99 protein-coding genes and 1 tRNA gene (1 of these 100 cut by a window edge) are annotated in these 115,343 nt (G+C 58.9%); 51 read left to right on the top strand and 49 right to left on the bottom strand.

The features are described from left to right. Positions 1–2,472: the 3' end of a calcium-binding protein gene (locus tag BUA94_RS23880; RefSeq protein ID WP_084081758.1), read on the top strand. 4,437 nt of this gene lie to the left of the window's left edge; the window shows 2,472 of its 6,909 coding nt (coding positions 4,438–6,909); the start codon falls outside the window, past its left edge; its stop codon occupies positions 2,470–2,472. Positions 2,473–2,583: 111 nt separating this feature from the next. Here BUA94_RS23880 and BUA94_RS06950 read toward each other — a convergent pair whose 3' ends face one another. Further along, positions 2,584–2,835 carry a hypothetical protein gene (locus BUA94_RS06950; RefSeq protein WP_073010494.1) on the bottom strand — a complete coding sequence of 84 codons (252 nt, stop codon included), beginning with the start codon at positions 2,833–2,835 and terminating at the stop codon, positions 2,584–2,586. Positions 2,836–3,706: 871 nt separating this feature from the next. Here BUA94_RS06950 and BUA94_RS06940 point away from each other — a divergent pair. Continuing rightward, the gene (locus tag BUA94_RS06940; RefSeq protein WP_139251033.1) at positions 3,707–4,063 is read left to right on the top strand and encodes a hypothetical protein; all 357 of its coding nucleotides are present in this window, start codon (positions 3,707–3,709) and stop codon (positions 4,061–4,063) included. A gap of 63 nt (positions 4,064–4,126) precedes the next feature. Here BUA94_RS06940 and BUA94_RS06935 read toward each other — a convergent pair whose 3' ends face one another. Further along, positions 4,127–4,462 carry a hypothetical protein gene (locus BUA94_RS06935; protein WP_073010485.1) on the bottom strand — a complete coding sequence of 112 codons (336 nt, stop codon included), beginning with the start codon at positions 4,460–4,462 and terminating at the stop codon, positions 4,127–4,129. 652 nt (positions 4,463–5,114) lie between these two features. Between BUA94_RS06935 and BUA94_RS06930 the strand changes: the two genes are divergently transcribed. Further along, the gene (locus BUA94_RS06930; protein ID WP_073010482.1) at positions 5,115–7,493 is read left to right on the top strand and encodes a hypothetical protein; all 2,379 of its coding nucleotides are present in this window, start codon (positions 5,115–5,117) and stop codon (positions 7,491–7,493) included. A gap of 360 nt (positions 7,494–7,853) precedes the next feature. Here the strand turns inward: BUA94_RS06930 and BUA94_RS06925 are convergent, their stop codons facing one another. The 9 genes from BUA94_RS06925 to BUA94_RS06880 all read right to left on the bottom strand — a co-directional run bounded on the left by BUA94_RS06925 (position 7,854) and on the right by BUA94_RS06880 (position 15,482). Then, a complete protein-coding gene (locus BUA94_RS06925) occupies positions 7,854–9,011 on the bottom strand; it encodes a M48 family metalloprotease (protein ID WP_073010479.1) in 1,158 nt (385 codons plus the stop codon). Then, positions 9,008–9,676: a DUF7002 family protein gene (locus BUA94_RS06920; protein WP_084081836.1), complete on the bottom strand. Its 669-nt coding sequence runs from the start codon at positions 9,674–9,676 to the stop codon at positions 9,008–9,010. Before BUA94_RS06920 ends, BUA94_RS06925 begins: the two co-directional genes overlap by 4 nt. Then, entirely contained in the window at positions 9,673–11,277 is a 1,605-nt protein-coding gene (locus tag BUA94_RS06915; RefSeq protein ID WP_268877513.1) for an adenylosuccinate synthetase, read from the bottom strand. The genes BUA94_RS06920 and BUA94_RS06915 overlap by 4 nt, the downstream gene beginning before the upstream one ends. A gap of 27 nt (positions 11,278–11,304) precedes the next feature. After that, positions 11,305–12,639 carry a macro domain-containing protein gene (locus BUA94_RS23085; RefSeq protein ID WP_084081738.1) on the bottom strand — a complete coding sequence of 445 codons (1,335 nt, stop codon included), beginning with the start codon at positions 12,637–12,639 and terminating at the stop codon, positions 11,305–11,307. A gap of 286 nt (positions 12,640–12,925) precedes the next feature. Then, positions 12,926–13,456: a transcription termination/antitermination NusG family protein gene (locus tag BUA94_RS06900; RefSeq protein ID WP_073010470.1), complete on the bottom strand. Its 531-nt coding sequence runs from the start codon at positions 13,454–13,456 to the stop codon at positions 12,926–12,928. Next, positions 13,456–13,794 (bottom strand): hypothetical protein, encoded by a 339-nt coding sequence (locus BUA94_RS06895; RefSeq protein ID WP_139251032.1) that lies wholly within the window; start codon positions 13,792–13,794, stop codon positions 13,456–13,458. The genes BUA94_RS06900 and BUA94_RS06895 overlap by 1 nt, the downstream gene beginning before the upstream one ends. Then, the gene (locus BUA94_RS06890; RefSeq protein WP_073010464.1) at positions 13,748–14,599 is read right to left on the bottom strand and encodes a helix-turn-helix domain-containing protein; all 852 of its coding nucleotides are present in this window, start codon (positions 14,597–14,599) and stop codon (positions 13,748–13,750) included. Before BUA94_RS06890 ends, BUA94_RS06895 begins: the two co-directional genes overlap by 47 nt. After that, a complete protein-coding gene (locus tag BUA94_RS06885) occupies positions 14,596–15,042 on the bottom strand; it encodes a phage regulatory CII family protein (protein ID WP_073010461.1) in 447 nt (148 codons plus the stop codon). Before BUA94_RS06885 ends, BUA94_RS06890 begins: the two co-directional genes overlap by 4 nt. Before the next feature lie 194 nt (positions 15,043–15,236). After that, positions 15,237–15,482 carry a hypothetical protein gene (locus tag BUA94_RS06880; RefSeq protein WP_073010458.1) on the bottom strand — a complete coding sequence of 82 codons (246 nt, stop codon included), beginning with the start codon at positions 15,480–15,482 and terminating at the stop codon, positions 15,237–15,239. On the opposite strand from BUA94_RS06880, the gene BUA94_RS06875 reads away from it, so the two are divergent. After that, positions 15,481–16,245: a helix-turn-helix domain-containing protein gene (locus BUA94_RS06875; RefSeq protein ID WP_175558006.1), complete on the top strand. Its 765-nt coding sequence runs from the start codon at positions 15,481–15,483 to the stop codon at positions 16,243–16,245. The two genes, BUA94_RS06880 and BUA94_RS06875, sit on opposite strands and share 2 nt — an antisense overlap. Positions 16,246–16,289: 44 nt before the next feature. On the opposite strand, the gene BUA94_RS06870 is transcribed toward BUA94_RS06875, so the two are convergent. Beyond that, positions 16,290–17,744, bottom strand: coding sequence for a hypothetical protein (locus tag BUA94_RS06870; protein WP_139251031.1), 1,455 nt, complete (start codon positions 17,742–17,744; stop codon positions 16,290–16,292). Beyond that, entirely contained in the window at positions 17,710–18,762 is a 1,053-nt protein-coding gene (locus tag BUA94_RS06865) for a nucleoid-associated protein (protein WP_139251030.1), read from the bottom strand. The genes BUA94_RS06870 and BUA94_RS06865 overlap by 35 nt, the downstream gene beginning before the upstream one ends. Positions 18,763–19,162: 400 nt before the next feature. Between BUA94_RS06865 and BUA94_RS06860 the strand changes: the two genes are divergently transcribed. The 12 genes from BUA94_RS06860 (at position 19,163) to BUA94_RS06815 (ending at position 27,320) form a co-directional block, all read left to right on the top strand. Beyond that, on the top strand, positions 19,163–19,471 hold the full coding sequence (locus BUA94_RS06860) for a hypothetical protein (RefSeq protein ID WP_073010445.1): 309 nt from the start codon (positions 19,163–19,165) through the stop codon (positions 19,469–19,471). Further along, positions 19,471–19,710 carry a hypothetical protein gene (locus BUA94_RS06855; RefSeq protein WP_073010442.1) on the top strand — a complete coding sequence of 80 codons (240 nt, stop codon included), beginning with the start codon at positions 19,471–19,473 and terminating at the stop codon, positions 19,708–19,710. The genes BUA94_RS06860 and BUA94_RS06855 overlap by 1 nt, the downstream gene beginning before the upstream one ends. Further along, complete coding sequence (locus tag BUA94_RS23925) at positions 19,703–19,798, top strand: archaellin/type IV pilin N-terminal domain-containing protein (RefSeq protein ID WP_139251029.1); 96 nt, start codon at positions 19,703–19,705, stop codon at positions 19,796–19,798. Before BUA94_RS06855 ends, BUA94_RS23925 begins: the two co-directional genes overlap by 8 nt. Positions 19,799–19,944: 146 nt before the next feature. Further along, positions 19,945–20,697: an ERF family protein gene (locus BUA94_RS06850; RefSeq protein ID WP_073010440.1), complete on the top strand. Its 753-nt coding sequence runs from the start codon at positions 19,945–19,947 to the stop codon at positions 20,695–20,697. After that, positions 20,694–21,314 (top strand): lambda exonuclease family protein, encoded by a 621-nt coding sequence (locus BUA94_RS06845; protein WP_073010438.1) that lies wholly within the window; start codon positions 20,694–20,696, stop codon positions 21,312–21,314. The genes BUA94_RS06850 and BUA94_RS06845 overlap by 4 nt, the downstream gene beginning before the upstream one ends. Continuing rightward, positions 21,311–21,481, top strand: a complete 171-nt coding sequence (locus BUA94_RS23555) for a hypothetical protein (RefSeq protein WP_175558005.1) — start codon at positions 21,311–21,313, stop codon at positions 21,479–21,481. The genes BUA94_RS06845 and BUA94_RS23555 overlap by 4 nt, the downstream gene beginning before the upstream one ends. After that, complete coding sequence (locus tag BUA94_RS06840; RefSeq protein WP_073010436.1) at positions 21,478–21,990, top strand: hypothetical protein; 513 nt, start codon at positions 21,478–21,480, stop codon at positions 21,988–21,990. Before BUA94_RS23555 ends, BUA94_RS06840 begins: the two co-directional genes overlap by 4 nt. Beyond that, positions 21,987–22,169, top strand: a complete 183-nt coding sequence (locus BUA94_RS06835; protein WP_073010434.1) for a hypothetical protein — start codon at positions 21,987–21,989, stop codon at positions 22,167–22,169. Before BUA94_RS06840 ends, BUA94_RS06835 begins: the two co-directional genes overlap by 4 nt. Next, positions 22,166–22,585 carry a hypothetical protein gene (locus BUA94_RS06830; RefSeq protein WP_139251028.1) on the top strand — a complete coding sequence of 140 codons (420 nt, stop codon included), beginning with the start codon at positions 22,166–22,168 and terminating at the stop codon, positions 22,583–22,585. Before BUA94_RS06835 ends, BUA94_RS06830 begins: the two co-directional genes overlap by 4 nt. Then, positions 22,582–22,776 (top strand): hypothetical protein, encoded by a 195-nt coding sequence (locus BUA94_RS06825; protein WP_073010430.1) that lies wholly within the window; start codon positions 22,582–22,584, stop codon positions 22,774–22,776. The genes BUA94_RS06830 and BUA94_RS06825 overlap by 4 nt, the downstream gene beginning before the upstream one ends. A 177-nt stretch (positions 22,777–22,953) precedes the next feature. Beyond that, positions 22,954–23,997: a tyrosine-type recombinase/integrase gene (locus BUA94_RS06820; RefSeq protein WP_073010428.1), complete on the top strand. Its 1,044-nt coding sequence runs from the start codon at positions 22,954–22,956 to the stop codon at positions 23,995–23,997. A 1,463-nt stretch (positions 23,998–25,460) separates the two neighbouring features. Then, positions 25,461–27,320 carry a tetratricopeptide repeat protein gene (locus BUA94_RS06815; protein ID WP_073010426.1) on the top strand — a complete coding sequence of 620 codons (1,860 nt, stop codon included), beginning with the start codon at positions 25,461–25,463 and terminating at the stop codon, positions 27,318–27,320. 43 nt (positions 27,321–27,363) lie between these two features. On the opposite strand, the gene BUA94_RS06810 is transcribed toward BUA94_RS06815, so the two are convergent. Both BUA94_RS06810 and BUA94_RS06805 read right to left on the bottom strand, forming a co-directional pair. Then, a complete protein-coding gene (locus tag BUA94_RS06810) occupies positions 27,364–28,494 on the bottom strand; it encodes a polysaccharide pyruvyl transferase family protein (protein WP_073010424.1) in 1,131 nt (376 codons plus the stop codon). Further along, a complete protein-coding gene (locus BUA94_RS06805) occupies positions 28,495–29,220 on the bottom strand; it encodes an acylneuraminate cytidylyltransferase family protein (protein ID WP_073010421.1) in 726 nt (241 codons plus the stop codon). 338 nt (positions 29,221–29,558) lie between these two features. Between BUA94_RS06805 and BUA94_RS06800 the strand changes: the two genes are divergently transcribed. After that, positions 29,559–30,494 (top strand): class I SAM-dependent methyltransferase, encoded by a 936-nt coding sequence (locus BUA94_RS06800; RefSeq protein WP_073010418.1) that lies wholly within the window; start codon positions 29,559–29,561, stop codon positions 30,492–30,494. A gap of 37 nt (positions 30,495–30,531) precedes the next feature. On the opposite strand, the gene BUA94_RS06795 is transcribed toward BUA94_RS06800, so the two are convergent. The 4 genes from BUA94_RS06795 to BUA94_RS06780 form a co-directional block, all read right to left on the bottom strand. Continuing rightward, complete coding sequence (locus BUA94_RS06795; protein WP_073010415.1) at positions 30,532–31,011, bottom strand: KdsC family phosphatase; 480 nt, start codon at positions 31,009–31,011, stop codon at positions 30,532–30,534. Between the two features lie 15 nt (positions 31,012–31,026). Further along, positions 31,027–31,938, bottom strand: coding sequence for an N-acetylneuraminate synthase family protein (locus tag BUA94_RS06790; protein ID WP_235860453.1), 912 nt, complete (start codon positions 31,936–31,938; stop codon positions 31,027–31,029). 334 nt (positions 31,939–32,272) lie between these two features. Then, positions 32,273–33,085, bottom strand: a complete 813-nt coding sequence (locus BUA94_RS06785; protein ID WP_073010410.1) for a ferredoxin--NADP reductase — start codon at positions 33,083–33,085, stop codon at positions 32,273–32,275. 197 nt (positions 33,086–33,282) lie between these two features. Next, entirely contained in the window at positions 33,283–34,032 is a 750-nt protein-coding gene (locus tag BUA94_RS06780) for a sulfite exporter TauE/SafE family protein (RefSeq protein ID WP_073010407.1), read from the bottom strand. Positions 34,033–34,136: 104 nt separating this feature from the next. On the opposite strand from BUA94_RS06780, the gene BUA94_RS06775 reads away from it, so the two are divergent. The 3 genes from BUA94_RS06775 to BUA94_RS06765 all read left to right on the top strand — a co-directional run bounded on the left by BUA94_RS06775 (position 34,137) and on the right by BUA94_RS06765 (position 44,839). Continuing rightward, positions 34,137–35,351 carry a winged helix-turn-helix domain-containing protein gene (locus BUA94_RS06775; protein ID WP_073010405.1) on the top strand — a complete coding sequence of 405 codons (1,215 nt, stop codon included), beginning with the start codon at positions 34,137–34,139 and terminating at the stop codon, positions 35,349–35,351. Positions 35,352–35,855: 504 nt separating this feature from the next. Then, positions 35,856–43,457, top strand: coding sequence for a type I polyketide synthase (locus BUA94_RS06770; protein ID WP_073010402.1), 7,602 nt, complete (start codon positions 35,856–35,858; stop codon positions 43,455–43,457). Then, the gene (locus BUA94_RS06765) at positions 43,454–44,839 is read left to right on the top strand and encodes an aminotransferase class I/II-fold pyridoxal phosphate-dependent enzyme (protein ID WP_073010399.1); all 1,386 of its coding nucleotides are present in this window, start codon (positions 43,454–43,456) and stop codon (positions 44,837–44,839) included. Before BUA94_RS06770 ends, BUA94_RS06765 begins: the two co-directional genes overlap by 4 nt. Positions 44,840–44,878: 39 nt before the next feature. On the opposite strand, the gene BUA94_RS06760 is transcribed toward BUA94_RS06765, so the two are convergent. The 4 genes from BUA94_RS06760 to BUA94_RS06745 form a co-directional block, all read right to left on the bottom strand. Continuing rightward, positions 44,879–45,691 (bottom strand): SDR family NAD(P)-dependent oxidoreductase, encoded by an 813-nt coding sequence (locus BUA94_RS06760; RefSeq protein WP_073010396.1) that lies wholly within the window; start codon positions 45,689–45,691, stop codon positions 44,879–44,881. A 34-nt stretch (positions 45,692–45,725) separates the two neighbouring features. Continuing rightward, a complete protein-coding gene (locus BUA94_RS06755) occupies positions 45,726–47,048 on the bottom strand; it encodes a capsule biosynthesis protein (RefSeq protein ID WP_073010392.1) in 1,323 nt (440 codons plus the stop codon). Continuing rightward, a complete protein-coding gene (locus BUA94_RS06750; RefSeq protein WP_073010389.1) occupies positions 47,032–48,378 on the bottom strand; it encodes a capsule biosynthesis protein in 1,347 nt (448 codons plus the stop codon). The genes BUA94_RS06755 and BUA94_RS06750 overlap by 17 nt, the downstream gene beginning before the upstream one ends. A 63-nt stretch (positions 48,379–48,441) precedes the next feature. After that, positions 48,442–49,575 carry an SLBB domain-containing protein gene (locus BUA94_RS06745; protein WP_073010386.1) on the bottom strand — a complete coding sequence of 378 codons (1,134 nt, stop codon included), beginning with the start codon at positions 49,573–49,575 and terminating at the stop codon, positions 48,442–48,444. A 256-nt stretch (positions 49,576–49,831) separates the two neighbouring features. On the opposite strand from BUA94_RS06745, the gene BUA94_RS06740 reads away from it, so the two are divergent. The 4 genes from BUA94_RS06740 (at position 49,832) to BUA94_RS06725 (ending at position 58,862) form a co-directional block, all read left to right on the top strand. Next, on the top strand, positions 49,832–51,022 hold the full coding sequence (locus BUA94_RS06740; RefSeq protein WP_073011139.1) for an AGE family epimerase/isomerase: 1,191 nt from the start codon (positions 49,832–49,834) through the stop codon (positions 51,020–51,022). A 106-nt stretch (positions 51,023–51,128) separates the two neighbouring features. After that, positions 51,129–52,040 (top strand): bifunctional methylenetetrahydrofolate dehydrogenase/methenyltetrahydrofolate cyclohydrolase FolD, encoded by a 912-nt coding sequence (gene folD / locus BUA94_RS06735; RefSeq protein ID WP_073010383.1) that lies wholly within the window; start codon positions 51,129–51,131, stop codon positions 52,038–52,040. Positions 52,041–52,358: 318 nt separating this feature from the next. After that, positions 52,359–54,269, top strand: a complete 1,911-nt coding sequence (locus BUA94_RS06730) for an autotransporter assembly complex protein TamA (protein ID WP_073010381.1) — start codon at positions 52,359–52,361, stop codon at positions 54,267–54,269. 246 nt (positions 54,270–54,515) lie between these two features. After that, positions 54,516–58,862: a translocation/assembly module TamB domain-containing protein gene (locus BUA94_RS06725; RefSeq protein ID WP_084081736.1), complete on the top strand. Its 4,347-nt coding sequence runs from the start codon at positions 54,516–54,518 to the stop codon at positions 58,860–58,862. Positions 58,863–58,913: 51 nt separating this feature from the next. Here the strand turns inward: BUA94_RS06725 and BUA94_RS06720 are convergent, their stop codons facing one another. From BUA94_RS06720 to BUA94_RS06710, 3 genes are all read right to left on the bottom strand, one after another. After that, a complete protein-coding gene (locus BUA94_RS06720) occupies positions 58,914–59,924 on the bottom strand; it encodes an Ldh family oxidoreductase (RefSeq protein ID WP_073010374.1) in 1,011 nt (336 codons plus the stop codon). A 116-nt stretch (positions 59,925–60,040) separates the two neighbouring features. Beyond that, positions 60,041–62,845 carry an EAL domain-containing protein gene (locus BUA94_RS06715; protein ID WP_084081735.1) on the bottom strand — a complete coding sequence of 935 codons (2,805 nt, stop codon included), beginning with the start codon at positions 62,843–62,845 and terminating at the stop codon, positions 60,041–60,043. A 54-nt stretch (positions 62,846–62,899) separates the two neighbouring features. Continuing rightward, positions 62,900–63,892 (bottom strand): FecR domain-containing protein, encoded by a 993-nt coding sequence (locus BUA94_RS06710; RefSeq protein ID WP_208979983.1) that lies wholly within the window; start codon positions 63,890–63,892, stop codon positions 62,900–62,902. Between the two features lie 640 nt (positions 63,893–64,532). Here BUA94_RS06710 and BUA94_RS06705 point away from each other — a divergent pair. From BUA94_RS06705 to BUA94_RS06690, 4 genes are all read left to right on the top strand, one after another. Beyond that, the gene (locus BUA94_RS06705; protein ID WP_073010368.1) at positions 64,533–65,111 is read left to right on the top strand and encodes a YceI family protein; all 579 of its coding nucleotides are present in this window, start codon (positions 64,533–64,535) and stop codon (positions 65,109–65,111) included. Positions 65,112–65,208: 97 nt separating this feature from the next. Next, positions 65,209–65,793 carry a cytochrome b gene (locus tag BUA94_RS06700; RefSeq protein WP_073010365.1) on the top strand — a complete coding sequence of 195 codons (585 nt, stop codon included), beginning with the start codon at positions 65,209–65,211 and terminating at the stop codon, positions 65,791–65,793. A 63-nt stretch (positions 65,794–65,856) separates the two neighbouring features. Then, positions 65,857–66,435, top strand: coding sequence for a YceI family protein (locus BUA94_RS06695; RefSeq protein ID WP_073010362.1), 579 nt, complete (start codon positions 65,857–65,859; stop codon positions 66,433–66,435). Between the two features lie 188 nt (positions 66,436–66,623). Next, positions 66,624–68,261 (top strand): fumarate hydratase, encoded by a 1,638-nt coding sequence (locus BUA94_RS06690; protein ID WP_073010359.1) that lies wholly within the window; start codon positions 66,624–66,626, stop codon positions 68,259–68,261. Between the two features lie 342 nt (positions 68,262–68,603). On the opposite strand, the gene BUA94_RS06685 is transcribed toward BUA94_RS06690, so the two are convergent. From BUA94_RS06685 to BUA94_RS06660, 6 genes are all read right to left on the bottom strand, one after another. After that, the gene (locus BUA94_RS06685; protein ID WP_073010356.1) at positions 68,604–68,897 is read right to left on the bottom strand and encodes a GIY-YIG nuclease family protein; all 294 of its coding nucleotides are present in this window, start codon (positions 68,895–68,897) and stop codon (positions 68,604–68,606) included. A 244-nt stretch (positions 68,898–69,141) separates the two neighbouring features. Then, the gene (locus BUA94_RS06680) at positions 69,142–69,435 is read right to left on the bottom strand and encodes a GIY-YIG nuclease family protein (protein WP_073010353.1); all 294 of its coding nucleotides are present in this window, start codon (positions 69,433–69,435) and stop codon (positions 69,142–69,144) included. A 629-nt stretch (positions 69,436–70,064) separates the two neighbouring features. Next, the gene (locus BUA94_RS06675; protein WP_073010350.1) at positions 70,065–70,466 is read right to left on the bottom strand and encodes a hypothetical protein; all 402 of its coding nucleotides are present in this window, start codon (positions 70,464–70,466) and stop codon (positions 70,065–70,067) included. 373 nt (positions 70,467–70,839) lie between these two features. Then, positions 70,840–71,997, bottom strand: a complete 1,158-nt coding sequence (locus BUA94_RS06670) for a WD40/YVTN/BNR-like repeat-containing protein (RefSeq protein ID WP_073010348.1) — start codon at positions 71,995–71,997, stop codon at positions 70,840–70,842. 133 nt (positions 71,998–72,130) lie between these two features. Continuing rightward, positions 72,131–73,189, bottom strand: a complete 1,059-nt coding sequence (locus BUA94_RS06665; protein ID WP_073010345.1) for a fatty acid desaturase — start codon at positions 73,187–73,189, stop codon at positions 72,131–72,133. Positions 73,190–73,356: 167 nt separating this feature from the next. Next, the gene (locus BUA94_RS06660; protein WP_073010343.1) at positions 73,357–73,566 is read right to left on the bottom strand and encodes a cold-shock protein; all 210 of its coding nucleotides are present in this window, start codon (positions 73,564–73,566) and stop codon (positions 73,357–73,359) included. A 548-nt stretch (positions 73,567–74,114) separates the two neighbouring features. Between BUA94_RS06660 and BUA94_RS06655 the strand changes: the two genes are divergently transcribed. Then, positions 74,115–74,957 (top strand): urea carboxylase-associated family protein, encoded by an 843-nt coding sequence (locus BUA94_RS06655; protein WP_073011132.1) that lies wholly within the window; start codon positions 74,115–74,117, stop codon positions 74,955–74,957. Positions 74,958–75,062: 105 nt separating this feature from the next. On the opposite strand, the gene BUA94_RS06650 is transcribed toward BUA94_RS06655, so the two are convergent. Beyond that, positions 75,063–75,380 (bottom strand): hypothetical protein, encoded by a 318-nt coding sequence (locus BUA94_RS06650; RefSeq protein WP_073010340.1) that lies wholly within the window; start codon positions 75,378–75,380, stop codon positions 75,063–75,065. 243 nt (positions 75,381–75,623) lie between these two features. Continuing rightward, a complete protein-coding gene (locus BUA94_RS06645; protein WP_084081831.1) occupies positions 75,624–76,157 on the bottom strand; it encodes a DUF992 domain-containing protein in 534 nt (177 codons plus the stop codon). A gap of 732 nt (positions 76,158–76,889) precedes the next feature. On the opposite strand from BUA94_RS06645, the gene BUA94_RS06640 reads away from it, so the two are divergent. The 6 genes from BUA94_RS06640 (at position 76,890) to BUA94_RS06615 (ending at position 80,534) form a co-directional block, all read left to right on the top strand. After that, positions 76,890–77,906 carry a PRC-barrel domain-containing protein gene (locus BUA94_RS06640; protein WP_084081733.1) on the top strand — a complete coding sequence of 339 codons (1,017 nt, stop codon included), beginning with the start codon at positions 76,890–76,892 and terminating at the stop codon, positions 77,904–77,906. A 271-nt stretch (positions 77,907–78,177) separates the two neighbouring features. After that, the gene (locus BUA94_RS06635; protein WP_084081829.1) at positions 78,178–78,525 is read left to right on the top strand and encodes an ElaB/YgaM/YqjD family protein; all 348 of its coding nucleotides are present in this window, start codon (positions 78,178–78,180) and stop codon (positions 78,523–78,525) included. 1 nt (position 78,526) lies between these two features. Further along, positions 78,527–78,955 (top strand): hypothetical protein, encoded by a 429-nt coding sequence (locus BUA94_RS06630; RefSeq protein WP_073010333.1) that lies wholly within the window; start codon positions 78,527–78,529, stop codon positions 78,953–78,955. A 144-nt stretch (positions 78,956–79,099) separates the two neighbouring features. Next, positions 79,100–79,612 carry a Dps family protein gene (locus BUA94_RS06625; RefSeq protein ID WP_073010331.1) on the top strand — a complete coding sequence of 171 codons (513 nt, stop codon included), beginning with the start codon at positions 79,100–79,102 and terminating at the stop codon, positions 79,610–79,612. Between the two features lie 35 nt (positions 79,613–79,647). Then, a complete protein-coding gene (locus BUA94_RS06620; RefSeq protein WP_073010329.1) occupies positions 79,648–79,896 on the top strand; it encodes a hypothetical protein in 249 nt (82 codons plus the stop codon). 269 nt (positions 79,897–80,165) lie between these two features. Continuing rightward, the gene (locus tag BUA94_RS06615; protein WP_139251026.1) at positions 80,166–80,534 is read left to right on the top strand and encodes a response regulator; all 369 of its coding nucleotides are present in this window, start codon (positions 80,166–80,168) and stop codon (positions 80,532–80,534) included. Between the two features lie 140 nt (positions 80,535–80,674). Here the strand turns inward: BUA94_RS06615 and BUA94_RS06610 are convergent, their stop codons facing one another. Beyond that, positions 80,675–81,235: an RNA polymerase sigma factor gene (locus BUA94_RS06610; RefSeq protein WP_073010325.1), complete on the bottom strand. Its 561-nt coding sequence runs from the start codon at positions 81,233–81,235 to the stop codon at positions 80,675–80,677. Beyond that, positions 81,232–81,405, bottom strand: a complete 174-nt coding sequence (locus BUA94_RS23550; protein ID WP_235860452.1) for a NepR family anti-sigma factor — start codon at positions 81,403–81,405, stop codon at positions 81,232–81,234. The genes BUA94_RS06610 and BUA94_RS23550 overlap by 4 nt, the downstream gene beginning before the upstream one ends. 152 nt (positions 81,406–81,557) lie before the next feature. Here BUA94_RS23550 and BUA94_RS06600 point away from each other — a divergent pair, with 152 nt between their 5' ends. The 3 genes from BUA94_RS06600 (at position 81,558) to BUA94_RS06590 (ending at position 83,703) form a co-directional block, all read left to right on the top strand. Next, entirely contained in the window at positions 81,558–82,349 is a 792-nt protein-coding gene (locus BUA94_RS06600) for a response regulator (RefSeq protein WP_073010321.1), read from the top strand. 80 nt (positions 82,350–82,429) lie between these two features. Beyond that, positions 82,430–82,591, top strand: coding sequence for a DUF1328 domain-containing protein (locus BUA94_RS06595; RefSeq protein ID WP_073010320.1), 162 nt, complete (start codon positions 82,430–82,432; stop codon positions 82,589–82,591). A 92-nt stretch (positions 82,592–82,683) separates the two neighbouring features. Beyond that, positions 82,684–83,703, top strand: a complete 1,020-nt coding sequence (locus tag BUA94_RS06590) for a sensor histidine kinase (RefSeq protein ID WP_073010318.1) — start codon at positions 82,684–82,686, stop codon at positions 83,701–83,703. A 150-nt stretch (positions 83,704–83,853) separates the two neighbouring features. On the opposite strand, the gene BUA94_RS06585 is transcribed toward BUA94_RS06590, so the two are convergent. Continuing rightward, complete coding sequence (locus BUA94_RS06585) at positions 83,854–84,051, bottom strand: CsbD family protein (protein ID WP_073010316.1); 198 nt, start codon at positions 84,049–84,051, stop codon at positions 83,854–83,856. 247 nt (positions 84,052–84,298) lie between these two features. Between BUA94_RS06585 and BUA94_RS06580 the strand changes: the two genes are divergently transcribed. Both BUA94_RS06580 and BUA94_RS06575 read left to right on the top strand, forming a co-directional pair. Next, positions 84,299–85,954, top strand: coding sequence for a CHASE domain-containing protein (locus BUA94_RS06580; protein WP_073010314.1), 1,656 nt, complete (start codon positions 84,299–84,301; stop codon positions 85,952–85,954). Positions 85,955–86,051: 97 nt separating this feature from the next. Continuing rightward, a complete protein-coding gene (locus tag BUA94_RS06575; RefSeq protein WP_073010312.1) occupies positions 86,052–87,125 on the top strand; it encodes an AI-2E family transporter in 1,074 nt (357 codons plus the stop codon). A gap of 84 nt (positions 87,126–87,209) precedes the next feature. Here the strand turns inward: BUA94_RS06575 and BUA94_RS06570 are convergent, their stop codons facing one another. Continuing rightward, complete coding sequence (locus BUA94_RS06570; protein WP_084081731.1) at positions 87,210–88,310, bottom strand: COX15/CtaA family protein; 1,101 nt, start codon at positions 88,308–88,310, stop codon at positions 87,210–87,212. A gap of 155 nt (positions 88,311–88,465) precedes the next feature. Here BUA94_RS06570 and BUA94_RS06565 point away from each other — a divergent pair, with 155 nt between their 5' ends. After that, the gene (locus BUA94_RS06565) at positions 88,466–88,681 is read left to right on the top strand and encodes a DUF2842 domain-containing protein (protein WP_073010306.1); all 216 of its coding nucleotides are present in this window, start codon (positions 88,466–88,468) and stop codon (positions 88,679–88,681) included. Here the strand turns inward: BUA94_RS06565 and BUA94_RS06560 are convergent. Further along, positions 88,641–89,639, bottom strand: a complete 999-nt coding sequence (locus tag BUA94_RS06560; RefSeq protein ID WP_208979981.1) for a polysaccharide deacetylase family protein — start codon at positions 89,637–89,639, stop codon at positions 88,641–88,643. The two genes, BUA94_RS06565 and BUA94_RS06560, sit on opposite strands and share 41 nt — an antisense overlap. A gap of 215 nt (positions 89,640–89,854) precedes the next feature. Here BUA94_RS06560 and BUA94_RS06555 point away from each other — a divergent pair, with 215 nt between their 5' ends. Beyond that, positions 89,855–91,081 (top strand): GNAT family N-acetyltransferase, encoded by a 1,227-nt coding sequence (locus BUA94_RS06555; protein WP_073010300.1) that lies wholly within the window; start codon positions 89,855–89,857, stop codon positions 91,079–91,081. On the opposite strand, the gene BUA94_RS06550 is transcribed toward BUA94_RS06555, so the two are convergent. Next, a complete protein-coding gene (locus BUA94_RS06550; RefSeq protein WP_073010297.1) occupies positions 91,069–93,516 on the bottom strand; it encodes an exopolysaccharide transport family protein in 2,448 nt (815 codons plus the stop codon). The genes BUA94_RS06555 and BUA94_RS06550 overlap by 13 nt on opposite strands. 195 nt (positions 93,517–93,711) lie before the next feature. Here BUA94_RS06550 and BUA94_RS06545 point away from each other — a divergent pair, with 195 nt between their 5' ends. The 5 genes from BUA94_RS06545 (at position 93,712) to BUA94_RS06525 (ending at position 98,758) form a co-directional block, all read left to right on the top strand. Continuing rightward, a complete protein-coding gene (locus BUA94_RS06545) occupies positions 93,712–94,269 on the top strand; it encodes a polysaccharide biosynthesis/export family protein (protein WP_084081730.1) in 558 nt (185 codons plus the stop codon). A gap of 107 nt (positions 94,270–94,376) precedes the next feature. Further along, on the top strand, positions 94,377–95,612 hold the full coding sequence (locus tag BUA94_RS06540) for a glycosyltransferase family 4 protein (RefSeq protein ID WP_073010294.1): 1,236 nt from the start codon (positions 94,377–94,379) through the stop codon (positions 95,610–95,612). Then, positions 95,612–97,318 carry an undecaprenyl-phosphate glucose phosphotransferase gene (locus tag BUA94_RS06535; protein ID WP_235860451.1) on the top strand — a complete coding sequence of 569 codons (1,707 nt, stop codon included), beginning with the start codon at positions 95,612–95,614 and terminating at the stop codon, positions 97,316–97,318. The genes BUA94_RS06540 and BUA94_RS06535 overlap by 1 nt, the downstream gene beginning before the upstream one ends. Then, entirely contained in the window at positions 97,315–98,673 is a 1,359-nt protein-coding gene (locus tag BUA94_RS06530; protein WP_208979980.1) for an O-antigen ligase family protein, read from the top strand. Before BUA94_RS06535 ends, BUA94_RS06530 begins: the two co-directional genes overlap by 4 nt. 8 nt (positions 98,674–98,681) lie before the next feature. Continuing rightward, positions 98,682–98,758, top strand: a tRNA-Pro gene (locus tag BUA94_RS06525). 804 nt (positions 98,759–99,562) lie between these two features. On the opposite strand, the gene BUA94_RS06520 is transcribed toward BUA94_RS06525, so the two are convergent. After that, positions 99,563–100,558 carry an FUSC family protein gene (locus tag BUA94_RS06520; protein WP_073010291.1) on the bottom strand — a complete coding sequence of 332 codons (996 nt, stop codon included), beginning with the start codon at positions 100,556–100,558 and terminating at the stop codon, positions 99,563–99,565. Between the two features lie 245 nt (positions 100,559–100,803). Between BUA94_RS06520 and BUA94_RS06515 the strand changes: the two genes are divergently transcribed. The 3 genes from BUA94_RS06515 (at position 100,804) to BUA94_RS06505 (ending at position 105,015) form a co-directional block, all read left to right on the top strand. Beyond that, entirely contained in the window at positions 100,804–102,033 is a 1,230-nt protein-coding gene (locus BUA94_RS06515; RefSeq protein WP_073010288.1) for a cytochrome P450, read from the top strand. Between the two features lie 224 nt (positions 102,034–102,257). Further along, complete coding sequence (locus tag BUA94_RS06510) at positions 102,258–103,478, top strand: glycerophosphodiester phosphodiesterase family protein (RefSeq protein ID WP_084081729.1); 1,221 nt, start codon at positions 102,258–102,260, stop codon at positions 103,476–103,478. 121 nt (positions 103,479–103,599) lie between these two features. Next, positions 103,600–105,015, top strand: coding sequence for a hypothetical protein (locus BUA94_RS06505; protein WP_073010285.1), 1,416 nt, complete (start codon positions 103,600–103,602; stop codon positions 105,013–105,015). Positions 105,016–105,053: 38 nt separating this feature from the next. On the opposite strand, the gene BUA94_RS06500 is transcribed toward BUA94_RS06505, so the two are convergent. The 6 genes from BUA94_RS06500 to BUA94_RS06475 form a co-directional block, all read right to left on the bottom strand. Beyond that, positions 105,054–105,674 (bottom strand): MerR family transcriptional regulator, encoded by a 621-nt coding sequence (locus tag BUA94_RS06500; protein ID WP_175558004.1) that lies wholly within the window; start codon positions 105,672–105,674, stop codon positions 105,054–105,056. Between the two features lie 119 nt (positions 105,675–105,793). Next, a complete protein-coding gene (locus BUA94_RS06495) occupies positions 105,794–106,108 on the bottom strand; it encodes an integration host factor subunit alpha (RefSeq protein WP_073010282.1) in 315 nt (104 codons plus the stop codon). A 279-nt stretch (positions 106,109–106,387) separates the two neighbouring features. Then, complete coding sequence (locus BUA94_RS06490) at positions 106,388–107,365, bottom strand: beta-ketoacyl-ACP synthase III (protein ID WP_073010280.1); 978 nt, start codon at positions 107,363–107,365, stop codon at positions 106,388–106,390. Continuing rightward, a complete protein-coding gene (gene plsX, locus BUA94_RS06485) occupies positions 107,362–108,426 on the bottom strand; it encodes a phosphate acyltransferase PlsX (RefSeq protein ID WP_073010278.1) in 1,065 nt (354 codons plus the stop codon). Before plsX ends, BUA94_RS06490 begins: the two co-directional genes overlap by 4 nt. Before the next feature lie 182 nt (positions 108,427–108,608). Further along, complete coding sequence (locus BUA94_RS06480; protein ID WP_073010276.1) at positions 108,609–109,181, bottom strand: YceD family protein; 573 nt, start codon at positions 109,179–109,181, stop codon at positions 108,609–108,611. A 4-nt stretch (positions 109,182–109,185) separates the two neighbouring features. After that, positions 109,186–109,764, bottom strand: a complete 579-nt coding sequence (locus tag BUA94_RS06475) for a ubiquinol-cytochrome C chaperone family protein (RefSeq protein WP_073010273.1) — start codon at positions 109,762–109,764, stop codon at positions 109,186–109,188. A gap of 216 nt (positions 109,765–109,980) precedes the next feature. Between BUA94_RS06475 and BUA94_RS06470 the strand changes: the two genes are divergently transcribed. Beyond that, complete coding sequence (locus tag BUA94_RS06470) at positions 109,981–110,418, top strand: outer membrane protein assembly factor BamE (RefSeq protein WP_073010270.1); 438 nt, start codon at positions 109,981–109,983, stop codon at positions 110,416–110,418. 787 nt (positions 110,419–111,205) lie between these two features. On the opposite strand, the gene BUA94_RS06465 is transcribed toward BUA94_RS06470, so the two are convergent. Continuing rightward, on the bottom strand, positions 111,206–113,344 hold the full coding sequence (locus tag BUA94_RS06465) for a sodium-translocating pyrophosphatase (protein ID WP_073010267.1): 2,139 nt from the start codon (positions 113,342–113,344) through the stop codon (positions 111,206–111,208). 239 nt (positions 113,345–113,583) lie between these two features. Beyond that, positions 113,584–114,795 carry an MFS transporter gene (locus BUA94_RS06460; RefSeq protein WP_073010264.1) on the bottom strand — a complete coding sequence of 404 codons (1,212 nt, stop codon included), beginning with the start codon at positions 114,793–114,795 and terminating at the stop codon, positions 113,584–113,586. Between the last annotated feature and the right edge of the window lie 548 nt (positions 114,796–115,343).

Below are 115,343 nucleotides of genomic sequence, written 5' to 3'. Positions count from 1 at the left end.
ATTAAGCTTCGCTCTGATGGCCGAATTGAACTCATTGGCACCGACGACAATGGCGTCATCAATGGAACGAACCTTGATGACATCATTATCGGTTCAAACCTTGATGACATCATCAATGGCGGGGCTGGTAACGACACTATTGACGCGGGCGCTGGCACTGGAGAGAGCTGGCAGCATGTTCGTGGCGATGGAGGCGATGACACATTCCTCATCGGAAGAAACAGCGGCTCAACTTTTGTCTTTGAGGCCGCAGACGCAGGCACTGACACCATACGTTTCAAAGACCTCGATCTCGGTAGCTTCAACTTCGCTCACCATGACTATGGCACCTCTGATCCTCGTGGAAATGCTCTCGAGCTATCTTGGGAAGACGGAGATCAGACCGGCTCAATTCACGTAGCCAACGAAGCGATCGATATAGAGCGCTTTCAGTTCGCAGATGGAACGACTGTAAAATCGATCAAGCTGCGAACCGATGGGAGAATTGAGCTCATAGGAACAGCAGATGATGACATCATCACAGGTTCCGGGAATGATGAAATTATAACGGCTGGAGCCGGAAACGATCTCATCGACGCGGGCGCTGGCAATGGAAGTTGGCAGCACGTTCGTGGCGACGGTGGCGATGACACCTACCTTATCGGCAAGAACAGTGGCTCCACCATGCTCATCGAAGCTGCTGGGGCGGGAACCGATACGGTCCGCTTCAAGGATCTAAACCTCAAGGACCTCTCTATCGGGTTTCATGACTACGGTGCGTCTGATCCGCGCGGGAAGGCACTGGATCTCGCGTGGAGCAACGGTGAGCTCCACATCGCAAACCAGGCGCTCGATATCGAACGCTTTGAATTTGCTGATGGCACCTCAATCAAATCCATCAAACTGACAACTGACGGCCGCCTGGAGTTGGTTGGAACATCTGGAAATGACGCCATCACCGGCTCTGTCCTCGATGACATCATAAATGGAGGCGCTGGAAACGATCTCATCGACGCGGGCGCTGGAAATGGAAGCTGGCAGCATGTTCGCGGCGACGGTGGCGATGACACCTACCTTATCGGCAAGAACGGTGGCTCCACCATGCTTATCGAAGCAACTGCAGCGGGAACCGACACCGTCCGCTTCAAGGATCTAAACCTCAAGGACCTCTCTATTGGGTTTCATGACTATGGTGCGTCTGATCCGCGTGGAAAGGCACTGGATCTCGCTTGGAACAACGGTGAGCTTCACATCGCAAACCAGGCGCTCGATATCGAACGCTTTGAGTTTGCTGATGGCACCTCCATCAAATCCATCAAAGTGACAACTGACGGCCGCCTGGAGTTGGTTGGAACATCTGGAAATGATGTCATCACCGGGTCTGCCCTTGATGACATCATCACAGGCGGAGCCGGAAACGATGTGATCGACGCAGGCGCTGGAAATGGAAGCTGGCAGCACGTTCGAGGAAATGGGGGTGATGACACCTACCTTATCGGCAAAAATAGCGGCTCCACCATGCTCATCGAAGCAACTGCAGCGGGAACTGACACGGTCCGTTTCAAGGACCTAAGCCTCAAAGATCTGACTATCGGCTATCATGACTATGGAGCATCGGACCCACGTGGAAAGGCGCTGGACCTCGCTTGGAACAACGGGGAGCTTCACATCGCAAACCAAGCTCTCGACGTGGAGCACTTTGAATTTGCTGACGGCACAAAGCTTGATTCAATCAAGGTGACAACTGACGGCCGCCTGGAGTTGGTTGGAACATCTGGAAATGATGTCATCACCGGGTCTGCCCTTGATGACATCATCACAGGCGGAGCCGGAAACGATGTGATCGACGCGGGCGCTGGAAATGGAAGCTGGCAGCACGTTCGAGGAAATGGAGGTGATGACACCTACCTTATCGGCAAGAATAGCGGCTCCACCATGCTCATCGAAGCAACTGCAGCGGGAACTGACACGGTCCGGTTCAAGGACCTAAGCCTCAAAGATCTGACCATAGGCTATCATGACTATGGAGCATCGGACCCGCGTGGAAAGGCACTGGATCTCGCTTGGAACAACGGTGAGCTTCACATCGCAAACCAAGCACTTGACGTGGAACACTTTGTATTTGCTGATGGTACTTCACTTAGTTCGATCAATGTTGTCGCAGATGGCCGCGCAGAGTTGAAGGGGACTGCAGGCGCAGACAAGATCGTCGGCCTTGATGCCAATGACTTAATAAATGGCGGAGCAGGCGACGACACTTTTGTCTTCAACGCCAATTCAGGTCACGACGTTATTCGCGACTTTACGGCTGGGTCGGGAAGCGAAGACGTGATCGAGTTTGAAGGTGGGATATTCTCCAATTTCCAGAACGTCATCGCTGCAGCGGTCGATAATGGTAGCAGCACCACAATTCATTTGAATGCGGACACGTCAATTCTTCTGCAGAATGTAGATATTTCAGATCTGCATCAAGACGACTTCCGTTTCATTTGAAATAAAACTGATGGCCCCAAAGACTTGTTTCTTTGGGGCTTTGCCATGAGAAAATACGTTGGCACCGAGTGGATGAATCCGCGAAAGCGAAATATTGCTTTCTTTGTGGGCTTAGATCATCAATTTGCGATCAAGCTCCGGCAGATCGTCAATGTCCTCTTTGCCAAACAGCTTCATAAGCCCAGTGAGGCCGTAGATGGTCTTGATGCACTCCTCCTGAGCGGTCACCTCAGGGCCAGGGGCCTCTCTTTTGGCGGCTTCAAGATGGGCGCTCGCGGTCTCCATGCTCCGATGGAAAAGGTCCGGATCCTTCCTGAAAACCTCCATCGCGAAAATCTGAAACGACAGATACCCCGGTGTCATCACGATAACTTCCCTCCCACAGTTGCGAAATCCACACCTTAAGGTACATTGATTTTGATTAAACACCAATAAATAGAATTATTGAGCCCTTTATCTCATTGCGAGTGACAGCCACTGAATGAATAAGAAACGGGAGGCGCTGTTGCTGCAGATTTGGCCAGGAGTTGCGACCATCAACGTTCAACCGCAACCAGGCACTGCGCATACCTTCCCCATTCATTTGGCTACGCCATCACTCTGGCTGAAGCGCATCTTCCCAATCGATCTCCTGCCGCGAAAACACTCCGCCCAGTAATGGCAAGCGGTCAGTGAGGTTCGGCGCTGTGGGGGCGTGGCAGTAGGAGGGAATGCGTAAAGCCGAACTGCGCCTCGATAGTCAGGGGCACCAATCAGGTCACCTGTGCGCTTCGGTCTTAATGGGCCGATGCCCTCTCCAACTGAGAAGAACGCTCCGAAAATGGAGCACTGCAATGGGTTGCAACAAATGCCGGGATTGCTCTTTGAGCAATAGGATGCTGCTCGACTTTTGCATGTTGGTAGACGACGAGGTCGCAGACAAAGCGCGGAAGGCCCTTGAGCTGAGCGTCTATGCCGAAGCTATCGGAGCAACCGAGGCCGCGGCGAAGTTTCGAACGATCGGCATGCTGCTTGGCAGAGCGAGGTTGATCAACGATCTCCTGGAACGAGAGAAGCTCAGGGCAAAGCGCCCGCGGCTCCCTACCCGCCGAACCTAGCCCCCAAAATTTGACAAACTAATTGGTTGTGTATTTCTATATACACAACCAATTTTGAAAGCCGCTTTCGCCTGCCTAGTATCGTTTCAGAAGGAAGCCTCTCTATGCCCTGCCTTGAGTACAAGATTTGTCATCGCATGAGCTTCAAGCTCAATGACTTCGCAGTTGATCTGGCAAACGAATTTGATGAAGTGGCGGCAACAGCGAGGGATCTAGCAGCCTATGCAAGCTCTATTGGAGCAGGAGGCGCCGCTGTGAAACTCAGAGCGCTTGATCGCCAATTTGCGCGATGTGCGTCCCTTGCTGAAGATCTGGGCGAAGAGAAGTTCCCGGCTCGGCAGTCTAGACATCGAAAGAAGTTGGCAGAGGGAGAGAAGCCGTCCTCCCATCCGAAAGAGGATGTCTACTACCTCACAGGAAGAGAGGTTGTTTCAATCGAAGATATTGAGGTGATTGAGCGGTTTCTGATCGCATGTCAGACTGACAGCAGCTAGAAGGAGCAAATAGACGCAGAATGGGCGGCGCCCCGGTGCGACTAAGCACCGGGGCGCGAAGGCTTATTTACATCCCTTCGAAGCTTTCGCCAATTCCATCGCCTGCACCTTGCCTTTCGAAGCGGCGACCATCCCTTCCTTGTCTCCGCCAGTCACCGACGAAACAGGAACGCCAACAAGGAAAACGCCAAAGGCATCACCATTGGCAGCCTGGTTCTGCTCACTGCTCAACCGGGCAAGCGTCACGCGCTCTTCCGCCAGGTTCTTCTCGATTTCAAAGCAAGAAAGATTGGTATAGGCGGCCATGGGAATATCAACTGGCACGATGGCGTCAGGACGCTTAGCACAAGATGACAAAACGAGCGCAGCTGCAGCCGCGCACAAGAATGTACTTTTCATATAAGGTGCTCCCCAGCACTACCAAAGGTTACAAAAATCTCTTTAAGTTAGCTAAGTTAGTTTTGCTAATGTTTTTTGGCATGAAAGCAATGAAAGATCGTACGACCTTACACCTCAAAAAGCTTATTTCTCAAACACTTATACAGGGATAAATGCCCGAATCATTCATCGCGAGACCACTAGAAAACCTATTGTGTCTTTAGTTGGCTGCTCCTTAGCCTATGAAATCTTCCGTAGCAGGATCAATGCCCACCGAACAATATCAAGTCTCTCTGTGGAACTCGATAGATTCTGGTGAGTTTTCACTATCCAGCCATCTTCGGATCTTTAGTGGCAGTGATAGGGTTGACTACCTGCATGGCAGCACTGCCCACGTGGGCTGTCTTTCCGACAACCACCTCCATGGGCGAATGACGTCGATGTCGCGGCCAGTATCGATGCCACCATTACATAGAAAAAAAATATACTTTTCATAATACCTCCCCAACATTATTAAGCTCCCAAAATTAATAGACACGCACAGCGAGAGGTGCGCAAGCGTAAATGCAAATCGAGTGATGGCAGAATATTGAGATCATTGAGTGAGCAATGTTCACTGAATAATATTTGGCAGCTAAGTCGCATGACAGCTATGAGAGTGAAAACGGTTTCCATGAGCGTGAACCATCCGGCCTCCTCGCCCAGACTCAACGAACACACGTTCTCAGCAGTTCAACGTGCCGTTCCCGACATTCGCGCCATCGACATCTTTTCAGGGATCGGAACCCTCTCCCGAGAGCAACTTTGCGGAATGATCGCGATGACAGAATCCGTCGACGGATTGTCTCTGGCGGTCGGAGCCGTCGATGCCGTTCGCGACCGCATCGGTCTTGGCCGAGAAGAAACCGCGACGAGCCTGCAGGTGACGCGGACCCATCTTTTAAATTCTAGCATCCCGGACGCCTCTTTAAGGTTTCGTCTTCTGGTCCGCATTTCAGAGGGGCTGGATATTCCCTCATCCCCTCCCCTTTCCATCAAGCACGCGATCAAATCCGCATCAGCCTTAGCAGTGCGAACATCCGAACGCCTCAGCCCGGGGGTACGGCAGCGTCGTCATGCGGAAGAGGAACCTGTGCGCGGCGCGGATCTGAAATCGCGTATCGGCGGCGCCGCTTCCTATATCCGAAACTCCTTTGCACGAATGGCGAGCCACTCGATTCCAATGCCGTTTCCGGAGATCGTCGCAGAGGAGCTCATGGCGTTCTTCGCGGATACCGAGATGGTCGAGGCCGCCGTTCGAAACGCTGATCCTGAAATCGCAAAAGCTCTCCGCAAGGGCCATGAATCCGCCATGGCGGCCATAGCGACCGGCGGCGGCTGGGCCACATTCGCCCTCGTGGTCGCCAACGCCGGGTTCGCTCCTTATATTCTGGCGGCGCAAGCGAGCGCTTTCATCCCTCTGGTCGGCGGCCCCACCCTCGTTTCCCTGTTGGCCACCCTGGTAAATCCGCTGACAGTCATGGTCGGCGTATCGACTATCGCCTGGCTCAGCATGGGAAAAGGCGCGCAAATCGTGCGCAGTCAGATCGCCGCACGTTTAACGGTTCTCCTGTCGGCTTCCGGGTCGGGAAATCGTGATGCTGGTCTAGAGACCTTCCTTTCAGACATGCGCATTCTCGGAGGCCTTGACGACGGGGACGTCTTCTGGCTGCAGGAAAAGGACCTTCTTGCTCTGCGCGAGCGCACGGCCAAATTGGACGGCTGGATGCGATCTCCAATGCCGCGCGCTGCGATAGCGCCCCCTGGACGCTGGAACGTCCGACCAACTGGCCCCGACGTTTCCGACGGTCTTTTTGTCTTCGGCCTTAGCGCCGGAGAAATGATCTGGCATTCGCTAGCGATGGATCCCAAGGTACTTCAGGCCGCCGACTTCTCTCGCAAGGCTGATCTCGCCGATCCTCTCGATTTTGCGGCCAACGTCCACGAGTTTACCAGCGCTGGTGCTGGGATCGCGTTGCGCGGATATACCGCCGAGCGTCTCGTGTACGATCGCCTCGTTGCAGACGGGCACGCAGTCTCCTTCCCGGAGGCCAGCAACCAACAAGGCTTCGATCTGCTCGTCGACGGGGCCGAGATTCAGGTGAAGTGTGGTAAAAGCATTTCGATCCTGTCCGAGCATTTCGAGAAGAACCCCGACATTCCCGTGATCGCCAATGCGGCGCTTGTGGAGGCGGCACGGGCGCACGGAGAGCCATGGGCGCCCATGGTCACGACCCTTCCCGGCTTCGACCTCCCCACCGTCGAGGATATGCTCTCTGAAACGCTTGGACACGCAGCCGATCTTGCCGACCCGGATATACTGGAGTTCGCTCTGTCTATCGGTTTGCTGCGCGGCGGCCTTGAAGTAGCCCGCGGGCGCATTCCTATGGGAGACCTCCCCGCGTGGATGATGATTGACGGGGCCTCTCGCGGCTTGTTGGGCGCAGTCGGAACCAAGGTCGGTGCGTGGGTTGGGCTTGTTTCCATCGGGGCGGCCGGAGCCATTGTGCTCGCACCAGTTTTCGGCAGCGCTGCAATTATGGCCAATGGAACGGTCAAGAATGCCGTCCAGTCCGGCCTCATGCGCGATTGGATCGCTCGAATGTCTGCCGCCGCAGACGATCTCCACGGCGATCTGACCGAAGCCTGTGACCGCCGCATTGCTTGCCTGCAAGCCCGCAATATCGAACTCGAAGCAAACCTGGGCGGATCCGATCTAGAACGATGGATGGCAATCCGCGCTTCGGACGATCTCATCGCCGCGGTGGAAGACCGCCTTCTGCTCGAGACCAGAGCACCCAAGACGGAAGCCGGATGCGCAGAGCTTCTCATTCTGGCTGCGGATGTTGCTCCTGCAGATGCCTTAGCTCTCGCAAGCTCGCACCTACTTCAAACTGTGCTCTTCGAGAAGCCCGGGCTCAACGAAGTCTTGATGGGGAACGGTGGCAGGAGCGTGAAGCGGTTTGCTACAGATTTGGCGAAGGCAATGATCCGCAATGTGAATAACCACTAGAAATGAAGACGCCTCCTTACCTAAATTTACGGTAAGGGGCCTTTATTGGCAAAGGCAGTTTCTGACCGGCTCCCCAGGACAGCTCCTGAAGAACTACTCTGTGTTCTCCATTGCAACAGACCGAGACATGGGCTTGGAAGAGGTACGGTTGCAATAGAAAGGCAAGCTTTGGGGCCGAGAGGGGACTTTCAGACTCCGCTAGAAAAGTCATTGAAGCGGACGTTCGCGCGGAGCAAAGTCGCGGTGGGTTTCGGCCCGGAGCTGCCCCTCGTTAGCCGGACGGGTGTTGCAGCGCAACGTCACCGGAACAGTCATTCGCTGCACCTGCGAGGACAGACCTGGGCAGATAGTCTATGACCGTTATTCGCAGGATGACAGACTTTCCGAGTTCCTCAATTCCATTTCTGCATCCTGCAGTCGCTGCCGGATCGTGGCGACTAACTCATCGCCACCTTCACTTCGGAAGTCTCGCATCACCGCAGCGACTGCACTCATTACCCGAGCAACTGTACCGTTGAACTCCTGATCCATTTCCAACTGCCCTGGTTGCATCAGATTGCGCCCTGATATCTTGGCGATACGCTCGCTTGGAGTTGGGTGCGTCTCAAGGCTAGCTGTGCCTTCGTCAACTGAATCTTCAAACTCGCGAAGGACCTCAATAGCGAGCAGCATCAGTGATGCACCTGCTCCGGTCCTCGTGTAAGGATTTGGGAGAAGCGGAAACGGCTCGAACTCGAGCCGCTCACAGACCTTCACGGCAAACGCATCCGCCTCAAACTCCTGCACCTTTGGATCATCATCGACATTGCGATGGCCCAAGGCATGATGACCAAACTCATGCGCGACGGTGAAATACTCCATCGCCCAAGCGACCTGTTCGAAATATTGGAACTCTGTCGGCGATGAAGGACGAAAGGGTACGAGAACATTTGTGCCAGTCCCAGAGAAGGACACAAAAATCTGAAACCAATAGAGAACGAGATCGGTATGTTTTAGAAGCTGTTCTCGATCGTTCGTAGGCTCCGCCCCTTTGGAAGTCCAATGTACCAGATCAGCGAAAAGCGTGCGAGTGTACGCCCGTGCCACCAGACCGCACCATCTAAATAGGTATGAGCTAACCGAGAGTATTCCTTGATCAGTCATGATCACATTGGTGAGTGATGCCGAGACACCTGCCTTCGGATCGATTGCGATCTCGACCTTTTCGTGCGAAGTCTCACCGGCTTCAGAAATCGCCATTCGAACACGGTCGGAGAGAAACCTTAATCGGAACTCAAGGCCGGGCCCAACCCCAGGGCTGTTGACGTACTCCAACTCGCCGTGGGAACTCTCTGCTTCCCTGAACTGTGCAATTTGCTTTTCCGTCCAACCAGCTTCCTTTAGCGCTTGGGCAATTAGCTCGCGCTGCCCGGCCTCGCCTTCTTCATTTGGCTCATACATAGTTGCATTTAGATCCGCAGACGCCCTAGTGAATATCTGCGACCAGAGATCCCTGGCAGCATCGTTTTGCTGCGTCATTCAAGAACCTTCAGAACCTCAGTGCCTCGCATCAAAACGACACGTCTTACGTGGTCGCTAATATCTGCGACCGAATGGTCAACACAGAGTTCAACAACGCGTTCTCGTCTACTGCGCCGTTCCCGCCAATACGAATAAGGATAATCTGAAACACGGGCGAAAATAGTCTCGTCACGCGGATGCGGCATTGGTTTGGTACAGCCGCTGTTGATCGGACAGAGCCAGATCGAATCTCGATATGCGTCAATCAGGGACCTCGTATCGACTTCAAGAACATCGTGCTCCTGGTCTCGATAGGTTCTGGCATTTGTCAACTTGTGGAGACGTTTCTCCGAAAGCCAGAAGAAGGTCTTAGTGTTGAGCAACTCATACCAATCCGTCGGAGAGAGGCGATCAGGCAAAGCCCTTTTAAGGCCTGCGTCGCTCATCGGTATCTGGTCGCGCACAACGGCTCGGGGAAGACCGCTACCTGTCACTTCAACGCTCTTCGGTCGATGCCGGCTTTCGATCTCAGTACGAATTGGAGGCTGGATGGCGTAGTGGTCCAAGAGGGCACTGGTGCTCAGCAGGCCATATTGCTTGATCGAGTCCCACGAACCCCGCTCGGCCATATGGTACAGAATCGGACAATTGGTAATCAGTTCTTCAAGTTCCGCCTCAGTCACCATGCTCTCCGATCAACGACGTTTCGCCAATTAAAATCCGTCGACAGCAGCGAGACCGGTCGACCCGATATTCTTTCAATCTCCTCAACGAAGCTGATTGTTTCCTGTGAAAGCTGCTCAAAGCGAAACGCCTTTCGATTATTCACGTCGAAATAGTCGACAAATGTTAGCGCGATGTCCGTCGGGCCATTTAGCTGGACGGAGTCACGAAACTGAACCCAGTCGAATTCCGCTATCCTCCGCGGCCTGTCGGTGGTTGTAGTCCGCTCGTTCTTCTCAAGTTCCTCAAGTGGTATGCCACTGCGCCGATGGATTTCGGCCATGTCGACCTCATGCGCCATTGGCCCCGATGGCCCGCCAACCCTGATCGGATAGGTGCGACAAACCATAATGATCTTACGAACGTTCGAAGGCGCGATACCGGCATCGGCCAGACAGCCGGAAACGGTGGTATCCCTTGTCGTAACATGAGGATAGTCGCCATGATGAAGGCTTAGGCCAGTACCCTGCGTGCCCTCGAGCAATATCCGTTGGCCAGCCACTATCGCGCCTGCCAATATCTGACGCGCGCTTCCCAAGTATGGCTGGAGTACCTCGCAATCACGGGCTAGGAACGCTGCTCTCTCTTCCTTGTAGTCAGATCGGCCTGTCATTTTGCGCGCGGAAGCGATGCCAACGCCCTGCGCGGTAGAACTGATGCTGCCGAATCGCTTTGCTTCCTCTTCACGGTCCGCGTCAGTGATGATCATTGCGCGCGGATCGATCGTCAGCCTCTCGGCATCGATCTTGTGTTCAGCGATCTCTTCAAGAAGCTTCTTGGGATAGATCACAGCGCCTGGTCCGAGGAGCAGCTTCGCGTTCGGGGCGCGCTGTGTGCCAGAAGGTAAATGATAGTATTTTTCTGGCCTCGGCTCTGCATAAACTTGGTGGCCGGCATTGGGACCGCCAACGCGCACCAAGAGATCATATTCCGGCGCGATGTGGCCAACGATGTTCCCTTTGCCTTCGCTTCCAAACTGTCCGCCAATCAGAACATCGACCAGGGCATCGTTCGACCGCGGATAGAGATTGAGGAGCGCAGTGGCCCGAACGAGGACAGCTTCCTCGCTGCACCGGTCTGTTGAAACGACAATGTCTGCGACCTCTGCGAGCTGTTCGATCTGGCGTTCAGTCCGATTGCGCTTCAGCTCGTCGTAGGAGATCGCTTCATCGTCTTCCTTGCTTCGTGCTTCATACCGCTTGCGCAGTTCTTCGTCAGTGGCGGTTAGGTGGATGTGATGAACTTCAGCGCCGTACGCTCGCCGGATCGCCTCAATCTGGCCCGGGATACGGACCGAATCGACAACATAGAGGCCCTTCGGCGTCTGGCCAGTCGCATAGTTGTCAATCGCTCGTTGAAGAGCTTCGCCGACCCAAGCACCGCCGTCCTTGTTGTCGAGCTTCTGCCCCGCCAGCTGCAATGCTTTGCGCTCGGGCTTAATCTTGGGGGCCTTTTTGAGAATAAGTTCGCGTGTCTTGATAATCTTCGCGCCGTACCTGTCCTTAAGCAGTCGCACCAAGGCAGACTTGCCGGAACAGATTGGACCGGAAAGTAGTACGATACGAAGTTTTACGCTCCACTCAACCAGTTAGAGTAACTCCAGTTGTACCCGTTTCGGGGGAATGTCGTAGACTGTAACAAATAGGCCGGCACGCACCATAACATAATCAACTATCTCTTCTATCGTTGACCAATCTCCTCCTGCAGAACCGGTACCAATTTTGGGCATATGAATGCTTGCTCCGGTCGACGCTGCATGATCGGCAACTTTTTCAAGGCAAGACTGTAATGCCGAATATCTAATTCGAGGAAAGAGTGATGGTCCAAACCCTTCCTGGCCGATCAGACTTGCAATGGTTATATCCTCGCTCGCTTTCGACAAAATAGCGCGCCCCAGCCGATCATGTTGCGGGATCCGTTTGACTTGCTCAGCATACGCTTCTTCCGCATCCGGGAAACGCTTCGCAATCTTGCGCGCTACTCCGCCACCCCATTTGACGGCCTTGTCGTTCACCAGCTGACAGATAATCTTCTTGCCGCCGTTACGAGGTTCTAGAACATCTCCGTGGAGCAGACGTATTGGGACGTGTTTTTCTTGGACTTCGTCAAATCTGACCAGCCCTGCTACTCTGGGATAAATACTTCCGGGATAGGCCGTCAGCCCGACACATTCGATCTGTGTTGGAGTATCCGTGACCCATCGTTCCACCGCTCGGTCTGTGTGACCAATGGCGGTGCAGCGATACACAATGCTCTCATCGGGAAGCGCCAAACCCGAAAGACGAATCCTCGGAGCAGTCGGTGAACTGACGAAGTAGTCGATCTTGTAATGCCGTCTACCGTTCTCAGAAACAGTTGGTGAAGAAACAAAGATACCGATGGGCTGTTTGGATATTTTCGCCAATCGAATGAGAAAGGCTTCTGCCGAGACATCGTACTCTCGGCGCTGACGCATCAAAGCCTCAATGGGTGGAATATTCGATGTTGCCGACAGGCTGCCAATCGGAAGGACAAATTCAGAAGCTGCCAGATTGCACAGCATTTCCAGCTGCCAATCATCGGGAGTTTTATCGCCACCTCGATTTCGGATCTGCTCCGACCAGTCCGGAAATAGAAGGTGCGCGATTTCATGGGCAATCGAGAACCGCACCCGCTCTCGCGGCTGCTTAGGATTGAACTCGATCTTCGGGCCGCTTTCCGTCGCCACCAGTCGTGCATCGGCGACGCTAGAATTGGCTTCGACCTGCACTTCCAGCATTTCGGCGATGCGTAAGGGATTGAAAGGGGGGCCTTCCCAGCCTTTCTCGCGCGCTTTCAAGACTAGATTGCGGGCAGCTTCTTCGATCGCAAGCAGCGGATCGACGTCTTTCGCAAACGCCTTGACCGAAGCGTTGGTCCATCTGATTGAAGAAGCATCTGACATGTTGGCTCACTAAGAAGAAATTCTGACACGCGGATCGCGTGTTTGCACGTTGCCTTATTTTAGTATTCGAAGAAGAAGGTAATGCAAGGAGGGGAGAATTGGAACATGGCCGCTTGGAGATAACTGCTCCTATCCGGTTGCGTCGAAGGCTATCTCGCACTCACAGCGAAAGCCCACTTCCCGCCCATGCCGTGATTTTGCTGCGCTCTAAACGAACTTCGGATTTCGATATCTATTCTCAAACTCCTGAACGTCTGAATTGGGGTCATAAAGCAAAAAAACAAACCTAGGCCACCTTCCGCAACTTCTCCACCGGCAACCGCACCTTCCGCCCGTCAACTTCAACAGTCGCGTCCTGCCCGATCTTCCGCGGCAAGATAGTAACAGTCGCCGCCTCCCCATCGATCCAGCCGCCATCGATGATGACTTGCTCTCCGACTTCGAACACGATCCGGTTATGACCTTCGCGATGATCAAACATTCCCATGTCCTGGGCGGCCATGAGATCACAGACGCGAGCGCCTGAGACGGGCAGAGGCGCTCCGCTGATGCCGACAAAAGAACCGATGCCGTCGCAGCGGCGGGCAACGCCGAAGGCCATGTTGTCGGGATCCAGGCCGACGAAGACGTAACCGGTGAAGAGCGGCTTCTGAACGTCCTTGGAGCGGCGCTTGCCCTTAATCCATTGCTTCCGACGAACGGTTTGCATGGGGCAGAAGGTTTCAATTCCTGCATGGGTGAGGGATTTGACCGCCCTGCCCTCGCAGCGAGGATTGGTTTTGGCGATGAACCAGATGAGGCTTTCAACGTCTGCCATCAGGAGCGCTCCCCTTCTGTCAGTTCTTTCTCGATGCGGCCAATTGCGAGGCGGACGCCTTTTGCCCAGAGCTTGCGTTCCATCAGATCGGCTTTCACCTCAGCGAGCGACGGCGCGAAGGTGCGCTTGGAAGGCGTTCCATTGACGGGATCGGAGACGATCAAACCCACTTCCACCGGAAATTGCTCGAAGGTCATGGCCAGGGCGGTGATGAAGGCCGCGGGGTTCACGAAGTCCCTGCCCCGGTAGACGCTGACAAGGCGCTCTGCCATCCAGGTGGATTGTTTCAGGTCAGGAGCGTTCCGGGAGGCGAGAATGTCGTCTGCCAGTTGCTTCAAGCTGGAGCGTTTCACCGGATCCAGAGAACGGGTTTTGCTGAAAAGGGTCCGCACGTCCTCCAGCGTCTCCGACACGGTCCTTGAGCTGGTCAATCGCGACGGCCATGGGGTGGCGGGAACTGCTGCCGCCAGAGGCGCGGAAGCCGGATGCCTGTCGGCGCTTGACGGCATTGCCGCACCAGTTGCGCCATGTAGCGTCCCAATCAAGTTTGCAGCCACCTGCCCCGGGTTTTGAAATCCAGTAGTCGCGGAATTGTTCGGCTTCATGTCGCACCTCGTCCGGTGTCATGCCCTTGGCTTGGGCGTCGTCGATGTTTTTGGAAGAAGGAACCCAGTCAGGCGAAAGCCGCGTTCCCTTTTGAGAAACCGCAGGTTTCCTTTTCTTAGGTTCATTGAGAGGTTCAATGAGAGGTTCTGTGTGTCGTGGTGACACCCCCCGGGTATCAGGATGACACCCCCCGGGTGTCACAGTGACACCCTCCCCCGTGTCAGGATGACACCCCTCTTTGGAAGCGGAAGCGTCCTCGCTGTGCCGGTCTTTCACACCTACAAGATGGTAGATGGAGGAGATCTGTTTGCCGTTGTCGAAGCGGTCAGCCTTGGAGAGAAGGCCGCGCTCGCACAGGGCGGCAATGGCGCGGATGACAGTGCTCCGGCTCATGCCGCAGTCGTCGCAAAGGCGGCGGATGGAAGGCCAGCAGGTGTGATCCTCCGACGCCCGGTCGGCTATCGAAAGCAGGATCAGTTTTTGCTTGGCAGGAAGGCCTCTCACCTTCCAGGCCCATAGGGTGGCATCAAGGCTCATCTGGTGCGCTCTTTGTTGATGGCAGACGCCAGTTCATGAACGGCGCTGGCAATGGCATGGAGATCTGCGCGAAGGGTCTTTTCCTCGGCAGCGTCAATGCGCTTGTCCGAGTAAGCCTCAGAGCCGTCATTCACGAGACGGCCAGCAACGGCAGCGAATTTGAGAAGAACGTCCCGGAAGTCTTCAGCCTCCGAGGAAGCAGCAGGCATAAGCACCAGGCCGTGAGACGCGGCCATGGCAGTGAGGAAGCAAGGCTTCTGTGCCGCCTCTTCCAGCCGCAGGAGAAACGACAAGGGACGCTCACGCGGATCGTCCGGCATGTTCGGGCTCTGGAGATTGTGAAGCAGCGTCTTGGAAACACCCATCAGATCCGCAGCAGCCTCAAAGCCGCCAGCCAGTTTGACGCATTCCCGAAAGGCCTGCTTGGCCGCTTTAAGTTCCATGGAAAAATCTCTGCTTTTGTCAGGTGACCGGTGAAACAAGCGTTGGCACCTTCCCCTCATGACCAGGACAGATGTACCAACGTTGAAACTCATCAGGGGGGATGGACCTCTGCCTTCAGGGCATCCCTTGAGAGAGCTGCTGAAGCCGAGGCTTTATGTTGTAGGGGCGGAGCAAAACGACCGGCGGCGCACGGTCAGGCCGCGCGCTTCTGCGCAACGCGAGCCTGCTGAAGCTGAGTGTTGGCCTTGAAAATGGTGAACTCATTTTTCCCTGAGAGTTCAGCCAATAGCCCCCAGTGCTTGGGAGGCACACCGCTACCCAACCACTTGTAGACCGCCCACTTTGTCAGACGTGTCCCCTTCCGGCGGGCACCCGCAGCAACCGACCCCGGCCCGCCACAGTCGTCGATGATCTGCTTGATGGATTCTACCTCAGCCATGTCCTCACTCAAATCAGATTTGGATTTAAATTCCAATAAAGCTATTGGCTTATTTTTCCAACCTGTCAACCCGGAACTGGAATATTCTCCGGGCATGGAGTGGAACGAACGCATCGTCCGGTTACGGAAAGACAGAGGGTATTCGCGCGCCGAATTGGCCCGACGCTCCGGCGTAAGCTATGACAATTTGAACAAGTATGAGCGCGGCGAGGTGGAAAAGCCCCGCGGAAATATCCTTGAGCTAATTGCAGCAGCGCTTGATACGACCGAACAAGAGCTTCTTTACGGAACAGACTTTAGTCCGGCTCAAAAGGCAAAGGCAGGGCTGGCAATCCGTGGGGAGGTTGCCGCCGGGATTTGGCTCGAAGCCGACTTGTTTGAAGCTGAAGCGGTGGAAACATCGACGCTCGTCGGTCACGACATCCGCCACCCCAGCTCTGCGCAATACCTGCTTCGGATCAAAGGTGAGAGTCTCAACAAGATCGCCCAAGACGGCGACTTGATCCTCTGTGTGAACTACCTGGACGCACACATAGAGCCCAAAATCGGGGATCTTGCGGTCGTCGAGAGAAGTCGTGACGGGGGACATACTATTGAACGCACTGCGAAGCGCATTGCCCAGCACAATGGAGTTGTAGAGCTTCGTCCAGAATCAACGGACCCTCGCTTTCAGACGGCAATTGTCTATTCAGACGTTGATTCTGAATCTGCAGAGGTAACAATAAAAGCTAAGATCTTGGGCATATTTAATCAATTAGATTAAATCTAATTAAAAATGCCATTTTCATAAAATTTATTTGAAGAGCTTCAAACTTTCAAAGCTGCCAGAAGACTAATCCACCACGCACTAACTTCGCTTGAGGTTCTACATAGCATTTTCAATGCCGCCACGCACAGTGAGAGCACCCAATCCAACACAGAACTAAAAGTCTCCGGATAGCTCATCGATGCAACAGTTACCATAGCAAAAAAAGCTGCCAGAATAGACATCCAAGCAGTCCAAAAGTATGTATTCTCTGCTTGCTTAGCAGGCCTGTCTACAAGTGCGGAATACTCATCAATTGATAAGAATTTTCGAGTTCTCTCCCTCCATTTATCGCGGAGACCGCGTTGGATCGAAATAAAACACCAACCGCTTTTCGCTGTTGCAACAACATATAAGAACAGGATGACACCAACGGTTGCAGCCACAATGCTAAATGCCTCAACGTCCTTTGCTAAGGTAAGTCGTGCAGCTAGAACACCAACAGCCGCAAACAAAGCACCAGCAACAGACGTAGTCATCTGTCTCGTAAAATCAGCTGCTTTAGATGTTTCGTCAGCTACAGACTTCCGCAAGTCAGCAAGCGCCTGCAAAGCGTCTTTACTAAGCTGATGAAGGCCGATCTGATAAGCATGGCGAGCACTCTCAAGAATACCTCTGAAGCCACTAGCTGTTAACTCGTCTGCAGTCGACGCATTCATTGAGGCGCGAACGATCTCAGCGACCACTAGGCCATGCCGGGTTTCTGCCTCTCGCTTATTTTCGTAAACCCATGTCGCAAGCAAGTGCAATTCACGAAAACTATCGGGCGTTATAGCCAAGGTCACCCCTGGATAACCGACCCTAAGAACCGGCAATCCACGGAACAAAAGTGTTTTGTCCGGCTCGACCTCAGTGCAAAGGATCCGGAGATACACAGAAGCGGCATAACGCCTCCATTCCTCAAAACCGTCATCACCAAAGGGAGCTTCATTAAGGTCTCTCAGGAACCAAAATGACAAATCGGAGGGCACCAAATCGGATGAAGACAGATCCCGTACAAGTCTTTTAGGTTCGGCATCGTAGGCTTGTGGAAGAAAATCAACTACCTCGTCCCAACCACAAACGACTGTAGAGTATAGCTCAAAACGAGTATGACAGCACCCCAAGCGGACAACTCGTGGGGAGATGTCCGATACAACTTTAATTAAACTCTCCTTGAAAAGGAGAAAAACAACACCATCCTCAGTTCCAGGCTTTTCAATAACGAAGCTGAAAGGGGCGTAATCTATATTAAATTCTTGATCATCTCGAATTAAACTTCCGCCATCTTCCGCAGTATAATTCCAAAAGAGCTTTATGAGCTCCGCACGCAGCAACTCTGCTCTATCCGCATCGTTTATAGATAGATAGATAGATTTGGCTGTTTCATTGAATCCGACGCAAGCGCGGGCTGTTACAGCATCATCGATTGCTGCAACCAATTCAGCTGGGAAGCGTCTCGTCTCTGCGGTACTCATCGTTCGTTTTAATCACGATCTCACGACCGCCCCCCTCCAAGGCTCTCTCTATCACAAGCTCGCCCTGATGACCTGTATTAAAACGAACCTCAACCCCCTCGACGGTAACAATTTTACGCCTAGCGCCACGGCGGAAAATTCGCTGATTAGGACGGAATTCGACACCCTGCAGTCGCTGCGCTTTCATTTGTCGACCGACAGCGACCTCAATTTTTTTCTTTGCATCTGCGTCGTCAGGCCGATCTAGCGCTGCAAAGACAGCATCCACAACAGCTTCCTGACCAACCAGTTCACGACCTCGCAGCGCATCATTCACCCGACTTAAAGCCTGCGGAACATCGCTATCGGGTAATATCTCCTTACAAAGCGATAGAGTTTTTCTGATTGCCTCTTGCAAACCCTGACTCAATTGCTCGTCGCTACGCTCACGCGTAACATCAAGGAAAGTCTCGAAATAGTGCGTCAGGTCGGGCGCCTTCTTGGACCGATCAGACGCTGATAGCTCACTTTGAACAATACCATTTTCCACTCTCGCGACGCAGAGTTTTTGAACTGCATTCCGGTCTGCCACAAATGCCTGAACAATCGAGCGAAGCCCCGCCCTCCCTTCCTTTTCAATTAGCTCCACAGCTTCCCGGTAGTCATACTTGATAAGGCACACGAAAGATGTTTCAGGCTTACTACAGCTCAGAAGGATGACAAAAAACGCACCGTCTGCAGTATTTCCAGCATGAGCCTTCGCGAACAATCTCGAAAGCTCATATGCATGCGACACAAATTCATCATCTTGGGAGATTATTTTTGATATTATTGATTTTGTATTCGACTCATCAGCAAATCTATGAACCGGACTAGTAGAACTAGAAAGAATTCTCTTAATAAAGAACGAAGGAGCTTCGTCTATTGGCAGCTCGTCCTGTTTCTCAACGGTCTCCCCCTCCTCGAGTTCTCCAACTACGTGTAAAATCATTCGAGAAATCCGAAGACTACCAGCTTCTTCTTCTGTAAAAATTGTCACTTCCCCCCCCAACGACAAGCTGTTTCAGAATGCGATCCTTGCCATCCATGAATTCTCGGAAGCTTGAGACGATGCGCAATCGTTTTGGCACGTTGGCAACAAAGATCAATTATTGCAGTTTAGAAAATGCACAACCGCATTTGATGGAATTCAAGTTGGCTGTAGCCGCATCATTTTAAAACTTTAAGACGATTCTCATTCTGCCAAAAGACTAAATTAATGCGCGTATTTTGCATCAGCATGCCTTGCCTGCTCTGACGGTAAAAACGTCTAACGAGCTAATTCGGCAACCTTGCCCCAGCGACTCACTATCAGTTCTACAGATTGGATTTTTTTTCCATTTTGTATTGACGTCTCTCATTATTGGATTTAAATTCCAATTCACCAACGGAGAGACGACATGCCTTACAACCCCTTCGCCGCCGAAATCGAAACCACCCTTGAGATCCGCGCCAACGGCATCCGCATTGCAGAGGTGGATAGCACCCTTCACCTGATCGAAGACGCTGAGACCATCTACAGCGTTGAAGCGATCCAGATTGATGAGCTTGGCGGCGAAAAGTCTGTGATGATGACCTCCCGCGATCCGAAGTCCTCGCTCTTCTGGCACTTCCTTGAACAGTGCTCCGAAAAGTCCAACCGCGAGCATCTGGTGTCCTGCTTCCTGCAGGCAGCCGCAGAAGCCTCCTACCAGCTGGAGGCCGCGTAATGCGGGAGGCACTGACCAAGGGCGCGACCACCCGCGCCCGCAAAATCTCCTTCATCGAAGGCTTTGGCACCCGTGCCCTGACCGAGGCAGTTGCCGCCGCCTTCCAGCATCACGGCACGGACTGGCTGACGGATGAGCAGCTTGAGGAGATCACCTCCCGCCAGCTTGCAGACTTCCGCAGCACCGCCCGCCGCCACCGGCACAACCGGGCAATTCTGAAGGAGCGGGCCAATGGGTAAGGGCTGGTCCTCTCCTGACACGGCAGCGCTTGCGGTTCTGGTGGTTTTTGTCGCCGCGCTTCCGGCCTTGATGCTCACGTCTTTCTGATCGGTCGGCGGGTCTCCGTTCCGCTGTCCTGCCAGGCTGGTTCTCCTCCCGCCAGCCGGGCGCCCCTCTCCCCCTTGATCAGCCTGCCAAAGCGCCGACAGAGAGCGGCGTTTCGATGGACTGACTCTGAAGCAAAGGAACCGGCAATGTCTGCTGTTCAGAAACTGGAAGCCCCGGCGCCATTTGAAGGCGTGGCTCACGCCCAGAGCGCCCAGGCAATGGCGCTTGTCGATCTGATCCAGAAGGCGGCTTCCAATCCGGAAATCGATCTGGACCGGATGGAGCGCCTGTTTGAAATGCGCGAGCGCGTTCTGGCTCAGGAAGCCAAGCGCTCCTTCTTCACCGCCATGAAGGCCGCTCAGGCAGAAATGCCGGTCGTTCTGAAGAACGCCTCCAATGATCACACCCGATCCCGCTATGCCACCTATGACCAGGTGTCCAAGGCCATGCAGCCGGTCATTTCCAAGCACGGCTTCTCCCTGACCTTCAGCACGGAACCGTCCCAGATCCCCGGCCACCTTCGCGTGATCTGCGAATGCGCCCATGAGGACGGTCATTCCAAGATCGAAGCTGCAGATCTGCCCTATGACGCTGCAGGCGCTCAGGGCAAGGCAAACAAGACCGGCGTTCAAGCCTATGGCTCAACGGTCAGCTACGCCCGCCGCTATCTCAAGTGCATGATCTTCGACGTGGCCGTGGGGGAAGACGACACGGACGGCAATCCCGCCGACATGCTCGACGCGCACCAGATCCGGCAGATCAAGGAAGCGCTCGCAGCACCAGGGCAGAACGCCGACGACTTCCTCGCCTTCATGGCCGTTGAAGCCGTCGAGGACATTCCCGCTTCCAAGTTCAAATTCGCTCTTGATGCGATCAAAGCCAAGGGACGCGCCCAATGATCGAGATCTTCGACTTCGAGCAGAACTCCCCGGAATGGTACGCCGCCCGCTGCGGAATCCCGACCGCCAGCCGCTTTGAGGACATTATCAAGAAAGGCCGCGGAGACGCGCCAAGCGCTATGCGCCGCACCTACATGCTGGAGCTGGCAGGCGAAGCCATCACGGGCGAGCCAACCCCCGGCTTCACCGGCAACGCTCACACTGAACGCGGCCACCGGCTGGAGGAAGATGTGCGCAAGATCTACGCCTTCTCCAGGGGTGTCAGTTTGACACCCGTCGGCTTCGTCCGGAACGGGATGAAGGGCTGCTCCCCTGACAGCTTCGTTGGATCGGACGGAATGCTGGAGATCAAGAGCAAGCTTCCCAAGCTGGCGATTGACTGCATCGACAAGGATATCTTCCCCGAAGAGCACAAGGCCCAATGTCAGGGCGGCCTATGGGTCTGTGAGCGGGAATGGATCGATATCGCCGTCTACTGGCCCGGCCTGCCGCTTTTCATCAAACGGGCGCACCGCGATGAAAAGTACATCGCCACGATGGCGGAGAAGGTCGACGCCTTCAACGAGGAGCTGGACAAGCTTGTCGACAGGATCCGCGCCTATGGAATGGCTGCTTGAGCGAAGCGCTTGAGCAGCTTCGCCAAGCGCACACCCGCGACGAACTAGCCACCGTTTACCGCATCGTCGCGGCACTGAGCAAAACCCAACCACCAGAGTTTTCTGCCGAATGGAACCGGGCTTTCAAGCACCGGGCGGCTGAACTCGGCCTGGAGTTCAAGAAATGACCGAAGCTCTCTCCTACCGTTGGACGGGTGCCGCGATGATCCCGGCGCCCCAATGCCTGGAGCGCTGCCAGCTCATGTTTGAGATCGGCAGCCACTACAGCCTGGAAGCCCCTAAGAGCCGCACCAAGGACAGCCACCGGCACTATTTCGCCTGCGTGAACGCCGCCTGGCAGAACCTGCCCGAAGATCAGATCCAGCGCTTCCCCTCTCCGGAGCACCTGCGCAAGTGGGCTTTGGTTCACAGCGGCTATGCCGACGAAACCACAGTTGTCTGCGACAGCCAGGAAGCGGCTCTGAAGGTCGCAGCTCTTGCCCGCAAGCTGGATGGATATGCCGTCATCACCTGCCGGGATTGCACCGTCCGCACCTTCACCGCCCGCGCTCAGACAGAGCAGGAAATGGACGCCCGCGAGTTCCAGAAATCCAAGGAAGCCGTTCTCTCCACCCTCGCCCGCCTGATCGGCGCGGATCCTGTTGAACTCTCCAAAGCCGTGAGGATTGCAGCATGAAGGATATCGTTTTGTACCCGGGCACCAAGACCCGGAAGCCGATCATCATCAAGACTTGCCAGGTCACGCGCCGCAAAGCCGAGTCCGTCCTGGAGAGCATGGGCAAAGCCGGATACTCGCCTTACACCCAAATCACCCTCGCCCGGGTCGATGCTCTGTCCGGGAACAAAAGACCATGAGAGAGCCAGCACCCGCCCCGCCGAAGGGCTTCCGCCCTCATATGCCGATCAAGACCAAGCTTGAAGCCGTCCTGATCAATGGCCCTGTCTTCGACAGCGAAGGCCACAAGGTCTGCAAGCTGGAGGATCTCGATTTCGATCATCAGCCCCCGCTTCAAATGCGAGTGTGGAATGTCGAGGCACAGGACACAGACCCTCCGGCCAATGACCCTTTCTACATAGTTCCGATGGTAAGGGCTCAGCATCGAACCAAAACCGCCAAACGGGACATTCCGGAAATCGCAAAGACCCGGCACCTATCGGCAAAGCAAGCTGATTTCGTCCGGTCGATCACCACACGGCAGTGCGGCGACAAGCGAAAACCCTCCGGATCGATCCCGTCCCGGCCATTCCCAAAGAGGAAGAAGACCAGATGACCGACCTTACACGCATCCGCTTCATGGCAGAACAGCGCCTTCCGGTTACCGGCAAGGATGTCATGGCTCTCCTCGAGCTCATCGATCAGCTGAAAGCAGAGAACGAAATCCTCTCCAACCAGTTCGGACAGGATCTCCGGGGCATCATCGATAAAATCGAACGGGGGCCCCGCAATGCAAGAGCAGCCTAAAGCACTCTCAGACGCTCGCCCGCCTTCGTATTGGGTCAAGCAGTTTGAGGAAAAGGGAACTCTGATTTCAGAGCGGGCGCTTAGATCCAAAGCCCGGGCAATCAACGCCTATCTGAAATTCGGCAGAGCCATTCTTCTTACCCCGCAGCACATTGACTTGATATTTGAGGCCGAGAAATGCCACTCGAAATATACCAGCGCGGAAGGAAATTCTGGATCCGTGGACGAACTGATGGCATCGACGGTTACGTCAATCGAAGCCTTGGAACATCTGACGAAACAGTCGCAAGGGCTAAGCTCGCCACAATCGAAAGCAAAGCGCGGAAACGCGCGATCCTCGGAGATGACGCGCCAAAGGAAAAGGACGAGCTGACCTTCTCCGGGGCAGTCATGCTCTATCCGGCCAAGCCTGCTGAGGCCAAGTTCCTGATGAAGGTAATCCCAGAGATCGGGAACATGAAGGTGAAGGACATTACCCCTCGCCTTGTCCGTGAACTGGGAAAGAAACTCTATCCGATGGCAGCCTGTGACACATGGCGCCGCCAGGTAGTGACCCCAGTTTGCGCAGTGATCAATCTAGCGCATCAGGAAGTTGGCTCTCCCACCATCCGCGTGAAGTCCTACAGCGCCAAGGAGCGCGAAACACAAGACGCCATACGCGGGAAGCAGAGCAGGCAGGAAAAGACGCCCGGGTCTTGGGCATGGATTGACGCCTTCCGGTCTGAGGCAAACCGCTATCTTGGCGCCCTCGCCCTCTTCATGTTCACGACAGGCTCACGCATCGGCCAGGCAGTCCTGATCGAACCGGCTCACCTTGATCTCAAGAACCACCGGCTCTGGCTCCCTGCATCAAAGGGGCACCCGGCACAATGGCTCAGCCTGACCACTGAAATGGAGGCGGAAATCGCGAAACTACCAGCTCGCAACAATCGGGTATTTGGATATCAGCAGCGCTGGGGGGTTTATAACGCCTGGAAGACAGCCTGCAAAAACGCTGGCATAGAATACATCGCGCCACACGCAGCAGGACGCCATGGCTTCGGCACAGAGTTGATTGTGCGCCAAGGCCTAAACCCCGTGGATGTTGCCAGAGAAGGCCGGTGGTCTAGCCCACGCCTGCCCCTCGAAACGTATGCGCATGCGGAAGACAGCACGAAAAAAGTTCATGATGCGTTCCAACGCGGCCGAGAAGCTAAATTTACAAAACAGAGACAGAGCTAGGACCGAGAACCTCTTATATAATTGTAAATAAACATGTTTTCACTGTTTTGCATCTGCCCTTCACACGGGAGGGGTCACTGGTTCAATCCCAGTATCGCCCACCATTTTTCCTTACACATCGTTGTAAATTTGGTGCGTGTTGAATTCACCGAACCAGCAGCAAAATCCCAACAGTTGCCCAAACTCTTCATCTGCGGTTTGAACAGCCGTTTTGGTGGAAAATCCTTCTGAGCATTTTTCAGCAAGGCCATACCCAAGACTTGCAAACACACGGAAGTTGGCGCAAGGCCCAAGTTCACTTGATAGACCGCTTAATAATAAAAAATTACTATAAATCAAGTACTTACCATAGTATCCAATCAATATTGGCTATATTTGCAGATCCACCCATCCGCTGAATACAGTTGTCCTGCCAGTCCATCGCTCTGGCTTTCGATATCGATGGACGTCCCTTCTTCCGAAGCCATCTCAAGCCTCATCGTGTCACTAAGGCTCTCAATCATATGGAGAAAATTATGCAAACTGTCATCTATCGGTGAAAAGAACAAAAGGCCTATACTCCCAAATATAAAACTGAGTAATTTAGAAGCATATTGTAAAACCAAACCAATAAAAATGAAAAATAGACAATAAATCACAATTAATAATAAAATATACTAACAAACAAATAAAATAGAATATAATTACCAACCTGGACACAGGCCAACAGAGTGAATCACATGAAAATCAGATACAAGCAAAGATTTAACAGATATGTATTTATTTCATTCCTCATATTATCGATACTACTTACAATATCCTCTGCATTTGAAGCACACAATACAAACTACAGTGCGGAACCGATAATAGTTTCAATTGGAATGCTATCACTTTCATTGCTATTTCTCCTTCATAGCAAGAACACAAACGAAATTGAAATAAATTCAGAAGAACTACATCTAAGATACTTTAGCTCAAATAATTGCCTATTAGACATAAAGTTAAAGAGAGCAGACGCAACAGAAGACGTAGTTATAAAAAAATACGAGATAGATAGAATTATTATCAACAAAATACCAGCGACACTCAGACACAGCACCCTTTTCATAAAAGACAACAACATTTGCATCAGCAAGCTATACTGGAAGTTGAGGTGATAAATTGAGTATTTATGGCGCGATGGTGGCAGAGATTACAGCAACAGCCCTCACCACATGGGGAGGGAGAGCGGCAGGCCCAGTATCGCCCACCATTTTCGTCAAAACTCGTGCTCTGAAACGCAGTCCCCTTCCGGGAGAGCGAACTGCGCGTTTGCACCTGTCTTCCGCAAGAAGCAGCCCTTATCCAGCTTTACCGCGCAGAAACCTGCGGAAACACCTTTGAAACCGGCAAAGACCGTCTCCCCATCCCTGGCGCCCTGCTAGACTTGCCATGATTCCGCTCCGTCCGAGAGAGCGGCCAGAGACCAGAGCAAGGCAGGACCCATGGCGCCCAAGGCTGCAGCCAATCCGATGATGGAGAAGATGCACAAGGCGCTTGCCCTGCAAAAGGCGGGCGACTTCGCCAAGGCGCAGAAGCTCTACAAGCTGGTCCTGAAGAAGCTGCCGGACAACGCGGATGCCAATCATCTTTACGGCGTCAGCTTCCGCCAGCTCGGTGATCCGCATTCGGCGATCAAATACATCGAAAAGGCGATTGCCCTCTCCCCCAAACAGGGGGTCTTCTATTCCAATCTCGCCCGCGCCCACAGCGACATCGTCAGTTCGGGCCCCGAGGTCATTCTCGAAAACGCCGAGAAGGCGCTGGCACTGAACCCGAACATCGTCGAAGCCTATAACCTGAAGGCCATCGCCCTGACCAAGCTGGAGCGGCCCGAGGAAGCGGAAGAGGTCTTCAAGTTCCTCATCAGCCGCGTGCCCAACTATGCGGATGCCAACAGCAACTACGGCCTGCTCTTGCGCGACCAGAAGCGCTTCAAGGAAGCCGTCGAGTTCTTCGACGCTGCCGTCCGCCTCGACCCGAAAAATCCGGAAAACTATGTTCAGCGAGCCAGGGCTCGGCTGGAACTTGTGGAGTTTGAGGCTTGCGAAAGTGAGCTGGAGGCGGCGCTCAAACTCTTTCCCGATCGCGACGATCTCAGCCATGAGATGGCCCGTGTGCTCTTCAAGATGGGCGAGGCATTGAGAGCCCTGCCCTTCATCGAAACCGCGGCGACCGCCAAACCATCCGATCCGCATCGTCAGGTCACTCTGGGGGTGGTCTATCAGGCGATTGGCCGCTTCGCAGAATCGGTCGACTGTTTCAAGACTGCGATGAAGCTGGCAGACATGAACCTGCCGACTGCGGACTGGAACCTCTCGCTTTCCTATTTCGCCATGGGCGATTTTGAAAACGGCTGGCGATATGCCGATGCCAGGTTCCGGGACAAGATCGCTTCCGTTCTATGCCGCGAGTTTGACGTTCCCGAATGGGATGGCAGCGCCATCCCGGACAAGTCCCTGATGGTCTGGACGGACCAGGGGATCGGCGACGTCCTGCGAAACGTCTCCATGCTGAAAGAGGCGCAAGGGCTTTCAGGCCACTTGATCGCAGAAGTTCCGGTAAAGCTGCAAAAGCTGGTCCAGTCGAATTTCCCCGGCATTACGGTCCGCCCGGGCAAGTTCAACCACCTGACCAAGCAGCAGGAAGCCCATGACTATGACCTGCAGTGCTGCATGGCGGATCTGGGCAAATACTTCCGCCGGAATGCTGGGGACTTCAAGAAAGCCGAACACCCCTACCTCGGCTTCGACAAGGGCCTTGCCCGCGAATACATGGCCCGCATTCCAAACCCGGAAGGCAAGCCGATTGTCGGGATCTCCTGGCGCTCGAAGGCACTCGCCACTTGGCGGGCCCGTTGGTACCTGAGCATCCTTCAGCTCTCACCGGTCCTGCGCACCCCCGACGTCATCTTCGTCAACCTGCAATATGCTGCGCTTCAAAAGGAGCTGCTGTGGGCAAGGGATGCCCTGGGGGTCGAGATTCATGACTGGGATGACATCGACCTGATGGATGACCTGAACGCCGCCGCAGCCTTGACCGCCTGCGTTGATCTGGTGGTGACCGCCAACAGCAGTGTCGGCGATCTGGCAGGCGCCCTGGCTGTGCCCTGCTGGCGCTTTGGCTCCATCAACAGCGTCGTGCTGATGGGCCAGCAGAATCCGCCGTGGTTCTCCAACACGACCTACTACCGCATACAGCCCGATGAACGCTCAAGCGACATCGTTCCACGGCTGCTGGTCGATCTGGAAAACTGGGCCAAGACCTCAACACCGGATGAGCGCCTGAAGCGTTTGGGGCTTTGAGCGCGCATCCGGCGGGATGGACAGGATAGTCTGGCGAAAGACCTCAGATGCCTGAGAACATCCGCTGGTGGAAGCCGCGGGTCGTGGACCGGCAGATCTCGAACTGCCCTGCCATCCTGGCTTTCTGATCCGGACGCTCTGCAAGCACCTGCAGGATCTTGGAGGCAATCGCCTCCGCGCCGCCTGCGGCTGCATCGGTCTGGTTGGACAGCCAATTGTCCAGCATGCCGACTTCTTCCAGAAAGAAGCCGACCTTGTCATGGCTTCCAAGGCCAAGGACCGGCGTGTTCATGCCAAACGGCACGATGGTCGCATGGCCACGCATCCCGATTGCCAGATCCATCTGGCGGTAGGCATCAGCCAGGAAACCGACCTGGGTCAGGGACGGCGGATAGATATAACTGGCGTCGTCTTCCAGATTGATGACACGCTCGCCGAGCCTTTCCTGGAACATCGGCCAGACATCGCTGTCGATCCGCTCTTCCAGATGCGGCAGGAAATAGACCTGAAGGTCAGGGTGCTTTTCCGCAACAGCCTCGAAAGCTCCGCACATGGCATCAACCAGCTGCGCTCTGGTTTGCTCCCAGGGCTCGGCAAACCGGAAATGCGGCCGGTCACCCGCCCAGTTGATGCCGATCTTGAGGCTGCCGTTCTTTGCCTTGGGCAAGGTAAAAGGCACCGGCGGCACATACATGCCAGGATCGGGAATAACCTCGATCCGCTCTGCATCCAGCCCACCGCGGATCAACGCGCGTTTGGTGCCCTGGTTCCGCACAGAAAAGAGGAATGCCTTGTCCTGCACCGCCTTGAGATGCTGCATGGCGATGGGAAGCAGCTTGAGCTGATCGAAATGAAATGCGTTGTACCCGATCGCATAGACCGCGAGCGGCACCTTGATGCGCTCGAGATCTTCCAGGGTGATGTCGAACTGCCAGCCCGAACGGCTGGAATCCTCCGGCCGGTGGAAGATCAATCCGCCACCGCCAACCACCATCAGGTCGCAAGTCGCATTGATGTGATCGATCAGGTCCGGATGGAACCGGGTCTTCTGCGAATGGATCTGCAGAAACTCGAGCGGTTCTCCGGCATCAGCGGAAAACACAGCCATCTCGCCAGCCTGCAGGGCAAAATCTCCGAAGTTCCGGCCCCAGGCACCCACATGTGCAATTCTCATTCAATATTCCTCAGGGTTCAGCAGGCTTCGGTCCAGGTCCACGTCCGGGGACTGCATGAGATGCTGCGCAATGGTGAAGTCGTCGTATGAATTGATATCCATGGAATGCAGACGATCCATGACGAAGGCCCGCGCATCCGGTGTGTGATAGGTCCGATGCTGTTTAAGATGCTGCGGCGAGGCGATGTAGATGCTGCCGTTTACGCCATAGATCGGCTTGACGTCCTGACGCTGGATGTTGAGATCATCCGCAGGGAAAGCTGGCACAAGGGTCTCCCCTTCGATCCAGCGCAAACTGATCATCGAGGTTGTCAGGTGATAGACGGAAATCACCGGCTTTGAGGGATCCTGCTGATAGGCCGAGAGGGCATTCTCGATATGCCAGGACCGGCGCAGCGGCGCGGTCGGCAGCAGCATCATCACCGCATCGGGAGTACGTCCCTGCTGTTCCAGCCAATCGATTGCGTGAAGCACGACATGAATGGCGTGGACATGATCCTGGGCAAGATCGGAAGGGCGCTCGAAGGGAACCGTCGCTCCCCAGCTCCGGGCCGTCTCAGCAATCTGCTCGTCATCCGTGGACACAATGACATCATCGATGCCTGCCACGGACTTTGCAGCCTCGATCGTCCAGGCAATGAGCGGCCGTCCAGCGAGCTGCTTGAGATTTTTGCCCGGGACGCCCTTGGAACCTCCACGGGCCGGTACAATAGCGACGCAAGTCATTGATTTTGCTGTTCAGCCCCCTTGAACCCCTGAGATGCGCGCATGTCCTGTCCGGAACGCGGGAGACAGGAAAGGCCGTCAAACCCGCATTGGGCACGATTCCCAAGCGTCAGTATCTTTTAACTCTTTGCCCACAAAGGCAATGTGCCCCCTGACAGTTAAACGCCTATCAACAATTCGATGCGCCGTATCACGCTCATCCGTGACGCTATGCCCTTCCCTTTCCAGGGGAATTCGCGAGACTGTTCCTATGGAATCAGTCGGCCCACGCGAGCTTGGCAAGCTCTGCTTGACGCGACTGGCAGAAGCTTTGTCCCGATGTCTGGAGACCCGCGGTCATGCGCCCTGATGACACTGCCCCCTGGCCGGCGGCCTTCAGCCCTTCCCCCTTTGCCGAAGACCTTGCTGCCATTGGCGCAATTCGTCCAGGCGCGCTCAAACTGCACTGGCCCCGGACCCGGGATACCGACATACCTGTCTGGAGAGATCAGGACACTGGCGTCATCCTGCTGGGAACTCTGCCTGACCTTTCGCGCCACTATCGCGAAAAGACCATCGGCGCGAAGGAAGAAGCAGAGGTCACTCTCAAGTCTGGCGTTGTTTCCTTGCCTCGCGCAGACGGAGATCTTGAACGCCGCCTGAAGGAAACAGGCGAATTGATCCGCGGACGCAGCGTATGTGACTTCGGCACTGGACGGGGGCTGTATCTCGACGGAGCCCTGCCGATTGCTTCAGAAGTTCACGGCGTCGAAATTCGCGACGACCTGCTGGACCTCATTGAAAAGCGGCTTGGAGACAAGGCTGGGCTTCACAAGGACATTTCCAGCATCACCGGGCGTTTTGACGTCATCACCCTGTTTCACGTCCTCGAGCATCTGCCCAGGCAAATCGAAATGTTGACTGCAATCCGGACGGCCTTGAAACCGGGAGGGCATGTCTTCATCGAGGTGCCACATGCCAGGGACTATCTGTCAGACAAGCTCGACCTGCCCGAATACAGGGATTTCATCTACTGGAGCGAACACCTGGTGCTGCACACAAGGGACAGTCTGCGAGCCTTGCTGACGGCCTGCGGTTTCGAGATCCAGGAGATTAAAGGAACGCAACGCTATGGCTATGCCAATCATCTCGGCTGGCTTTTGAACCGGAAGCCAGGTGGACATGTCTCCCTGGCTCAACACTCCAGCCCCGAGCTCGACCGCGCCTATGCTGCGCACCTCGAAGCTCAGGACGCCACGGATACCCTGATTGCAATTGCCCGAAAACCAGCCTGATTGCCTTTTGACCCTGCGCCTCTGACCTTCCGACCGGTCAGGGTGTCAGAACAAGGTCATTCGCAAGGAGATAGTCGCACAGCTCGCGGATCGCTCCCTTACCGCCATTTTCGGTCAGGACAAGATCTGCGTAAACCTTCGCATCCTTGTGGGCGTCGGCTGGAACCGCTCCCAGCCCGCAAGCCTTGAGGCAGTCGATGTCATTGATATCATCGCCAATATAGGCGATTTCTTCCCACTGAAGCTGCGCTTCACGGCGCCAGTCATCCAGCGCCGGAAGCTTGTCCAGAACGTGATGCATCACTTCCATACGGAGCTTGCGGGCACGCGCTCGAACAACAGGGTTCGCTTCACGTGACAGGATCAGGAGATGCAAGCCCTTTTCCCGCAGCAGTTCGATACCCATGCCATCGCGTCTTGAACAGCTGACGAATTCACGCCCCTCTTCATCGACAAGAACCGTGTTGTCTGTATGAACGCCGTCGAAATCGGTCACCAGGGCTTTAATCTGCACCATGCCCGGATATTTGCCTCACATCATCCTGTTCAGCGGCTTGACCAGTTCCGGTAGTTCGGCGTCTTCCCGCTGCCGCTCCATTTCGCGCCATTTCAGTTTATGGCGCTGAGGCACCTCAACATCAAGGATCTGTGTATCCTTGAAACGCAGGGCAGACTGAACAGTCCGAAGATCTTCGCAGAGACGGCGCATCTCGTCAGGCTCGAGGCTGGCGGAATGGTCCGTCCCCTTCCACGTCTTGTCGAGCGTGAAATGCCGTTCGATGTAGCGGAAAGGCGCAGCCCCCTCGTAATGGCTTTCACACTGAAGCCCGAGTGCGGCAGCAGCCATGTCGATTGCCGTTCCAAGATGGTGTCCGGAGAAACCGGTAGCTCCAAGCCGCCGGCCATACAGGCGCTGCAACTTGTCGATTTCCAGAAGGCAAACGTCCTCGGCAGCGACCGGATAGCCTGAGGTGCAGGCATAAAGCACAAGGTCCCGCGCCCGTCCGGCCTTTTCATAAAAGTCGATGAGCGTCTCAAGTTCGCGGGTGGTCGTCATGCCTGTTGAAACATGAATTTCCCCTTCGAAGAAGCGGCAGAGGTAATCCTGCACCTGGAAATTCTGATTGGTCGCAGAGGGAATCTTGATCAGGGACGGCTGCAGGGAAGTGATTTCCCGCGCCGAGGTCAGATCCCAGACGGACGTGGAATACTCGACTCCAAAATCCCGGCAAATGGCCTGAAGCTCACGATGCTGTTCCAGGTCGAACTCGAGGAACTCGCGGTGCGCACCATAAGTCGGACCATAGGCGTTTGCCGGAACGGGATGAGGCGTATTGAACTCTTTTTCAGACAGCAGCTCGCGATTGCAGCGCTTCTGGAATTTCACCACATCCACTCCGCAGTCTTGCGAAGCAATCTGGATCATTTTCCGAGCGATGGACATGTCGCCTTTGTGGTTGCAGCCGATTTCAGCGACTACCTTAATTTGAGCCAATGTCTTCATCTCGCATGATGAGTTCCGATTCGTGCACACCTATTCAGCAAACCATACTTTTTTCCTAGTGTGTCCCATCATTCCTTGCAGAAACGTAGCTTAACGTCACTTGCCACCAGTTTATTTCTCCTGCTTTCCGTTTTCTGACATTGGCAAAATCGGCAATTCCCATGTGATCGTAGCTGGAAACTCTGCTTTTCAACCGGAAGAACAAGGGAGACTCAGCAAAAAAGCCGGGTCGTTGACCCGGCTTTTCTTCAGTCTGGAATGAGGCCGTCTTAAATCAGCCGACGAAGGCGCGTTCGACGACGAATTCGGCAGGCTTGTTGTTTGCGCCTTCCGTGAGGCCAGCCTTTTCGAGCAAGGCTTTGGTGTCGCGCAGCATTTCCATGGAGCCGCAGATCATGCCACGGTCGATGGCCGGATCAAGCGGCGGTACGCCGAGATCGGTGAACAGCTTGCCGTTCTCGATCAGATCGGTGATGCGGCCCTTGAACGGATAGTCTTCGCGGGTGACAGACGCATAATGCACCAGCTTCTCACGGGCGTATTCGCCGATCAGCGGATCATTCTTGGTCTCTTCCACCAGATCGAGACCGTATTTCAGTTCAGCCACTTCGCGGCAGGTGTGGGTCAGGATCACCTGGTCGAACTTCTCATAGGTGTCCGGATCACGGATCAGGCTGGCGAAAGGCGCAATGCCCGTACCGGTCGAGAACATGTAGACGCGCTTGCCCGGAATCAGGGCATCGTTCACCAGGGTTCCGGTCGGCTTCTTCTTCATCAGAACCGCATCGCCCGGCTGGATCTTCTGCAGGTGCTGGGTCAGCGGACCATCCGGCACCTTGATCGAGAAGAACTCAAGCTCTTCGTCCCAGGACGGGCTCGCGATGGAATAGGCGCGATAGAGCGGCTTGCCCTCGATCATCAGGCCGATCATGACAAACTCGCCGGAACGGAAGCGGAAGCTTGCCGGGCGGGTCATGCGGAAACGGAAAAGACGGTCGGTATAATGCTGGACCGACGTTACTTCCTGGACAAAAGCGCCTGCGGGCGCATCGGCTTCCAGGTCGGCTGCCTTGGCAAGGACGTTCATGTGTCTACTGTCTTCCATGCTCGGGGGAAACGGGCGTAATTCTCCGTGGTCTACCACTTGTTGCACCCTGACATGAAGCAACAAGCATCCATGAATGACGAAAATATCAGAAAATTCTCCCAAGAAGCATGCGTCCAATCGCGCAGGCGGCGGTCAACCGCCCGTCCAGAGCGCTTCCCGGCCCGCTCAGGACGCCTCTAGAGCGCACCAAATGCCCGGACACTGACAAACAGGCCAAGCGCGAGAAGCCCCAGGAAGAACAGCCGGCGGAACAGTTGCTCCGAAAGCCTCCTGCGGATGGCCTGCCCCGCGAAGAAACCCGCAAAGGCGGGAATGCAGGCCAATGCGGAAAGGCCGCCAGCTTCAAGATCGAGAATATTGGCACCGGACAAGGTCACGCCCAGCGCCAGGGTTGACCCGAGAAACAACAGGCCCATGGCCTGCACAAACGCATCCCTCGGCAGGTTCAGCCCTTGAAGGAACATGACGCCCGGCACCGCATAGGACCCGACCATCCCGGTCAATATGCCGTTCACAGCCCCGAAGAAAAACCCGAGGGGCGCTTCACGGCGCTCGGGCACATGCAGGACAAAACCGGTAAGCCCGGAGACGGCATAGAGGATCAGGACAACACCCAATAGGCCGGTCAGAAGCGTCAGGTTCGCATTTTGCAGCACAAGCCCGCCAAGACCGACCATGACCATTGCCGGAAGAAGAAAGGGCCAGAGCCTGCCGATGAGCCCGAAAGTGCCCCGCCGGCCGAAAGCCTGCAAGATGTTCGTGGCAAGGGTCGGGGCAAGCATCAGGGACATCGCCGTGGTGAGATCCGTCGAAACGGTCATGAGGCTCAAGGCAACCGTAGGCAACCCCAGGCCGATGACACCCTTGACCAGCCCCGCCAGTGTAAACACCACGGCAATCAAGAGAAGAAGTTCAGTGTTGCCCATTCCTGCCCCGTCAGATTTCCAGCTTTTTCCTATAGGTTGCAGGTTCAAAGACCGGCGCAATCCATGCAATAGTCGAACACCCACCTGATCCGGACAGTCTTTTCATGTCAGCGCCTTCCCTTCCCCTCCTGCCCAATCCGCTTGCCCGCCGCCTCTTCATGGAGCGTCACGGCCTGCAGCAGTCCATGAGTGGCAGCGGCAAGGGGGACGATCTGAAAGGGGTCATTGATCATCTGGGATTTGTCCAGGTCGACAGCGTCAACACGGTGGCGCGCGCCCATCACATGATCCTCGCCTCCAGGCGCCAGTCCTACCGGCCCAAACACCTCAAGCAGCTCCTTGAAAAAGACCGCCTGCTCTTCGAGCACTGGACCCATGACGCCTCCGTCATTCCGGTGGAATTCTATCCGCACTGGAAATTGAAATTCGCCAGAGACGGTGAACGTCTGCGCACCCGCTGGTCCGACTGGCAGCAGCACGAGTTCCTGCACAAGCTCGACGAGATCCTGGACCAGATCTCACGCAACGGCCCGGTTTCCTCCGGCGATGTCGGACAGGACGAGGTTCGCACCAATGGTGGCTGGTGGGACTGGCATCCCTCGAAAACAGCTCTCGAATATCTGTGGCGAACCGGTGCCCTTGCCGTATCGGCCCGCAACGGCTTCCAGAAAGTCTACGACCTGACGGAGCGGGTTATTCCCGAAGCTCATGGCAAGACAACGGCGGAACCGGAAGAAACAATCGACTGGGCTTGCCGGCAAGCATTGACCCGCCTCGGGTTCGGCACGTCAGGCGAACTGGCCGCCTTTTTCGCCCTGATCACCCCGCAAGAAGCCAGGGACTGGTGCGAGCGGCAGAAGCTGGCAGGAGACATCGAGGAGGTGCTGATCGAGGGAAGCGACGGCAAGCCTCCGCGAAAGGCCTTTGCCTTTCCAGGCCTGTGTGAGCATGCGCCCCTTCTGGAGCCCTCGCCCGGCCGGGTCCGCATCCTCTCTCCCTTCGACCCGATGCTGAGAGACCGGAAGCGGGCAGAACGGCTGTTCAATTTCTCCTACAGAATCGAGATCTTCGTACCGGAGCCGCAGCGCACCTATGGCTATTACGTCTTTCCGGTTCTGGAAGGAGAAAGACTGATCGGGCGCATCGACATGAAGGCCATCCGGTCTGAAGACCAATTACTGGTGACGGCTTACTGGCCTGAGCCCGACATCCGGCTGACGTCCGCCAGACAAAAGAAGCTCGAAAGCGAGCTCCATCGCATGGCCCGCTTCTGCGAGCTCAACAGTGTTTCATTTGCAGAGGGCTGGCAAAAATTCTGAAATAAACGATTTTCACGCAAACCTAGATGCGACCGGGTAGATCTACTTTGGGCGATTGACCTACACGAACAAATTCAACAACCACATTGCGTTGAACCGCCATGGAAACATTTTCCAAATCTCAGATACCTTTCTTGAAAGAAACATATCAGCAACGTCCACCTTCAAGTTGAAAAACTTCATCAACGCTGCCTATTCAGGCGCTCCGCTTGGTCAGTCTCCCTTTTTCACTCTGATCATAAAAATGTCCCAACAATCGCGGTAGTCTGAAATTAAAGCTAGAAACATCCTATCAGCCTGTTGCATATGGTAGGTTATTCCGAAGGAAAGCGGGCGCGCTTATCCTGATTCATGTTTTTTATGTGAGGTTTGCATTCCGGCAGACATTCCTTGGAGAGGGAAAGAGAATTGAAGATCCTGATAGTGCTGACAGGCGACATGTGACTTCCGCTAGGAAATAGCTTCAAAAAACATTCAGAATTCAAATAAATAAAAGGTCGATCTGTGGCGTCGCTTACCTCAACCATCGATATCATTGGCTATTCCAGCCGTTTGCCGGGCGCAAAATCTGCTGCCGATTTCTGGTCGCTTCTGGATCAGGGCAAATGTGCAGTCACAAGCGTGGATCCCGAGCGCTGGCCGCTCTCCCGTTTTGGTCATCCGGACAAGAGTGTTGTCGGCAAGGCCTACACCTGGGCAGCAGGTCAGATTGACGATGTCTGGGGATTCGATCCGTCCTTTTTCGGCATTTCTCCCCGTGAAGCCTTCCAGATGGATCCGCAGCAGAGATTGCTCCTGCAGCTGGTCTGGGAAGCGTTGGAACATGCCAATGTGAAGCCAAGCGACCTGGCGGGCACCAACACCGGCGTCTATGTCGGTGCATCGTCTCTCGACTATCACCACCGCTTCCTGAACGACCCGTCCAATGCCGACATGCAGTTCATGACCGGCAACACCCTGTCGATCATTTCAAACCGCATCTCTTATATCTATGACCTGCGCGGCCCGAGCTTCACGGTCGATACGGCTTGTTCGTCCTCGCTCGTGGCGCTCCATGAAGCCGTTTCGGCGCTTGAAAGCGGCCAGATCGACACGGCTGTCATCTGCGGTGTCAGCCTGCTGCTCAGCCCCTTTGCCTTCGTCGGCTTTTCCCGCGCGACCATGCTATCCCAGACCGGTCTGTGCCAGGCCTTTGACGCCAAGGGCGATGGCTATGTGCGGTCTGAAGGTGGCGTGTCCATCGTTCTGCGCGCCCGCCGCGCAGGCAAGCTGAAAGGCTCGCGCAGCTATGGCCAGCTGCTTGCGACCGGCATCAACGCAGACGGCCGGACCGTCGGCATGTCCCTGCCCTCCGCCTATGCCCAGGCCGGGCTTCTGCGCGAAATCTATTGGGACATGGGCATTTCGCCCGAGTCCCTCGCTTTCGTCGAAGCCCATGGCACCGGCACGCGCGTCGGTGATCCGGCTGAAGCCGAAGCCCTTGGCACGGTCATCGGCCAGAAGCGCAGCACGCCTCTTCATATCGGTTCGGTCAAGACCAACGTTGGACACCTTGAGCCGGTCTCCGGTCTCGTCGGACTGCTGAAGGCAGTCATGGCGCTTGAGCATAACAAGCTGCCCAAGTCACTCCATTTTGAAACGCCGAACCCGGACATCCCCTTCGAGGACCTGAACCTCAAGGTGGCCAGCGAAGCGGTGGAACTGGCTCCATCGGACAAGCCCCGCCTCGCAGGGGTTAACTCCTTCGGCTTCGGTGGCACCAACGCTCACGCCGTCATTGCGGATCCCGAGCAGACAGAGGCAGCCGAAGACACCACTCCGCCCGCCGCGCCCCTGGTCATCAGCGCCCGCTCCAAGACCGCCTTGAAGGATCTGGCAAGGGCCTATGCCGAAAAGCTGGCCGGCGCGGATGAAAAGGAAGCCGCCAAGCTCATCGTGTCGGCCGCCCATGGCCGTGACCTTCTTGCCGAACGCCTTGTCATCTCCGCAGCTTCTGCTGCCGAGAAAGCAGAAATCCTGGCGGCCTTTGCTGCCGAAGAGGACGCTCCCAAGGCAGTTACCGGCGATGCCCTGCGTCCATCCGAAAAGATCGGCTTTGTCTTCTCCGGCAACGGCGCACAATGGGCCGGCATGGGCCGGGACGCCTACCAGACCGATGAAGCTTTCCGCCTTGCTTTCGAGCAGGTCGACCGGATCTTCATGGGCCTCGGCGGCTGGTCCCTGCTGACCACCCTCTTTGCGGAGGATCTGGAAAACGACATCGAGCGGACGGAAATCGCCCAGCCGCTGCTGTTCGCCATTCAGGTTTCCCTGGTCAAGTCTCTGAAGAGCCGCGGCATCGAGCCGGACAGTGTTGCCGGGCATAGCGTCGGCGAAGTGGCTGCCGCCTGGTGCTGTGGCGCCCTGACGCTCGAACAGGCCGTCAAGGTCATTCATGCCCGCTCCACGGAGCAAGAGGTTGTCCGCGACCTAGGCACCATGGGCGCTCTTCTGCTCCCGGCAGATCAGGCTCAGGCCGCCATCGACAAGAGCGGCCTGCCCCGTCTGGAAGTCGCTGCGATCAACAGTCCGCGCAGCGTCACCATTTCCGGTGATGCAGAAAGCCTGGACGCTTTCTCCAAATTTGCCCGCAAGAACAAGTGGGCCATGCGCCGGCTGAACCTTGCCTATCCCTTCCACAGTGCCCTGGTCGATCCGATCAAGGAGCCGCTGCTGAAGGCCCTGTCGGGTGTCACACCCGGCGAAGCCGTCATTCCGTTCCATTCGACCGTAGATACGGATGGGTCCTCGCCGGTTCTGAATGCGGATTACTGGTGGCGGAATGTGCGCCAGCCCGTTCTGTTCTCCGCCGCCATCGACGCCATGATCGAGGCGGGCGACGGCATTCTGGTCGAAATCGGCCCGAAGCCGGTACTCGGCACCTATATGAACGACATTCTGCGGGCATCGGGCAAGAAGGCCAAAATCCTTGGCTCGCTCGACCAGCCGGCCAAGGGGACTGTTGTCTCCGGCAATCCGGTGGACCGGGTCGCCGCGCAGATCCTCGCCAATGGCGGCCGCACGGATCTCGACCGTTTCGTCGCGCCTGCCCCGTCTGATCTGGCCCACCTGCCGCTCTATCCCTGGCAGAACACGCCCTTCAAGATCGAGCCTACCGGCGAACTCATCGACTATATCGTCGGCAGCACCATGCCGCTTCTGGGCTATCGCCTACGTCAAGACGCAGCCGAGTGGTTCAACCACCTTGATCCGGCTTCCATGCCCTGGCTTGCGGATCACAAGGTCGAAGAATCCATCGTCTTCCCGGCAGCTGGCTTCACGGAAATGGCGCTTCAGGCGGCCCTTTCCTGGTCCAAGAGCGATGCCATCGAAGTTCGCGATCTGGACATCCTGCGTCCACTCGTCTTCGAAGAAGGCGACGTGTGGGAAACGCTCGTGCGTATTTCACCGGACGACAAGGTCATCGAGATCCTGTCCCGTCCGCGTCTTCAGGACAGCGAATTTGGGCTGAACGCCCGTGGCCACTTCGTCTCCGTGTCCAACGCGACCCGCACGCCGTGGCTTGCAGCGGGAACGGAAACGCTGTCGCTGCTTGAACATGATGAGCTCTATGAAATCACCAAGAGCTTCGGTCTGGACTATGGCAATGCCTTTGCCCGCGTGGAAAAGGTCGTCACTCATGACCAGCGCAATGCAACGGTTCACCTGCGCCCGCAGATCGACGTGGTCGCAGCGGCAGACCTCTCCCTGTGCCCGACCCTTGTCGATGCCGGTTTCCATGGCCTTTTCGCACTTCTGAGATCGGTGGAAGGCATTCCGGAAAAGACCAGCTTCCTGCCGATCCGCATCGGCTCGACCCGGCTTCTGCGCGCTGGCACCCCGCCGGTCGAAGTCCGCATCCGCGTCACCAAGGCGTCGGCCCGTTCGATCGAGGCAACCTTCGAATATCTGGACGCGAATGGCCAGGTCGTTGCCCGCCTGTCCCAGGCCCGGTTCCGTGCCGTGAAGCTTGGCCGCGACACCCGCCCGAACGAACTGGTTTACCGCCAGTTTGCAGCGCTTCTGCCCGATGCCGGCCGGCTTTCCCCGGCAGACAAGGTTCTGCAGGGTGGTTTCAAAACCTTTGCAAGCGCCACCGGTGTCGGTTGCGACACCCCGCCGGACCTCGGCGATGCCGCCATTCTTCTGGAGGCCCTTGGCCGGTCGATTGCCCATAGCGCCCTTTATGGCCTGTCCGACAACGGCAAGCTGACTGCCGCAGCCCTGACTGCAGAGGGCAAGCTGGAAGACAGCGCCAAGCCGCTGCTTCAGTCCACCTTGACCTGGCTGCAGGACAATGATCTGGCAGAAGAGGCCGCTGGTGTCTGGACACTCACCGACCCGGCAGACGGCCCCTCCGCTCAGGATCTGATGCAGGCCATCGCCGTGGAAGCTCCCCGGCATGTGGCAGAGGCTGCTCTGCTTGCGCGCCTTGAGACCGACCTGACCGAGCTTCTGGCCCATGGCCTGAAGACGACGGCGCAGGATGCCTTTGCCTCCGGCCTTTACGAAGCCTATCGCACGGCCTCTCCGGCAGCATCCGCGCTCGCCGATGCCCTGCGTCTGCTTGGCAAGGACGTCGTTGCCAGCTGGCCAAAGGAAGATCCGCTCAAGGTTCTGATCGTTGGCGCATCGTCCTCCAGCCTTGGCCAGGAAATCGACGCCGGGCTTGATCCGCGCCGTATGCAGGCCGTCATCACCGATCCGTCCGACGCCCTGCTTGGCCGCGCTGAACGGCTCTGGACCGGCAGCACGGCGACCTCTTTCCTGGAGTTTTCCAGCGAAGAGCTTACCGCCGCAGCCCCCTTCGATCTGATCCTGTGCGGTGCATCGCTTGCGGAAATGTCGCGTGAGCAGCTTTCCCAGCTTGCCCGTATGAGTACGCGCGGCGCCCTTCTGCTCGCAGCAGAAGCCCTGCCTTCGCCACTGACCAATCTGCTTCGCGGCACGGGAAGCGACTGGTGGAGCCAGTCCGTTTCCGACGAGTTCCCGCTGTCGCTTCAGGACGCGGATTGGGCCAAGGCGCTCGAGGCTGCAGGCTTTGGCACCGTGGAGACAATCGCTCTCGACAGTGATGAACTGGAAGCAGACATTCTGGCTGCCCGGTTCTCCTCAGAACCGAAAGCCGCTCCGGTCATTGCCGAGGGTGAGGACGCCGGCGAGACAGCAACACCCGCCAAGACCTTCCTGCTTCTGGCAGATGAAGACGGCTGTGGCCGCAAGCTTGCAGACGGACTGGCCTCCTGCCTTGAAGCAGAAGGCGCAACGGTCCTGCGGGCGATTGCCGGTAACGCGACTGCCAAGTCTGAAGATGGCACATGGACGGTTTCTCCGGATGGCGATCCGGAGGCCCTGAAGGTCCTTCTCAAGGACAGCGGCCATCAGGTGGTTCATCTTCTGGGCGCCTATGACGGCAGTGCCGATGCGCTGGCCGCCACCGACCTGCGTACCTGGTCCCTGACCCAGTTGCTCAACACGATCGGGGCAGATGATGCCCATGTGACGATCGTCGCTCCCGGCGGCATGCAGTCGCTGGCAGGCGGCGCCTCTCATGTGCCTGCTCAGGCAGGTGTCTGGGCCTATGGCCGCGTTGCCATGAACGAGTTCCCGAACGCGAACATCCGTCTTGTGGACGTTTCGCCGGATCTGGAACCGGGTCTGGCGGCTGCCCGCATTGCTGCAGAGCTCCTGCAGGACAGCGCGGAAAAGGAAGTCATTCTGGACGGCAGTCATCGTTCCGGCCTGCGCATTGTCCAGGGTGGCACCCTGCCGGAAAGCACGCTGCCGGAAGGTGCAAACCCGGCCATGCGCCTGGATATCCTGCGTCAGGGTTCCCTCGACCAGCTCGCCTGGCAGGCCGTTGCCCGCACGGTTCCAACCGGTTCGGAAGTCGAAATCGCCGTCGAAGCCTCGGGCCTCAATTTCCGCGATGTGATGTGGGCCCTTGGCCTGCTGCCGGAAGAAGCTCTGGAAGACGGCTTTGCCGGGCCAACCCTCGGGATGGAGTGCTGCGGCACGGTCACGGCTGTCGGCGACAAGGTGACCCGCTTCCAGCCCGGCGACAAGGTGATCACCTTTGCGCCCGCCTGTTTCGCAAGCCATGTGAGCGTGGACGAAAGCGGCTGCGCGCCAATGCCGTCCTCTGTCTCCTCCGAGGAAGCTGCCACCATTCCGGTGACGTTCCTCACCGCCTATTACGCTCTGGTGCATCTTGCCAAGCTGTCGGCTGGCGAGACGATCCTGATCCATGGCGGTGCAGGCGGCGTCGGTCTGGCAGCCCTTCAGATCGCCAAGTGGCGCGGTGCCAAGGTCATTGCGACCGCCGGTTCCCGTGAGAAGCGCAACTTCCTGCGCCTTCTAGGGGCAGATGTTGTGCTGGATTCCCGCAGCCTCGAATTCGTGGACGCCGTCATGGCCGACACGCTGGGCGAAGGGGTCGACGTGGTTCTGAACTCCCTGTTCGGGGAAGCCATGGAGCGGAGCATCGAAGTGCTCAAGCCCTTCGGCCGTTTCCTGGAACTGGGCAAGCGCGACTATTACGGCAACACCCGGATCGGCCTGCGTCCGTTCCGTCAGAACCTGACCTATTTCGGCATTGATGCCGACCAGCTTCTGACCCGTCAGCCGGCGCTGGCCGAAGCCCTATTCCGGGATCTGGTGGAGCTTTTCGAAAACCGCACCTTCACCCCGCTGCCCTACCGCGTCTTTGAAGCGGACCGGGTGGTGGATGCCTTCCGCCTCATGCAGCAGGCTGGCCATATCGGCAAGATCGTGCTGCGTCCGCCAGTGGTGCCGCAGTCCGTTCCGGTCGAAAAGAGCCTGACGCTCTCCAGCGATGGCACCTATGTCATTGCCGGCGGGTTCGGCGGCTTCGGCGTGGAGCTCTTGAAGCGGCTGGGTTCCCTCGGCGCGCGGAACCTTGCTGTTCTCAGCCGCCGCGGCGATGCCACCGACGAAGCCAAGGCAGCGATTGCCGATCTTGCAGCGCTGGGTGTTACCGCCCGCGCCTTCGCCTGCGACATCACCGATGAAGCCGCGGTGACTTTTGCGCTGGAGGCGATCCGCAAGGAACTCCCGGCAATCAAGGGTGTCTTCCACACCGCGATGGTGCTGAACGACGTCCTGATCGCCAACCTGAAGCATGACGGCCTGACCAAGGTGCTGGCACCGAAGGTGCGCGGTGCGGAACTTCTCGACCGCCTGACCCGTCAGGATCCGGTGGAGCATTTCGTGCTCTACTCGTCCGCCACGACCCTTGTCGGCAACCCAGGTCAGGCCAACTATGTGGCTGCCAACGGCTATCTGGAAGGCCTTGCCCGTAAGCGCCGGGCAGAAGGCCTGCCGGCCCTTACCGTCGCCTGGGGCGCGATCTCCGATGCTGGCTATCTGGCGCGGAACGAAGACGTCAACGAGATGCTGTCGCGCAAGCTCGGACGCCATGCCCTCTCCGCACAGGAAGCGCTTGATGGCCTGACAGCCCTCATGTGCCTGCCGGGCGGTACGTCGGACCAGGAAACCGCAGCACTCGGCTATGCCCGCATTGACTGGCAGGCTGCCCGCCGCGACCTTGCGCTGCTGTCCAGTCCGCTGGTCAGCTACCTGGGTCTTGGAGACAGTGACGATGCTGGCTCCGGTGACGGTGCCATCGACCTTGCTGCCCTGCTGGAAGGCATGGACAAGGTAACTGCGTCCCAGACAGTGGCGAAGCTTCTGGCTGCGGAAATCGGCAAGATCCTGCGTATTTCGCCGGAAGAAATCGACCCGCACAAGCCGCTGTCCGAGATCGGCATGGACTCCCTTATGGCCCTGGAACTCCGGATGGGGGCCGAGCGTCAGCTTGGCATCGACATTCCGCTGATGTCTCTGGCCAATGGCGCAACGCTGATCGACCTGTCCACCCGCGTTGCTACCCGCGTTCTGGGTGAAGGCGGCGAAGAGTCCATCTCTGCGGAATCCCGCACGCTGGCGTCCCAGCACGTCAACGAAGGCGAGAGTGAGGTCGAAGGCCTTACCGATCTGGCGGAAAAGGTCGAAGGCAAGAGCCGTGAGCTGGGGTCGTTCCTATGAGTGACGAGAAAACCAAGGCCGCCGGCAGTGACCGCACTAAGCTGATGGATTCGCTGCGGGCGGGACGCAAGTCCGCCCGCGAGCGGCGTCCGGACAGCGAAGCTGGCGCAGCCACAACTGCCCAGCCGCCGAAAAAGAAAGCCTATGACTTCCGTCAGCTGCCGCAGGTCAAGCAGCTGCAGGTGCAGCGTGCGGCTGCCGACATGATGGGCATTGCCAACCCCTTCTTCCGTCCCCACGACGGATTGGCGGCTGGCACGACGCTCATCGACGGCGAGATCTATGACAACTTCGCCTCCTACAACTATCTGGGTCTCAACGGACATCCGGAAGTGAATTCGGCAGCCGAAGAGGCCATCCGCACCTTCGGAACCAGCGTTTCAGCCAGCCGGATCGTCGCAGGCGAGCGCCCGGGCCACGCCGAACTGGAAGCGGCTCTTGCCCGTATCCATGGCGTAGAGGCCTCGATTGTCATGGTCAGCGGCCACGCGACCAATGTCACGACCATCGGCCACCTGATGAACAAGGGTGACCTGATCCTGACCGACAGTCTGGTTCACAATTCGATTGCCGAAGGTGCACGCCTTTCCGGCGCAACCCGCATCAATTTCCCCCATGACGATCTGGATGCACTCGAACGGCTACTGGCAGAAAACCGCCACAAGTTCGAGAACGTCCTGATTGCGGTGGAAGGGCTTTACTCAATGGATGGGGACTTCCCCGACCTCAAGCGCGTCGTGCGGCTCAAGCAGAATTACGATGCCTGGCTGCTGGTCGATGAGGCCCATTCCATCGGCGTTCTCGGCAAGCGCGGCCATGGCATCGCCGAGCATTTCGGCATTGACCCGACCGAAGTCGAGATCTGGATGGGTACCCTGTCCAAGACCTTCTCGTCCTGTGGCGGCTATATCGCCGGGTCCAAGGTCCTGTGTGACTATCTGCGCGTGACGGCTCCGGGGTTCGTGTTCTCGGTCGGTCTTTCCCCAGCCCTGACCGCAGCGGCGATCAAGTCTGCCGAAGTGATGGAGCGGGAGCCGGAGCGGGTTGCGAAGCTGCAGACCAACGGCCAGTTGTTCCTGAAGCTTGCCCGGGAAGCCGGTCTCGATACGGGCCCGAGCGCGGGCTATTCCGTGGTCCCGGTGATCGTTGGTGACAGCGTCAATGCGGCAATCCTCTCCAACAAGCTGCTGGAGCGCGGCATCAACGCCCTGCCGATCATCTTCCCGGCGGTTGCGGAAAAGTCCGCAAGGATCCGCTTCTTCATTACCAGTGAGCATACGGAAGATCAGATCCGGCGCGCGGTCGACGTCACTGCGGAAGAACTGGCCAAGCTCAAGACAGGCGGCACAACCTTCGACCGCCTCAAGCAGGCAGCCAAGTAAGCTTGATCGTTAAACGTTCAGATCATCAAGAGCCGCATCTCACTCTGGGGTGCGGCTCTTCTTGTATCTGGGATCCGGTTCGATTTCGGCAGCAAAGCCGCCCATGAACAGATCCCCCAGCACCGGCGGCAGAAGATTCTGCAAGCGGATACCGGTCGCCAGCAGAAACGGGAACGCGTAGAAGGCACGCCGACCATCGATGGCCCGGCGCATCTTGCGGGCAGCCTTCTCCGCACTCATCTCGAAAGGCTTGGCGCCCTTGTGGCGGGCCGACATCGGAGAAGTGACGAAGCCCGGACAGATGATCGTCACACGCACGCCAAAGGGCTTCAACCAGCCTCGGAGCGAATGGCCATAGGCAATCAATGCTGCCTTGGAAGAACTGTAACTCGGCATGTCCGGCAGGGCCCGCATGCCGGCCAGCGAAGCCACCAGCACGATCTGCCCCCGCCCCCTGAGCCGCATGGCCTCCACCACACCGGTGACAGCGTTGACCGCGCCCCGGTAGTTGATATCCAGCTGCCGGTCCGCATCCTCGTCGCTCTCGCGGCTGCGGTCCGGGCCAAGGCCCGCCGTCACCCCGGCATTGGCAATGATCAGGTCCACCGGGTGGCGCCGGTCAAGATCTTCCAGATAGTCGTGAAGGGCAGCCCGGTCGCGCACGTCAATCGTCGCGGTTTCAGCTTCTCCGCCCTTTGACCGGACAACTGCGGCAAGAGCTTCAAGCTTGGCAGGATCCCGCGCAATCAAGGCAAGACGGATCCCTGGCGCTGCATATTCGGCGGCCAGAGCCTCCCCAATGCCGCCGCTGGCTCCGGTCAGGACGATGGTCTTGAGAGCATTTCCAGCCATGAAATCCGGCTCCGCTTGCAGGTTGAAGGAAGTCCTAGAGAGGGACACCAAGGGCACGGGCTGCGGCAAGCCGCGGCGGTGGTTCAACGAAGGCGCCCGGTTCATTGACACTGAGATCCAGCACCCGGCGGGCGAGATTGTCCGCTGCGGCTTGCGTGCCCTGCTGGCTATGAATGGACCCGCGGATCTGGACCGTGCCTGCCAGCGCCGTCAGATAGGCCTGGAGCAACTCCATGTCCGGAGCTTTCAGATCCGTCCAGAACGCATCCAGAGGCCCCTGATAGGTCAGACCGGGGATGGCATAATGCGCGGGCACCAGCGTCTTGACCGGCAGGCCCATCTGCATCGCCTCAAGCCCTGCAGTGGAATTCAGCGTCACCACCCCGCAGGCCCGCTCAAACAAGGCATCGAGACGCCCGCCATCCAGAAACAGAACCCGGCCGGACAGGTTCTGGCGGGCAGCCAGACCCTCAACCGACTGCTGCCAATTCTCGAACCCGGCATCCAGCGGATGGGTCTTCAGCACCAGCTTTGCACTTGCCGGCGCAGCCTTTGCAAACGAGACGATGACCGCTTCGATGACATCCGCAAAGCTTTGATAAGGAGAATGAGCCCTTAGCTGGAAATCCCCTTCGAGTTGCAGCGGCAGGACGAAATAGGGACAGCCCTCGGCCTTCAGATCTTCAATCTCACGGGCAACCTTCCGGTTCCGCTTGCCTGCCCTGAGCATGCGCCATCCGCCCCTGATGTATTCCAGGACAGGCGGATAGATCGTGTGCCTCTGATAGTGAGGATAAAGGAACCAGAGAAACTCGTTGGTCAGGTTGTAGGCCACATCGGGAACGATCTCGAGATAGGCCGACTTGGGATAGGCCGGAGTGAAGTCGACCTCTCCGACTTCTTGCGCGATTTCCCGGATCTGACCTGGATCTGCGGGAAACCGGCTGAGCGTTGCAAGCCCTTCCCGCTCGAGGGTCATCCAGCCAGAGCGCAAGAGGCCCAGTTCCGTGACGAAAACACGGATGCCCCTCGCCTGTGCGGCCTCGATTGCCGCCTTGTGGTAGATCCTTTGATCCGCATGGCAGATCAGATCGGTGATCCGGTTCCGCTCCATGAAGTCTGCCGCAAACGCACCAAACGCTGCAGGCTTGCCCTTGAAGGACACACAGCCCTCGCCGTGCCAATGAAGCCAGTCACCGGCGCAAAGGTTGATCCGGAACACTTCGCAGCCGGCGGTTCTCAGCCGCTCTCCGGCCAGCCGGAAGAACGGCGAAAGCGGTCCTTGAAGAAACAGGATCCGCCGATCCTCCCTACTGCGATCTGAAACGGATGTGCCTTGCCTATGGTTGCCAGGCATGGGTCCAGCGCTCTGTCTTGACCGGATCTTCCATCTGCTCGGCAAAGGTCGTCCGGATGCCTTTCTGCCGGGCCTTTTCCAAACGAGGCGGATGCGTGCACAAGGCTCCGGGAAGGTTCACCTGACCATAGGCCAGACGGCTTGCCATGGCATAGGCGCCTGCCCGGCGCCCCTTGTCCGTGTAGAAGCAACCCTTGACCTGAATGGTCGCGGCCAGAAGCCGCTCGAGTGCATCCAGAAGCTCCTGGTCGGGGCGGCTGCCATCTCTCCAGAACTCGTCGATCGGTTTCTGGCAAGTCAGGCCTGTAATGTCGTACATGGCAATGCCAAGAACCTTGGTCGGACAACCAACGCGCAAAGAGTGAAGCCCCGTGGTGGAGTTGATGGTCAAGGCACCGGCGGCATTGCGCAACAGAATGTCCAGATTGCCGCCGTCGATGAGGTAGACGCGCTTCTTGACCCCGTAGCGGCGCGCCAGTGTCTTCACGATCTTGCGCCATGGCTCGATACCATTGTCGAGCGGATGAACCTTGAACACGAGGCGCGAGGCCACGGGCGCAACCTTGGCGAAAGAGCGGATCACTTCTTCCGCGGCTTCCGCGATGTGATCAAAAGGCGAATTGTAGCGGAGCTGGTAGTCGCTCTGAAGCTGCAGCGGGAAAACGTAATAGGGACAGCCCGCCGCAATCACGTCATCGATGAGATGAGCCGCAATCCGGTCACGGTTCTTGCCCAGCGCCAGCCGCGGCAGGATATTCAGGTAATCGGCCAGAGGATGATAGAACCTGTCCCGCCGATAGCGCGGATACAGGAGCGGGAACAACACGTTCGACATGTTGTAGACCACTTCCTGAAAGGCCTCCTGCACAAAGGTGAACTTGTAGCGCGGCACCAGATCCACAGGAGGCAGATCCTTCGCCTGCTGGAGGATCAGATCAGGATCATTTGGAAAATGGGAATGGGCGGACATGCCCACCCGTTCGAGCGTGATCCAGTCGGGACGCAGATAGCCGAACTCATAGGTCGAACAGGTCAGACCGAGTTTCGCACCGATCTCGGCAGCCGCTACATGATAGGGCACACGATCGGCATAATAGACCAGATCCGTGACACCGTTTTCCTTGCAGAAGGCTTCGAAAAAGGCTGGCCATGCCTTCAGGCTGCCCCGGTAGTTCGTACAGCGGTGATCGTGCCAGTTAAGCCAGTCCCCCGGGCACAGATTGATCCGGAGCGTCCGGCAGCCGAACAGCTCCAGTTCATCCGCCACCGTACGCGCAAAGATTCCTGGCGGGCCCTGCAGAAACAGGAAGACCTTCTGGCCGGAGCTCATTTGGGACCCCTGCTGCTACAATCCATCATCCGATCATGAAACTTTCCAACCGGAATGACTATCTTATTCCGTCAAGCTTTGAATCCGCGTCGTGTTTGTGAGCAGCGGCGAGATGATCTGCAGGAACTTGCCGAGCTCTGCAGTCGGATGGTTCGCAACATAGAGAATGTCCTTGTTCCGCATCTCAAAGAAGCGCGCAACAAAGAAGCCCTTCGGATCACGCAGGCTCAGCTTGTAGACAACCGGAACAACCTGTCTCCCTGCGATTGTTGAAGCCAGCTCGGGACGAACTTCCCGCAAAAGATCAGCGTCTTCATAACGGAACAGGAAAATGCCGCCGGAATCTGCAGAGAAGTCATTCAGTCCACCAACCGTCGCAAGTGCTTCAGCAAGTGTGACGCTCTTGGTCTTGAACGGAACAAGCTGGCTCGACTTGACGGCACCAAATGCCGAGAACGTCCGTGGATGATGGGACAAAAGAATATTGTCGCCAGGAGAGACCCGGACGTTGTTCTCCGGGAAATCGATGAGCTCTTCCAGCCGCGTCGTGCCGGAACGGTTGCCGCGCTTGAGAGTCACCTCTGTTTCGTAAGTTGCTTCACGCGCACCGCCCGCAGTGGCGACCAGGTCGAGCAACCGGGTATCCCGCAACGGAAGAGGGTACACGCCCGGCTTCATCACATCCCCCACCACGACTGCAGTAGAGCTCAGCTTTTCGCCGAGAGTGACGAGAACCTGCGGCTCAACCGCTTTCCCGATGAGTTCTTTCTGAATGGACTGACGAAGCGCTTCAACACTCAAGCCCGCAGCGCGCACACGGCCTGCGTAGGGCACGAAAATATACCCTGTCTCGTCGATGACGGCAGGGATCTGCCCTGCTCCACCACTTCCACCGGATGAAAACAGACCATCCTGGGAGGCTTCCCAAATGGAAACCATCAGCGTGTCGCCGACGCCAAGCAGAGTGCTGGCCCCGCCAGCACCTACACCCTTGAACTGGTTCGCAAAAGCAAGCGGCCTGTAGCGGCGGATAGATTCGATATTGGTGCTATCGAGCTGGATGACAGCATAGTTGCTAATCGTGGAACCAGCTTCGACTTCGTCAGATGTGATGCTGATTGCAGACGGGCCTTCACCGGGTAAAGCCCCGCAGGCGCCAAGGGTCATGCACAGCGCGGCAACAACTGAAAATCTCATCTGAATCCCATTCCACCAGCAATTGGCGTCTTGTTAGCATGCCCTCGCCGATCCTGTCCAAGCATGCGCACGATTTAATTGCCGTTCCTATAGCCTTGTGGTTGATCGGCCACAGTTGACGCTGAAAAGTTTAATGAAATGCCATCATTTGCCCGATCCCACAGACACTTGGCCCAAAGCCTTTGAAAACTGGATGACAGAAAACGGGAGAATCGGCTCTATGTCGCCAGTCAGAATTGCAGGCACAGGACAGATGATGAGCAGCACCGAACGCACAGGAAAACCGGCCTCCGACTTTCAGGCTGCGACCAACCGTTTGACCGACTGGCTTTTGTCCTCTGCACTTCCTGTCTGGCAGGAATTCGGCATCGATCTGGAAAATGGCGGCTTCCATGAAGCTCTCGAGCTTGGAACGGCAGCACCGGCAGACCTGCCCAAGCGCGCAAGGGTTCAACCCCGCCAGATCTACAGCTTCATCGAAGGCGGCCGGTTTGGCTGGCAAGGCCCCTGGCAGAAAATTGCAAGGAATGGCCTGGACTGGTTTCAGGCCCACTACCGCCTTGAAGACGGCACGGTCGCAGCGGCGGTTGCACCGGACGGCACCAAGACCGATGTCTCCTTCGACCTTTACAATCACGCCTTCACGCTTTTTGCCCTCGGACAGGCAGTTGCCGCTTTCCCTGAACTGAAGCAAGCCCTGCTTTCCGACGCGAACACCCTTCTTGCGCTTCTAAAGGCCCGGTATGCTCACCCCGAGCGCGGCTTTCGCGAGGCAAACCCGGACCGTTTGCCCCTCTGCTCCAATCCGCACATGCATATGTTCGAGGCAGCGCTTGCGCTCTCGGACGTTGAGCCTGAAGGCCCTTGGCCTGCGCTCGCCGATGAGATCGCCACGCTGGCCATGACCCGTTTCATTGATGCCGGGAATGGCGGATTGCGGGAGTTCTTTGACATGGACTGGTCGCCGATGCCGGATGACCGCGGCCGGGTCATGGAGCCGGGCCACCAGTTCGAATGGGCGTGGCTGCTTGCCAAGTGGGGCGCACTCCGGGGAAATGAGGAAGCCAGGGCCAAGGCCCGCAGGCTTTATGAAATCGGCATGACCTACGGCATCTGCCCGGCGCGGAAGGTCGCCATCATGGCGCTGAATGATGACTTTTCCGTCCGTGATCCGCTCGCCCGCCTCTGGGGGCAGACGGAATGGATCAAGGCTGCTGCCGTTCTTGCGGAACAATCCGATGGCGCTGAGCGTGACACCTTCCTTGCGGATGCCGTTCGTGCCGTAGACGCCCTCTTTGTCTATTTCGACGTGGCCCCACTGGGATTGTGGCGCGACAAGCTGCTGGCGGATGGGAGCTTCAAGGAGGAACCGGCCCCGGCAAGCTCTTTCTACCACATCATCTGCGCCATTGCGGAAGCACGCCGGGTAACTGATCGGCTCACCTGAGAGACACAGCTCTGCGGGAAAGCGCATAAAAGCGCAGAAACAGTCTTTTCCCTTGCCGCGGCTCTTTCTATAGAGAGCACTTCAGAACCACGGCAAGGAAACTGACATGTCGGAAGCCAGGATCATTGATGGCAAGGCCGTCGCGGAGTCGGTTCGCGACGAGATCTCCGCGCGCTCCGCAGCGCTCCTCCAATCCAGCGGCATTCGCCCCGGACTTGCCGTGGTGCTGGTCGGCGAGGACCCTGCCAGCCAGGTCTATGTCCGCAACAAAGACCGCACAGCCGAAGCCTGCGGCTTTCATTCGGTCAAGCACACGCTGGCCGCCGACACGCCGGAAACGGACGTCCTGGCGCTCGTGGAGCAATTGAACAATGACCCTGCCATTCACGGCATCCTGGTTCAGCTTCCCCTGCCCCGCCATATCGACGAGAGCAAGGTCCTGCGGCTGATCAAGCCGGAAAAGGACGTGGATGGGTTTCACCCGGTCAATGTCGGCCTGCTGACTGCGGGCGAACGATCGGCAGCGCTGGTCCCGTGCACGCCGGCCGGAAGCCTCGTTCTGCTGAAGCGCACGCTGGGGCAGGACCTTTCCGGCATGAATGCGGTCGTGATCGGCCGCTCCAATATTGTCGGCAAGCCGATGGCAAGCCTGCTGCTGCAGGAAAGCTGCACCGTGACGATCGCCCACAGCCGCACCCGCGATTTGCCCGCCGTCGTTCGGACTGCCGATATCGTGGTGGCTGCCGTCGGCCGTCCGGAGATGGTCCGCGGCGACTGGATCAAGCCGGGGGCAACGGTCATCGACGTTGGCATCAACCGTCTGCCTGCACCAGAACTCGGCGAAGGCAAGAGCCGCCTTGTCGGGGATGTCGCCTTCAAGGAAGCCGTTCAGCATGCCGGAGCCATCACGCCCGTCCCGGGCGGTGTCGGTCCGATGACCATCGCCATGCTCATGGTCAACACGCTCACCGCTGCCCGCCGCCAGCTCAACCTTCCGGAAGAAGCGCCGCTTTTCTGAATGGCGGCTCGGCCCGGACAAGCCACGAGCTCACGCAAGGTTGTCTTGAAACCTGTTCCATGCTCTACAGTTTCGTTAGGGACTCTTAACCAAGAGGCCCTAGGTTGAATGTGGGATGGGTGCCGGGATCTGTCGGATATTGTTGGACTTTCCGCTCAAGTGAATGTGCGGAAACAGGCTTTCTTCGTCAGGAACCACTGTTCTGAAGCACCCCAAAACAGGCGGCAGTTTGTGAATTGTCTACCGTCTCCTTCGCCCGGACCCCGGTCCGGCGACCGGCAGTTTGATGACCTTTTGCGCCCCTTGCGCAAGGGAACGATGAAGTGCGCCTTCGCGCTTGGCGTTTCCATGACAGCCCTGATGGCGGCGCTTGCTGTCCCGTCTTCCCCGGCTCAGGCCTTTGAATTGTTCGGCCTTCACCTTTGGGGAGAGAAGGCCGAGGCCACTCAGCAGGTTCCCGACCCGATCGCCTATTCTGTCCGGCTGGACATGCCAGAAACGGAGACAGAGACGGGGACCAAGGATCTTCGCAAGGATCTGGAAGCCACGTCCACGCTGTTCACCCGCAGCGAGGAGCTGCCTTCCGGCGAGGCCGGGCTGATCTCCCGCAGCTTGAGCGATCTCGATCGTCTCGTGGCGCGGCTTTATGCCCATGGTCTCTATGGCGGGGTTGTCGACATCACCCTGAACGGCCGCCCGCTGCAGCAGGCCCTTGAAACCGGCGACATTCCAGGCGGACAGCCTGTCGAGACCGTCATCACCGTCAGCCCCGGACCCGAATTCACCTTCGGTCAGATTGCCATCAAGGGCGACCTGCCGCCTGAAGACGCGGCTGAAGAGCCCTCCTTTGGCCTGGTGCCCGGAGAGCAGGCTGCCTCCACGCGCATTCTCTCTGCCGAGCAGAAAATGGCTCTCGCCCTGAAGAAACAGGGCTATCCCAAGGCTGAAGTTTCCGGGCGTGACATTGTCGCGGATCATGCCACCAAGAAGCTGGACGTGACCTTGACCGTTGCGACCGGGCCCCGTGCCCGCTTCGGCGCGGTTACGGTCAAGGGCACGGAAGTGACGGAGCCGGACTTCGTCATCAGCCAGGCCATGATCCCGGTCGGCGAGACCTATTCCCCGCAAGCCCTGGAATCTGCCCGCAAGCGTCTGAACGAACTCGGGATCTTCTCGTCCATTCAGCTGGTCGAAGGCGAGGTTGACCCGGTGACTGGCGACATGCCCGTCACCATTGAGGTCACCGAGCGCAAGCGGCATGTGATCGGCGCAGGCACGAGCTGGTCGAGCACGGAAGGCTTCGGTGTTGAAGCCTATTGGCGCCGGCGCAATCTGTTCGGCCGGGGCGAACTGCTCTCCATCGAAGGCTCGGCAGGGCAAATCGGCAATGCCAGCGCCACCGACATGGAATATGCCGCCCGCATCGCCCTGGAAAAGCCGGGCGTCTTCGGACCGCTGACCAAGTTCACGACCAGTCTCGGCGCAAAGCAGGAAGTGCCGGACGCGTACAAGAGCCGGTCTGTCACGCTGGACGGATATCTGTCGCGGACCTTTACCGACACATTGACCGGACGGGCCGGCGGCGAAATCTTCTTCGCCGATGAAGAAGATGCCTATGGCAAGGACAAGTACCTGCTGGTTGGCCTGCCAGCGGATCTGACCTTCGACAACCGGGATGACAAGCTCGATCCCTCGAAGGGCATCTATGCAGCCCTTGCTGTCGAGCCGGCCTATGACACGCTGCAATCTCACGCGATGTTCTTCGTCAAGGGCACGGCATCCAGCTATGTCGCCCTGGATGAGGCCAAGCGGTTCATCCTCGCTGGCCGGGTCAGCGCAGGCAGCATCATTGCTCCATCTGTTGACGATGTTCCGGCCAGCCGGCGCATGATCGCAGGCGGCGGCGGCTCCATCCGCGGCTATGCCTATCGCAACGTCGGCCCGCGTCTGAACGGCACCGTCACCGGCGGGCGCAGCCTGCTGGAGGCCTCTGGAGAGCTTCGGGTCAAGATCACCGAAACCCTCGGCGTCGTCGCCTTTGTCGATGCTGGCAATGCCTATAGCGACAGCATTCCGGATTTTTCCGAGCCGCTCAAGATCGGTACCGGCATCGGCCTGCGTTACTATACGCCCATCGGTCCGCTCCGCGTGGATCTGGCCATGCCGCTGGATCCGGAAAAGGACGATCCGGACTACGCGCTGTATGTGGGCCTGAGCCAGGCCTTCTGAGAAAGGCGTTCTTTGGGACACAAAGCGGTGTCTGGCCGGAACAGCACTTGAATGCTGCATAAAAGAGTTTCAGGAACCGGGACAGATCTGCCGGCAGGCAAATCAGGTGTCGCCGGAATGCAACCTCAATTGGATGCCTTGCCCCGATCCAAAGCTTTGTGTTGCCCCCGTCCTTAATTGTCCCATACCTATGGGATATGGCTCATTCTGGCGAATCCGACCTTGAGGACCGTTTTGAAAAGACTTTTGAAAAGCCTTCTCTGGCTTCTGGCAATTCTGATTGTTCTTCCCGTTCTGCTTCTGGCCGCGCTGCAGTTTCAGGGTGGACGCACGTTGCTGTCCTCACTCCTCTCGGATCTCGCCTCTTCCGAGGACATGCAGATCACCATCACGGATCTCGGTCTCAGTTGGGGTCTTGATGCCAGCGCCCGTTCCGTTGCCATCGCTGACCGGGAAGGTGAATGGCTGAACGTCAGCGGCGCTGAAGTTCTCTGGTCTCCCCTTGCCCTTCTGGGTGGACGGGTCGAGATCAATTTGGTTTCTGTCGATGACATTTCCCTTGCGCGCGCGCCCTTGCCCGCGGCCGCCAGTAAAGACACGGAAGAAGACGCGGCCTCCAGCAGCTCTCTTCCGATCCTGCCCGGTGATCTCAAGTCCTTGCGCATCAACCGGATCGCGCTTGGGGCACCTCTGCTTGGCGAAGCCATCGAACTGACCGCCAATGGATCAGCAGCCCTTGCCCGTGCTCCGCTGGAGGTCAGCGGCGCGCTTCATGTTGCCCGCCTGGGCGGTGACGAAGGGACGATCGATGCCGACGTTGCCTTTCTGCCTGATGCAGAAACGCTTCGCTTCGATCTGACGGTCGCAGAGCCCCGCGGTGGACTGGTTGCCCGTCTGGGCGCGATGCCCGGTCTGCCTGCCGTCGATTTCAAGCTGACAGGCGATGGCCCGCTGAGCGACTGGACGGCGAAACTCTCTGCCGCCCTCGATGGCCGCCAGACCTTGACCGGCACGGCACGCCTGACCGAAAGCGGCACCGGCCGCCAGCTCTCTGCTGATCTCAACGGGGAAGTCGCGCCGCTCTTGCCCGAACTTGCCAACGCGTTTTTCCTGGGCACCACGAACCTGAAGCTGACGGCAGATCTCTCCCAGGACTTCCTGCCGGAAACCGGCCAGATGGATCTCAGCACCCAGACGCTGCGCCTTACCGCCAATGGCCAGTTCGATCCCGCAACCCAGCGGATCAACGCCAGGTCCTCGCTCCATGTGGGCGCGGACGGCGGCAATCTGATCGCCCTGGATCTGCCGGAACGCCGCGTGATCTTCGGGCCGATCCAGACCGACGTGACGGTTCAGGGCACGCTGGAAGACGCCGCCTGGTCGGCAAAGCTGAATGCCGCCCAACTCGGCACGAGCGAAGGCAAGGTTGGCCAATTCGCGCTCGATCTTGCCGGGCAATCTGCAAACCTGACCCCGGAAGCGCTCACCTCCGACTTCGCGCTCAAACTTTCTGCAGGTGGCATCGCACTGACCGACCCGGCTCTTTCTGCCCTGGGCGACAGGATCGACCTGACCACCAAGGGAACGCTCTCAGGCAAAGAGCAAACGGTGAGCCTTGCCGAGGGGGCACTGACCCTGCCGCTGCTGACGCTGGCCCTCGGCGAGACAGATTTTTCTCAAGACAAGGCGACGAGCCGGGGAACCCTGCGCATTGATGACCTTTCGCCGCTCTCCGGCCTGGCCGGCCAGACCCTTTCCGGCGCCCTGACAAGTTCCTTTGTTGCGGATCTTGATCCGCAGGCTCTCACAGGGACGGTCACACTGGATGCCAACGGACGGAACCTTGCTGCGGGTATCGCAGCGCTGGATGCGCTCCTGACCGGCGATACAAGCCTCAAGCTGGAAGCTGCCGCCAATGGGTCCAGTGATCTGACGCTCAGCTCCTTTGCTCTGGCAGCCTCCGGCCTTCAGGCTTCTGGCTCAGGCTCGCTGAAGGACGGCACTGTGGCAGCTGAAATCGAGGCCGCGCTGAATGACCTTTCCAAGGTCGACCCGCAGGTTGAAGGTGGTCTGACCCTGAAGGGATCCGTGGATGGCGCACTGGATGCTCCTTCCTTTACCGCCGATCTCGCCTCCTCCAAGCTGACCCTGGCCGGAACCCCAGTGGACGGTCTCGCTCTCCATGCGGAGGGCGTGGCATCTGCGGCCGCGCCGGAAGCGAAGGTCACGCTGAACGGCTCGATGAAAGGAGCGCCCCTCACACTGGATGCGGTGCTAAAATCCGAAAACGGGGCGGCCACGATCAATCCTGTCTCTGCGGATATTGCCGGCAACAAGCTCAGCGGCCAGTTCCAGATCTCGGACCTGACAAAGGCCCTGGAAACCCTTGAGGGCCAGCTGAAGCTGGACGCGCCGGTGCTGGCGAACCTTTCACCTCTGGTCCTGACGGATGTTGCAGGTGAAGTTCAAGGCTCCATGTCCATTGCCCGGCAGGGCAGCGGACCGCAGACTGTTCAGCTCGATCTCAGCGGCTCGGGCATCAAGGCTGCGGGCAATTTGCTCGACAAGCTTTCCCTGAAAGCAACCGCGAGCGATCCCTTCGCCGTGCCGAAGATCGACGGCAACCTTCTGGCGGAAGGGCTGATTGCCGGGTCGACACCGGTGCGCAAGATCACCCTGACGGCCAGCAACCAGGGGCCCGAGACCCTTTTCGACACCGCCGTGGATCTGTCTGCTGATGGCAGCGGCAAGGATGGCCTGAAGGCAACCGGACGCCTGACCCAGCTCGACAATGGCGGTTTCCGAATCGGTCTCGACAAGCTCAACGGCGGCTATCAGGGGCTTGAGACCAAGCTCAAGGCTCCGGCGGAAGTCGTCTATGCAGACGGATTGGCAACGCTCAAGGCCTTTGCGCTCTCGCTCGGCTCCGGCGATCTCAGCGTCAGCGGCACGGCTGGGGACCAGCTGAACCTCAAGGCTCAACTCAATTCCGTTCCGCTGTCCCTGGCCAACGCCTTTGCCCCGCAAGTCGGTCTCGGCGGCACCCTGTCCGGCACGGCAACGGCAACCGGCGCGGCAACCTCTCCCGCCGCGTCCTGGTCGCTCACGGCCTCCAACCTGACGGCAAACGCTCTCCGTCAGCAGGGGCTGCCTGCGATCACCATCGCCAGCTCGGGCAAGATGGCTGGTGATACGGTGACCCAGGAAACCCGTGTGACAGGCCCGGATGGTTTGACCGTGGCCATCAATGGTTCTGTCGGCGCCAAGGCCCCCTTCCCGCTGCGGCTTTCCGTCGATGGCAATGCGCCGCTGGCCTTTGCCCGCCTGCCGCTCACCAAGGCGGGCCTTCGTGGCGCGGGCAGCTTCGGCATCAGCGGCACGGTCGGCGGCACGGCAACGGCGCCGACCTATTCCGTCTCGGCCCGGCCCCGTGAGGTGTCGGTCACCGATCTCGCCAGCTCACTGACCTTGAAAAACCTGACCGGCAGCATCGACGCAACCCAGACCGGCGTGACCCTTTCGGCCCTGCGCGGTGATATTGCGGCAGGCGGTTCGATCTCGGTTTCCGGAACTGTCGGACTTGGCGAAGGTCTGCCCGCGAACATCGACATCCGCGCCGATCAGGCCCGTTACATTGATCCAGGTCTCGTCAATGCGGTTCTCGACGCAGCCCTCAAGATCGAAGGCCCCATGTCCTCCAGCCGGGAGGCGATGCTCGTCTCCGGCAAGGTGACCTTGAACAAGGCGGACATCTCGATCCCGGAAACACTGCCGGGGTCAATCTCCCCGGTTGCCGTGCGCCATGTGAATGCGCCCAAGGCCGTCCGCCAGCAGGTGAGCGAATTGCGCGGCGACGGCGGCACCAGCGATGCATCAGCGGCACCGGCCAGCCAGTCGCCCCGCCTCGACATCACCGTCTCCGCACCCGGGCGCGTGTTCGTCCGGGGACGTGGCATTGATGCAGAGCTCTTTGGAGATCTGGTCATTCGCGGCACGGCGGATGCCCCCCAGGCCACTGGCGGCTTCACCCTGCGGCGAGGCCTGATCGACATTCTCACCCGCCGCCTGACCTTCTCGCGCGGGCTTGTCACCTTCAGCGGCGACCTGACCCCTGCCCTGGATTTCCTGGCAACCTCCTCGATCTCCAGCACGACGGTCACGGTTGCGGTCAATGGCTATGCGAGCGATCCGGCGATCAGCTTCTCGTCCTCACCGGAACGGCCACAGGATGAAGTGCTGGCGCTTCTGCTGTTCAACAAGGAAATGGGCTCGCTCTCGCCGACCCAGATCGCCCAGCTGGCAGCCGCCATCGCAACCCTGACCGGCGGCAGCGACAATGGTCCACTCGCCCAGCTGCGCAAGTCTCTGGGGCTCGATGCCATCGACATCGACACCAGCGGCTCCGATGGACCCACCATCGGCGTCGGCAAGTACATCAATGACAATATCTATCTCGGAGTGGAGCAAGGCACGTCAAATGGCGACAGCCGGGTGAAGGTCGATATCGACCTGGACCGTGGTCTCAAGGTCCGCGGCGAAGTCGGCGCCAATGGCTCATCAAAGGCCGGTATCTACTTCGAGAAGGAATATTAAGCTGTACCTGTGTCTCCGGCCGGCTTGATCGGCCGGAGAAAGAGGCAATGCTTACTTGCCCGCCGCAATGTTCCGGATTTCGGCCAAGATCGGACCGGGAATAACGACCCCTTCGCGCTCTGCCTTTTCGCGCAGGCCGAACCTCTTGCTGCCCGGAATGCGCGCGCCTTCCGCACTGTCCACGGCATCCATCAGCACCGCGATCCGCTCGCCATAGACCCCGAGGGACGATAGGCCCGGATCAATGGCGATGATGACCTGACCAAGATCAGGCGCCGGACCGTCACCGTTGAAAAGGCTAGAGGTCTCGAAGCCGAGGCTTGCACCGACCAGACAGGCGCCAAGCACCTCGATCATCATGGCAAGCGCCGCGCCCTTGGCCTCTCCGATCGGCACCATGGTGCCCGCCATCGCGGCAGTGGCATTGGTGGTCGGATTGCCGTCCACATCCAGTGCCCAGCCTTCCGGAATGGAGCTGCCGGTCTTTTCCGCAGCCATGATCTTGCCCCGGGCAACCTTAGAGACAGCCAGATCGATCACCAGCGGTGCACCGCCCGGAACAGGTGCCCCGAAGGCAATCGGATTGGTTCCAAAGAGAGGTTTGTTGCTGCCCCAGGGCGCGATGGACTTCGTGGTGTTGCCGAAGACGAAATTGACCAGACCCTTTTCCGCCAGCGCCTCGCAATGGGCTCCGCCCTGACCGAAATGATGGGAGCGGGCAACAACGGCCATGGCAATGCCTTGAGACCTTGCCCGTTCAGGCAAGGCTTCGATGGCCAGCTCAAACGCGGGATAGGCAAAGCCCAACATCGCATCAATGCGCAGGATGCCGGGTGACGTGGTGCTCATTTCCGGCTTGGCGAAACCATCGACCTTTCCGCTTCTGGACTGGGAAGCATAGGACGGGACGCGGGACAGGCCGTGGCCGCTCTGGCCAGAGGCTTCGGCCGCGACAAGCGCACGGGCGACGCTGGCGGCATTCTCAGGGCTGGTGTTGCTTGCAACGAGAGCCGCAACGACCAGGTCGTGCGCCTCTTGCAAGGAAAGTCTGTTCTCTGACATGGATCTCGGCAGTCACTCAAAAGGAAGGACGGTCTGGATAGCACGCGCATTCCAGAGCTGCGAGACTATCCTTTCAGCGTTTGAAAGGGCGTTCTGCCGGAAGAAAAGGCAAAGGCTCAGGCAGCCTTGCGCAGCCGCTGGGCCAGATGTTCGGAAGACATGGGACGCCCGAACAGGAAACCCTGACCGATATCGCAGCCCAGTTCGATCAGGCGCTGCTGCTGGGAGGCCTGCTCGATCCCTTCGGCCACCACATTCATGCCGAAGCTTGCTGCAAGATCCACCACCGTTGAGATGATGGCCGCATGGGCAGGATCCTCGCAGACCCGGTCGACGAAACTCTTGTCGATCTTGATCTTGGTGAAAGGGAACCGTGGAATGTAGCCGAGCGAGGAATAGCCCGTGCCGAAATCATCCAGAGCCAGACCGCAGCCCAGATGGCTGAGCGCCATGATCTGATCGGAAACACTGTCCCCGCCCTCGATGAACAGGGATTCCGTCAGTTCCAGATCCAGACGACGAGGCTCGAATCCGCTGTCATCCAGGGCTTCGCGCACCACATTCACCAGCTCCAGATCGGAGAACTGGACCGCAGACACGTTTACCGCCAGCCGCAGCTGCGCTGGCCAGGAGGCGGCATCGCGCGTTGCCTGGCGCAGCATCCAGGCACCGAGCTGGCGGATCTGGCCGCTTTCTTCCGCAATCGGAATGAACTCGCCCGGAGAGATGAAGCCGAACTCCGGATGATCCCAGCGCATCAAAGCTTCTGCACCTGTAATCTGCCCGGTGGCCAGATCCACGAGCGGCTGGTAGACGGCCCGGATCCGCCCCTGCTCCAATGCCTGTGCCAGATCCATTTCCAGACGGCGGCGACGCTCGAACATGACATGCATGGCAGGTTCATAGCGGACCTGAGCATTGCCGCCGAGCTTGCGGGCGGAAGACAGTGCCGCGCCTGCATCCCGCAAGGGCACCGCCACATCCAGCTCATCCGTGTCGATCAGGCAGTAGCCGAGGGTCACACTTGTGTGGATCCGGCTGCCCTCCAGCTCATACTCGGCACTGAGCTCTTCCACCAGTTTTGCAATGCGGCTGACGATCGCGGCCTCGTCCGGCTCTTTCAGGATACAGGCAAAGCAATTGTCGCCGAGGGTTGCCAGGAAGGCGTCCTCCCCGGCATTGAAAATAAGTCTGGAGGCGGCTGCCTCACGCAAAAGGTCCCCGAAGGCGAAGCCAAGGGAAGCGACCGCCTGATCAAGATCATCAAGCGAGATCAAGACGAGGCAATAGACATCAAAGGCCGCATTTTGACAGCCGCATATATCCTGAAGGTGTTCCTCAAGGCCGAGACGGTTGCGAAGGCTGGTTACGGGATCATGGCTCGCTAGGTAGCCGAGGCGGTCCATGGCCTTGCGCTGCATCGTGACATCCCGGCAAGTCAGGATGGCAAGCCGCACTTCCTGAACCTGGCTGCCGAGCCGCCCGCCAAGCACGTCCACCTGGGACATGGGCGTCACGACATATTCAATCACCTTGCGCACGGAGGTCTCGTCTCCGGCCTCCACATCCTGCCGTACAGGCTGCCAGTCACGCTCCGCCTCGGAGGAGAAGACCCGTTCCAGATCCTGCCAGATCTGCCCCGGCACTATGGCCTGCAGGCGGCTTCCCGGTTGAAGAGCCTCGCCCCAGATCGCGCGCGCAGACCGGCTGGCGGCCCGAACAGCACCGCACTGTTCCACCAGAATGATGCCGTCGAAACTGTCCTCGAGCACCCGGGACAGGAGACGCCGGTTGTTCTGGTTGTGAATTTCCGTCACCCGCAGGAGAAGCTGATGCAGCCCCACTTGCCGGCCGGCAAGCCCGAGAGCGAGCACCAGCAAGGCCAGCTGCGCACAGGCCGTCTGCGGCAAGATGGGTATCTGAGCCTGCACGACCAGAGCCAAAGCTTCGAGAACAGGTGCCAGGCCAAGCAGCAATGCGAGGCGAATGCGCCAGTCCACCTTGCGCTGAACAAAAATCGTCAGCCCGAGAACGAGCGTCACAAGAAGGATGAGGGCGCCACCAGCGGGCTCCAGCGCCCTGCCCTGGGCGATGGTTTCAGCCGCCAGCGCCTGGATCATGCCTCCAGGAAGAATGTCATGGACGGGAACCGGGAAGAGATCCCGCAATTCCTGGGCACTTGCGGCAACAATGACCTTCTTGCCTGCAAAGCGCTCCGGGTCGATCCGATCGTTGACGACATCGGTCAGCGAAAACACCTCGATGCCGGACAGGTCAATGCTGTAATCGATCCAGAAGGTTTGGCCAGCTTCCCCCGTCCGCCCGCCAATCAACGCGGCAAGGGAGGGAACGACCTCCCCGTCGATCATCTCCCCCCATTCCGCCCGCCAGACGGCGCTGTCCTTTTCAATTGGGACTGTCACTGTCGCGGGCCATGCATGGTCCTCAAATCGCGGCAATGGGCGGCTGATGAGGTTCGGCTCCGATCCGCTCGACTGCTGATCCGCCACCTGGCGGAAGACTGCCAGATCCACACGACCCTCGGCCCGCTTCAGCATCGCTTCGAAATAGGAATCGTCCACTGCATTGGAAGCACTGCTGAAATCGATATCGAAACCGATTTCAGCGGCGTCTGCTTCGAGCAGTTTTTCAATCAGATGCCCATGAATCCTGCGCGGCCAGGGCCAGACACCAACTTCCGCCAGAGAACGGGCATCGATGTCGACAACGACGATGTTGCCGCTTGCCGGACGTTCCAGCAGAGCAAAGCGCTGCTTGGACAAGAACCTCTCTACGGCGGGAAAGCCGTTCGTGAAGTGTCCGCAAACAATCACCCCCAACAGCAATCCCACAAGCGATAGCTGCAGAACGGATCCGAGGCGGGACACCGACATCCAGTTGAGAGGGGAAAGCCGCTTCATCGTCAGGCCTGTTTCCCCTGACAGAATGCGGCGATCGGGCCTGGCTGAAGCTGCCTAGCCATTGGGATTTCCATTGCCATTGCCACCGGCGTTGCTGCCGCCGCTGTTGCCGTTGCCATTGCCACCGGCATTGCTGCTGCCGCTGTTACCGTTGCCATTGCCACCGGCATTGCTGCCACCGCTGTTGCCGTTGCCATTGCCGCCAGCATTGCTGCTGCCGCTGTTGCCGTTGCCATTGCCGCCAGCATTGCTGCCGCCGCTATTGCCGTTGCCATTGCCACCGGCGTTGCTGCCGCCGCTATTGCCGTTGCCATTGCCACCAGCGTTGTTGCCGCCGCTGTTGCCGTTGCCACCGGCGTTGCTACCGCCGCTGTTGCCGTTGCCATTGCCGCCGGCATTGCTGCTGCCGCTGTTGCCGTTCCCATTGCCACCGGCGTTGCTGCTGCTTGAGTTTCCATTGTCATCACCGGTGCCATCGCGGCTGGCGGAGCGGCTGGTCGCATTCGACGATCTGGAAGAAGACGCTGAGGACGAAGAAGTCGAAGTGGACTGCTTGGCTTCGGCCGCAGTCGCTGGAACATTCGGGACGCTCGGGGTCTGGAATATAGGCGCCTTCTTCGGCCCCGGACGGACAACCGGCTGCACCACGCCCTGCACCTGAAGACCGACAGCTTGGGTGGGATCTGTGGCTGCGCTTTGACCCGCACCAAGATCAGTCTCCTGCCCGGAGGCGAAGTCCTTCACGCCGACGACACCGCGCTCCACGGCGATGTCTGCCCGGGTCTTGCCGACCTTGACTGTAAATTTGGTGCCTTTCACCACGGCAGCCAGAAACGGTGTTTCGACAGCGAAATGGGGACGAGCCTTCCTGGCAACGTCCACGGTCACCGTGCCGGATGTCTGCAGAACCGTCGTGAAGTCTTCACTGCTGCGGTATTGGGAGATGACGAAAGTCGTGTTGGGTCCAACAAGAATGCTTTCCGTCCCCCGCGTCACCATTGCCCGCCCGTTGCGGGTGGCCAGTGTCAGTCCGGGGTCAAGCGCCATGCCGGTCCGGGCGCGATACGGCTCCACACCCGGGGCAACCAAATAGACGGTCCCCGAGACGCGTTGCAGCGACCATCCCTCGGCCAGGCTGAGTGCCGGTGCACTTGTGAGAAGCAGAAAAGCCAACAGAAGCGAGGCGAGACAAGACGCCGGGAAAGAGGCTTTCCCCATCTGAAACCGCGTTGCGGCGGCTCTCTCACACGATCGTGATCCAAGAACACGGCAACCACCTGCGGTCAGTATTCTGGAAACTGCCGTACCACTCCGGGCTATCACTTCGGGACGGGACACGGCTGCTCCAATACACGACCTCTTCCTTGTACCAAATTTACTCTGCAAGATTTAACTACTAGTGAAATATCGGGAATTTCTTTCCTGTCGATCGCTTGGGAATTTCACAGGACTAATTTCGCGCAACCAAAATGCCGAGAGTTTTATTTAACTCCCACCCAGGCTCTCCTTACGGTCCGCAATCCAGGGTTATTACCTAGTCATTTTGTGGACAAAATTTGACATATACCCGCCACTGTTCACCCGTTATGGACGGAACGTCAAATTGCATCCGTCGCGGCATCGATTATGTGAGCTGCGATGGCGCTGGTTGGCAGCGTTCGAATATCCTGTTTCATGAGGACAAACTATGATCCGCATCGCCTCTTCCGCTCTGGCACTTGCCCTCCTCTCCGGCGCAGCCATGGCAGATCCGGTTGCCTATGGCTTTGACAAGTCGCACGCCATTCTCGAGTTCTCGTATAACCACCTCGGCTATTCCACGACGCAGGGCGTCTTCCGGAACTGGGATGGCGAACTGAAGGTCGATCAGGACACCCCGTCCAATTCTTCCGTGAATTTCACCATCGACGTGACCTCGATGGACACGTTCTGGGATGAGCGTAACAAGCACTTCCTCAGTGCCGATTTCTTCGATGTCGAGAAGTTCCCGAAAGCCACCTTCACCAGCACCAGCGTCGAGAAGACCGGTGACAACACCCTGAAGGTGACCGGCGACCTGACCATCAAGGACATCACCAAGCCGGTGACCCTCGATGTGACCGTGACCCAGATGGGCGAGCACCCGATGGCCAAGGTTCCGGCTGCCGGCTTCGACGTCACCGGCGTCATCAAGCGCTCTGACTATGGCATGGACATGTATGTGCCTTATGTCGGCGACGAAGTGACCGTTCACTTCAACACCGAAGCCACTCAGGCCGTAAAGTAACGCTTTTTCCAGCCGGCCAGGCGCCTCCCCGCCTGGCCGGCCGGTTACCGGATTTCTGCTGACTTCCGGAAAGCTGCCTTTTTCGAAGGAAACCCCGATGCTCCGCAATACGCACAGTGGCTACGGCTTGATCGCTATTGTCTTTCACTGGACCATGGCCCTGCTGATCGTCGGCATGCTTGCACTGGGGCTCTACATGTCCACGTTGCCGCCGACCTCCGCCGACGCCTTCAAGCTCTATCAGTTGCACAAGTCGATCGGCTTCGTCGTGCTGGCCCTGGCCATCGTCCGCCTGGCCTGGCGCTTCGCCAATCCGGCCCCCAAGCTGCCGGAAGGCATGAGCGGCATCGAACGGCTGCTTGCCCATCTCGCCCATATCGGCCTTTACGGCCTGATGTTCGCCCTGCCCCTGACGGGCTGGGTCATGGTGTCGGCCTCGCCCTGGAACATTCCGACGATCCTGTTCGACACGGTGCCCGTGCCGCATCTGCCCGTCCCCTCGATCCTGGGTGACAAGCCGACCGCCGAAGCCCTGATGAAGATGCTTCACGAAAACGGCGCATGGCTTTTGATCGCTCTGCTCGTGGCGCATGTCGCTGCCGCGCTCAAGCACCACTTCGTTTCTAGGGACACGACCCTGCAGCGCATGATTTCAACCCGTCCGGCCCGGGCAAACGGCTGAGACGCTTCTTCCCGGCCGGATCATACCCCCGCTTCCGGCCGGTTTGCCCCATGAGGTAACGACATGTTTTTTCCGTTGAATTCCCGCTTCTCCCGCCCGCTTGCCGCTCTGACCATCGCCAGTGCCGCCGCTTTCGCCAATGCCCCGGCCCTGGCCGCGAACTGGACGGTTGATCCGGTCAAAAGCACCATTGGCTTCTCCGTGCCCCAGGGCAACGAGACCATCACCGGCACCTTCAAGGACTGGAGCGCCGAGATCGATTTCGATCCGCAGAACCCGGAAGCTGCCGTGATCAAGGCCGCCATCAAGACCGGCTCTGCGGAAACCGGCAATGGCCAGTTCGACGCCATGCTGCCCTCCGCCGACTGGTTCAATGCCGAAGCCATGCCGGAAGCCACCTTCGAATCCTCGAAGGTCACCGCCCTTGGCGGCGACAGCTACCGGGCAGAAGGCACCGTGACCATCAAGGGCGTCAGCCAGCCTGCCACCCTCGACTTCAAGCTCGAGATCTCCGGCAACACGGCCCATGCCACCGGCACCGCCTCGGTCAACCGCCTGGCCCATGAAGTCGGTGCCGTTGTCGGCACCTCCCAGATCGCCGACACGGTCGCCGTGACCATTGATCTGACGGCAACGGAATAAGCTTTTGAGGGCTTGAGAAGGGCTATCTCGAGACTTCCGTTCCCTTCGACGAAATGAGGCAGCCGGAACGCTTGGCGTGACCGGCTGTTTTCGCGTAAAGAATGCGGCCATAACCTGATGGCGCGCTGCCTCCCGCAGACACGCCCCAATCGCCAGAGCCCATAAAGCCCACCGGAGAGAGCCAGCTCATGAACGCTCCTGTCACGCCGCCCGAATACAAGCACAGCAGCCTGTTTCCCCTTGCCAAGGATGAAACGCCCTATCGCAAGCTGACCTCCGACTATGTGAAGACCGCCGAGTTCAACGGCGAGGAAGTGCTCGTGGTCGAGCGCGAGGGCCTGCGTCTTCTGGCCGAAGAAGCCTTCAAGGACATCAACCATTTCCTGCGCCCTGGCCATCTGGAGCAGCTGCGCAAGATCCTGGACGATCCGGAAGCGACCGAAAACGACAAGTTCGTTGCCTTCGACCTTCTGAAAAACGCGCAGATTTCCTCCCATGGCGTCCTGCCCATGTGCCAGGACACGGGCACGGCCATCGTCATGGGCAAGAAGGGCCGCCGCATCTGGACCGATGGATCCGATGAAGCCGCCCTCGGAGAAGGCGCGCGCGACGCCTATTTCAAGAAGAACCTGCGCTACTCCCAGCTGGCGCCGATTTCCATGTTCGAGGAGAAGAATACCTCCAACAATATGCCGGCCCAGATCGAGCTCTATGCGGAAGGCGAAGACGCCTACAAGTTCCTGTTCATGGCCAAGGGTGGCGGCTCCGCCAACAAGACCTTCCTGTTCCAGGGCACGCCGTCGCTTCTGACCCACGACCGCATGATCGCCTTCCTGAAGGAAAAGATCCTGACGCTCGGCACCGCCGCCTGCCCGCCCTATCACCTGTCCATCGTCATTGGCGGCCCCTCGGCGGAAATGAACCTGAAGACGGTGAAGCTCGGCTCCGCCCGCTATCTCGACGGCCTGCCGACGCAAGGCTCCGAACTCGGCCACGCCTTCCGCGATCTTGAGATGGAAGCCGAGATCCACAAGCTGACCCAGGCGTCCGGCGTTGGCGCCCAGTTCGGCGGCAAGTATTTCTGCCACGACGTGCGCGTCATCCGCCTGCCCCGCCACGGCGCGTCCCTGCCGATCGGCATTGGCGTCTCCTGCTCGGCCGACCGTCAGGCCACCGGCAAGATCACCAAGGACGGCATTTTCCTGGAACAGCTGGAAATGCATCCGGAAAAATACATGCCGGAAGTCACCGACGAGCACCTGTCGGACAATGTGGTCAAGATCGACCTGACCCGTCCGATGAGCGAGATCCTCGGAGAGCTGACCAGGCATCCGATCAAGACCCGCCTGAGCCTCACCGGCCCGCTGATCGTTGCCCGTGACCTGGCCCATTCCAAGCTGCGCGACCGGCTGGAAAAGGGCGAGCCGCTGCCGGACTATATCAAGAACCATCCGGTCTATTACGCAGGCCCCGCCAAGACCCCCGAAGGCATGCCGTCGGGCTCCTTCGGCCCGACCACCGCTGGCCGCATGGATGCCTATGTCGACCAGTTCCAGGCCGCAGGCGGCTCCATGGTGATGCTGGCCAAGGGCAACCGCTCCGCCCAGGTGCGCCGCGCCTGCCAGGCCCACGGCGGCTTCTACCTCGGCTCCATTGGGGGGCCTGCTGCCCGCTTGGCCCAGGACTGCATCAAGTCCGTGGAAGTGGTTGAATATGAAGAGCTGGGCATGGAAGCGGTCTGGAAGATCGAAGTCGAAGACTTCCCCGCCTTCATCGTCGTCGACGACAAGGGCAACGACTTCTTCCAGGAACTGAACCTGGGCTGATGCTCAGCTGAGACTGGCCTTTGAAACTGAAGAAACCCGCTGGCTGAAAGGCTGGCGGGTTTTTCTTTTGGGGGTTTGGGTATCAAAGCCGCTGCATGGACCGATAGGATACGGCACGGACCCCATGGTCAAGCCATGGGGTGACGGATACGGAGGGGGTGGAGCGAGTCGAGAGACTACGAGGACGGAGAAGCGTTGAGGCTTTTCGAAATAGGCGTTTCAGACCCTAGAGACAGTTTGATCCCCTCCCGTTCTTCCGTCATGCCATGGCTCGACCATGGCATCCATGCCGCGACCTCGCCAAACGGTATGGCGTTCAATTGGGACAGGCAATCTGCTCCCTCACCTACTCAAAAGCCGCCCGAGATCAAACCACTCCGGATTGCTCTCCTCAATCAGGTCGATTTTCCAGGACCGCTTCCAGGTCTTGATGGCTTTCTCCCGCGCAATGGCATGGTCTGCGGTGGCATGCTCCTCGTACCAGACCAAGCGCTTGACCTGATACCGGGTGGTGAAGCCAAGCACGCTCTCACTTTGATGCTCGTATAATCTTCGGAGCAGATTGTTGGTGACGCCGGTGTAAAGCGTTCCATTTTTATGGGTTGCGAGAATATAGACCCAGAACTGCCGCGGCATGGACTGATAGGATACGGCATGGACCCCATGGTCAAGCCATGGGGTGACGGATACGGAGGGGGTGGAGCGAGTCGAGAGGCTACGAGGACGGAGAAGCGTTGAGGCATTTCGAAATAGGCGTTTCAGATCCTAATGACAGTTTGATCCTCCCCCTCTCCTCCGTCATGCCATGGCTCGACCATGGCATCCATGCCGTGACCTCGCCAATCGGTATGGCATTCATGTGAGACGAGTCGCTCCCGTATCACCCATTCAAGAACCGCCCCAGATCGAACCACTCCGGATTGCTCTCCTCGATCAGCTCAACCTTCCAGGAGCGCTTCCAGGTCTTGATGGCCTTCTCCCGCGCGATGGCACGGTCTGCCGTGCCGTGCTCCTCGTACCAAACGAGACGCTTGACCTGATATCTGGCGGTAAAACCGGGCACGCTCTCGCTTTGATGCTCATATAACCTTCGAAGCAAATCATTGGTAACGCCCGTGTAAAGTGTTCCGTTTTTATGGGTTGCAAGAATATAGACCCAGAACTGCCTCTGCATATGCCGATAGGATACGGCATGGACCCCATGGTCAAGCCATGGGGTGACGGATACGGAGAGAATGGTGCGAGGCGAGATGCTGCGAGGACGGAGAGCCATAAAGGCTTTTCGAAAAAGGCGCCTCAGATCCTAATGACAGTTTGATCCTCCCCCTCTCCTCCGTCATGCCATGGCTTGACCATGGCATCCATGCCGCGACTTCTCAAAGCCCCCTCACCCTGCCCTCTCCCCAAGGGGGCGAGGGAGTGCGGAGGAAAGGTTGCTGGAGAAGTCTACTCTTTCGATCTGCCGCGCACCTTAGAAGAGACTCTTCAGACCAATCCCCATCACCTCACCTCCGCACAGTACCAGTTCCTCCCTCAGACGTGCCCCAACTCCCTTCTCCCTTGAGGGAGAAGGTGCCCGTAGGGCGGATGAGGGCACCCTTCCAAACTCCCTTCAGTGCTTCAGCACTGCCATGACCAGAACAGTCGGCAAGTGGCGGGCTATCGATCTGAACAAGAGCACCGAATACAGGGAAAAAGCCGCATCGAATACTCGGAAAAACCTATGAATCTGAGGAACCTTGAGGAGTAATTCGCAGAGCCAAAAATCAGATTTTCATAATAACATCATGAATTCCAGAAAGACTAAATAGAGACGCACCTACTCAACTCGACCCTTCGAGCTTCGTCCAAGAAATTGGTCATGGTCAAGATGCTCTTTTGATCATCAAACCCCAACTCCGTTAAACACTCCCAAACGAGGTAAATTCCTTCAATAAATCCATAGAAGTGTTCCTCTCGCAACTCACCAGAAACATCCAAGAATTCACTCAGCGTACTTAAAAGAAGTTTCTTTCGAGAAATCTCACGCTCGCTACCAGAAAATGCAAAACTATCAGACAATTCCGTGCCATCGAATTCATATTCAAATCCAAACACCGAATGGATTACTTTTTCCGAAGCATTTTTCGCCACAATCTGCAATTCTCTTGGCTGAAGATTCTCCAAAGCTTCATCAAGTACTCGTAAAAATTCTTCTTCCTTCATGACCGCCTGCTTTGCAAATTAATTATCAAACTCACACCCATAATACGTGCTGAGAAATAACAGCCGCTTATTACCTCTTCCTGCTTCTACTTATGCAGCACAAACCGTTCCTTTCGTACACCTCACCCAACACGTACTGCACGATAAACCGTACCCGCTTGCGTCTGAACTGCGACGTCAAATTTGCGATCCCGCGGATTTCCACGAGCCTGCCAAAGATCCGCTCGCTGACGCATCACCCCAGTTATAGGAATGGCGAGAAGCATTTTTCCATTTCAGTGTGTTTCGTTGTGAACCTTTAGGTCGCGAACGACACACCTCGACAGACCGGTGAAGAAGACAGTCGGATGAGGGTGTCCTCTTCCGCTCCCCCTCAGTGTTCCAGCACTTCCACAGCCAGAACCGTCGGCAGGTGGCGGGCGATTTCGGTCCAGGTGTCGCCTTCGTCCAGGCTGGCAAAGACCGAGCCGGAGTTGGTGCCGAAGTAAACGCCTGCCGGGTCGCGGCTGTCGCCCGCCATGGCCTGGCGCAATACGGTGAAGAAGCAGCCCTTTTGCGGCAGGCCGTCCCGCAAGGGCTGCCAGCTCTTGCCGCCATCGCGGGAGCGCCAGACAGCAGCGGCGGCATCCGGCGGGAAGCGGCCGATGCTGTCGCCATTGAGCGGCAAGGTCCAGAGCGTATCGGGATCGCGCGGGTGCACCCGGACAGGAAATCCGAAATGGGACGGCAGGCCTTGCGTGATGTCCTCCCAGCTGCGCCCGCCATCGCCGGAGCGCCAGACCCCGTGGTGGTTCTGCTGGTAGAGAAGATCACTGCTGCCGGGCGCTCGCATCATGTTGTGAACGCAGTGGCCCAGCTCGCCGTCGCGGGGTCCTGCCGGATGGCCATGACCGGAGCAGGCAGAGGCATTGGAGAGGCGGTTGCGGCGCTCGAAGCTCTGGCCGCCATCTTCCGTGGCAAAGACGCCGGCCGCCGAAATGCCGATCCAGAGCTTCTTAGAATTGCCCGGATCCGGCACGATGGTGTGCAGCACCAGCCCTGCCCCGCCCGGGTTCCAGTCCTTGGCAGAGGGATGATCCGTCAGCGCCTCAACCGTCTCGAAGGTCGCTCCGCCATCGAGGCTTTTCAGAAGCCGGGCCGGTTTCGTTCCGGCATAGAGCGTTCCGTGAGAGTGGCAGAGCGACCAGACTTGCGAGAAACTGTCGCCATAGGGCATTGGCGTGTCCTGCCAGCCGATCATGGCGGCAAAGTCGGGATCCTTGGCTGCCCAGTCATCCATGGTGCCTTTGGTCAGGCGGGTCACCTGCCAGGTGTCGCCGCCATCTTCTGACCGCCAGACGCCGGCGCCCTGCCAGTCCCCGCCCCCGCCAGCCCAGATGGTGCCGGTTTCAGGGTCGCCAGCCAGATGGTTGATCGGCCAGCCATCACAGAACGGGCCGGAGACATCCCAGCCGGACCTGTCTGCGCCGCCTTTCAGCAGAAAGGCCCCCTTTGTGGTTCCAACCAGAACCGTCACATTGCCAGCCGCCATCGCGCCCTCCTCCGCCCATCCTACCCAGGCCCTTCACGCAAGGGTAGATTAGCATGAAGGCAACCAGGGCACGAGTGAGCGTTGAAGCGGCATCAAGGCAAAAGAGGCGTTTCCGCCTCCGGGCGCATCTGTTTCAGGCTGCCGCCCGCGCTTCGCGGAAGGAGACCAGGCGGCGGGCGCTTTCGTCCCAAAGGGCAAGCTTGACGCATTTGAAGCTGTCCCTGAGCGTGATGCGGCTCATGTCCTGCAGCTCGGGATGATCGCGCAGCACTTCCGGCAGACGGTAGAACGGGATTTTCGCCGCCAGATGATGGACGTGATGAATGCCGATATTGCCGGAAATCCAGCGCAGAACCACCGGAAGATCATAGTGGGAACTGCCATGAAGGGCGGCATGCGGGAAGGTCCACTCGTCCTGATCCGACCAGTGCGTATCCTCGAACTGGTGCTGGATATAGAACAGCCAGACCCCGGCGCTGGCGGCCATCAGCGTGACCGGCACCTGCACCAGAAGGAAAGGCCCAAGGCCGATCATCCAGACAAGAGCGACCACTGGCAGGGCGATCCCCAGATTGGTGGCGATGGTCGAGACCCAGGGCTGCGCCCCAGCGCTCATCAGACCGAAAGGCAGCCGGTACTGGCATATGAAAAGCCACGCAGGACCGAGACCGAACATGACCAGCGGGTGCCGGTAGAGCCGGTAACCCAGGCGGCCCCAGCGCGACAGGGCCTGATATTCCCGGACAGTCAGCGTGTCGACATCCCCGACCCCGCGCCGGTCCAGATTGCCTGCAGAAGCGTGATGAACCGCATGGGTCCGGCGCCAGTAGTCATAGGGCGTGAGCGTGAAGACACCGATGATGCGGCCGGTCCAGTCGTTGAGGCCCCGATAGGAAAACAGGGACCCATGGCCGCAGTCATGCTGCAGGATAAAGAGCCGGACCAGGAAGCCGGCAGCAGGCACCGTCAGCAGCAAACCCCAATAGTGGCCGTGCAAGACAGCAAAGGCCGCCAGCGCCCAAAGCGCGGCGAAGGGGATGGCGGTGATGGCGATTTCCAAAGCGCTGCGCACCGGATCCGGCTGACGGTACTGCGCCAGAACAGCAGCCCAGGCTCTCGCGTCCGTTTTCGCTGCGGCGGTTTCCTCATCAACCGTACGTCTAACGGCTGCGGCCGCGCCCGATCTCGTCATTCCGTCTCCACTCATTTCTTGCGCGCCGGAGCGCAGCAGCCCATTTTACGGGCGTCTTGAATTAAATTCAGCGCATAAGCAAAAGGCCGGAGCAGTGCCCCGGCCTTTCGATCATCTCAAGGATTCAGGCCAGAATGATGCCGGCCAACAAACCCGAAATGGAAGTATTAGACTGCAGAGAGGTTGTCTGCAGCGGACTTGCCCGAACGGCGGTCCTGAACAACTTCGAAGGAGACCTTGTCGCCTTCGTTCAGGGTGCGCATGCCGGAGCGCTCAACTGCGGAGATGTGAACGAACACGTCTGCGCCGCCGTCTTCCGGCTGAATGAAGCCAAAGCCCTTGGTGGTGTTGAAGAACTTGACGGTACCGATAGCCATAACGATTTCCTTTCAATCGGTCATATGGGAATGCCACCAGCAGTTTGCATAGCAGCGGTTAGTCTCGACGTTGATAGGAAGATCGTGTAGTTCGCGAGAACGCGCAGTAACAAAGTTCATCAAACAAAATCGATAATTTCCTATAACCGCAACGCCTTTGACAAGCAACCGAAATCATCACAGGACGCGTAAATATTTTTTAAATAAAATTATCCGGTTCTGCAATTTTGTTTCACAAAAGCCTATCTAAAAGTCAGAACCCATCCATAAGGCCACAATGATCGCCCTGTTTTCAGCGCCCTGCCACAAAACAGTCCTTCGTCCCTCACCTGCAAGACCTAGGGCTAGGACCCAGCCTTTGGCCCGTTTCTGCGGAGAACGTGAAGAGTTTTGCCAGGAAACCATCCGGGACGGAAAGAGGAAGGGGCTTGCATGAAAAGGCCTGCCCGGCTCAAAGTCTGCGGCACGGGCTCATGCCCCCTTAAAGATAAAGGACGCAGGCCCCCTGCCTGCACCGCACGAACAACACCTTCTCGATGGAACACCCCATGCAAGCGCCCGATGATGCAGAAGCCCGCCGGCAGATCGCCCCTGTCATCTGCTATCCGACAGATACCCTGCCCCGGCCCGACCTCAGCCTCTATGGGAGCGCCAGAACCGGCGCGGTCAAGACTGGTGAAGTGATTGTGCCGCCGCGCGAGGCGGCGAGCATCGAAATACCGGCCGGGCATTTCCTGCGCATCACCAGCATCGAAGGCCCGCAGGTCGGCGACCTCAATCTCTTTGCCAGTGCCAATCTGGACGAGCGATTCTATTCCGGAAAGACACGGGCGCTGAACGGCACCCACGTGACCACCGGCGATCAGCTCTGGTCGAGTTTTCCTTACATGCGACCAATGGCGACTATCGTTGAGGATACGCTGGACTGGTACGGAATGGACCCCTTTGGCGGGTCGGTCCATGACGTGATCGGCACGCGCTGCGATCCCTATACAGGCCAGGTTCTGCGCGGCACTCAGTATCATCACTGCTGCCATTCAAACCTGACGCGGGCCCTTTCGGACGCGCGCGGCCTGCCGCTTCAGGAAGCCGAAGCACGGGTGCATGATGTGCTGAATGTTTTCATGTGCACCGGCTTCACCCGGGATACCGGCCAGTATTTCATGAAAGCCAGCCCGGTGCGTCCGGGAGACTATCTGGAACTCTTCGCGGAAATCGATCTGCTCGCCGTCATGAGCGCCTGCCCGGGCGGCGATTGCAGCGCGGAGCACACCAGCGATGTGGCAAGTTGCCATCCGATGCTTATGGAAGTGTTCCGGCCCGAGCCGGGGAAACTTGAGGGCTGGTCCGAGCCGCCCGTCAACGCCTATGACCGCAGTCACGGACGCTAGAAGCTCTCTCCGCGCGAAGGCCTGACGGCCTTTGCCGGAAAGGATATGCCGGATCAACTGGGCAATTCAGTTGCCCAAATCAGGTGCCCAGTTCAGTGACCGAGATCAATTGGAAGCAACGATCGTCGAAACCGGCCAGCCGGTGCAGGAGGTGGTGTCTGCGCCGGAGACACAGCGGATCTTGCGGGGCTTTACATCCGACAGACTGATTTTCGCGTCACCCTTGGTAGCCTTGACCGTCACGGTGGCCGGCGCGTCGCCCTTCGGGGCGCCAGCGTCAGACTGCACGGATGCGGCAGCCGCGACATGGCCTGCATCGGACGGGGTTGCGGTCTCTACGGCATAGCCTGCGCCTGCAACGGCAATGCCGAGACACAGCATCCAGGGGCGAAGGGTCGTCAGGGTCTTGTAGGTCATCTTCATTGTTCAGTACCTCCACCCAGTTAACGCGGGTTAAGGAGTTTGGTTCCATTCCGGCATGACAAAGGAAGCGCAAGACCCTTTCGGGGCTCAGGTTTTGGCCGTTGCCGCCTGCTCCCAATCCTTGATGTCCTTGAAGCGCAGACAGGGAACAGCGGCAGGAATGCAATTGACTGGCCTGACAAAAAAGAGGCCTGACCTTTCGGCCAAGCCTCCCTTTCAGACCCGCAAACTGCCGGCTGGATCTCAGTCCAGAGCCGTGCGCAGCTGGATCTCGCTGATGGAAACCGCGAGGTTGAAGCCGGTCTGAGCGGTAACGCTGATCGGCTGCAGGGCCATGGTCTGAGTGGAGCCGCCCACCAGGATGTTGGTGCCGACGCCCGCGCCGACGGTTGCCTCCGCAGTCACCCCTCCATAGTCACCCGCAAGCGCGCCGGGCGCCAGCTCATCGGCCGTCGGCGCCAGAACCGCCCAGGACAGGACACCGCCCGTGGTCGTGCCGATATCGATGCCGTATTTCTGGATCACGCCGAAATAGGGTTCCGGCTCACGATCCTTGTTGGTGGGAGTGAAGGTACAGGAAAGCTGCTTGGTGGAGCCGAAGACGAAACCCGTTCCACCCTCGACAGCACAATCGAGCACCCCCGCCTCGACCCGCTTCGGGCCGGTGATCTGCTTGGCGGCCTGCGCACTGACTTCCGACGACGCGAAAGCAAGGCCGGCAAGAGCCAGAGCAGAACCGCACAGGAGCGTGCGAAGAGATTTTGCAGGGGTGAGCATGTGAGACCCTTTCCAGGAGGTCGGAGGCAGACACGGAAGGGAAGTTCCGGTTGCCTCGAGAAATGCATTCGCAGGAGCAGATATATCCAGCGCCCGCGCTGCCGTCATCTGCTTCGGAAGTCCCCGGAGCAATAACAGTCACAAGCGGTAACGCCGCAAGAAGGCGCAAGGTTCCAGGTCAACCTGCCCTACCCCTCACCGCGGGAGCTCCGGATGCACTCTGCCAGGGACGGCGCAGAGACCATTTCACGATGCTTTATATATAGGGCCTCAGGACAGCTGCTCGAATACAGCCGTTCGAGACCTCGGGAGAAGACCGGCGAAAGCTGGAGCTGCCCCCCCCCCCTCCCCATCACTCCAGGACGCACCCTGCCAGCGCCGGCCAGTGGCAAAACCGCTTGCTGCCGCCGCACGCCATCGGGATTTCGCCGGGCGGCAGGCTCAAGGCGGACAGGACCTAGACTGGAGCGGATAGACCCAAGTCCGGAATGACGGAAAGCCCCAGGCTTTGAGCGGATGCAGCAGATTGAAGGTTCCAGGCAGGACGCGGCATTTCGGCTGGGCGCAGAACCGTTGCTCAAAAAATCTTGAACGAAAAGGTGAACGCGCCGGAACCTTTTCGCGAGCCTGCCGTTATCTCAGTATCCGCAGGCTGCGCTGCACGGTTGAGCTTCCAACTTTCCCCGTAGAGCGCAGCCCATATACCACTCGGATATACGAGGAGACTATAACATGATCCGGAAGCTTCTTGCTACTACTGCTTTGACCGCCGCATTTGCTGTGGGTACGGCCTTCGCTGATGATGCTGCAACCAGCACCACGAAGACGCCGGATCAGCCTGCGCCGGTCTTCAATTCCCAGATGAACACCCAGACGCCGAATGAAAACAACATCAACGGCTATCTGAAGCGCAGCGCCAATGAAGTTCTGGCTTCCAGCCTGATCGGCAAGTCCATTTACAACGGCGTTGGCGAGAATGCCGAAGCCGTGGGTGACGTGAACGACATCGTCATGTCCCAGGACGGCCGCGCTGAAGCGGTTGTGATCGGCGTCGGCGGTTTCCTGGGTGTTGGCGAAAAGTGGGTGGCCGTGTCCTTTGACCGCCTGGCCATGTCCAAGGTCGAAGGTGAAACCTGGCTGACGATTAACAGCACCAAGGAAGAGCTGGAACAGGCTCCGCCGTTCGACAAGAGCATGATCGAAGGTGAAACTGCCGACACTGCCGCCGTGACCACCTCGTCCGATACCAATGTGGCAATGACCGACAGCACCGCGACCGCTCCGGCTCCGGCTGACACCACCACCGCAATGCCGGCTGACACCACCACGTCTGCCGACCAGCCGATGGATGCCGACACTTCGGCAACCGTGACCGCTGATGCGAGCAAGGACCTGACCGGTTCGGAGTCCATGGAAGACATGGCGCCGGTTGATACCGCCGATCTGTCCGCCGACGAGCTGCTTGGCAGCGCCGTGGTTGGCAGCAACGAAGAAGCCCTGGGTGAAGTCAGCGACGTTCTGCTGGCAGCCAATGGTGAAAACGTGACGGCCTATATCGTCGACGTTGGTGGCTTCCTGGGTGTTGGCGAGAAGAAGATGGCTTTCGCTGCCGATGGCCTGAAGATCTACAAGGACACCTCTGGCGAGATGCACATCTACACCAACGCCACCAAGTCCTCGCTCGAAGCCAAGCCGGAATTCACCGAGCAGGCCTATGAAGCAAACCCGGACACGATCCTGGTTCAGTAATGGCCTGGTTCAGTAACAGTCTGGTTCAGTAACGACCAGGTTCAGTGAAGACGGAGGGAGATGCCCCTGATGGGGTGCCTCCCGGCCTGATCGGGGCTCCATCCCGAATGTGACCCGACCGGAATTGGCAAGACCTCAGGCGCTCAGCATCTGAGGTCTCCCCCGGGAGCCGTACTCCCAGCCGTTCCTGACGAACTTGGCATGACGAACTCGGCCTGACTGAGCCAACATGTCCAACCAAGTGACCAAAACCTTGAAGGAGGAACCCATCATGGCTTCCCAATCTGCACAGACCGCTACTGCAAATGGCCGCGACAAGGCTGTGGCCGCTTCCGCCGCCGACATCGAAGAGCGCATGGAAAAGCTGCGCGGCGACATCGTTCTCCTGACCGAAGCCGTTTCCAGCTTCGGCTCCGCTAAGTCCGGCCAGGTCAAGGACCGGGCAGCTGAAAAGGTCGATGCCATGCGGGCAATGAGCGAAGACGCTCTCGACACGCTGCGTGCCGAATTCCGCAATCTGGAAAAGGGCACCCGCAAGCAGATCCAGACCAACCCGCTGCAGGCCGTGGCTGTTGCCGCCGGCGTTGGCTTCCTCGCCGCCCTCCTGCTGAGGAAGTAACATGCAGGCCCTCGCATCCCTGGCGGCAGCCGCTGCCACCCAGGAGGCCAAAACGATGTTCCGCCGGTTCCGGCGGAACATCGTTCTCATGTCGATTGCCGGCCTATTCGGACTGACCGCCTATGTTCTTCTGATCGTCGCGGGCGTCTACAGTCTCTGGATGCAAACGGGCAGCATGCTGGAGGCCTCCCTCCTGGCTGCGGCGGGCTTTGTCTTCGCGGCCCTTGTTCCCTTCGCAGTGATGCGTTTCATCACCTGGCGCGAGGAAAAGCGCCTGGCCAAGTTGCGCCGGGCCCGCATGCTGGCAACCACGGCGGCCATCGGCCTGTTGCCGCGTTTGCTCGGTTCCAAGACCGGTCTGGCTGCAGCGGCTGCAGGCGTCTTCGCCTTCTACATGATGAACCGGTCATCGGATGACGACAGCGCGTGATGCGAAAGTTTTCCGGAACCACCTGGACGATCTGAACGTTAACCTCTCAAGCAAGTCATAAAAGAAAAAGAAGAAAAAGCCTTCCGGCTTTGCGGCTTGTCTTTCCCGAAACCCCGACACGAAAAGAAAGATGGAGAGCATCAAATGGCAAATGTTTCCGCAGTTCTGAAACCGAAGACCCAGGACGAAACCATCGACACGGGTCTGACCGCAGCCTACCGCGAGGAGATGGCGGAGAAACTGTCCGCAATTCTCGCCTCGACCTACAAGTTGACCATCAAGAGCCACATCTATCACTGGAATGTGGTGGGACCGCTGTTCAAGCCGCTGCATGAGCTGACCGAAGAACACTATGGCGCGCTGTTTGGCGCGACAGACATCATTGCAGAGCGCATCCGCGCCCTTGGCCATCTCGCCCCGGCGAAACTTGGTGAAGCCGCCCAGTTCGCGCCCAAGGCATCCGAGGTGAACAAGAAGAGCGCCGAGGACATGGTCAATGACCTGATCGCGGATCATGAAACGGCGGTCAAGGCCATGCGCAAGGCAGCGGCCGATGCCGGTGACGCAGATGACGTTGTCACCGAAGACATGCTGACCGCCCGCCTCACCTTCCACGAAAAGGCCTTGTGGATGCTGCGCGCGATCGTTGCGCACTGAAGCCATCCACGGGCCCAACCCAAGGAGATTTTGTCATGACAGGAACAGTCAGAGACGAGATCGCAAAGCTTCTGAAGGATGGCAGCCGCAGCAAGGAGGACCGGATTTCCGATCTCCTGACCCTGCGCTCCGATGCAAGAGCCCTTCAGCGCGCCGCAACCGAGAGCCCAATGGGCGGTGAGGACAAGTCTTCCGACCTGAGGGAAATCGACCTTGCCCTCGAAAAGCTCGGCCATGGCGATGCCTTGAAGGCCGCTGACGAGGACAACGCAGCAACCCTTTGAAGCCCGAAAAAATCTGCAGAGCCGCCGGAACTCTCCGGCGGCTTTTTGCTGTGACAAAGGCCTAAGCCCAGGAACCTGTGCTCCGAAGAGAAAACCCTTGTCATCCCCGCGAAGGCGGAGATCCTGATGTCCCCAGCACCACCTTCCCTAAGGGCATCACAATCCGCAGCAAACCGTCGTTTTTCGTTTCCCAAATGGCAGAGTTTATGTGTAAGATTTCTACGGACTGAAACGTCACACTCACCCTGCCAATTTGGACTGTGCTTGCCATGAATACGCGAGTACTTATTATCGACCGTACCTACCTGGTCGCCATGGATGTCGAGAACATCCTGAAAAGTTCCATGGCTTGCGATGTGTCCATTGGCACGCCGGAGTCCCTTGAAGATCATCTCAGGGACCAGAGTTACACTGCCGTTATCCTGGAATCCGACGCTTTCGGCACCGCACTTGCTGAAGCCGTCAATGCGATCCTGATGGCAGGCGCCGCTCTCATCTTCCTGACGACCAACTCGGCATTCATGGGCGGCATTCCGGGGCAGGAGCGCTATCCGGTTCTGCTGAAGCCCTTCAGCGACCATCAGCTTAAGACGATTGTCGCCGGGCTCTTTGCGCCCCTTTCCGCTCCAGCCGCCTGACATCAGGACCCACTATCCGATCTCCTGTGTGCAGATCAGCTAACTGGCTGGCGCGGCAATCTTTCAGACAAAACAAAAAGGCCGCCTGCACTTGCAAGCGGCCTCTTTTGTTCGACAATTCGGCTTTAGTCGCCGGCTTTTCAGGCCATCGCTCCACGATGGATCACGGAGGCGCTTTCCGCATCCGGTCCGAAATCATTTTCATTTGTAATGGAGAGAATATCCTGGAGAGCATTTCTGGCGCGGTTGACCCGGCTCTTGATGGTGCCGGTGGCGCATCCGCAGATGTTGGCGGCCTCCTCATAGGAGAAGCCGGAAGCGCCGATCAGAATGATCGCTTCGCGCTGGTCTTCCGGAAGCTGGCTTAGCGCCTCCCGGAAATCCTGCAGATCGAGCGCCCCATACTGACCCGGATGAACGGCCAGCTGGCTCGTAAAGGTTCCGTCCGGATCAGACACTTCGCGTCCGCGCTTGCGCATCTGGCTGTAGAACTCGTTACGGAGAATGGTGAACAGCCACGCTTTCATGCTGGTTCCCATGGTGAAGCTTTCCTGCTTCGCCCAGGCCTTCATGATGGTGTCCTGAACAAGGTCGTCAGCCCGGTCGGGTTGACCAACCAGCGAAACGGCGAATGCTCTGAGGCTCGGCAGAGCCTCAAGCATTACGCGCTTGAAACTGGGAGACTGATCAGACTTCGTCATTTCTTGGCGGCCTTTTCAGCTTCATCAAGCTTTTCAAGAAGGTCGAGGAATTTCTCGGGAATACCGTCATTCTGTATAGAGACGTAATATTCCCGGAGTTTTTCCGAGACGGTGTCTGCTGCCCCCCCTTTCGGGCGGCCGAGCATTCCTGCTGAGGTTTCTTCCTTCATTTCCATGCACCAGCTAATTTTGTTCGGTTTCAACGCGGATCATAATCTTCAAACGTACGACCGAAAAAAAAGTTCCAGACAGACGGAACTTTTTTTCAAGACACCCGTTATCAAGGTCATAAGCCAACTTCTTGGACTACGGAGTTCAATTCATGTCTCTCTCGACCCGCATCGCGCCCCAACTTCCTTATCTGCGGAGATACGCCCGTGCGGTAACTGGATCCCAGACTTCGGGGGACGCGTATGTTACCGCTACACTTGAAGCCCTTATCGCTGATGTTTCCGCATTTCCTGAGGAATCCAGCGACCGGGTCTCCCTCTACAAACTGTTCTCCAAGCTGTTTGGTTCCACGAATATCGAAATTGGAGAAATCGACTCTCCTTTCGCGTGGGAACGCCGGGCAGCCGAAAACCTGTCCCGTATCCCGGCGAAGAACCGGCAGGCTTTCCTGCTTCTGTCCGTTGAAGGTTTCAACCAGGAAGAAGTCGCCGCCATTCTTGATGTCAGCGAGGCAGAGGTTTCCAGGCTGATCGACGATGCCGTTCAGGAGATCTCCCGCCAGGTGGCGACCGAGATCCTGATCATCGAGGATGAGCCGCTGATCGCCATGGACATCGAGCAGATGGTGGAAGGCCTCGGCCACACGGTCTCCGGCATCGCACGCACGCACAAGGAAGCCATCGAGCTGTTCGAACGCTCTTCGCCGAAGATGATCCTCGCGGACATCCAGCTTGCCGACGGCAGCTCGGGCATCGATGCGGTGAACGACATCCTGAAGACGGCAACCATTCCGGTCATCTTCATCACGGCCTTCCCGGAGCGTCTGTTGACCGGTGAGCGACCAGAGCCGGCGTTCCTGGTCACCAAGCCCTTCAACCCGGACATGGTCAAGGCCCTGATCAGTCAGGCCCTTTTCTTCAACGCAACCGCAGAGGCAGCTTAAAGAAAAATTTTAGCGAGCAGAAAAGGAACCAATTCGCGTGACCGGCGTTTTCCTTACATCAATACTCAAGGAGACGACCCATGCTTTACTACGCTCTTGTGTTTCTTGTTGTTGCGATCGTGGCTGCTTTCTTCGGCTTCGGCGGTATTGCCGGGACTTCTGCCGGTATCGCACAGATTCTGTTCTTCTTGTTCCTTGTGTTCTTCGTTATCTCGCTGATTACCGGAATTGTACGCAGGTAATGAAGAACGGCACTTCGGACACCACCGTGGGCGCTTCCCAGTGAAGCGCCCACGCGGGCGTTCAGATAACCGTTTTCATTGAGGGAAAACACGTGGCAGGTCGGCTTACATGGCACCGGACTAGTCAGTCTGATGAAGAGCTTCGCGAATACCTTATTCTTGCCCTTCTGCGCTCGCGCGCTTGCGTCACATTTCAGGACGCGCAACTCGACTATCACTATATCGCAAACCTCCCCGAAACCTGGAAACTGTCGCCGGGCCAGATGCCCTCTGACATGGTCATTTTCGGAGAAGCTCTTGGCAGTCAGCTGAATGAGCTGAAGCGGCTTGCGCTGGAGACCGGCGAACAGCAGCGCCAGGAAGTCCAGATCGAGAGCGACAAGTTCTTCGAATTTCACATCGAAGACATTTCCTCGAAAAATGGTCAGCATCAGATCATGACGACCATTGTCGACATGAGCGAGATCCGGCGCAGGGAAAAGGTGCTGAAGGTGCTTCTGCGCGAAGTCAGCCACCGCTCCAAGAATCTGCTTGCGATCATTCAAAGCATCGCAACCCAGACGGCACGCAGCTCCACGTCGCTGGACCATTTCCTGACAAAGTTCCGGGGACGGATCTTCTCCCTCTCACAGTCGCAGGATCTTGTCACGGATTCCAACTGGCGCGGGGCCTATCTGCATGACCTCATCCGCGATCAGGTCGCCCGTTACCAGCAGAACGACAAGCCTGCGGTTCGCGTCGCCGGACTGAACATCCTGCTGTCACCCAATGCGGCCCTGCACATCGGTCTTGCCCTGCACGAACTGATGGTCAATGCGGTCAGTGCCAGCCACGCCATGGCGGCCGGCAAAACCATCGACATCAGGTGCGAGATCACGCCGGATGGCAATGCGGAACTGTCATGGAACGAGCCTGCGGATCTGTCGCCGGAAGCGCCGCCACTACCCCGCGAGATCAATCCGCGCAGCTTCGGCAGCACCGTCCTTGAACGCGTAGTTCCCGCGTCGGTCAGCGGAACCAGCCGCTACAGGATCGATGAGGAAGGCGTGGAATACGTGCTGAGCTTCCCCTTGAGCGACGAAAACGTGTCTGAAGAGGCGCGCTACAGCTAGCGCTTGAGCTCCCCTTCACGTGCAGAAGGCACGGAAGCCGGAAGATGGAGGAGTGATCTGATGAACCTTCCCCCCAAATGCCAATCAGGCGCCCGCCATGAGACGGAACGCCTGATCAGTGAGATGGGTCAGAACCCGGTGGGAAGCCGCTTAGTGGCGGTTCAGCCAGAGGTCGATTTCCTTTTCAGCTTCTTCCTCGGCCTTGCCGTAGCGCTCCTGAATAAGACCGGAGAGCTGCTTGCGCTTGCCTGCAATCACATCCAGTTCGTCGTCCGTGAGCTTGCCCCACTTTTCCTGAACCTTACCGCGAAACTGATCCCAGTTCCCTTCAATCTGATTCCAGTTCATGACTGTCTCCTTGTTCTTCGAGAGCGTCTCATTCCGCTCGCAAGGTAAACGTGCTGACCTGGAAAAGGGTTCCAGAAAAATGACAGGCGGTCTGCGTCCGGCCGCAAATCCCCCGGATTTCCAAGGACAAAATTTGGACGCGCATAACCACTACCCTCCGTTTCGCAAGGGGCATCACTGCCCTATGCTGAACGACCAGAAGATGAGCTGACACCCAATTCCGATTGGCTTTCGAGGAACCTGCCAAGTGAAGAAATACATGCCCATGCTGGCATTTGTCATTGTGTCCGCCATTGGCCTGGCCATGACATATCTCATCTTCGAGGCGGAGACCTCCGCAGAGAACACAAGGTTCGCATCCATTGCCACCGAGGCGGTCGACCGTATCCGCCAGAAGGCCGATCAGAACCTGTCTGTCATTGCCGCCACCCATTCGTTCCTCAACACCAATGGCGCCTCCGTTTCCCGCAAGGAGTTCCAGACCTTCGCCATGGGCCTGGTGGTCAACAGCCATGTGTCCGGCATTCAGGGCATCGGCTTTGCCCAGCTGATCAAAACGGGTGACGAAATCAGCGCGGAACGGAACCTGCGCCAGAATTACGACTTCACCGCCCATATCTGGCCGGACAGCGATCAGGCGTTCCGCACGCCGATCACCCTGCTCGAGCCGCAGGATGCACGCAATCAGGCTGCCCTTGGCTATGACATGTTCAGCGAGCCGATCCGCCGGGCAGCCATGGAGGCCGCGGCCTCCGTCGGCAAGATGCAGGCCTCTGCTCCCGTCGAACTGGTTCAGGAAATCACCGAAGACAAGCAGCCGGGCTTTCTCGCCTATATGCCGCTGTTCACCCCGAGCGAGATGATGCAGGGCGAACCGGGCGATGGAAAATTCGGCTCCATCGCAGGCTTCGTCTATGCGCCGTTCCGGGCGGGCGACCTGCATCAGGTGGCCCTGTCACGGCCGACGCCCGTCTCGGTTCTGGTCGAAACCATAGACACGACGGCAGGCGGATCACAGCTTCTGTTCCGCTCCGAAGGCTTCGAGGAACGCCTGGAAGAAGCTCAGAACGTCCTGAAGGAAACCATCGATGTCGCCGGCCGCCAATGGTCCGTGTCTGTGATCGAGGCCTTCCCCTCCAGCCACACCTTGCTCTATTGGCGAACCCTGATCCTCGGGACAGTCTCCCTGCTCTTTGCTGCGGCCCTTGCCGTTTCCATCCGGGCCCAGATGAAGACCTCGGCAGCGACCCAGGAACTGAATCAGGTCGCCCAGAAGACAATTGAGGAAAAGGATCTGATGCTTCAGGAGATGAAGCACCGGATCAAGAACTCCATTGCCCGTATTCTGGCCATGGCGCGCCAGACCTCCAATTCCTCGGAGAACCTCGAGGAATTCACCACCTCCTTCACCGCACGGCTACAGGCCATGGCCAATGCCCAGGATCTGTTGACCCGCTCGAAGTGGGAAAGTGCGGATCTGAAGACCCTGCTGACCCAGGAACTGGAGCAGGTCTTCGGCAATGATTCAGAGCAGATGGAAGTCGGTGGCCCGAAGGTCAGGCTGGACGAGCGGGCGACCCATGCCCTGGGTCTCGTGTTCCATGAGCTGGCCACCAATGCGATGAAATACTCGAGCATCTTCGAGGAAGGTGGCAGCCTCTCCATTACCTGGAACACCGTGCGCCGGGACAAGGAGACCTGGCTGGAGCTGAGCTGGGTGGAGGTCTCTGCCAATGCAGTTCCCAAGCCGAGCAGCAAGGGCTTCGGTTCACGGCTGATCGATGCCTCGATCCGCGGCGAGCTGCGCGGCAACATCCAGCATGATTTCGGGCCGACCGGCCTCAAGATCCGGATCGCGCTGCCCTTGCCAAAGCCCAAGCGCAAGAAAGCCCCTTCCGCGTAGTCAGAAGGCCGCATTTCTGCAGGTTTCCGGCTCTTTATCGTGAGGTGCACGGAACTCCCTCCCCGTTCAAACGTTAACGGATCAAAGGGGGAATTCCATGCACCATCCCAAGTCGCTCATTCTGGCCCGTCCGGCCCAAATTCATCCGGTGAAGGCCCATCTTGGGACGGCTGCCTCGATTTCGACGATCGTGATTGGCATCGGGGCCTTGTGCGTGATCCTGATCGAGGCGCAGGCCATCCTTGCCCCCGTGGTGCTCGCGGTCGTGATCGGGCTGATGTTCGGCCCGCTCGCCGACCGGATCGAACGGTTCGGCATTTCTCCCTGGCTCTCCGGAGCCATCGTCCTTGCCGTTTTCCTGACCCTCATCAGCCTGGCGATCACCGGCTTTGCCGTTCCGCTGTCAGACTGGATCAGCAAGATCCCCCTGATCTGGAACCGGGTTCAGGTGGAACTGGCAAACTGGCAGGGCGTGATCAAGTCGGTCGGCGCCTTGCAGGACCAGATAAAGTCCCTCGCCGGATCGGACGCGAAGATGTCGGTAACGCTGGACGACTCCACCTCGGTCAGTGACGTTGCCCTGCTGGCCCCGGCCATCGCAAGCCAGCTCGGTATCTTCCTCGCCAGCCTCTATTTCTTCATTTCCACCCGGCACAACATCCGGGTCACGATCCTGACGCTCTGCATGAGCCGGAAGATGCGCTGGCGCGCTGCTCACATCTTCCGGGACGTGGAGCACTATGTCTCCCACTACCTGCTGCAGATCACCGGCATCAACCTGCTCATGGGAGCGACCCTTGCGCTGCTGCTCTGGCTGGCGGGCGTGCCGTCTGCGCTCATGTGGGGTCTTCTTGCCTGCACGCTGAACTATGTGATCTATATCGGTCCGGCGGTGATGGTCGCCGTCATGCTGGGTGTTGGCCTGGCAACCGCCCACACGAGCCTCGGCATCTTCATTCCCCCGGCGATCTACCTGGGCCTGAACGTGCTGGAATCCCAGGTCGTCACCCCGCATGTGCTCGGCAGATCGATGGAGATCAATCCCTTCATCATCTTCCTGTCGCTCGTGTTCTGGATCTGGATCTGGGGTCCGATCGGCGGTTTCATCGCCGTGCCCTCCCTCCTCGTCCTCATGACGACGTTCAAGAACATCCGTCACATGATGTTCTGAGCACCTGATCACTCAACGAAAAACCCCTCGCACTGGCCATCCTGTGCGAGGGGTTTTCATTTTCAGAGACAGTCCAGTTCCAGATCAGCGGCGGGCCGGATAGCTGCCCTTGAGCGCGGCCAGATAATCGATTGCGCCTGCCAGAACGATCACCGCAAAAGCCTGATGCCAGAGGGCAATGTGAAGCTGTACATGCATCAGCAAGGTGCCGATGCCGAAGAGAACCTGCAGCAGCACAAACCCCAGGAGATGGCGGGCAGGCATCATCACCGGCTTGCGCCCACTGACCTTCCTGGAGCGCAGGAACAGCACGATCACGGCAATCACCAGAAGATAGGCAGTCATGCGATGCTGGAACTGCACCGTCAGGACATTCTCGAAGAAATTCGCCCAGGCAGGCGTCATGATCAGCAGGCCGCGCGGAATGAACTGTCCATCCATCAGCGGCCAGGTGTTGTAGGTGAAGCCCGCATTCAGACCCGCGACCAACCCACCCAGGAAGATCTGCACAAAGACCAGAGCCAGGAACAGCTTGCCCAGACCCGACAGGCGGCGCGCTTCTTCAGCGGTCGCGGTTTCCCTGGGCGCAAGCCGGCGGGCAATCCAGAACAGATAGGCGAAGATGATGCAGGCAAGCGTCAGATGGGTCGCAAGCCGGTACTGGCTGACGTCGATCCGGTTGACCAGACCCGAAGCCACCATCCACCAGCCAACAGCCCCCTGCAGGCCGCCGAGAAACAGACCCGTGACGAGACGGGGTTTCAGCCAGGGCTCGATCATGCCCCGCATCCAGAAGAACACCAGCGGCACGAAGAAGGCGACGCCAATGAACCGGCCCAGCAGGCGGTGTCCCCATTCCCACCAGAAGATGAACTTGAACTCTTCAAGGGTCATGCCCGCATTGATCGCCTGATACTGGGGAATTTCCCGGTACTTGGCGAATTCTTCCTGCCATTCGGCGGCAGACAGCGGCGGCAGTGCCCCATGGATCGGCTTCCATTCGGTGATGGAAAGACCGGACTCGGTCAGTCGCGTTGCCCCGCCGACAACGACCATGGCCAGCACCAGGAAGCAGATCGCATAAAGCCACCAGCGTATCAGAGTCCGGTTTCTCCGGATGGCGCTTTCATCATCGATGGACATGGCGGAGCCGCTCTCTGGGGCGGCCTGGCTTGATGCGGACATGTTCAATCCCGGGTTTGACCTTTTCCGCGCGGGAATATAGGTGCAGAGCGGTTACGGCAAGCGCGCAAATGCTCTTGCGACACTGTTACGCTTTGCGGCTCGGCCCGGCGGCCAGCCAGATACGTGTGCCTCAGCTCGGAAGGTCTTGAAAAGACATGGTCCCTTCGTTCCGGAAATTCGTCGGCATGGTCATGCTGGTCGTCTTTGTCGTCGTCTACGCCCTGATCGCCATGGTGATCGGCGACATGACCCTGCAGCAGTCGTCAACGCTGGTGCGCTTTGCCTATTTCGCGGTGGCAGGACTGATCTGGGTGATTCCGGCCGGCGCCATCATCTGGTGGATGGAAAAAGGCGGGAAACCCCGGACTTGATCGCATCGGTCGGGAAGGCCCAGCGGGTGGCCTTGTAAAGGGCGAAAGGTGCACCGGTCAGATACTGATCGATGATATAGGGATCCTGGAAACGCCCGTTCAGGGAGACCCGCGGAAGCATCATGGGATTGCGCGCGCTGGCAGACCGCAACACGCCCGGCATGGTCGTTACGGCAGACGCAAACCCCGCTTCGGCTGCCAGTTGACCGTCCCTCGGGCTCACGGCAACGGTGTTCCCGTAAGGATAGGCAAAGTGCTTGGGGCTCCGGCCCAGTTCATGGCGCATCCTCTCCACGGAGAGGAAGATCTGGCGGCGCGCCTCGTCCTCTTCCAGCCGTGCAAGCGCAAAATGACCATCCGTATGGGCGCCCAGACTTACCAGCGGTTCATCCGACAAGGCGCGCAGCTCGTCCCAGGTCATCATCAGCTCATCGCAGATGGCCCGAAGATCCACGTCATATTGCTCGCACAGGCGGCGGATGATCTCGCGCTGCTCACGTTCGCTCACCTCATGGGTCAGCCAATAGCAGAGCTTTTCGAAGCAGATTTCCTTTTCCTGGGTGGTCCGGCAGGAAATCCCGGTTCCCGAGGCCGGCCCGGTGGCAAGCTGCAGCTCGTCGACCTTGGCAATGATCCGCTCCAGCCCGATCCACCACAGGTCGGCGGTGCGGTCCACCAGACCGCTTGAGACAAAGATCGTGAAAGGCACGCCCAGCTTCTTCAGGATGGGCATCGCAATTTCCGCATTGTCCCTGTAGCCGTCATCAAATGTGATGGCCGCATAGCGCTTGCGGCCATAGCCGGACTTGAGCTGATCGACGGTCTCGTCAAGGGAGACGATTTCATAGCCGTTGCTGCGGATACGCTCGATAGCGCTTGTCAGAAATTCCGGGGTGACTTCGAGGTGCTGATTTGGGCGGAAGGCTGCGGAAGAAGGGTCACGGACATGGTGGAGCATGAAAATGGCGCCACAGCCCTGCGTCAGCGGCGCCAGGGCACGGCTCAATCCTGATGCGTGCAACGCTTTGAATGCTTTACGAAAAAAACGCTGCCGGACACCCATCAGAGTACCAGATCCCCCTTAAAATTCTCAATGAGCATAGGCACGCTTTCTTTAATTTTTATTGCTACTTGTTGCAAAGCTGAAGTCTTCAACCAGAACGGATCGTCGCAGTGTCCCACGCCTCATCCCTGAGCCAGGACCGCCCCGCAGGCTTTGATAAGGCAGGTGCCGCGCAAGCCCTTCCGGCTGTGGCAGCTCCCCTGTCCGTTCGCAGGATCACAGCCGCAGAATACCGCAAACTGGCTCTTGAGGCATCAGATCTCGATTTGCGCTGCCTTTATCAGGAGCCGGACTGGCTGGATGCCTATCTTTCGGCCATCTCCCCTGCCCGTCCGCTGGAACCACTGTTCCTTGCCGTTGAGGCAGAAGGAGAGATTGCCGGTCTTCTTCCGCTTGCGATTGAAAGCGGGATGGGCGGCGCAAGAACACTGACATTCCTTGGCTGGAACCGCGCCAATCAGAACCAGGGTCTTTGGAGCAGTTCACGTATCGCCAGCGCCGATGCCGGCGGACTGCTGACAACATTGCGCAATATTTCGAAACAGGCAGGGGCAGATCTTATCCATCTGCCCAACATGCCCGCGTCCCTCGGACCAGCCGCTAATCCTCTAACGTCCGGACATCATCTGCCCAGTCCCAGCCCTGTCTTCACCGGTTCACTCGACGCCCCTTTTGAAACGCTTCTGCGTCAGGGGCTTGGCAAGGACGGGCGCAAGAAGCTGCTGCGCAAGAAGCGCGCGCTTGAGGAAGCTGGCGGCTACAAGGTCGTGGAAGCGACCTCACCCGGCGAGCGGGAACAAGGCCTGAAAGCCTTTCTGGAGCAAAGGGAAATCCGCTGCCGGGAAACCGGCATTCCGAATGCCTTCTCGGAGGCGCCGGATCAGGACTTCCTGCGCAGGCTCATTACCCCCAATGAAGCCGGCGAAGGCTTGTTGCGGATCTTCTGGCTGGAAGTGACGGGGATAATCCGGGCAACCTATATCTGCGCCTGGCAGCAGGGTTGCCTGTCTGGTTACGCCAACAGCATCGCCCAGGACGACATGATGCCCCACAGTCCGGGCGTCGTGCTGCTGATGGACATTATCGAAAAGGCCTGCGCCGATCCGGCGATCAACGCCATTGATCTTGGTCTGGGCGACGAGCGCTACAAACATGCCTGGACCAGCCCGGAGCCTCTCCATGATGCCTTGGAAGCGCTCACCTTCAAGGGCAGGACACTTCTGTTCGTGACGGAGAAGAAGCAGGCACTCAAGGCCCGGATCCGCGCGTCCGGAACGCTCTGGCCTTTGGTCCGCAAGCTGCGCAAGTGGAAGGCAAGCCGCCGTCAGGCTGCCTGACCACCATCTCCCTGCGGCCCCGGACGGCGGCGCAGACGGCCCCGGTATTCCGGCTGGATCAGCACGCGCGCACCCGTGTTGTGCGACAGCAACCGGGCAGCGCTCTTCAATTCGGTCATATGATCGAGATCCGCCGACATCAGCAGCACCACATCTGCATCCCGAAGGATATTGGCGCTCGCCTGCGACCCGTCGATGGGACCAAGATCGATGATCACCGTGTCATAGGTCTCGGCAATGACGTCGAGCGTCTGTTCGAACCGGCTGTGACCAGCCATCTCGTCCGAAATCTGAACCGTGCCTGCCTCGATGATATGGGCATTGGATCCGGCGTCCCGGTAGATCACCTTGGAGAACTGGGCCTTGCCTGCAACGATATCCGAGAAACCGGGCGCCCCATCGGCAGCTTCCTGATCCGGGAAGACTTCCATCAGCAGCGTGGTCCGGCCCTGGTCAGCCGAGCGGCGGGCCAGTTCGAACGCCCGCTTCTGGCTGCGCTCCGGCTCATCAATGCTCAGGACCACGATCCGCCCTTCCGGGGTTTCCTGGATCTGCCGGGCAAGGTCATCAGACAGCGCTTCTGCGCCAGCGGCAGCATTGGCCCGGTCCTGTGCATCGGCCGCGATCTGACGGCGGCGTGCGCTGCGCTCCCGGTTCCGGGAAATCGGACGGGCAACGCGCGGCACTTCCAGTTCTGCAGGAGCAACGGGGGCCTCAGCTTCGGCCTCGTCGACGCCTTCCACTTCGATATCGTCTGCCAGATCCACTTCAGGCTCATCCGCCTGCTTTTCGGACACCACCGTTTCGACTGTCTCGACCGGTGCATCCAGATGCTGCTCTTCCTCTTCCGGTTCCTCATCCAGGAAGTCTTCTTCCTGGCTTTGGGACGCAGGCGCATCGCGGTAGTCGTAAGAGGCGCTCATGGAAACGCCGGAACGCAGGTCGTATCCATAAGGAGACGGCTCGACCCTTGGCATCTGCACCGGCATTTCCGGCTCGCTCCGTCCCTCCTCGCTGCGCGTATCCTCGACCGGATAGAGCACCGCGCCAGACAGGAAGGCGCGCATGATGATGAAGGCACAGCCCAGAATGAAGGTCACGACCATGGCGATGATCGTCACCACCATCACCTTTGGCGCATAGGGCTCGATCGGAACGCTGGCGCGGGAGATGATCCGGGCATCGGCCGGCAGAACCTGAGCCTTCAGCCGCGTATCGGCATCGCGGAAGCTGGAGATCATCTGATCCAGCTGGCGGGCCTTGGCATTGGCCTCGCGCTCCAGTTCGGACAAACGCACCTGATCCGCATTGGACCGGGCAGCAGCGGCCTTCAGCTCCTCAAGACGGTTCTTGAGCGCTTCGGCCTGCTGGCTCGAAACCTTGGCATCGCTTTCCAGACCGACCAGAACCTTGCGAGCCTCTTCCCGGATCAGCCGGTTGTAGTCGGCAAGCTGGGACTGAAGCGCCTTGAGCTGCGGATGGTTCGGCAACAGCGTGATGGAGAGTTCGGCAATGTTCGACTGAACTTCAGCTTCCCGCTCGCGCAGACGCTGGATCAGCGGAGAATTCAGAACATCAGTGGCCGATTCAAGGGCGCCGCCAGACCGCAGGAGTTCGCGGATCAGCTGCGCCTTGGCTTCGGCTTCCGCCTTGTTGGCCTGAGCCCGGCTGTATTCGGTGCTGATTTCGCCCAGCTGCTGCTGGTTCAAGGTGCGGTTGTCGCTGCCCATCAAGAGATCCGCATGGGCGCGGAAATCCTCGACCGCCTTGCGGGCGGCCTGAACGTCCTGGCGCAGGGTCTCGATCTGAGGCTCAAGAGCGGTGGTTGCAACCTCGTTGGTCTTCCGCTTGGCACTGGACTGAAGGACGATGTACTCGTCCAGGATCGTGTTGGCGACCTGGGCGGCCAGTTCGGGATCTTCAGAGGAATACTCGACCGCGATCACGCGGGAGCCTTCCAGACGGTAGACGTCCAGGTTCTTGAAATAGACCTTCAGGACCCGTTCCTCGACCGAATTGCGGGACTGGTCGGACATGACGCCCAGCATCACCAGGGCCTTGCTGAGGATGTTGTCGGAGCCCGATGCCTTGAATTCGGGAATGGACGCAAGGTCCAGTTTCTTGGCGACACGGCGGGCAAGATCACCGGACATGAGCAGCTGCACCTGGCTGGCAACGCCTTCATTGTCCAGAAGCGCCCGCTCCTCTTCCACCCCGCGGGAGGAGCCGGGGAAGCTCGATTCCTTGCTTTCGATCAGCAGCCGTGCCTCGCCCTTGTATTTGGAAGGTACGAATTGCAGGGACAGAAAGGCCAGGGCACCGGCCAGCAAGACCAGCGGCAAGAGCCAACGCATGGCACCCCTCAGCTCGCGCAGCAAGCCGGTCAGGTCAAGCGCCATGTCGTCGATCGGGGCCGTTTGGCGGGTGCCGGTCATTGTCAAAACTCCAAAGTATTTTTCAAACTATGGCGAAACAGGGTAAGCGATCGGTTAAGACGCCCCCTTTCAGCAGGTTCCGGCCGTTAACCCTGCCATTTTCCCTTCCCCAACGTTCACATGCATTCCTGAAATGTCTTCACCCGCCATTAACCATAGCTTGCGATTGTGCATTTGATCTCAGGAGAGAAGTGCATGTTGATCCGTTTGTTGCTTGTCCTCGCCGTCTGCGCCGGACTGGCTTCCTGCAGCGGCTACCGCCGCCCCCCGGCTGCGTTTCATGAAACGCTGACCCAGCCCTATCAGCTCGACTCGAGCGACCGGCTGCGGATCATCGTGTTCGGCCAGGACGATCTCTCCAACACCTACACCGTTGATCAGGCAGGCTATATTTCCTTCCCGCTGATCGGCAGCGTCCCTGCACGCGGCAAGAACCAGCAGCAGCTGGCCGCTGAAATCGGCCGCAAGCTGCGCCAGGGCTACCTGCGCGACCCGGACGTTTCCGTGGAAGTGGACACCTATCGTCCCGTCTTCATAATGGGTGAAGTGCAAAACCCGGGCCAGTACTCATTCGTCGCCGGCATGACTGTACAGAACGCCATCGCAACCGCCGGCGGATTCGGCACCCGGGCTCAACAGCTTGATGTTGACATCACCCGGCAGATCAACGGCGAGATCCTTAACGGCCGTGTGCCCATTTCGGACCCTGTGCGCCCAGGTGACACGATCTACGTCCGCGAACGGCTGTTCTGACACAACTGAGCAATTAACCGCGGACTCATTTCCCTTTGCTAGGGTGCAGGCACTCGGCTCTCAAGGTTCAAGAAGAAACCTGAGGGCCGCAACAGGGAGCCTGCACCATGACATCCGATCCGCTTCGGATTCTCCACTGCGTACGCTCGCCGATTGGCGGCATATTCAGACATATCATGGACCTTGCGGCCAGCCAGGCAGCGGCTGGACATGACGTTGGTCTCATCTGCGACAGCTCGACTGGCAGCGCCTTTGACAATGCGCTCGTCGACCAGATCAGCAAGCATCTCTCCCTGGGCGTTGCCCGTTTCCCGATGCAGCGGCAGCTGACCATTCAGGACCTCAAGGCAACACGTAATCTCTACCGTCATATCCGCGACCTGAAGCCGGATGTCCTGCATGGACACGGAGCCAAGGGCGGCGCCTACACACGCGTCATCGGCACGATCCTGCGCATGAAGGGCCGCGACGTCACGCGCATCTACTGCCCCCATGGCGGCAGCCTGCATTATGATCCGAACCGTCTGGAAGGCCGCGTCTATCACACGATCGAGCGGGCTCTGGAGCGGATCACCGATGGCCTGATCTTCGTTTCCGACTATGAGGCAGCAGCCTTCGAAACCAAGGTCTGCCAGCCCCGCGCCCTGTCCCGCGTGGTTTATAACGGTCTGCGGCCCGAGGAATTCTCGCCGGTTCAGGCCAATGAAGACGCCGCCGACTTTCTCTACATCGGCATGCTGCGCGATCTGAAGGGCACCGACCTCTTCATCGAGGCGCTGCATAACATCAAATTGAAGAGCGGTACCGCCCCGTCTGCGCATATAGTCGGCGAAGGTCCGGATGAGGCCCGTTACCGTTCCATGGTCAGCAAGTTCGGACTTGAGGACAAGGTGACGTTCCATGGCGCACTCCCGGCCCGCAAGGCATTTGCCATGGGAAGATGTGTTGTGGTTCCCTCCCGAGCTGAAGCCATGCCCTATATCATTCTGGAGACAGTGGCCGCTCAACGCCCGCTGATCGCCACCCGTGTGGGCGGCATTCCGGAAATCTTTGGCCGCTACTCGTCTCACCTAGTCGAGCCGGGCAGGATCGAAAGCCTGACCAGCGCCATGGAAGCAGCGCTCGCGCATCCCGAGGCGATGGAGCGGCTCGCTGGCACGCTGCGCGGCTGTCTGGCCGAGACCTTCTCCATCGATCTCATGAGCGACCGCATCATGACGCTTTACCGTGAGGTTCGCGGACAGCTTCCCGAAGACCTCCATCAGGCGTCCTCTCAGTCCGAAACCGATACCCTTCCTGCGGCCAATCCGCAGACGATCTATGCACGAACGGGGCAACGTTGATGACCGTTCCCGCCAGCCGTCATGGCAATCAACCGCCGTACGAACCCTCCGAAGATGACATGAAAAAGCAGGATCCGGCTGCGCCGGACAGCACGCCGGACAGCACACCCGACCGCAGCGCCCCGGAATTGCGCAAGCACCTGACCAGCAACCTGCGCGCCCAGAACGCCGCCCCGCCCCCTCCCCCACAGGCAGCCAATCAGCAGCCCGGACAAGAGGACAAAGGCAGGGACCAGGCAGCAGACGCGGCACAGGCGACCTTGTCGGCCGAAGCCCTGCGCGTTGCAGAAACCCTGGACGACAATGCCGTCTCCGTGCCCGTGCTCGCGGGAACCGTGCGCCTTGCGGACATGTTCGTGATCATCGCCTCCGCGGTGATTGCCTTCCTGACCGCGACGGAGGGATTTGCTTTCGGCATCGGCAACGCAGTTGCGATCGGCCTTGCCATCATCTTCGCTCTGGCGTTCTTCCAGGCCGGAGATGCCTATCAGGTCTCGATCATGCGCAAGGGACTTGCCCAGACGGGCCGCGTCGCCGGCGGCTGGGTTCTGGTCTTTGTCATCTTCGCCCTGGTCAAGTCCACATCGTCCTTCGGCATCTATCTGAACCAGAACTGGATCGGCTCCTGGTTCGTCTATGGTCTGGCAGGCCTCATTGCCGTCCGCTTCGGCTTCAACCGGCTCGTGCGCCATTACATGGACAGCGGCCGCCTGGAGCGCCGGGCGATCATCGTTGGCGGCGGCAACGCGGCGGCGGACTTGATCCATGAGCTGGAGTCCCAGCCGGAAAACGACATCCGCATCTGCGGCATCTTCGACGACCGCAACAATGACCGGTCCCCGGCCGTGGTCGCCGGCTATCCCAAGCTCGGGAACATTGCCGCGCTGGTCGAGTTCTGCCGTCTTGCCCGGATCGACATGCTGATCGTCTGCATTCCGCTGCGCGCTGAAAAGCGCGTGCTGGAACTGCTGCGCCGCCTCTGGGTGCTGCCGGTCGACATCCGCCTGTCGGCCCATACGGACAAGATGAAATTCCGTAACCGCGGCGCGTCCTTCATCGGCTCCGTGCCCTTCGTGGACGTGGTGGAAAAGCCGATCACCGACTGGGACATGGTCGCCAAGCGTGTCTTTGACATCTTCTTCGCCAGCCTGAGCCTGGTGGTCCTGTCCCCTGTCATGCTGGCCGCGGCCATCGCGATCAAGCTGGACAGCAAGGGGCCGGTCATCTTCCGGCAGAAGCGCTATGGCTTTAACAACGAAGTCATCGACGTGCTGAAGTTCCGCTCCATGTACACGGACAAGACCGACGCGGAAGCCAAGAAGGTCGTGACCAAGGGCGATCCGCGGGTCACCCGTGTCGGCCGCTTCATCCGCAAGTCCTCCATCGACGAATTGCCGCAGTTGATCAACGTGCTGCGCGGCGAACTCTCGCTCGTCGGCCCCCGCCCCCATGCGGTCAATGCCCATACGGACAACCGCACCTGGGACACGGTGGTGGACGGCTATTTCGCCCGTCACAAGGTCAAGCCGGGCGTAACCGGCTGGGCGCAGATCAACGGCTGGCGCGGCGAAGTCGACACGCCGGAAAAGATCCAGAAGCGCGTGGAGCATGACGTCTTCTACATCGAGAACTGGTCGATCCTGTTCGATCTGAAGATCCTGCTCATGACACCGGTCAGCCTGCTCAACACGGAGAATGCCTATTGAGCGCCTCCGCCGCAGATTTCGGCGGTCTGGCCCAGGGTGCCCGGCAGGGCGGAGGACCGGGGGGCCGCCCGGCCTCCCATGGCCAGCCCGGCCTGGTTCTGCGGGGACAGCAGATCGGCAACGGCGCCCTGTGGCTGGCGGCCTTTCTCTCCGGCTTCGTGATCCGGGAACCGGCGCCCTATGAGCTCTACATGCTCGGGCTGCTGGTAGTCTGGCTGGCCTTCGGGCTGAAGCTGCGCCGGGAATTCGGCCCGCTGATCGTCTGCCTGATGCTTTATATCTCCGGCGGCCTGGCCTCCATGCCGCTGGCCCGCGAGTTCAATGACGCGCTGATCTACACGGTCGTCACCGGCTTCCTCATTGTCACAGCGATCTTCTACGCCGCCGTTCTGGCAGAGCGCCCGGACCGCTACCGGATGATCGAGAAGGGCTATCTCGCCTCCTCGGTTCTGGTCGCCTTCTTCGGCATCGCCGGCTATTTCCACCTCTTCCCCGGCGCCGGCTTCTTCACCCTTTACGAGCGCGCCCGCGGCACGTTTCAGGATCCGAACGTCTTCGGCCCCTTCCTGGCCCTCCCCGCCGTGCTCCTGATCCAGCGGATGCTGTCCGCCTCGATCCCGCGCCTGCTGCTGCTCGCAATTCCGCTTGGAATTCTGGTGCTGGGCATCTTCCTCAGCTTTTCGCGCGGTGCGTGGATCGTGCTGATCGTGGCCTCGGCCATCGTCTACCTGCTGGCACTGGTCACCGAGCGAAACCCGTCGCGCCGCTTGCGGCTGATCGTGCTTGGCGCTCTCGGTCTTCTCGGCGTCATCGCCCTGATCGGCATTGCCCTCTCCATCGACAGCGTCGCCCAGATGTTCCAGCAGCGCGCCAAGCTGGTGCAGTCCTATGACGGTGCGCGCCTCGGCCGCTTTGCCCGTTACACTCTGGGCTTCCAGATGGTGATGGAGCGCCCGCTTGGCCTCGGCGCCCTGGAATTCAACAAGTATTTCCCGGAAGACGAGCACAACGTCTATCTGAAGGGCTTCACCACCTATGGCTGGCTTGGCGGCACGGTCTATCTCCTCTTCATCGGCTGGACCCTGAAGCGGCTGTTCCCGCTGCTCTTCAAGCAGCGGCCCTGGACCTTGTTCCTGCACAGCGTTTTCGGCGTTCTATGCGCCCATGTGATCCTGAGCGCCATCATCGACACCGACCACTGGCGCCACGTCTACATGCTCTATGGCATCGCCTGGGGGCTGATTGCGGCCGACAAGCTGGAACAGCGCCGGCAAGGTTCTCCGCCGATGCGCAGAAGACCTGTGGACCAAGCCCCATCAAGGCGCTTGCGCTTGGGCGGCGAACCAGTTAGGTAGAGCGCGTTCGGGCAGTAGCGCAGCCTGGTAGCGCACTACACTGGGGGTGTAGGGGTCGTCGGTTCAAATCCGGCCTGCCCGACCACTTAAGACCTACCCCCACTTTTCCCTGTCTTTTGAAGACCAAGATTATCGCGCGGCGCGGCTGGCGCATGCGTGAGGTATCGCCTGCAAAAACACCTTCGAATTGCAGCACCGAAAGCGCCAAGTCTTCGGCACAACGGAACCGGCTTTCTCCCCACTCCCTCTCCTCCGTCCTGCCATGGCTTGACCATGGCATCCATGCCGTGACCTCTCCTGAAAGAAGGGCTTTTCCGTTTCGAAAGGTTACGGAGTGGATTGCAGCATCAAGTGCTGCAATGACGAAGGAGGAGAGGCAGATGGAGCAAATATCTGCCCTGCGAAGGAGAGTAAGGCACGGGCTCACCACGCGGTCATCCCGCGCTTGACGCGGGATCCAATCCACGTTTGGGCAAAGCGGATAAGAGGTTCATGCGTCTGGAGCGCGTGTCCGGTTGCTTCTGCGCCTGCCAAACCTGCGGAGAGGTGCATTGGATCCCCGGTCGAGCCGGGGATGACCGCGCGGAGGGGCTGGCTCATGCATCGGGCTTCGCCTGCGGGAACGCCTTAGAAAGGCCTCCCAGTAAACACCAATGTCGATGGCACAAGGGAATCGGCTTTCTCCCCACTACCCTCTCTTTCGTCCTGCCATGGCTTGACCATGGCATCCATGCCATTCCCTCTCCTTAAGGAAAGTTTTCTCCGTTTCGAAAGGCAACGGAGTGGATTGCAGCATCAAGTGCTGCAATGACGAAGGAGGAGAGACAGGCGGGGCAAGCGTCTGGCCTGCGGCAACCCCTGCGCGAGTGAGGCGAAGCCCCCCTTCCCCTCACCCTACGTGATGCCTTGGCATCAGGCGGTAGGCCTGGGAGATGGCGAGGGCGGCAAGGGCCATGGCGATGCCGCCCATGGCGGTGCTTTGCAGCGGATGGATCTCCGCGCCGACTTCGCCGGCCAGCAGAAAGCACATGTTGAAATCGAGGCCGATGATGGCGGTCGTGCCGAAGCTGCGCAGAACCGCGCCACAGAAGATGAAGAGCCCGGCGATGACCATATGCGGCAGGAGCGAGGGATCCAGCCAGTGCAGGATGCCCCGGTAGCACAGGGCGGCCACCACCCCCAGCGACACGCCGACCGCCATCATCCGCATGACCGGGCGCGGGTCCTGCAGGGAGCCAAGGATCGACGAGAAGATCGCCAGTGACAGGGCAAGGCTCAAGGTGATAACCGAGGGGGCCAGCAGGATGGGCAAGGTTCCGGCAAACGTCGCAGCGCCAGCGCCAAGGCCGCGGAAGACGGCATGTTTCAGCCGCTCCTGCTCCACCCGCGCCGGGCGCTTGTCCTGCCGTGCGGGCGTGAAGAGATAGGTGACGACGGTCACCGAAACCACCCCGATCAGGGTGCACCAGATCCGGTCCACGGCGAAATGCGCGATATCCGCCATGTTCATATGGCTGCCGGAAAAGAACGCGGGCACCATGACCACCGCCGCCGTGATGCCGGTGATCAGCGGGCCATAGCTGTAGATCGTGCCGATCCAGTAGGTGACGCAGGTGCTGAGGCCCACCACCAGCGCCAGAATGACCAGCTGCCACATGGGATCGGCGACATAGACCAGACTGAGATAACCGATGGCAGCACCAACGATCGTACCCGCCAGACGAAGAATACCCCGGATCAGCAGATCCTCACGGAAGGCCTGATTGACCACCCAGACCGGCATGGCCGCCCAGAAGGGATTGTGCAGGTCCAGCACCATGGCAATGCAAAGCGCGAGGAACGCCGCGGCAAACAGCCGGAGGGCATTGGGCATGATCTGGAGCATAGGCTTTTTCCTGATTTCGGCGGCGCTCTGTCTCTGGCGCCTCCAAGGCTGCCATGCACCCGCCCCGACGTCTATTATCGCAGTGCAGCAAAAGGTCAAATCCTTCAGCTCCCCCCGAAGCGAAAAGCAGTCCTGCCCCGCCAACTCTCCACCGGTTTCAACGGCTTGAGCTTTGCGCCCCCGGCAAGGCTCGATTAGCTTGAGGCTTCCCTTTCCCTCTTCAAAGCCCGACACAACCGCCCGCCATGACAGCCAGCTTTCAGTTCCAGCCTCTCAGCCCCGATTTTGCACAGGATCCCTACCGCCAGTATGCGGAGCTTCGGGCGATCCCCGGCCTGACCTATTTCGAGGACTTCGACATCTGGCTGGCCTCCCGCTTCGAGGATGTGTCGCAGATCGTGCTGGATGCCCGCATGGTCCGCACCATGGACCATATTGCCAGCCGGGAGGAGATTACCGCCCAGCAGCGGGCTGCCAACTGGCATGACATGCCCCATCACGAGCGCTTCGTGCAGTTCTCCCTGCTCGACAGCGACGGCGGGGTCCACGACCGCTTGCGCAAGCAGGTGTTCCAGCTGTTCACGCCTGTCATGGTCAATAAGCTGCGCGACGAGATCCAGACCTATGTGGACGGGCTGATCGACAGTCTGGCCGACCGGGAGGAGATCGACTTCACCGCCGATCTGGCCGCCCATGTGCCGGGCCACATCATCGGGCGGGTGCTTGGCGTGCCGGACGAGGACTGCCCGCAATTGCGCATCTGGTCGGAGAACATCGTGCAGTTCTTCGACATCGACCGCTCAGAGGCCCGCAAGGAACTGGCCGAGCGCAACACCACCGAGTTCTACGAATACCTGACCAGGCTGAAGGCCGAGCGCGAGGCCAAGCCCGGCGAGGATCTGCTGTCGCGCATGATCGAGGCGCAAAAGGCCGGCCTGATGAACGAGGACGAGTTCATCTCCACCGCCATGCTGATCCTGATGGCCGGCCACGGTTCCACCATCGACGTATTGGGCAGCGGCATGCATGCCCTGCTGCGCTTCCCGGATCAGATGCAGCGCCTGCGCGATGAGCCGGGCCTGATGAAAACCGCCGTCCAGGAAATGTTCCGCTTCGAGAGCCCCCTGCCCTTCTTCCACCGCTACTGCGTCGAAGAGGTGGAGGTTGCCGGCAAGACCTATCCGCGCGGCACCAAATTCGGCGTGCTCTACGGCTCCGCCAACCGCGACCCGGCCCAGTTCCCGGAGGCCGACCGGTTCGATGTTGGCCGCACGCCCAACTGGCACATCGCCTTCGGCCGCGGCGCCCATTTCTGCCTTGGCAACCATCTGGCGCGGCTGGACATGGATATCATCTTCTCGTCGCTGCTGCGCCGGTTCTCGCATATGGAGCTCTCCGGCGGCACACCGGCCTACAAGCGCGGCCTCTCCGTGCGCGGCCCTGTCTCCCTGCCTCTGGCGTGGAAACCTGCATAGGATGTAGTCTGCCTGTCACCTTCCCGCGATACGGGAGGAGCAAAGCTGCTTGACGTCTCCGCCGGATCACCTCTCCCCTTGGGGAGAGGCCGGACCAAAGGTCCGGGTGAGGGGGTATCCAGTACTTTGGATAAAAACCCCTCACCCCAACCCTCTCCCCAAGGGAGAGGGAGCTCCTCGACCACAGTCGCCAAGCGGCCCTCATCAAGACACAAGGATTTTCCATGCGCCTTCCGTTTCTTCCAGCCTCCCTTGCAGCCGTAACCCTTGCCGCCGTGGCAGGTATGAGCGCCGCGCAGGCCGAAACCGTCAGTGTGGGACCCCGCCCGGCCTATCTGATCGACAAGATGAAGGACGGGGAGCTGAAGGAAAAGCTGAAGGCCTGCCTGGGCCAACCCGTGAGGAAGACCCTGTTTTCCATCGCCCACCGGGGTGCGCCGCTGGAGTTTCCGGAACATTCGGAAGAAGGCTACAAGGCCGCCGCCTCAATGGGCGCCGGGATCATCGAATGCGATGTGACCTTCACCAGGGACAAGCAGCTTGTCTGCCGGCACGCACAGGATGACCTTGCAACCTCCACCAACATTCTGGCGACGGATCTGGCGGGCAAATGCATCACGCCCTTCACCCCGGCAGCAAATGGCGAGAAGGCCAAGGCGGAGTGCCGCACCAGCGAACTGACCCTGGCCGAGTTCCAGAGCCTGTCGGCCAAGATGGACGGTGCGGACCGGTCAGCCACCACGCTGGAGGCTTATATGAACGGCTCGCCGCGCTGGCGCACCGATCTTTATTCCCCCGGTACCCTGATGACCCACAAGGGGTCCATCGAGCTGATCAGGTCGCTCGGCGGCAAGTTCACACCGGAACTGAAAGCCCCGGAAGTGACCATGCCTTTCGAAGGCATGAGCCAGCAAGACTATGCCCAGATGCTGATCGACGAGTACAAGCAGGCGGGCATTCCGGCGGCAGACGTCTGGCCCCAGTCCTTCAATCTTGAGGATGTCCTCTACTGGATCCGGAACGAACCGGAATTCGGCAAGCAGGCCGTCTATCTGGATGGCCGCAACTCCAAGGGCCTTGATCCCCTGAAGCCCGAAACCTTCCAGCCCTCCATGAAGGAGCTGAAGGACATGGGGGTCACCTATATCGCTCCGCCGATCTGGATGCTGCTGACCGTGGTAGAAGGCCAGATCGTTCCCTCCCCCTATGCAGTGGAAGCCAAGGCTGCCGGCCTGAAGACCATTGCCTGGTCCCTGGAGCGTTCCGGCCCGATCACCCGGAAGGGCGGCGGCTGGTACTATCAGACCATCAACAGCGTCCTGTCCGGCGAGGGCGACCTTTACGAGATCGTGGATGTGCTGGCGCAGGATGTGGGTGTCTCCGGCATCTTCTCCGACTGGCCGGCAACCGTGAGCTATTACGCGAGCTGCATGGGCCTCGATTGAGGTTTGACGGGACCGGCGCAGGTGATAGTTGCCACGCCGGTCCCTTCTTGATCCGGTTCATTTGAAATTCACTCTGCCAGGCGCATATTGACCTTAGGTCCATTTGCCGAGCAGAACCGACGTGAACATTTTTCCCGCAGAAACCTTCAACTGTCTGGCCCTCCATCCGGAGAACGAATTCGCTCCGGCTGACCGTGTCCGGCAGATGATCCTGAATGTGGCTGCGGAGCATGGCATTGCGCCGGGCGAATGCCATCTGCTGCCGCCTTCGACGGATCAGAACACCTACATGTTCTGCGGCGGCTTCCGTGTTCTGATCACCCAGAGCGAGCCTCTCACCGGCAGAGCGGCACTTGAACGGGCGATCGACAATTATCCGGTCCGCAAGCTGTTTCCCCAGGCCGAGCGTGCGGTCGCACAGGCCCGCATGGTGACGACCCTGTCCATCGGCAGAGGCCTGATTCCGGCCTCTCTCGTGCCGGACCACATGAAGGAAGCTGTTTCCCCGCAGACGCAGATGATCGACACTCTGGCAGACAGCCAGACGGCCATGTCATTCCTGGCAGCGCTGGTGGTGCGCTTTTTGAAGCTGCGTTATGCAACGGCGGTGAACTGGCAACAGAACGGCTATCTGCTGCCGCCCGATGTCTTCACCTCTTTCGCGCAGGCAGAAGACAAGCTCAGCCTTTACATCCGCCCCCACGCCTATGTGCCGCCGCAGGACCTGCCCGATGAAGACAAATATGTCGGCGTCCTTGGGGCAGGCTCACAATATCTGACGGGCTATCTGATCCATTTCGTGCCGAGCACCGCACCGCTCGAATTCATGCTTGAACGCCTGCTGCAGTTCGTCTCCCTCTGCGATCTGCGCCAGGCAGTCATTCCTGACGGCGACACATTTGGCATCGATCCCAGCGAGCGGATCCGGATCCATCATGAAAAGACATCCCCGGACGAGCCGGACCGCATCAATCTGAAGCTGGAAATGAGCGCGGCCTTCGGCATCATCGGCCCCAAGACGCCCATGGTGAACCTGCAATATGGTCTGGATGGCAGCGTGGTCGAGCAGACCATGTCCGGCGCAGGCAAGGATGGGCTCGACCCCAATGATCCGGTGGATGCCGCCATTCTGGCACGGCTTGCAGAACTGAAGGCCGCCGAGACATCTCCGGCTCCCGTCTCGCCCGGAAGCGCCCGGAACGCAACGGCAGAGCTCTCGAATGAAACGCCGTCCTTCACTGCCGTACAACCCCAAGCAGCTCAGAGCCAGACAACTCAGGGCCAGACAACTCAGGGCCAAGCAGCACAGGCCTATGTTCCTCCCGCCGGGCGCCCTGCTCCCGATTTGACCGCAGACGAGGGGCAACGGGCAAGCTTCGGCACGCGGCAGCGAACCATTCCCAAAGAGACGCAGGCGACCGAGCGCCTGTCCCTGGAGGAACTGCGCCGGTTTGCCCAGCCCTCTCCGGCGGAAGACCAGCCCAAACCAAAGGCATCCGCTCTGGAACGGCTGACATCCTTTTTCAAAGGGAAATAACCGGCTTCAAGGTAAGCCGGTTCACGGGACGGACTGGATCAGCGGGCCTGATCCAGAATGCGCTTGCATTCCAGAAGTTCGAACAAGGTTGCCTGGAGCCGGCGGATATCGTCCTTGGACAGAGAACCGCCCGCTCCGTGCCCGTCATCGCGCTCACCGCGGAACCGGTCCATGAAGCGCAGGCCATGGCCCGACTTCTCATGGCCCTTCTTCGGCGCTTCATCCACCAGAACATCCCGCGGGCGCTCCGGCATCACATCACTGTCGTCCAGCGCGTCGTGCCCGGCAGGGGCAACAACATTCGGTGCAGCCCCACGAGGCGCGGGAACCGTGTCCTCGGCATCGGCCAGCTTGGCGGCGACAGGCAGGGGAATCGCATCCTCATGCCAGATCTGCATGACAAATCGCGGCCCCTGTTCCTTCAGGATCCGCTGCACGCCCTTGATCGTGTAGCCTTCGCCATAGAGCAGATGCCGGATACCGCGCAGCAGTTCCACATCATCCGGGCGGTAATACCGGCGGCCACCACCGCGCTTCAGCGGCTTGATCTGGGTGAAGCGGGTTTCCCAGAACCTCAGGACATGCTGCGGCAGGTCAAGATCTTCAGCGACCTCACTGATCGTGCGGAAGGCGTCAGGGCTCTTGTCCATGCTTGTCATCAGGTCTTGTCAGGTCTCGGACAGCCGGCAATCAGCCGGGACCGGTTGATTGCCTGAAAGCTGATCGCTTCTAAAGGGTTGGAGCATGATCCGGCGTTCCAAGCGAACGCCAGATGCCCTTATGCGTTCTCTGCGCCTGTCAGGGCTTCATTGATACGCTGTTTCAGCACATTGCTGGGCTTGAAGACCATCACCCGGCGAGGGGAAATGGGCACTTCTTCACCGGTTTTGGGGTTCCGGCCGATGCGCTCCCCCTTGGAGCGGACGACGAAGGAGCCGAAGGAAGACAACTTGACCGATTCACCGGTCAGGAGGCATTCCGAAATTTCTGAAAGAACCCGCTCGACCAGTTCTGACGATTCCGTGCGCGACAGTCCGACTTTCTGATAGACCGCCTCGCAAAGATCAGCGCGCGTGATTGTCCTGTTGCCCATGACCACTCCTCGGCAATGCCAACGATCTGGCTGATTTTGCTACGAAACTTCCCAGTTGGGGCTACGGTATTGTGTCATGGCAAAACGGTCAACAGGAAGTCGGGGCTTTCGGAAAATTAACGCTTAGTCTTTTTGGGGGTGTTGACCCGCATCCAGAACCCGTTTTTCCCGTCCTGCGAGCGATCCCTGAACGGAAGAAGGATCCGGCCAAGCAAAAAGCCCAGCCTGCGCGAGCGGACCGGGCTTTGTGATCTTGAGCGATTTGGTCAGCAGGCCTGCTTACCAGCGCAGCAGCACCGAACCCCAGGTAAAGCCGCCGCCCATGGCCTCAAGCATGACGAGATCGCCGGCCTTCACCCGGCCATCCCGAACGGCCGTGTCGATGGCAAGCGGAATGGAGGCTGCAGAAGTGTTGCCGTGCAGATCCACGGTGGTCACGACCTTCTCGGGCGCAATGCCCAGCTTCTTGGCACTGGCATCGATGATGCGCTTGTTCGCCTGATGCGGAATGAACCAGTCGAGATCTTCCGCACTGAGCTTGGTTGCCTCGAATGCATCCTCGATCACGTCGGTGATCATGCCGACTGCGTGCTTGAAGACTTCCTTGCCTTCCATGCGCAAGTGCCCGGCGGTCTGGGTGGTCGAAGGACCACCATCGACATAGAGCTTTTCCTTGTGGCGGCCATCGGAGCGCAGATGCGCAGTCAGAATACCGCGATCTTCCACGGTGCCCTCGCCCTCACGGGCCTCCAGAACCACAGCGCCAGCGCCATCGCCAAAGAGAACGCAGGTCGTGCGGTCTTCCCAGTCGAGAATGCGGGAGAAGGTCTCGGCGCCAATGACGAGCGCTCGCTTGGCCAGGCCGCCCTTCAGATACATGTCAGCCGTGGTCAGCGCATAGACGAAGCCCGAGCAGACCGCCTGAATGTCGAAAGCGAAACCGTGATTGATGCCCAGGCGGTGCTGTACCTGAACGGCCGTTGCCGGGAAGGTGTTGTCCGGCGTCGCGGTCGCCAGGATGATCAGGTCGATGTCTTCGGCCTTGATGCCCGCATTGGCAAGAGCCGCTTCCGCTGCATTGAAAGCCAGATCGGAAGTGTATTCACCTTCCGCCGCCACATGGCGCTGACGGATACCGGTGCGCTGGACGATCCACTCATCCGAAGTGTCGACCTTCTTGGCCAGATCTTCATTGGTCAGACAGGTTGCCGGCAGGTAGCTGCCACTTCCCAGGACAGTCGAACGAATTACGCTCACTGATCACCTTCCGAATTCTTCGCGGCCCGGGCGATGCCCCCGCGGTGATAATGTACCAGATCATGAGCGATCTTCTGGGTCAGCTCGTTGCGGACCATGTCATAGGCCAGGTCGATCGCGGCGGCATAGCCTTCCGCGTCCGTCCCGCCATGGCTCTTGATCACGATGCCGTTGAGACCCAGGAACACCCCGCCATTGACCTTGCGCGGATCCATCTTTTCCCGCAGCCGGTCAAAGGCGCTCTTGGCAAAGAAGTAGCCGATCTTGGACATGAGCGTCCGGCTCATGGCCGCCCTGAGATAGCCGCCGATCTGCTTGGCCGTGCCTTCTGCGGTCTTGAGGGCAATATTGCCCGCAAAGCCTTCGGTCACGACCACATCGACAGCCCCCTGCCCGATGTCGTCGCCCTCGACGAAGCCGGAATAGGTCAGCGAGCTGAGCGGCACTTCGCGCATCAGGCGGCCGGCGGTGCGGACCTCTTCAAGGCCCTTCACTTCTTCAACGCCGATGTTGAGGAGGCCGACGGTCGGCTTTTCGATGCTGAACAGCGCACGGGCCATGGCCCCGCCGAGAATCGCAAAATCGATGAGCTGCTGGGCATCGGCACCAATGGTCGCCCCGACATCCAGAACGATGCTTTCGCCGCGCGTGGTCGGCCAGATCGCGGCAATGGCCGGGCGCTCGATGTTGGCCATGGTCCGCAGGCAGAACTTGGACATGGCCATCAGGGCGCCGGTGTTGCCGGCAGAGACTGCGACAGCCGCCTCTTCGGTCTTCACCGCCTCGATCGCGCGCCACATGCTCGAGCGCCAGCGGCCCTGACGCAGCGCCTGGCTCGGCTTTGCATCCATGGCGACGGACACGTCGCAGTGATGGAACGTGGAGGCTTCCTTGACCCGGGGATAGCGGTCCAGAATCGGCAGGACCACTTTCTCGTTGCCATAAATCAGGAAGCGGATATCCGGATGACGCACAAGCGCGACCTCTGCGCCCGGAATAACCACTTCCGGACCATGGTCGCCGCCCATTGCATCAAGGGAAATTGGAATGGTTTTCGCCATCTAAAGGTCTTCAAGATGAGCCACGGGGCGGACGCGGACAGGACCTCACGGGGAGATCCAGGTGCCGATCTGCGGCCCGGGCACGTCCTGACGGCACAAGGCTGCCAGGACCGATTAAACAGGGGGCGAACATAACGGTTTCCAGCCCGGAGACAACCGTTTTCAATCTTCGCCTGTTTGATTTAGCTGTCTTCCTCGCCTTTCAGCTTGGCAAGCGCAGCAAAGGGAGAAGGCTTTTCTTCCGCCGTCTCGCCTTCGTCTCCGGCGTCCTCGACGACATCGTCAAACTCGGCTCCCGGCTTGCGTGGGAACGGATCAATATTGAGCGCAAGCTGCTCGCAGATGAGAGCCCCGAGGTCGAGAACTCCGTCGATCATGACGTCCGGCGGATCTATGCCTTCCAGGTCGATTTCGATCTCGCCATCATCGTTGAGATCCTTTGGGCGGCGGGGGCGCGTGGACACCGGCTCGAAGGTGCGGTCAATCTCGTCGGTGAGGCGCTGCACGAAGGGCTCAAGGGTGACGACGCAGATCTGACGCACATCCGCAACCAGGGTACCAGCCACCCGGACACCATCCTTGCGCCAGGGCTTCAGCACCAGATCCGCCGTCAGGCTTTCGATTCCATCCACGTCATAGGCCTTGGCAATCCGCGCCAGTTCGGCCTCGTCCGGAACTACCTTCACAGGCTTCACCTGATCGCCGAGACGGTCGCCATTGACCTTGTAGGAATAGGGATAAGAGGCTTTTGCCATGGGCTCAGTTTGTCTCCGTGTTTTTTGGGCTCAGGGCACCTGGTCCCGGCGCGAAGTCTGCAGCGTCCGGGAACCGGATCTGTGCAGACAGGATCGCCTTCAGGTCCTGATCCTTCAATGCGGCATGGGCCGCGAGCATATAGTCGGCAAGGCCGCGCGCTCCGGCGGGCGCGTCCTCATCTGGAAAGATATTACGGGAAATCGCCTCGCAAAGGGCCAGTGCATCCCCTTGTTCAAGCGCCGGCACATAGACATCGGCCCGACCATAGAAGGCCTCGCCCATGGTCTTGATCTTTTTCGGCACCCGCTGATCTGCCACGCCCTGCTCGCGCAAGGTCGCGTCGAGGTCCGAAAAAAACAGGTCGAAGACATATTGCGAGAACTCGGAAGTCTCCTTGTCCTGACCGCGCAGGCGCGAGAACAGCAGCACCGCATGGGCGACAATCATGTCGAAACGGCCGTCCAGAGTGTCCGGAACACCAAAGCTTGTGTAGAACTCCGGCTGCCGCGCTTGCGCCACGATCGCGCAATAGACCTCGTGCTCGGCGGTGCGAGTCTTACGGCGAAACAGCCCAAAAAGCATTCCGGTCTCCGGTTTTGAGGCCCCCTCCCGCATTGCCCTTCTGTGGCAGGCATTGCAGGATTGGGCCAGACGAGTATTGCCATGTGCCCTATCGCACGATAGGGACTTTGCCAAGGAACGATCTACGTCAACCGCTCATTGTCACAGGCTACGGCACCAGCACCCAACTGCAGAAGCAGAAAGCGGCGTGAACCGGAGCCCCACAGGAAGATAAGCATGAACATCAAGGCGCACGCCGTCCTCATACCGCTTCTTGTCAGCCTCCCGCTTGCCGGATGCTTCACGCAGACCTACACGCATGGAAGCGTTATTTCCAACGACATGCTGTCTCAGGTGCAGGTTGGCTCCTCCAAGGAACAGGTCGAACTGGTTCTGGGCTCCCCCTCGACCACGTCCAGCATGAACGGTGACGCCTATTATTACATCTCGCAAAAAACCTCCACGACGGCCTTTTTCGCGCCCGACATTGTCGAGCAGCGTGTGGTCGCGGTCTATTTCGATGATGATGGCTACGTCAAGGATCTGGCCAACTACGGCATTCAGGACGGCAAGGTGTTCGACTTCCTGGGCCGCAAGACCCGTACCGGCGGTTCGGACTATGGCTTCCTGACCCAGATCCTGCGCGGCGCCGCGAACCCGAGCCTCGGCCTCTAAGCCAGCCAGCTCACCTGCCCAGACCGATTTCGAAAGCCGGAGCCATGCTCCGGCTTTTTTTCTTTTCATGCACCACCGCCCCACCCTCAGACGTCACCCCGGCCGCAGGCGCAGCCGGAGAGCCGGGCCCCACTCGTTTGCAGAGTTCGCGATGCAAGAACGGGACTTAGCGCCAGACCTGCCACGCTTTTCAGACCGAAGAAAGCAACAGCCGGATACCACTTTTTCCCGAGCAAACTCCGCGAGTAGGCCCCGGCTCGCGCTGCGCTCGGCCGGGGTGACGGCCTGTGAGCGAATTACCTTATGAATGACCGCAAGCTTGCCCCGGCTTTTTCTTTTCCGGCACCACCGCCCCATCTTCAGACGTCACCCCGGCCGCAGGCGAAGCCGGAGAGCCGGGGCCCACTCATTCCCAGAGCTCACGGTGCAAGAGCGGGACTTAGCTCCAGACCTGCCACGCCTTTCAGACCGAAGAAAGCCACAGCCGGATACCACTTTTTCCCGAGCAAACTCCGCGAGTAGGCCCCGGCTCGCGCTGCGCTTGGCCGGGGTGACGGACTGCGAGCGAGTTGCCTCACAAATGGTCCTAGCTCACTCCAGCCTTTTCTCGTCTGACATGGACACCCCACGCACAGACGTCACCCCGGCCGCAGGCGGAGCCGGAGAGCCGGGGCCCACTCATTCCCAGAGATCGTGGTTCAAGAGCGAAGTGAGGGCTTGAAGACGTCTGGCCCGATAAGAATGGCCGGAGCATTGCTGCCCCGGCCAACTTGCCTCTTCCCTTCCCTCAGTGCGCCAGAACGGCCAGGAGCAGAAGGGCGACGATGTTGGTGATCTTGATCATCGGGTTCACCGCGGGCCCAGCCGTGTCCTTGTAGGGGTCACCGACCGTGTCACCTGTGACGGAGGCCTTATGTGCCTCCGAACCCTTGTGATGGGTGACGCCATCCTTGTCGGTGAAGCCGTCCTCGAAGGACTTCTTGGCGTTGTCCCAGGCGCCGCCACCGGCGGTCATGGAGATTGCCACGAAAAGCCCGGTCACAATCACGCCGAGAAGCATGGCCCCGAGTGCGGCAAAGGCATCGGACGGTGTTGCCACGGCCTTGACGACAAAGAAGACCACCAGCGGCGAGAGCACTGGCAGAAGCGAGGGGATGATCATTTCCCGGATCGCGGCCTTGGTCAGCATGTCCACTGCCCGGCCATAGTCCGGCCGCTCGGTGCCCGCCATGATGCCCGGCTTTTCCCGGAACTGGCGGCGGACTTCCTCCACCACCGCGCCGGCTGCCCTGCCCACGGCGGTCATCGAGATGCCGCCGAAGAGATAGGGCAGCAACCCGCCGAACAGAAGCCCGGCCACCACATAGGGGTTGGAGAGACTGAACAGCGTGTCGACGTTGATGCCGAAGAAGATCGACCCGGCTTCCGCCTTGGAGGAAAAGAACTTCAGATCCTCCGTATAGGCAGCAAAGAGCACCAGGGCCCCAAGCCCTGCCGAGCCGATGGCATAGCCCTTGGTGACCGCCTTGGTGGTGTTGCCGACCGCATCGAGCGCATCGGTCGTGGTGCGCACTTCGGCAGGCAGGTCCGCCATTTCAGCGATGCCGCCCGCATTGTCCGTGACCGGCCCGAAGGCATCGAGAGCCACGACCATGCCCGCAAGCGCCAGCATGGTGGTCACCGCAATGGCAATGCCGAAGAGACCGGCGAGGCTATAGGCCACCAGAATGCCCGCGATGATAATCAGCGCGGGCAAAGCCGTTGCCTCCAGCGAGACCGCCAGCCCCTGGATCACGTTGGTGCCATGTCCCGTGACCGATGCCTGGGCGATGGAGCGCACGGGGCGATAATCCGTGCCCGTGTAATATTCCGTCACCCAGATGATCAGCCCCGTGACGACCAGACCGACGATGCCGCAGGAGAAGATGTCCATGGCGGTGAAGGTCAGTCCGCCAGAGGTGGTGAAGGATGCCCCGGCCCCGAGCCACAGGAACACGACGCCTGCCAGAGCCACAGCGGACAGCACGGCTGTCGCGATGAAGCCCTTGTAGAGCGCGCCCATGATCGAGTTGTTTGCCCCGAGCTTGACGAAGAACGTGCCCGCGATGGACGTCACCACACAGACCGCCCCGATCACCATCGGTAGCAGCATCAAGGTCACGGCCTCAGGCCCGCTGAAGAAGATGGAGGCAAGCACCATGGTGGCAACGATCGTCACCGCATAAGTCTCGAACAGATCCGCAGCCATCCCTGCACAGTCGCCGACATTGTCGCCGACGTTGTCGGCAATCGTCGCCGGATTGCGCGGATCATCCTCCGGAATACCGGCTTCGACCTTGCCGACGAGATCCCCGCCGACATCCGCCCCCTTTGTAAAGATACCGCCGCCCAGACGGGCAAAGATGGAGATGAGCGATGCTCCGAAGCCAAGGGCGACGAGCGCATCAATGACGGCACGGTCGGTCGGGTTGTAGCCCATGACGCCGGTCAGCAAGGTGAAATAGACCGCGACCCCGAGAAGGGCGAGACCGGCCACCAGAAGCCCCGTGACCGCTCCGGAGCGGAAGGCGATTTCAAGGCCCGCTGCCAGGCTTTTGCTGGCGGCCTGGGCCGTGCGCACATTGGCGCGGACGGAAACCATCATGCCGATGAACCCGGCAGCCCCCGACAGGACCGCCCCGATCAGGAAGCCGACAGCCGCCGTTGCGGACAAGAGCCACCAGGCCAGCACGAAGACGAGAGCGCCGACGATGGCGATGGTGGTGTATTGACGGGTCAGATAGGCCTGCGCCCCCTCCTGGATCGCCCCGGCGATCTCACGCATGCGGACAGTGCCCGCATCAGCCGCCATGACGGAACGGACGGCCCAGGCGCCATATGCAATGGACAACAGGCCGCAGACGATGATCACGAATAACTCGCTCATGGTTCCTCCCAGATATGTGGCGAGTCCGTGTCTGATCTATCTTTTGTGCGTTGGTATCATTCCTGTGACCCGCCCCGGGACGGCTCCGGATGCACCGGATCGTCCTCACAGCGCCACGATAGCAGCAACATGGCGGCAATCGTCAAGTTCTTGTCTCGATAAAACAAATCTTCTCCTTACGTAAATTGAAGCTGCAACGCAGCATTTACTTCGCAGAAGCGCCCTTGTTTAGGTAAGCATTACTGACTTTTACGTTCATGAGACACGAGCCAGGCAAGTAGGCAAAGGCTCAGGATCACGAAGGGGAACACGATCCAATTCACGGTTGTCCAGCCGAAGTTTTCCAGCAGCTGACCGGACGAAAAGGAGGCGGCGGCCACAAAGCCGAAGACCAGAAAGTCGTTGGTGGCCTGGACCATGTTGCGCTCTTCCGGACGGTAGGTGTCGGTCAGCATGGCCGTCGCACCGATGAAGCCGAAGTTCCAGCCAAGGCCCAGAAGGATCAGCGCCCCCCAGAAATGGGCCAGTTCCACACCCATGAGGGCAACGGTGGCGCAGGCCGCCAGAAGCGCCAGCCCGGTTGCCACCACCCGCTCTTTTCCAAAGCGGGCAATCAGGTTGCCGGTGAAAAAGCTCGGCCCGAACATGGCCAGCACATGCCATTGAATGCCGAGCGCCGCATCATTGGCCTCGAATCCGCAGCCGATCATGGCCAGCGGGGTGGCCGTCATCACCAGGCTCATCAGCGCGTAGGACGTGATGCCGCAAGCTGCCGCCACGATAAAGCGCGGCTGAGCCATGATCTCGCGCATCGGGCGCCCGCCACCGCTCTGGCTGACCGCAGCCGGACGGGGGATCTTCAGAAAGAGCACAAGGCAAAGGGCGATCAGCGCCAGGCCCGCCTGCGCGACATAGGTGCCTGCGAAGAGGAAGGGCGGCAGCGATTCCTTGGTCAGGATGACCGTTTGCGGGCCGACAACCCCAGCCAGAACCCCGCCGGCCATGACCCAGGAAATTGCCTTGGGCTTGAAGGCGTCGCTGGCAGTGTCCGCAGCGGCAAAGCGGTATTGCTGGGCAAAAGCCCCGGCAAATCCGCTGCCGGCACAGGCAAGGGAGAACAGCCAGAATGCGCCGATAAGGACCGAATAGGCCGCAAGCAACGCAGAAGCACAGGCCCAGATACTGGCCCCGGCGAAACCGGTCCGGCGGCCATAACGGCGCATGATCAGACCGGCCGGCAAGGTGCCGATGGCCGTGCCCAGAACCATTGCCGAAACCGGCACCGTCGCCAGATGCTTGTCCGCCCCCAGCATCGCCGCCCCGACAAGGGAGGCAGAAGCAATGACGATGGAGGCCGAAGCACCGCCGATCGCCTGCGCAAAGGCCAGAAGCAGCGCATTGCGCCGGGCAAGGCGGTCATTCACGGGAAAGGAATGGGCAGCTTGGTTCATGGAAGGATCCGGCAAGACTCGGCAGCATGGGCTGCAGAAGAAGGGAAGAAAACCTGTCTACACGAGCCCGCCCGCTCAGGACAGGCCGGATTGCCAGAGAGGTCCTTTCACTTGGAAAGTCCCCTCACCCTAGCCCTCTCCCAGAGGGAGAGGGGACCGGCTCAGGCGTGAGGCGGGGCGGTGGTCCAACTGGGCTGCTAACAACCCGCTTAACCTCCTCAGTCCAACTCTCCATATCCCCAAAACCTCTCCTCCGGAAACCTCTCCCAAGAATGGGAGAGGTCGGCGCGAAGCGACGGGTGAGGGTTGGATGCTCAGAAGTAGTGAAAGCTGAAATCAGGGAGATACTACTCCCTCACCCTATCCCTCTCTCTTAGGGAGAGGGGACCGGCTCAGGCGTGAGGCGGGGCGGTGGCCCAACAAGGTTGCTCCCAATTAACGCCCCCACCTCAGACCAAGCCCCTCCGCATTCCCGACACCTCTCCCCCGGCTACCTCTCCCAAGCATGGGAGAGGTCGGCGCGCAGCGGCGGGTGAGGGTTGACCTTC

The sequence above is a fragment of the Roseibium suaedae genome, assembly GCF_900142725.1.
Lineage (GTDB): Bacteria > Pseudomonadota > Alphaproteobacteria > Rhizobiales > Stappiaceae > Roseibium > Roseibium suaedae.
Note: the sequence above shows the minus strand (reverse complement) of the source record. Positions and strands in the feature narration are given on the sequence as shown.

Coding starts and splice junctions, on each gene's coding strand:
- BUA94_RS06750 (WP_073010389.1), bottom strand. CDS start 48,378: ATGAGCTCCGGCCAGAAGGTCTTCCTGTTTCTGCAGGGCCCGCCAGGA.
- BUA94_RS06480 (WP_073010276.1), bottom strand. CDS start 109,181: ATGGCAAAAGCCTCTTATCCCTATTCCTACAAGGTCAATGGCGACCGT.
- BUA94_RS06680 (WP_073010353.1), bottom strand. CDS start 69,435: ATGCAGAGGCAGTTCTGGGTCTATATTCTTGCAACCCATAAAAACGGA.
- BUA94_RS06855 (WP_073010442.1), top strand. CDS start 19,471: ATGCGGGAGGCACTGACCAAGGGCGCGACCACCCGCGCCCGCAAAATC.
- folD (WP_073010383.1), top strand. CDS start 51,129: ATGTCGGAAGCCAGGATCATTGATGGCAAGGCCGTCGCGGAGTCGGTT.
- BUA94_RS06665 (WP_073010345.1), bottom strand. CDS start 73,189: ATGACGAGATCGGGCGCGGCCGCAGCCGTTAGACGTACGGTTGATGAG.
- BUA94_RS06565 (WP_073010306.1), top strand. CDS start 88,466: ATGGTCCCTTCGTTCCGGAAATTCGTCGGCATGGTCATGCTGGTCGTC.
- BUA94_RS23925 (WP_139251029.1), top strand. CDS start 19,703: ATGGGTAAGGGCTGGTCCTCTCCTGACACGGCAGCGCTTGCGGTTCTG.
- BUA94_RS06640 (WP_084081733.1), top strand. CDS start 76,890: ATGATCCGGAAGCTTCTTGCTACTACTGCTTTGACCGCCGCATTTGCT.
- BUA94_RS06755 (WP_073010392.1), bottom strand. CDS start 47,048: ATGCCTGGCAACCATAGGCAAGGCACATCCGTTTCAGATCGCAGTAGG.
- BUA94_RS06845 (WP_073010438.1), top strand. CDS start 20,694: ATGATCGAGATCTTCGACTTCGAGCAGAACTCCCCGGAATGGTACGCC.
- BUA94_RS06835 (WP_073010434.1), top strand. CDS start 21,987: ATGAAGGATATCGTTTTGTACCCGGGCACCAAGACCCGGAAGCCGATC.
- BUA94_RS06465 (WP_073010267.1), bottom strand. CDS start 113,344: ATGAGCGAGTTATTCGTGATCATCGTCTGCGGCCTGTTGTCCATTGCA.
- BUA94_RS06570 (WP_084081731.1), bottom strand. CDS start 88,310: ATGTCCGCATCAAGCCAGGCCGCCCCAGAGAGCGGCTCCGCCATGTCC.
- BUA94_RS06615 (WP_139251026.1), top strand. CDS start 80,166: ATGAATACGCGAGTACTTATTATCGACCGTACCTACCTGGTCGCCATG.
- BUA94_RS06585 (WP_073010316.1), bottom strand. CDS start 84,051: ATGAACTGGAATCAGATTGAAGGGAACTGGGATCAGTTTCGCGGTAAG.
- BUA94_RS06670 (WP_073010348.1), bottom strand. CDS start 71,997: ATGGCGGCTGGCAATGTGACGGTTCTGGTTGGAACCACAAAGGGGGCC.
- BUA94_RS06950 (WP_073010494.1), bottom strand. CDS start 2,835: ATGACACCGGGGTATCTGTCGTTTCAGATTTTCGCGATGGAGGTTTTC.
- BUA94_RS06930 (WP_073010482.1), top strand. CDS start 5,115: ATGAGCGTGAACCATCCGGCCTCCTCGCCCAGACTCAACGAACACACG.
- BUA94_RS23550 (WP_235860452.1), bottom strand. CDS start 81,405: ATGAAGGAAGAAACCTCAGCAGGAATGCTCGGCCGCCCGAAAGGGGGG.
- BUA94_RS06635 (WP_084081829.1), top strand. CDS start 78,178: ATGGCTTCCCAATCTGCACAGACCGCTACTGCAAATGGCCGCGACAAG.
- BUA94_RS06470 (WP_073010270.1), top strand. CDS start 109,981: ATGAACATCAAGGCGCACGCCGTCCTCATACCGCTTCTTGTCAGCCTC.
- BUA94_RS06520 (WP_073010291.1), bottom strand. CDS start 100,558: ATGCTCCAGATCATGCCCAATGCCCTCCGGCTGTTTGCCGCGGCGTTC.
- BUA94_RS06820 (WP_073010428.1), top strand. CDS start 22,954: ATGCCACTCGAAATATACCAGCGCGGAAGGAAATTCTGGATCCGTGGA.
- BUA94_RS06510 (WP_084081729.1), top strand. CDS start 102,258: ATGCGCCTTCCGTTTCTTCCAGCCTCCCTTGCAGCCGTAACCCTTGCC.
- BUA94_RS06595 (WP_073010320.1), top strand. CDS start 82,430: ATGCTTTACTACGCTCTTGTGTTTCTTGTTGTTGCGATCGTGGCTGCT.
- BUA94_RS06900 (WP_073010470.1), bottom strand. CDS start 13,456: ATGGCAGACGTTGAAAGCCTCATCTGGTTCATCGCCAAAACCAATCCT.
- BUA94_RS06925 (WP_073010479.1), bottom strand. CDS start 9,011: ATGACGCAGCAAAACGATGCTGCCAGGGATCTCTGGTCGCAGATATTC.
- BUA94_RS06790 (WP_235860453.1), bottom strand. CDS start 31,938: ATGTCCATCGCTCGGAAAATGATCCAGATTGCTTCGCAAGACTGCGGA.
- BUA94_RS23085 (WP_084081738.1), bottom strand. CDS start 12,639: ATGTCAGATGCTTCTTCAATCAGATGGACCAACGCTTCGGTCAAGGCG.
- BUA94_RS06810 (WP_073010424.1), bottom strand. CDS start 28,494: ATGAGAATTGCACATGTGGGTGCCTGGGGCCGGAACTTCGGAGATTTT.
- BUA94_RS06560 (WP_208979981.1), bottom strand. CDS start 89,639: ATGCTCCACCATGTCCGTGACCCTTCTTCCGCAGCCTTCCGCCCAAAT.
- BUA94_RS06550 (WP_073010297.1), bottom strand. CDS start 93,516: ATGACCGGCACCCGCCAAACGGCCCCGATCGACGACATGGCGCTTGAC.
- BUA94_RS06700 (WP_073010365.1), top strand. CDS start 65,209: ATGCTCCGCAATACGCACAGTGGCTACGGCTTGATCGCTATTGTCTTT.
- BUA94_RS06875 (WP_175558006.1), top strand. CDS start 15,481: ATGTCCTCACTCAAATCAGATTTGGATTTAAATTCCAATAAAGCTATT.
- BUA94_RS06715 (WP_084081735.1), bottom strand. CDS start 62,845: ATGAAGCGGCTTTCCCCTCTCAACTGGATGTCGGTGTCCCGCCTCGGA.
- BUA94_RS06760 (WP_073010396.1), bottom strand. CDS start 45,691: ATGGCTGGAAATGCTCTCAAGACCATCGTCCTGACCGGAGCCAGCGGC.
- BUA94_RS06795 (WP_073010415.1), bottom strand. CDS start 31,011: ATGGTGCAGATTAAAGCCCTGGTGACCGATTTCGACGGCGTTCATACA.
- plsX (WP_073010278.1), bottom strand. CDS start 108,426: ATGGCGAAAACCATTCCAATTTCCCTTGATGCAATGGGCGGCGACCAT.
- BUA94_RS06655 (WP_073011132.1), top strand. CDS start 74,115: ATGCAAGCGCCCGATGATGCAGAAGCCCGCCGGCAGATCGCCCCTGTC.
- BUA94_RS06850 (WP_073010440.1), top strand. CDS start 19,945: ATGTCTGCTGTTCAGAAACTGGAAGCCCCGGCGCCATTTGAAGGCGTG.
- BUA94_RS06780 (WP_073010407.1), bottom strand. CDS start 34,032: ATGGGCAACACTGAACTTCTTCTCTTGATTGCCGTGGTGTTTACACTG.
- BUA94_RS06815 (WP_073010426.1), top strand. CDS start 25,461: ATGGCGCCCAAGGCTGCAGCCAATCCGATGATGGAGAAGATGCACAAG.
- BUA94_RS06840 (WP_073010436.1), top strand. CDS start 21,478: ATGACCGAAGCTCTCTCCTACCGTTGGACGGGTGCCGCGATGATCCCG.
- BUA94_RS06730 (WP_073010381.1), top strand. CDS start 52,359: ATGAAGTGCGCCTTCGCGCTTGGCGTTTCCATGACAGCCCTGATGGCG.
- BUA94_RS06775 (WP_073010405.1), top strand. CDS start 34,137: ATGTCAGCGCCTTCCCTTCCCCTCCTGCCCAATCCGCTTGCCCGCCGC.
- BUA94_RS06460 (WP_073010264.1), bottom strand. CDS start 114,795: ATGAACCAAGCTGCCCATTCCTTTCCCGTGAATGACCGCCTTGCCCGG.
- BUA94_RS06500 (WP_175558004.1), bottom strand. CDS start 105,674: ATGACAAGCATGGACAAGAGCCCTGACGCCTTCCGCACGATCAGTGAG.
- BUA94_RS06575 (WP_073010312.1), top strand. CDS start 86,052: ATGCACCATCCCAAGTCGCTCATTCTGGCCCGTCCGGCCCAAATTCAT.
- BUA94_RS06870 (WP_139251031.1), bottom strand. CDS start 17,744: ATGAGTACCGCAGAGACGAGACGCTTCCCAGCTGAATTGGTTGCAGCA.
- BUA94_RS06885 (WP_073010461.1), bottom strand. CDS start 15,042: ATGGAACTTAAAGCGGCCAAGCAGGCCTTTCGGGAATGCGTCAAACTG.
- BUA94_RS06690 (WP_073010359.1), top strand. CDS start 66,624: ATGAACGCTCCTGTCACGCCGCCCGAATACAAGCACAGCAGCCTGTTT.
- BUA94_RS06660 (WP_073010343.1), bottom strand. CDS start 73,566: ATGGCTATCGGTACCGTCAAGTTCTTCAACACCACCAAGGGCTTTGGC.
- BUA94_RS06620 (WP_073010329.1), top strand. CDS start 79,648: ATGACAGGAACAGTCAGAGACGAGATCGCAAAGCTTCTGAAGGATGGC.
- BUA94_RS06610 (WP_073010325.1), bottom strand. CDS start 81,235: ATGACGAAGTCTGATCAGTCTCCCAGTTTCAAGCGCGTAATGCTTGAG.
- BUA94_RS06675 (WP_073010350.1), bottom strand. CDS start 70,466: ATGAAGGAAGAAGAATTTTTACGAGTACTTGATGAAGCTTTGGAGAAT.
- BUA94_RS06695 (WP_073010362.1), top strand. CDS start 65,857: ATGTTTTTTCCGTTGAATTCCCGCTTCTCCCGCCCGCTTGCCGCTCTG.
- BUA94_RS06940 (WP_139251033.1), top strand. CDS start 3,707: ATGAGCTTCAAGCTCAATGACTTCGCAGTTGATCTGGCAAACGAATTT.
- BUA94_RS06825 (WP_073010430.1), top strand. CDS start 22,582: ATGACCGACCTTACACGCATCCGCTTCATGGCAGAACAGCGCCTTCCG.
- BUA94_RS06740 (WP_073011139.1), top strand. CDS start 49,832: ATGAGCAGCACCGAACGCACAGGAAAACCGGCCTCCGACTTTCAGGCT.
- BUA94_RS06860 (WP_073010445.1), top strand. CDS start 19,163: ATGCCTTACAACCCCTTCGCCGCCGAAATCGAAACCACCCTTGAGATC.
- BUA94_RS06935 (WP_073010485.1), bottom strand. CDS start 4,462: ATGAAAAGTACATTCTTGTGCGCGGCTGCAGCTGCGCTCGTTTTGTCA.
- BUA94_RS06515 (WP_073010288.1), top strand. CDS start 100,804: ATGACAGCCAGCTTTCAGTTCCAGCCTCTCAGCCCCGATTTTGCACAG.
- BUA94_RS06890 (WP_073010464.1), bottom strand. CDS start 14,599: ATGAGCCTTGATGCCACCCTATGGGCCTGGAAGGTGAGAGGCCTTCCT.
- BUA94_RS06645 (WP_084081831.1), bottom strand. CDS start 76,157: ATGCTCACCCCTGCAAAATCTCTTCGCACGCTCCTGTGCGGTTCTGCT.
- BUA94_RS06630 (WP_073010333.1), top strand. CDS start 78,527: ATGCAGGCCCTCGCATCCCTGGCGGCAGCCGCTGCCACCCAGGAGGCC.
- BUA94_RS06785 (WP_073010410.1), bottom strand. CDS start 33,085: ATGAACGTCCTTGCCAAGGCAGCCGACCTGGAAGCCGATGCGCCCGCA.
- BUA94_RS06830 (WP_139251028.1), top strand. CDS start 22,166: ATGAGAGAGCCAGCACCCGCCCCGCCGAAGGGCTTCCGCCCTCATATG.
- BUA94_RS06720 (WP_073010374.1), bottom strand. CDS start 59,924: ATGTCAGAGAACAGACTTTCCTTGCAAGAGGCGCACGACCTGGTCGTT.
- BUA94_RS06535 (WP_235860451.1), top strand. CDS start 95,612: ATGACCGTTCCCGCCAGCCGTCATGGCAATCAACCGCCGTACGAACCC.
- BUA94_RS06545 (WP_084081730.1), top strand. CDS start 93,712: ATGTTGATCCGTTTGTTGCTTGTCCTCGCCGTCTGCGCCGGACTGGCT.
- BUA94_RS06765 (WP_073010399.1), top strand. CDS start 43,454: ATGAGTGACGAGAAAACCAAGGCCGCCGGCAGTGACCGCACTAAGCTG.
- BUA94_RS06745 (WP_073010386.1), bottom strand. CDS start 49,575: ATGAGATTTTCAGTTGTTGCCGCGCTGTGCATGACCCTTGGCGCCTGC.
- BUA94_RS06600 (WP_073010321.1), top strand. CDS start 81,558: ATGTCTCTCTCGACCCGCATCGCGCCCCAACTTCCTTATCTGCGGAGA.
- BUA94_RS06650 (WP_073010340.1), bottom strand. CDS start 75,380: ATGAAGATGACCTACAAGACCCTGACGACCCTTCGCCCCTGGATGCTG.
- BUA94_RS06495 (WP_073010282.1), bottom strand. CDS start 106,108: ATGGGCAACAGGACAATCACGCGCGCTGATCTTTGCGAGGCGGTCTAT.
- BUA94_RS06475 (WP_073010273.1), bottom strand. CDS start 109,764: ATGCTTTTTGGGCTGTTTCGCCGTAAGACTCGCACCGCCGAGCACGAG.
- BUA94_RS06710 (WP_208979983.1), bottom strand. CDS start 63,892: ATGGCGCTTGACCCCGGACTGACACTGGCCACCCGCAACGGGCGGGCA.
- BUA94_RS06540 (WP_073010294.1), top strand. CDS start 94,377: ATGACATCCGATCCGCTTCGGATTCTCCACTGCGTACGCTCGCCGATT.
- BUA94_RS06685 (WP_073010356.1), bottom strand. CDS start 68,897: ATGCCGCGGCAGTTCTGGGTCTATATTCTCGCAACCCATAAAAATGGA.
- BUA94_RS06705 (WP_073010368.1), top strand. CDS start 64,533: ATGATCCGCATCGCCTCTTCCGCTCTGGCACTTGCCCTCCTCTCCGGC.
- BUA94_RS06805 (WP_073010421.1), bottom strand. CDS start 29,220: ATGACTTGCGTCGCTATTGTACCGGCCCGTGGAGGTTCCAAGGGCGTC.
- BUA94_RS06880 (WP_073010458.1), bottom strand. CDS start 15,482: ATGGCTGAGGTAGAATCCATCAAGCAGATCATCGACGACTGTGGCGGG.
- BUA94_RS06800 (WP_073010418.1), top strand. CDS start 29,559: ATGCGCCCTGATGACACTGCCCCCTGGCCGGCGGCCTTCAGCCCTTCC.
- BUA94_RS06625 (WP_073010331.1), top strand. CDS start 79,100: ATGGCAAATGTTTCCGCAGTTCTGAAACCGAAGACCCAGGACGAAACC.